Annotated in this window: 96 protein-coding genes, 2 tRNA genes, 7 pseudogenes and 1 riboswitch (2 of these 106 running past the window's edge); of the genes and pseudogenes, 63 read left to right on the forward strand and 42 right to left on the reverse strand. The window is 71.0% G+C overall.

Going from position 1 to position 114,524, the window contains the following annotated elements; all coding sequences use genetic code 11:
• Window positions 1-338, reverse strand: partial view of a cation diffusion facilitator family transporter gene (locus ACZ561_RS13255; RefSeq protein ID WP_470993508.1) — the 5' portion only. The gene continues 604 nt to the left of window position 1, outside the view; 338 of the gene's 942 nt are visible here — the first part of the coding sequence; its start codon is at window positions 336-338; its stop codon lies off the left edge, out of view.
• Between the two features lie 416 nt (window positions 339-754).
• Here ACZ561_RS13255 and ACZ561_RS13260 point away from each other — a divergent pair, with 416 nt between their 5' ends.
• The 19 genes from ACZ561_RS13260 (at window position 755) to ACZ561_RS13350 (ending at window position 21,429) form a co-directional block, all read left to right on the forward strand.
• On the forward strand, window positions 755-2,575 hold the full coding sequence (locus ACZ561_RS13260; protein WP_470994424.1) for a DUF5941 domain-containing protein: 1,821 nt from the start codon (window positions 755-757) through the stop codon (window positions 2,573-2,575).
• Window positions 2,572-3,309 (forward strand): phosphocholine cytidylyltransferase family protein, encoded by a 738-nt coding sequence (locus ACZ561_RS13265; protein ID WP_470993511.1) that lies wholly within the window; start codon window positions 2,572-2,574, stop codon window positions 3,307-3,309. The genes ACZ561_RS13260 and ACZ561_RS13265 overlap by 4 nt, the downstream gene beginning before the upstream one ends.
• On the forward strand, window positions 3,297-4,358 hold the full coding sequence (locus ACZ561_RS13270; RefSeq protein ID WP_376435115.1) for an iron-containing alcohol dehydrogenase family protein: 1,062 nt from the start codon (window positions 3,297-3,299) through the stop codon (window positions 4,356-4,358). The genes ACZ561_RS13265 and ACZ561_RS13270 overlap by 13 nt, the downstream gene beginning before the upstream one ends.
• Entirely contained in the window at window positions 4,336-5,115 is a 780-nt protein-coding gene (locus tag ACZ561_RS13275; RefSeq protein ID WP_470993514.1) for a CDP-alcohol phosphatidyltransferase family protein, read from the forward strand. Before ACZ561_RS13270 ends, ACZ561_RS13275 begins: the two co-directional genes overlap by 23 nt.
• A 20-nt stretch (window positions 5,116-5,135) precedes the next feature.
• Entirely contained in the window at window positions 5,136-6,014 is an 879-nt protein-coding gene (locus ACZ561_RS13280) for a glycosyltransferase family 2 protein (protein ID WP_470994427.1), read from the forward strand.
• A 49-nt stretch (window positions 6,015-6,063) separates the two neighbouring features.
• Window positions 6,064-6,993, forward strand: a complete 930-nt coding sequence (locus ACZ561_RS13285; protein WP_376435111.1) for an ABC transporter permease — start codon at window positions 6,064-6,066, stop codon at window positions 6,991-6,993.
• Complete coding sequence (locus ACZ561_RS13290) at window positions 6,986-7,771, forward strand: ABC transporter ATP-binding protein (protein WP_376435108.1); 786 nt, start codon at window positions 6,986-6,988, stop codon at window positions 7,769-7,771. The genes ACZ561_RS13285 and ACZ561_RS13290 overlap by 8 nt, the downstream gene beginning before the upstream one ends.
• Before the next feature lie 117 nt (window positions 7,772-7,888).
• Window positions 7,889-8,542 (forward strand): TetR/AcrR family transcriptional regulator, encoded by a 654-nt coding sequence (locus ACZ561_RS13295; protein ID WP_470993518.1) that lies wholly within the window; start codon window positions 7,889-7,891, stop codon window positions 8,540-8,542.
• A gap of 315 nt (window positions 8,543-8,857) precedes the next feature.
• Window positions 8,858-9,775, forward strand: a complete 918-nt coding sequence (gene hpnC, locus ACZ561_RS13300) for a squalene synthase HpnC (RefSeq protein ID WP_470993521.1) — start codon at window positions 8,858-8,860, stop codon at window positions 9,773-9,775.
• A complete protein-coding gene (gene hpnD, locus ACZ561_RS13305; protein ID WP_470993524.1) occupies window positions 9,772-10,722 on the forward strand; it encodes a presqualene diphosphate synthase HpnD in 951 nt (316 codons plus the stop codon). The genes hpnC and hpnD overlap by 4 nt, the downstream gene beginning before the upstream one ends.
• An 82-nt stretch (window positions 10,723-10,804) precedes the next feature.
• Window positions 10,805-12,241, forward strand: coding sequence for a hydroxysqualene dehydroxylase HpnE (gene hpnE / locus ACZ561_RS13310; protein ID WP_470993527.1), 1,437 nt, complete (start codon window positions 10,805-10,807; stop codon window positions 12,239-12,241).
• Entirely contained in the window at window positions 12,238-13,338 is a 1,101-nt protein-coding gene (locus ACZ561_RS13315; RefSeq protein WP_470993530.1) for a polyprenyl synthetase family protein, read from the forward strand. The genes hpnE and ACZ561_RS13315 overlap by 4 nt, the downstream gene beginning before the upstream one ends.
• Before the next feature lie 107 nt (window positions 13,339-13,445).
• A complete protein-coding gene (gene shc, locus ACZ561_RS13320; protein WP_470993532.1) occupies window positions 13,446-15,428 on the forward strand; it encodes a squalene--hopene cyclase in 1,983 nt (660 codons plus the stop codon).
• Window positions 15,428-16,084, forward strand: coding sequence for a phosphorylase family protein (locus ACZ561_RS13325; RefSeq protein ID WP_470993535.1), 657 nt, complete (start codon window positions 15,428-15,430; stop codon window positions 16,082-16,084). The genes shc and ACZ561_RS13325 overlap by 1 nt, the downstream gene beginning before the upstream one ends.
• 7 nt (window positions 16,085-16,091) lie before the next feature.
• Window positions 16,092-17,114: an adenosyl-hopene transferase HpnH gene (gene hpnH, locus ACZ561_RS13330; protein WP_329113667.1), complete on the forward strand. Its 1,023-nt coding sequence runs from the start codon at window positions 16,092-16,094 to the stop codon at window positions 17,112-17,114.
• An 81-nt stretch (window positions 17,115-17,195) separates the two neighbouring features.
• Window positions 17,196-19,166, forward strand: a complete 1,971-nt coding sequence (dxs, locus tag ACZ561_RS13335; protein ID WP_470993538.1) for a 1-deoxy-D-xylulose-5-phosphate synthase — start codon at window positions 17,196-17,198, stop codon at window positions 19,164-19,166.
• Window positions 19,163-20,548: an aspartate aminotransferase family protein gene (locus ACZ561_RS13340; RefSeq protein ID WP_470993541.1), complete on the forward strand. Its 1,386-nt coding sequence runs from the start codon at window positions 19,163-19,165 to the stop codon at window positions 20,546-20,548. Before dxs ends, ACZ561_RS13340 begins: the two co-directional genes overlap by 4 nt.
• A 75-nt stretch (window positions 20,549-20,623) precedes the next feature.
• Window positions 20,624-21,253 (forward strand): XRE family transcriptional regulator, encoded by a 630-nt coding sequence (locus tag ACZ561_RS13345; RefSeq protein WP_470993544.1) that lies wholly within the window; start codon window positions 20,624-20,626, stop codon window positions 21,251-21,253.
• 20 nt (window positions 21,254-21,273) lie between these two features.
• Window positions 21,274-21,429 (forward strand): DUF6126 family protein, encoded by a 156-nt coding sequence (locus tag ACZ561_RS13350; RefSeq protein WP_470993547.1) that lies wholly within the window; start codon window positions 21,274-21,276, stop codon window positions 21,427-21,429.
• Window positions 21,430-21,438: 9 nt separating this feature from the next.
• Here ACZ561_RS13350 and ACZ561_RS13355 read toward each other — a convergent pair whose 3' ends face one another.
• Window positions 21,439-22,251 (reverse strand): tyrosine-protein phosphatase, encoded by an 813-nt coding sequence (locus ACZ561_RS13355; RefSeq protein WP_470993550.1) that lies wholly within the window; start codon window positions 22,249-22,251, stop codon window positions 21,439-21,441.
• Window positions 22,252-22,617: 366 nt separating this feature from the next.
• Window positions 22,618-22,793, forward strand: a riboswitch (cyclic di-AMP (ydaO/yuaA leader).
• 2 nt (window positions 22,794-22,795) lie between these two features.
• On the opposite strand from ACZ561_RS13355, the gene ACZ561_RS13360 reads away from it, so the two are divergent.
• Both ACZ561_RS13360 and ACZ561_RS13365 read left to right on the forward strand, forming a co-directional pair.
• Window positions 22,796-23,767, forward strand: coding sequence for a M23 family metallopeptidase (locus ACZ561_RS13360; RefSeq protein WP_470993552.1), 972 nt, complete (start codon window positions 22,796-22,798; stop codon window positions 23,765-23,767).
• Between the two features lie 163 nt (window positions 23,768-23,930).
• Complete coding sequence (locus ACZ561_RS13365; protein ID WP_470993554.1) at window positions 23,931-24,725, forward strand: SGNH/GDSL hydrolase family protein; 795 nt, start codon at window positions 23,931-23,933, stop codon at window positions 24,723-24,725.
• Here the strand turns inward: ACZ561_RS13365 and ACZ561_RS13370 are convergent.
• The 8 genes from ACZ561_RS13370 to ACZ561_RS13405 form a co-directional block, all read right to left on the reverse strand.
• Window positions 24,712-25,566 carry an STM4011 family radical SAM protein gene (locus ACZ561_RS13370; RefSeq protein ID WP_470993557.1) on the reverse strand — a complete coding sequence of 285 codons (855 nt, stop codon included), beginning with the start codon at window positions 25,564-25,566 and terminating at the stop codon, window positions 24,712-24,714. The two genes, ACZ561_RS13365 and ACZ561_RS13370, sit on opposite strands and share 14 nt — an antisense overlap.
• 13 nt (window positions 25,567-25,579) lie before the next feature.
• On the reverse strand, window positions 25,580-26,911 hold the full coding sequence (locus tag ACZ561_RS13375; protein WP_470993559.1) for an STM4012 family radical SAM protein: 1,332 nt from the start codon (window positions 26,909-26,911) through the stop codon (window positions 25,580-25,582).
• The gene (locus tag ACZ561_RS13380) at window positions 26,908-27,729 is read right to left on the reverse strand and encodes an STM4013/SEN3800 family hydrolase (RefSeq protein WP_470994430.1); all 822 of its coding nucleotides are present in this window, start codon (window positions 27,727-27,729) and stop codon (window positions 26,908-26,910) included. The genes ACZ561_RS13375 and ACZ561_RS13380 overlap by 4 nt, the downstream gene beginning before the upstream one ends.
• 20 nt (window positions 27,730-27,749) lie before the next feature.
• The gene (locus ACZ561_RS13385) at window positions 27,750-28,916 is read right to left on the reverse strand and encodes an STM4014 family protein (RefSeq protein WP_470993562.1); all 1,167 of its coding nucleotides are present in this window, start codon (window positions 28,914-28,916) and stop codon (window positions 27,750-27,752) included.
• Window positions 28,913-29,872: an STM4015 family protein gene (locus ACZ561_RS13390; RefSeq protein ID WP_470993565.1), complete on the reverse strand. Its 960-nt coding sequence runs from the start codon at window positions 29,870-29,872 to the stop codon at window positions 28,913-28,915. The genes ACZ561_RS13385 and ACZ561_RS13390 overlap by 4 nt, the downstream gene beginning before the upstream one ends.
• Before the next feature lie 164 nt (window positions 29,873-30,036).
• Window positions 30,037-31,134 carry a baeRF2 domain-containing protein gene (locus ACZ561_RS13395; RefSeq protein ID WP_470993568.1) on the reverse strand — a complete coding sequence of 366 codons (1,098 nt, stop codon included), beginning with the start codon at window positions 31,132-31,134 and terminating at the stop codon, window positions 30,037-30,039.
• A gap of 98 nt (window positions 31,135-31,232) precedes the next feature.
• A complete protein-coding gene (locus tag ACZ561_RS13400) occupies window positions 31,233-31,868 on the reverse strand; it encodes a TetR/AcrR family transcriptional regulator (protein ID WP_470993571.1) in 636 nt (211 codons plus the stop codon).
• Between the two features lie 170 nt (window positions 31,869-32,038).
• Complete coding sequence (locus ACZ561_RS13405) at window positions 32,039-33,217, reverse strand: Glu/Leu/Phe/Val dehydrogenase dimerization domain-containing protein (protein ID WP_470993574.1); 1,179 nt, start codon at window positions 33,215-33,217, stop codon at window positions 32,039-32,041.
• An 88-nt stretch (window positions 33,218-33,305) separates the two neighbouring features.
• Between ACZ561_RS13405 and ACZ561_RS13410 the strand changes: the two genes are divergently transcribed.
• The 7 genes from ACZ561_RS13410 to ACZ561_RS13440 all read left to right on the forward strand — a co-directional run bounded on the left by ACZ561_RS13410 (window position 33,306) and on the right by ACZ561_RS13440 (window position 40,747).
• Complete coding sequence (locus ACZ561_RS13410; protein ID WP_470993576.1) at window positions 33,306-34,535, forward strand: MBL fold metallo-hydrolase; 1,230 nt, start codon at window positions 33,306-33,308, stop codon at window positions 34,533-34,535.
• Between the two features lie 1,012 nt (window positions 34,536-35,547).
• Complete coding sequence (locus ACZ561_RS13415) at window positions 35,548-36,714, forward strand: ATP-binding protein (RefSeq protein WP_376435724.1); 1,167 nt, start codon at window positions 35,548-35,550, stop codon at window positions 36,712-36,714.
• Complete coding sequence (locus ACZ561_RS13420) at window positions 36,711-37,112, forward strand: roadblock/LC7 domain-containing protein (RefSeq protein ID WP_329113631.1); 402 nt, start codon at window positions 36,711-36,713, stop codon at window positions 37,110-37,112. The genes ACZ561_RS13415 and ACZ561_RS13420 overlap by 4 nt, the downstream gene beginning before the upstream one ends.
• Window positions 37,109-37,486, forward strand: coding sequence for a DUF742 domain-containing protein (locus tag ACZ561_RS13425; protein ID WP_376435728.1), 378 nt, complete (start codon window positions 37,109-37,111; stop codon window positions 37,484-37,486). The genes ACZ561_RS13420 and ACZ561_RS13425 overlap by 4 nt, the downstream gene beginning before the upstream one ends.
• Window positions 37,461-38,054 carry a GTP-binding protein gene (locus ACZ561_RS13430; protein WP_329113627.1) on the forward strand — a complete coding sequence of 198 codons (594 nt, stop codon included), beginning with the start codon at window positions 37,461-37,463 and terminating at the stop codon, window positions 38,052-38,054. The genes ACZ561_RS13425 and ACZ561_RS13430 overlap by 26 nt, the downstream gene beginning before the upstream one ends.
• Window positions 38,055-38,063: 9 nt before the next feature.
• On the forward strand, window positions 38,064-39,416 hold the full coding sequence (locus tag ACZ561_RS13435; protein WP_470993580.1) for a cytochrome P450: 1,353 nt from the start codon (window positions 38,064-38,066) through the stop codon (window positions 39,414-39,416).
• A gap of 266 nt (window positions 39,417-39,682) precedes the next feature.
• Window positions 39,683-40,747, forward strand: a complete 1,065-nt coding sequence (locus ACZ561_RS13440; RefSeq protein WP_470993582.1) for a tryptophan dimethylallyltransferase family protein — start codon at window positions 39,683-39,685, stop codon at window positions 40,745-40,747.
• A 22-nt stretch (window positions 40,748-40,769) separates the two neighbouring features.
• On the opposite strand, the gene ACZ561_RS13445 is transcribed toward ACZ561_RS13440, so the two are convergent.
• Window positions 40,770-42,101 (reverse strand): flavin-containing monooxygenase, encoded by a 1,332-nt coding sequence (locus ACZ561_RS13445; RefSeq protein ID WP_470993584.1) that lies wholly within the window; start codon window positions 42,099-42,101, stop codon window positions 40,770-40,772.
• A 585-nt stretch (window positions 42,102-42,686) separates the two neighbouring features.
• Here ACZ561_RS13445 and ACZ561_RS13450 point away from each other — a divergent pair.
• Genes ACZ561_RS13450 through ACZ561_RS13470 form a run of 5 tightly spaced genes read left to right on the forward strand, consistent with a single transcriptional unit; the run spans window position 42,687 to window position 46,553 of the window.
• Window positions 42,687-44,570: a sensor histidine kinase gene (locus ACZ561_RS13450; protein ID WP_470993586.1), complete on the forward strand. Its 1,884-nt coding sequence runs from the start codon at window positions 42,687-42,689 to the stop codon at window positions 44,568-44,570.
• Between the two features lie 7 nt (window positions 44,571-44,577).
• A complete protein-coding gene (locus ACZ561_RS13455; protein WP_329113618.1) occupies window positions 44,578-45,012 on the forward strand; it encodes a roadblock/LC7 domain-containing protein in 435 nt (144 codons plus the stop codon).
• A complete protein-coding gene (locus ACZ561_RS13460; RefSeq protein WP_470993588.1) occupies window positions 45,009-45,386 on the forward strand; it encodes a DUF742 domain-containing protein in 378 nt (125 codons plus the stop codon). The genes ACZ561_RS13455 and ACZ561_RS13460 overlap by 4 nt, the downstream gene beginning before the upstream one ends.
• Window positions 45,364-45,987: a GTP-binding protein gene (locus ACZ561_RS13465; protein ID WP_470993590.1), complete on the forward strand. Its 624-nt coding sequence runs from the start codon at window positions 45,364-45,366 to the stop codon at window positions 45,985-45,987. Before ACZ561_RS13460 ends, ACZ561_RS13465 begins: the two co-directional genes overlap by 23 nt.
• On the forward strand, window positions 45,984-46,553 hold the full coding sequence (locus tag ACZ561_RS13470; protein WP_470993592.1) for a GAF domain-containing protein: 570 nt from the start codon (window positions 45,984-45,986) through the stop codon (window positions 46,551-46,553). Before ACZ561_RS13465 ends, ACZ561_RS13470 begins: the two co-directional genes overlap by 4 nt.
• 89 nt (window positions 46,554-46,642) lie before the next feature.
• Here the strand turns inward: ACZ561_RS13470 and ACZ561_RS13475 are convergent, their stop codons facing one another.
• Window positions 46,643-47,842, reverse strand: coding sequence for an acyl-CoA dehydrogenase family protein (locus tag ACZ561_RS13475; protein ID WP_470993594.1), 1,200 nt, complete (start codon window positions 47,840-47,842; stop codon window positions 46,643-46,645).
• A gap of 551 nt (window positions 47,843-48,393) precedes the next feature.
• Between ACZ561_RS13475 and ACZ561_RS13480 the strand changes: the two genes are divergently transcribed.
• The gene (locus tag ACZ561_RS13480; protein WP_470993596.1) at window positions 48,394-48,765 is read left to right on the forward strand and encodes an MmcQ/YjbR family DNA-binding protein; all 372 of its coding nucleotides are present in this window, start codon (window positions 48,394-48,396) and stop codon (window positions 48,763-48,765) included.
• A gap of 21 nt (window positions 48,766-48,786) precedes the next feature.
• On the opposite strand, the pseudogene ACZ561_RS13485 reads toward ACZ561_RS13480, so the two are convergent.
• Together ACZ561_RS13485 and ACZ561_RS13490 are read right to left on the reverse strand one after the other, a co-directional pair.
• A pseudogene (locus tag ACZ561_RS13485) lies at window positions 48,787-48,999 on the reverse strand (transketolase); the annotation flags it as partial.
• A pseudogene (locus ACZ561_RS13490) lies at window positions 48,992-49,327 on the reverse strand (transketolase); the annotation flags it as partial. The pseudogenes ACZ561_RS13490 and ACZ561_RS13485, both read right to left, overlap by 8 nt.
• Before the next feature lie 128 nt (window positions 49,328-49,455).
• Here ACZ561_RS13490 and ACZ561_RS13495 point away from each other — a divergent pair.
• A tRNA-Pro gene (locus tag ACZ561_RS13495) sits at window positions 49,456-49,532 on the forward strand.
• A gap of 29 nt (window positions 49,533-49,561) precedes the next feature.
• Here the strand turns inward: ACZ561_RS13495 and ACZ561_RS13500 are convergent.
• A complete protein-coding gene (locus tag ACZ561_RS13500; protein ID WP_470993598.1) occupies window positions 49,562-50,671 on the reverse strand; it encodes a tyrosine-type recombinase/integrase in 1,110 nt (369 codons plus the stop codon).
• A 794-nt stretch (window positions 50,672-51,465) separates the two neighbouring features.
• Entirely contained in the window at window positions 51,466-52,074 is a 609-nt protein-coding gene (locus ACZ561_RS13505) for a hypothetical protein (RefSeq protein ID WP_470993601.1), read from the reverse strand.
• A gap of 583 nt (window positions 52,075-52,657) precedes the next feature.
• Between ACZ561_RS13505 and ACZ561_RS13510 the strand changes: the two genes are divergently transcribed.
• From ACZ561_RS13510 to ACZ561_RS13520, 3 genes are all read left to right on the forward strand, one after another.
• Window positions 52,658-53,041 carry a hypothetical protein gene (locus tag ACZ561_RS13510; protein ID WP_470993604.1) on the forward strand — a complete coding sequence of 128 codons (384 nt, stop codon included), beginning with the start codon at window positions 52,658-52,660 and terminating at the stop codon, window positions 53,039-53,041.
• Window positions 53,042-53,043: 2 nt separating this feature from the next.
• Window positions 53,044-53,280, forward strand: coding sequence for a hypothetical protein (locus tag ACZ561_RS13515; RefSeq protein WP_470993606.1), 237 nt, complete (start codon window positions 53,044-53,046; stop codon window positions 53,278-53,280).
• A 542-nt stretch (window positions 53,281-53,822) separates the two neighbouring features.
• Complete coding sequence (locus tag ACZ561_RS13520; protein WP_470993608.1) at window positions 53,823-54,569, forward strand: class I SAM-dependent methyltransferase; 747 nt, start codon at window positions 53,823-53,825, stop codon at window positions 54,567-54,569.
• Window positions 54,570-54,867: 298 nt separating this feature from the next.
• Here the strand turns inward: ACZ561_RS13520 and ACZ561_RS13525 are convergent, their stop codons facing one another.
• The 5 genes from ACZ561_RS13525 to ACZ561_RS13545 all read right to left on the reverse strand — a co-directional run bounded on the left by ACZ561_RS13525 (window position 54,868) and on the right by ACZ561_RS13545 (window position 59,206).
• Window positions 54,868-55,230 (reverse strand): cupin domain-containing protein, encoded by a 363-nt coding sequence (locus ACZ561_RS13525; RefSeq protein ID WP_470993611.1) that lies wholly within the window; start codon window positions 55,228-55,230, stop codon window positions 54,868-54,870.
• Complete coding sequence (locus ACZ561_RS13530; protein WP_470993614.1) at window positions 55,208-56,038, reverse strand: amidase family protein; 831 nt, start codon at window positions 56,036-56,038, stop codon at window positions 55,208-55,210. Before ACZ561_RS13530 ends, ACZ561_RS13525 begins: the two co-directional genes overlap by 23 nt.
• Complete coding sequence (locus tag ACZ561_RS13535; protein WP_470993617.1) at window positions 56,035-56,757, reverse strand: amidase; 723 nt, start codon at window positions 56,755-56,757, stop codon at window positions 56,035-56,037. Before ACZ561_RS13535 ends, ACZ561_RS13530 begins: the two co-directional genes overlap by 4 nt.
• A complete protein-coding gene (locus ACZ561_RS13540; RefSeq protein ID WP_470993620.1) occupies window positions 56,754-57,770 on the reverse strand; it encodes an NAD(P)H-dependent flavin oxidoreductase in 1,017 nt (338 codons plus the stop codon). Before ACZ561_RS13540 ends, ACZ561_RS13535 begins: the two co-directional genes overlap by 4 nt.
• 161 nt (window positions 57,771-57,931) lie before the next feature.
• A complete protein-coding gene (locus tag ACZ561_RS13545) occupies window positions 57,932-59,206 on the reverse strand; it encodes an NAD(P)/FAD-dependent oxidoreductase (RefSeq protein ID WP_470993624.1) in 1,275 nt (424 codons plus the stop codon).
• A gap of 113 nt (window positions 59,207-59,319) precedes the next feature.
• Between ACZ561_RS13545 and ACZ561_RS13550 the strand changes: the two genes are divergently transcribed.
• Window positions 59,320-61,980 (forward strand): ATP-binding protein, encoded by a 2,661-nt coding sequence (locus ACZ561_RS13550; RefSeq protein WP_470993627.1) that lies wholly within the window; start codon window positions 59,320-59,322, stop codon window positions 61,978-61,980.
• A gap of 401 nt (window positions 61,981-62,381) precedes the next feature.
• Here the strand turns inward: ACZ561_RS13550 and ACZ561_RS13555 are convergent, their stop codons facing one another.
• A complete protein-coding gene (locus ACZ561_RS13555) occupies window positions 62,382-62,522 on the reverse strand; it encodes an aldehyde dehydrogenase family protein (RefSeq protein ID WP_470993630.1) in 141 nt (46 codons plus the stop codon).
• 282 nt (window positions 62,523-62,804) lie between these two features.
• On the opposite strand from ACZ561_RS13555, the gene ACZ561_RS13560 reads away from it, so the two are divergent.
• The gene (locus ACZ561_RS13560) at window positions 62,805-63,500 is read left to right on the forward strand and encodes an ester cyclase (RefSeq protein WP_470994433.1); all 696 of its coding nucleotides are present in this window, start codon (window positions 62,805-62,807) and stop codon (window positions 63,498-63,500) included.
• A gap of 76 nt (window positions 63,501-63,576) precedes the next feature.
• Here ACZ561_RS13560 and ACZ561_RS13565 read toward each other — a convergent pair whose 3' ends face one another.
• Together ACZ561_RS13565 and ACZ561_RS13570 are read right to left on the reverse strand one after the other, a co-directional pair.
• Entirely contained in the window at window positions 63,577-66,165 is a 2,589-nt protein-coding gene (locus tag ACZ561_RS13565) for a SpoIIE family protein phosphatase (protein WP_470993632.1), read from the reverse strand.
• 517 nt (window positions 66,166-66,682) lie between these two features.
• Window positions 66,683-67,189, reverse strand: a complete 507-nt coding sequence (locus ACZ561_RS13570; protein ID WP_470993635.1) for an RrF2 family transcriptional regulator — start codon at window positions 67,187-67,189, stop codon at window positions 66,683-66,685.
• Window positions 67,190-67,297: 108 nt separating this feature from the next.
• On the opposite strand from ACZ561_RS13570, the gene ACZ561_RS13575 reads away from it, so the two are divergent.
• The 9 genes from ACZ561_RS13575 to ACZ561_RS13615 all read left to right on the forward strand — a co-directional run bounded on the left by ACZ561_RS13575 (window position 67,298) and on the right by ACZ561_RS13615 (window position 78,817).
• Entirely contained in the window at window positions 67,298-68,044 is a 747-nt protein-coding gene (locus ACZ561_RS13575; RefSeq protein WP_470993637.1) for an SDR family oxidoreductase, read from the forward strand.
• Between the two features lie 202 nt (window positions 68,045-68,246).
• Entirely contained in the window at window positions 68,247-69,467 is a 1,221-nt protein-coding gene (locus ACZ561_RS13580) for a saccharopine dehydrogenase family protein (RefSeq protein ID WP_470993640.1), read from the forward strand.
• Between the two features lie 97 nt (window positions 69,468-69,564).
• Window positions 69,565-71,073 carry an APC family permease gene (locus ACZ561_RS13585; RefSeq protein WP_470993642.1) on the forward strand — a complete coding sequence of 503 codons (1,509 nt, stop codon included), beginning with the start codon at window positions 69,565-69,567 and terminating at the stop codon, window positions 71,071-71,073.
• Between the two features lies 1 nt (window position 71,074).
• A complete protein-coding gene (locus tag ACZ561_RS13590) occupies window positions 71,075-71,491 on the forward strand; it encodes a universal stress protein (protein WP_470993645.1) in 417 nt (138 codons plus the stop codon).
• A gap of 256 nt (window positions 71,492-71,747) precedes the next feature.
• Window positions 71,748-73,157, forward strand: coding sequence for a family 2B encapsulin nanocompartment shell protein (locus ACZ561_RS13595; RefSeq protein WP_470993648.1), 1,410 nt, complete (start codon window positions 71,748-71,750; stop codon window positions 73,155-73,157).
• A 99-nt stretch (window positions 73,158-73,256) separates the two neighbouring features.
• Complete coding sequence (locus ACZ561_RS13600) at window positions 73,257-74,522, forward strand: family 2 encapsulin nanocompartment cargo protein terpene cyclase (protein WP_470993651.1); 1,266 nt, start codon at window positions 73,257-73,259, stop codon at window positions 74,520-74,522.
• A 14-nt stretch (window positions 74,523-74,536) separates the two neighbouring features.
• Complete coding sequence (locus ACZ561_RS13605; RefSeq protein ID WP_470993654.1) at window positions 74,537-75,421, forward strand: geranyl diphosphate 2-C-methyltransferase; 885 nt, start codon at window positions 74,537-74,539, stop codon at window positions 75,419-75,421.
• Window positions 75,422-75,660: 239 nt separating this feature from the next.
• A complete protein-coding gene (locus ACZ561_RS13610; protein ID WP_470993657.1) occupies window positions 75,661-76,917 on the forward strand; it encodes a cytochrome P450 in 1,257 nt (418 codons plus the stop codon).
• Window positions 76,918-76,996: 79 nt separating this feature from the next.
• Window positions 76,997-78,817 (forward strand): ABC transporter ATP-binding protein, encoded by a 1,821-nt coding sequence (locus tag ACZ561_RS13615; protein ID WP_470993659.1) that lies wholly within the window; start codon window positions 76,997-76,999, stop codon window positions 78,815-78,817.
• A 39-nt stretch (window positions 78,818-78,856) separates the two neighbouring features.
• Here ACZ561_RS13615 and ACZ561_RS13620 read toward each other — a convergent pair whose 3' ends face one another.
• The 4 genes from ACZ561_RS13620 to ACZ561_RS13635 form a co-directional block, all read right to left on the reverse strand.
• Window positions 78,857-79,654: an SCO2400 family protein gene (locus ACZ561_RS13620; RefSeq protein WP_470993662.1), complete on the reverse strand. Its 798-nt coding sequence runs from the start codon at window positions 79,652-79,654 to the stop codon at window positions 78,857-78,859.
• A 199-nt stretch (window positions 79,655-79,853) separates the two neighbouring features.
• A complete protein-coding gene (locus tag ACZ561_RS13625; RefSeq protein WP_470993665.1) occupies window positions 79,854-80,915 on the reverse strand; it encodes a trypsin-like serine peptidase in 1,062 nt (353 codons plus the stop codon).
• A gap of 54 nt (window positions 80,916-80,969) precedes the next feature.
• Entirely contained in the window at window positions 80,970-86,354 is a 5,385-nt protein-coding gene (locus tag ACZ561_RS13630; RefSeq protein WP_470993667.1) for a trypsin-like peptidase domain-containing protein, read from the reverse strand.
• 133 nt (window positions 86,355-86,487) lie between these two features.
• Window positions 86,488-87,384, reverse strand: a complete 897-nt coding sequence (locus ACZ561_RS13635) for a DNA/RNA non-specific endonuclease (RefSeq protein WP_376435805.1) — start codon at window positions 87,382-87,384, stop codon at window positions 86,488-86,490.
• A 106-nt stretch (window positions 87,385-87,490) separates the two neighbouring features.
• Here ACZ561_RS13635 and ACZ561_RS13640 point away from each other — a divergent pair, with 106 nt between their 5' ends.
• Complete coding sequence (locus ACZ561_RS13640) at window positions 87,491-88,303, forward strand: caspase family protein (protein WP_470993669.1); 813 nt, start codon at window positions 87,491-87,493, stop codon at window positions 88,301-88,303.
• A gap of 22 nt (window positions 88,304-88,325) precedes the next feature.
• On the opposite strand, the gene ACZ561_RS13645 is transcribed toward ACZ561_RS13640, so the two are convergent.
• Together ACZ561_RS13645 and ACZ561_RS13650 are read right to left on the reverse strand one after the other, a co-directional pair.
• Complete coding sequence (locus tag ACZ561_RS13645; RefSeq protein WP_470993672.1) at window positions 88,326-91,355, reverse strand: helix-turn-helix transcriptional regulator; 3,030 nt, start codon at window positions 91,353-91,355, stop codon at window positions 88,326-88,328.
• Window positions 91,356-91,559: 204 nt separating this feature from the next.
• Window positions 91,560-93,257 carry a S8 family peptidase gene (locus tag ACZ561_RS13650; protein ID WP_470994436.1) on the reverse strand — a complete coding sequence of 566 codons (1,698 nt, stop codon included), beginning with the start codon at window positions 93,255-93,257 and terminating at the stop codon, window positions 91,560-91,562.
• 1,172 nt (window positions 93,258-94,429) lie between these two features.
• Between ACZ561_RS13650 and ACZ561_RS13655 the strand changes: the two genes are divergently transcribed.
• Complete coding sequence (locus ACZ561_RS13655; RefSeq protein ID WP_470993674.1) at window positions 94,430-94,597, forward strand: hypothetical protein; 168 nt, start codon at window positions 94,430-94,432, stop codon at window positions 94,595-94,597.
• 37 nt (window positions 94,598-94,634) lie between these two features.
• Here the strand turns inward: ACZ561_RS13655 and ACZ561_RS13660 are convergent.
• Window positions 94,635-95,174: pseudogene (locus ACZ561_RS13660) on the reverse strand (transposase); the annotation flags it as partial.
• A gap of 932 nt (window positions 95,175-96,106) precedes the next feature.
• Here ACZ561_RS13660 and ACZ561_RS13665 point away from each other — a divergent pair.
• The gene (locus ACZ561_RS13665; protein WP_470994462.1) at window positions 96,107-96,757 is read left to right on the forward strand and encodes a hypothetical protein; all 651 of its coding nucleotides are present in this window, start codon (window positions 96,107-96,109) and stop codon (window positions 96,755-96,757) included.
• A 45-nt stretch (window positions 96,758-96,802) separates the two neighbouring features.
• Here ACZ561_RS13665 and ACZ561_RS13670 read toward each other — a convergent pair.
• Window positions 96,803-97,051 (reverse strand): annotated as a pseudogene (locus tag ACZ561_RS13670) (IS481 family transposase); the annotation flags it as partial.
• 336 nt (window positions 97,052-97,387) lie between these two features.
• On the opposite strand from ACZ561_RS13670, the gene ACZ561_RS13675 reads away from it, so the two are divergent.
• The 3 genes from ACZ561_RS13675 to ACZ561_RS13685 all read left to right on the forward strand — a co-directional run bounded on the left by ACZ561_RS13675 (window position 97,388) and on the right by ACZ561_RS13685 (window position 99,629).
• A complete protein-coding gene (locus ACZ561_RS13675; RefSeq protein ID WP_470993677.1) occupies window positions 97,388-97,786 on the forward strand; it encodes a large conductance mechanosensitive channel protein MscL in 399 nt (132 codons plus the stop codon).
• Window positions 97,787-97,880: 94 nt separating this feature from the next.
• Window positions 97,881-98,225, forward strand: a complete 345-nt coding sequence (locus ACZ561_RS13680) for a hypothetical protein (RefSeq protein WP_470993680.1) — start codon at window positions 97,881-97,883, stop codon at window positions 98,223-98,225.
• Between the two features lie 1,200 nt (window positions 98,226-99,425).
• Window positions 99,426-99,629: a cold-shock protein gene (locus tag ACZ561_RS13685; RefSeq protein ID WP_470993682.1), complete on the forward strand. Its 204-nt coding sequence runs from the start codon at window positions 99,426-99,428 to the stop codon at window positions 99,627-99,629.
• Between the two features lie 92 nt (window positions 99,630-99,721).
• On the opposite strand, the gene ACZ561_RS13690 is transcribed toward ACZ561_RS13685, so the two are convergent.
• A complete protein-coding gene (locus ACZ561_RS13690) occupies window positions 99,722-100,369 on the reverse strand; it encodes a hypothetical protein (protein ID WP_470993684.1) in 648 nt (215 codons plus the stop codon).
• Between the two features lie 698 nt (window positions 100,370-101,067).
• On the opposite strand from ACZ561_RS13690, the gene ACZ561_RS13695 reads away from it, so the two are divergent.
• On the forward strand, window positions 101,068-101,595 hold the full coding sequence (locus ACZ561_RS13695; RefSeq protein WP_470993686.1) for a DUF6232 family protein: 528 nt from the start codon (window positions 101,068-101,070) through the stop codon (window positions 101,593-101,595).
• Window positions 101,592-101,963: a hypothetical protein gene (locus ACZ561_RS13700; RefSeq protein WP_470993688.1), complete on the forward strand. Its 372-nt coding sequence runs from the start codon at window positions 101,592-101,594 to the stop codon at window positions 101,961-101,963. Before ACZ561_RS13695 ends, ACZ561_RS13700 begins: the two co-directional genes overlap by 4 nt.
• Before the next feature lie 54 nt (window positions 101,964-102,017).
• Here ACZ561_RS13700 and ACZ561_RS13705 read toward each other — a convergent pair.
• The 6 genes and pseudogenes from ACZ561_RS13705 to ACZ561_RS13730 all read right to left on the reverse strand — a co-directional run.
• Window positions 102,018-102,197: pseudogene (locus ACZ561_RS13705) on the reverse strand (helix-turn-helix domain-containing protein); the annotation flags it as partial.
• A 236-nt stretch (window positions 102,198-102,433) separates the two neighbouring features.
• Window positions 102,434-103,809: pseudogene (locus ACZ561_RS13710) on the reverse strand (IS1380 family transposase).
• Window positions 103,810-103,967: 158 nt separating this feature from the next.
• Window positions 103,968-104,867 (reverse strand): GNAT family N-acetyltransferase, encoded by a 900-nt coding sequence (locus ACZ561_RS13715; protein ID WP_470993691.1) that lies wholly within the window; start codon window positions 104,865-104,867, stop codon window positions 103,968-103,970.
• A 586-nt stretch (window positions 104,868-105,453) separates the two neighbouring features.
• Entirely contained in the window at window positions 105,454-106,347 is an 894-nt protein-coding gene (locus ACZ561_RS13720; RefSeq protein WP_470993694.1) for a hypothetical protein, read from the reverse strand.
• Entirely contained in the window at window positions 106,344-107,348 is a 1,005-nt protein-coding gene (locus ACZ561_RS13725) for an SPFH domain-containing protein (RefSeq protein WP_470993697.1), read from the reverse strand. Before ACZ561_RS13725 ends, ACZ561_RS13720 begins: the two co-directional genes overlap by 4 nt.
• Window positions 107,349-107,400: 52 nt before the next feature.
• The gene (locus ACZ561_RS13730; RefSeq protein ID WP_470993700.1) at window positions 107,401-108,072 is read right to left on the reverse strand and encodes a MerR family transcriptional regulator; all 672 of its coding nucleotides are present in this window, start codon (window positions 108,070-108,072) and stop codon (window positions 107,401-107,403) included.
• Between the two features lie 106 nt (window positions 108,073-108,178).
• Between ACZ561_RS13730 and ACZ561_RS13735 the strand changes: the two genes are divergently transcribed.
• Window positions 108,179-108,790, forward strand: a complete 612-nt coding sequence (locus ACZ561_RS13735) for a DUF4188 domain-containing protein (protein WP_470994439.1) — start codon at window positions 108,179-108,181, stop codon at window positions 108,788-108,790.
• Between the two features lie 277 nt (window positions 108,791-109,067).
• Here the strand turns inward: ACZ561_RS13735 and ACZ561_RS13740 are convergent.
• Both ACZ561_RS13740 and ACZ561_RS13745 read right to left on the reverse strand, forming a co-directional pair.
• Window positions 109,068-110,030, reverse strand: a pseudogene (locus ACZ561_RS13740) (DMT family transporter); the annotation flags it as partial.
• Window positions 110,027-110,914, reverse strand: a complete 888-nt coding sequence (locus tag ACZ561_RS13745) for a phosphatase PAP2 family protein (RefSeq protein WP_470993703.1) — start codon at window positions 110,912-110,914, stop codon at window positions 110,027-110,029. The pseudogene ACZ561_RS13740 and the gene ACZ561_RS13745, both read right to left, overlap by 4 nt.
• Before the next feature lie 147 nt (window positions 110,915-111,061).
• Between ACZ561_RS13745 and ACZ561_RS13750 the strand changes: the two genes are divergently transcribed.
• The 3 genes from ACZ561_RS13750 (at window position 111,062) to ACZ561_RS13760 (ending at window position 113,404) form a co-directional block, all read left to right on the forward strand.
• Window positions 111,062-111,676: a TetR/AcrR family transcriptional regulator gene (locus ACZ561_RS13750; protein WP_470993706.1), complete on the forward strand. Its 615-nt coding sequence runs from the start codon at window positions 111,062-111,064 to the stop codon at window positions 111,674-111,676.
• Window positions 111,677-111,705: 29 nt separating this feature from the next.
• Window positions 111,706-112,080: a DUF488 domain-containing protein gene (locus ACZ561_RS13755; RefSeq protein WP_470993708.1), complete on the forward strand. Its 375-nt coding sequence runs from the start codon at window positions 111,706-111,708 to the stop codon at window positions 112,078-112,080.
• Between the two features lie 73 nt (window positions 112,081-112,153).
• Entirely contained in the window at window positions 112,154-113,404 is a 1,251-nt protein-coding gene (locus ACZ561_RS13760; RefSeq protein ID WP_470993710.1) for a cytochrome P450, read from the forward strand.
• A gap of 15 nt (window positions 113,405-113,419) precedes the next feature.
• On the opposite strand, the gene ACZ561_RS13765 is transcribed toward ACZ561_RS13760, so the two are convergent.
• On the reverse strand, window positions 113,420-113,890 hold the full coding sequence (locus tag ACZ561_RS13765; protein ID WP_470993713.1) for a DUF309 domain-containing protein: 471 nt from the start codon (window positions 113,888-113,890) through the stop codon (window positions 113,420-113,422).
• A gap of 139 nt (window positions 113,891-114,029) precedes the next feature.
• Between ACZ561_RS13765 and ACZ561_RS13770 the strand changes: the two genes are divergently transcribed.
• Together ACZ561_RS13770 and ACZ561_RS13775 are read left to right on the forward strand one after the other, a co-directional pair.
• Window positions 114,030-114,103, forward strand: a tRNA-Pro gene (locus ACZ561_RS13770).
• Between the two features lie 115 nt (window positions 114,104-114,218).
• Window positions 114,219-114,524: the 5' portion of an SMI1/KNR4 family protein gene (locus tag ACZ561_RS13775; protein ID WP_470993716.1), read on the forward strand. It continues 270 nt past the right edge of the window; the window shows 306 of its 576 coding nt (coding positions 1-306); its start codon is at window positions 114,219-114,221; its stop codon lies off the right edge, out of view.

The raw sequence follows: 114,524 nt of genomic DNA on the forward strand, positions 1-114,524 counted from the left end.
AGCACGAAGCCGCCGACGCCGAGCAGCAGCAGACAGTTGGCCAGCGCGGCCAGGATCTCGGCCCGGGCGAAGCCGAAGGTGCGGTTCTCCGTGGGCGGCCGGTTGGCGAAGTGGATCGCGAGCAGAGCCATCGCCAGGCCGACCGCGTCGGTCGCCATGTGCGCCGCGTCGGCGATCAGTGCCAGCGAGTTCGCGACGATGCCGCCGACGATCTCGATCACCATCACGGACAGTGTGATGCCCAGCGCGATCCGCAGCCGGCCCCGGTAGGCCGCGGCGGCGGTCCCCGTGGGCGGCGATCCGCCGTGGCTGTGTCCGTGGTCGTGTCCAGCCCCCATGACAAGGCCTCCCGGTCGTGTCGTCAGTGGTCCCGATGGTCCCCGATTCGCAAGTGAACTACGGGTGGGGGGTATGCGCAACACGGTACTGAACACCGTTGTCATATCGTCTGACCTGCGATTATGTGCGCAGCTCCGAGTGGGGTGCGACAGTCGCTCCGGGTGCCCGTGGAGCACGGTTTGTGGGGCGGGGTGTCGATCGCCCATGATGATCTCCGCAGGACGGGGCGCGCTCGCGAGGATTCGAGTGGGCCCGGGGGAGTCCGCACCGCAAAGCCTCGATGAACTCCCGCTTTCGTTCATCCGATAGCCTCAGCCGACGTGCTGCCGCCCGATGCCGGGCCGTACCGCCGTGCCCGGGGCCGTGTCATGGGCCCCGCCGGCCCCGCCCGTCAGCTCCAAGGAGTGAGTTCGTCCTGTCGACCGCCATCCTCACCGGTCCGCCGGTACCCGGATCGTCGCTCGACGGCGATCTGCGGTCGCTGGGCTTCGACGTCAAGGTCGCATCCGACCCACGTGACGCCGGCGCACTGCTCGCCGCCGTACCGGCCGACGAGCGGGTCGCCGTCGTCGACCCCCGCTTCGTCGGACACCTCCACGCGCTGCGGCTGGGCCTCACCGACCCCCGCTTCCCCGCCTCCGCCGTGCCCGGCGCGCTCACCACGCAGAGCGAGGCCCGACCGGCCCTCGCCCGCGCGCTGACCGACGTGTCCGCGCCGGTGCCGGGTGCCGACCACGGGCCCGTCGTCGCCGAGGGCGAGGTGCTGCCCGACACCCTCGCCGCCGCGCTCGACGCCGACGGCGTCGCCGTGCACCACCCCGAGCTCGGCTCGCTCGTGGCCGCCGTACCGGCCGACGCGGAGAGCCGGCACACGGCCCGCGGCGCCGTCGCGGACGTCGACGACGAGGCCGTACGACTCCGCTCCGCGGTGAAGGCCCACGACGGCTTCTTCACCACCTTCTTCATCAGCCCGTACTCGCGCTACATCGCCCGCTGGTGCGCGCGGCGCGGACTGACCCCCAACCAGGTCACCACCGCCTCGCTGCTCACGGCGCTGATCGCGGCCGGCTGCGCCGCCACGGGCGAGCGCGGCGGCTACATCGCCGCGGGCGTCCTGCTCCTGGTCTCCTTCGTCCTGGACTGCACCGACGGGCAGCTCGCCCGCTATTCCCTGCAGTACTCGACGATGGGCGCCTGGCTTGACGCCACCTTCGACCGCGCCAAGGAGTACGCCTTCTACGCCGGCCTCGCCCTCGGGGCCGCGCGGAACGGCGACGACGTGTGGGCGCTCGCGCTGGGTGCGATGGTCCTGATGACCTGCCGCCATGTCGTGGACTTCTCGTTCAACGAGGCCAACCACGACGCCACGGCCAATACGAGCCCCACCGCGGCCCTCTCCAGTCGGCTGGACAGCGTGGGCTGGACCGTCTGGGTCCGCCGGATGATCATCCTGCCGATCGGCGAGCGCTGGGCCATGATCGCGGTCCTCACCGCCGTCACCACCCCGCGGATCGTCTTCTGGGCGCTGATCATCGGCTGCGCCTTCGGCGCCTGCTACACCACCGCCGGCCGGGTGCTGCGCTCGCTCACCCGCAAGGCGAAGCGGACCGACCGGGCCGCGCAGGCCCTCGCGGACCTGGCGGACTCCGGGCCGCTCGCCCAGCTCCTGGCGGCGAGCCGGCCGAACATCAAGGGCGCCTGGGTCCCGCCCGTGGTCGCCGCCGTCGGCGCGGTCGCCCTGCTGACCGCGGCCGCCGCGCGCGACTTCGGCAGCGCCCAGGTGGTCGTCGCGGCCGTGTTCTATGTCATCTGTTCGGCCATCGCTGTCGCGCACCCCCTCAAGGGCGCGCTCGACTGGCTCGTGCCGCCCGTATTCCGGGCCGCCGAGTACGGCACCGTCCTGATCCTCGCGGCCCGCTCCGAGGTGAACGGGGCCTTGCCCGCGGCCTACGGACTGGTGGCCGCCGTCGCCTACCATCACTACGACACGGTGTACCGCATCCGCGGCGGCACCGGCGCGCCGCCCACGTGGCTGGTGCGCACCATCGGCGGTCACGAGGGCCGCACGTTGCTGGTGACCGTCCTCGCCGCCCTGCTGGCGAGCCGTGGCAACGACTTCACCCTGGCGCTCACCGCCCTGGCGGTCACCGTCGCGCTCGTGGTGCTCGTGGAGTCCATCCGTTTCTGGGTGTCCTCCGGAGCACCCGCCGTACATGACGAAGGAGAAACAGCATGATTGGCCTCGTACTGGCAGCCGGTGCCGGAAGGCGTCTGCGCCCCTACACCGACACGCTTCCGAAGGCCCTCGTGCCTGTCGACGGTGACACCACCGTCCTCGACCTGACGCTGAAGAACTTCGCCGAGGTCGGCCTCACCGAGGTCGCCATCGTCGTCGGCTACCGCAAGGAGGCCGTGTACGAGCGCAAGGCGGCCCTGGAGGCCACGTACGGCGTCTCGATCACGCTGATCGACAACGACAAGGCCGAGGAGTGGAACAACGCCTACTCCCTGTGGTGCGCCCGTGACGTCCTCAAGCGCGGTGTGATCCTCGCCAACGGCGACACCGTCCACCCCGTCTCGGTCGAGAAGACGCTGCTCGCCGCCCGCGGCGACGGCCAGAAGATCATCCTCGCCCTCGACGCGGTGAAGAACCTCGCCGACGAGGAGATGAAGGTCATCACCGCCGAGGGCAAGGGCGTCCAGAAGATCACCAAGCTGATGGACCCGGCCACCGCCACGGGCGAGTACATCGGTGTCACCCTCATCGAGCCCGAGGCCGCCGAGGCCCTCGCCGACGCCCTCAAGGCCACCTTCGAGCGCGACCCCGACCTCTACTACGAGGACGGCTACCAGAAGCTCGTCGACGACGGCTTCACCATCGACGTGGCTCCCATCGGCGACGTCAAGTGGGTCGAGATCGACAACCACGACGACCTCGCGAAGGGCCGTGACATCGCGTGCCAGTACTGACCCGGCTGATCCCCTCGCCGGTCGTCGTCGACATCCGCCGGGGAGCGCTGGACGATCTCGCCAGCCTCCTGGCGGACCAGCGGATCTCCAGCAACGGCCGGATCGCCGTGGCGATCAGCGGCGGCTCGGGTCTGAAGCTGCGTGAGCAGTTCGCTCCCGAGCTGCCCGGCGCCGACTGGTACCCGGTCGACGGCGGCACGATCGACGCGGCGGTCAAGCTCGCCGACGCCATGCGCGGCAAGCGGTACGACGCCGTGGTGGCCCTCGGCGGCGGCAAGATCATCGATGTGACCAAGTACGCGGCGGCCCGGGTCGGCCTGCCGCTGGTCGCCATCGCCACGAACCTGTCGCACGACGGCATCTGCTCGCCGGTCTCCACCCTGGACAACGACAACGGGCGTGGCTCCTACGGTGTGCCGACCCCGATCGCGCTGGTCATCGACCTCGACGTGATCCGGGACGCCCCGGTGCGCTTCGTCCGCTCCGGCATCGGCGACGCGATCTCCAACCTGTCCGCCATCGCGGACTGGGAGCTCTCGCACCGCGAGACGGGTGAGCCGGTCGACGGCCTGGCCGCGGCCATGGCCCGCAGCGCCGGCGAGGCCGTGCTCCGCCACCCCGGCGGCGTCGGCGACGACGACTTCCTCGTCACGCTCTCCGAGGGCCTGGTGATGTCCGGCATCGCCATGTCGATCAGCGGCGACACCCGCCCCTCCTCGGGCGCCTGCCACGAGATCAGCCACGCCTTCGACCTGCTCTTCCCTCAGCGCGCGGCCAGCCACGGCGAGCAGTGCGGTCTGGGCGCGGCCTTCGCGATGCACCTGCGCGGTGCCACGGACGGCTCGCTGGGCATGGTCGAGACGCTGCGCCGGCACGGCCTGCCCGTGACGCCCGGCGAGATGGGCTTCAGCGTCGACGAGTTCGTCGAGGCCGTCACCTTCGCGCCGCAGACCCGTCCCGGCCGCTACACCATCCTCGAGCACCTCGACCTGTCCACCGACCAGATCAGGGACGCGTACGCCGACTATGCCAAAGCCATCGGTAGCTGAGCTCCGCCCGGTCGTTCACCCCGCGGGTGTGAAGGACCGGCGGAGCGGCGAACACTGGGCGGGCCGCCTGTACATGCGGGAGGTCTCGCTGCGGATCACCCGGCACCTGGTGAAGACCCGGATCACGCCGAACCAGCTCACGTACGTGATGACGCTCGCGGGCGTCCTCGCCGCCCCGGCGCTGCTGATCCCGGGGATCTGGGGCGCCGTGCTCGGTGTGGTCATGGTCCAGCTCTATCTGCTGCTCGACTGCGTCGACGGGGAGGTGGCCCGCTGGAAGCAGCAGTTCTCCCTGGGCGGCGTGTACCTCGACCGGGTCGGCGCCTACCTGTGCGACGCGGCGGTCCTCGTCGGCCTCGGCCTGCGCGCCGCCGACCTGTGGGGCTCCGGGCGGATCGACTGGCTGTGGGCCTTCCTCGGCACCCTCGCCGCCCTTGGCGCCATCCTGATCAAGGCCGAGACCGACCTGGTCGGCGTCGCCCGGCACCAGGGCGGGCTGCCGCCGGTCAAGGAGGCGGCTTCCGAGCCGCGTTCGTCCGGCATGGCGCTGGCCCGCAGGGCCGCCGCGGCGCTGAAGTTCCACCGGCTGGTCCTCGGCATCGAGGCCTCCCTGCTGATCCTGGTCCTCGCGATCGTGGACTCGGTCAGGGACGACCTGTTCTTCACGCGGCTGGGTGTCGCCGTGCTGGCCGGCATCGCGCTCCTGCAGACGCTGTTGCACCTGGTGTCGATCCTGGCGTCGAGCCGGCTGAAGTGAGGACAAGCGTGAGTACGCCGATGAAGCTGGGCGCCGTCATCATCACCATGGGCAACCGCCCCGACGATCTGCGCGCGCTCCTCGACTCGGTCGCCAAGCAGGAGGGCGACCCGGTCGAGGTCGTCGTGGTCGGCAACGGCGCACCCGTGACGGGTGTGCCCGACGGCGTCCACACCATCGACCTGCCCGAGAACCTGGGCATCCCCGGCGGCCGCAACATCGGCATCGCGGCCTTCGGGCCCGGCGGCCCCTGCGGGCCCGTCGACGCACTGCTCTTCCTGGACGACGACGGTCTGCTCGCTCACGAGGACACCGCCGAACTGGTCCGCCAGGCATTCACCGCCGATCCCCGGCTGGGCATCATCAGCTTCCGGATCGCGGACCCCGAGACGGGTCTCACCCAGCGCCGGCACGTCCCGCGGCTGCGCGCGGCCGACCCGATGCGGTCCTCGCGCGTGACCACCTTCCTCGGCGGCGCCAACGCGGTCCGTACGAAGGTCCTCACCGAAGTCGGCGATCTGCCGAGCGAATTCTTCTACGCCCATGAGGAGACCGATCTCGCCTGGCGGGCTCTCGACGCCGACTGGATGATCGACTACCGTTCCGACATGGTGCTGCTGCACCCCACCACACCTCCCTCCCGGCACGCGTCCTACCACTTCAACGTGGCCCGCAACCGGGTGTGGCTGGCTCGGCGCAATCTCCCCGCACCCCTCGTTCCGGTCTATCTCGGTGTCTGGCTGCTGCTGACTCTGGCGCGGCGCCCCTCCCTCCCCGCCCTCAAGGCGTGGATCGGCGGATTCCGGGAAGGCTGGGCCGTTCCCTGCGGACCGCGACGGCCCATGAAATGGCGTACGGTGTGGCGGCTGACCCGACTGGGACGCCCGCCCGTCGTGTGACAACGTGGTACCCGACTTGCCGCGCATCTGGATACGAAAGTTTCGACTTGTGAGTGACACAACCCACGACGGTGCGGTCGCGACGAGCGCCCCGCCCTCTGCCGATGACGGCCTGACCCCGGCCGAACTGGCGGCCAAGTACGGTCTCGCGGTCAGTGGTGCCCGGCCCGGCATCTTCGAGTACGTCCGTCAGCTGTGGGGGCGGCGCCACTTCATCCTGGCCTTTTCCCAGGCGAAGCTGACGGCGCAGTACAGCCAGGCGAAGCTCGGCCAGCTGTGGCAGGTGGCGACCCCCCTGCTCAACGCGATGGTCTACTACCTGATCTTCGGCCTGATCCTGGACGCCGGTCAGGGCATGACGACCTCGGTCTACATCCCCTTCCTGGTGACCGGAATCTTCGTGTTCACCTTCACGCAGAGCTCGGTGATGGCGGGCGTGCGGGCGATCTCCGGCAACCTCGGACTTGTCCGGGCGCTGCACTTCCCGCGTGCCACGCTGCCCATCTCCTTCGCGCTCCAGCAGCTTCAGCAGCTGCTGTTCTCCATGATCGTGCTGGCGGCCGTCGCCATCGCCTTCGGCAGCTACCCGTCGCTGAGCTGGCTCCTCCTGGTTCCGGCCCTGCTTCTGCAGTTCGTGTTCAATGTCGGGCTCGCCATGATCATGGCGCGGATGGGTGCCAAGACGCCCGACCTCGCCCAGCTGATGCCGTTCATCATGCGCACCTGGATGTACGCCTCCGGCGTGATGTTCTCGATCCCGGTGATGCTCGCGGACAAGCCGGCCTGGATCGCCGACGTCCTCATGTACAACCCGGCGGCCATCTACATGGACCTGATCCGGTTCGCCCTGATCGACGGCTACGGCGCGGGCAACCTGCCGTCGCACGTCTGGATGGCCGCGCTGGGCTGGGCCGTGGCGATGGGTCTCGGCGGTTTCGTCTACTTCTGGAAGGCAGAAGAGAGGTACGGCCGTGGCTGACACCGACCAGGGACGCGTTCCCACCGTCATCGCCGACGAGGTCCACATCGTCTACCGGGTCAACACCGGTGGCGGCGGCAAGGGCAGCGCCACGGCGGCGCTCAGCCGGATCCTCGGCCGCGGCAAGGCCGAGGTCTCCCGGGGCGTCCGCAAGGTGCACGCCGTGCGAGGCGTCTCCTTCACCGCCTACCGGGGCGAGGCCATCGGCGTCATCGGCAGCAACGGCTCCGGCAAGTCGACCCTGCTGCGCGCCATCGCGGGGCTGCTCCCCACGGAGAGCGGCAAGGTCTACACCGACGGCCAGCCCTCGCTCCTCGGCGTCAACGCGGCGCTGATGAACGACCTGACCGGCGAGCGCAACGTGATACTCGGCGGCCTTGCCATGGGAATGAGCAAGGACGAGATCCGCGAGCGCTACCAGGGCATCGTGGACTTCTCGGGCATCAACGAGAAGGGCGACTTCATCAGCCTCCCGATGCGTACGTACTCCTCCGGCATGGGCGCCCGTCTCCGGTTCGCCATCGCGGCCGCCAAGAACCACGACGTGCTCATGATCGACGAGGCGCTCGCGACCGGCGACCGCCGGTTCCAGATCCGCTCCGAGGAGCGCATCCGCGAACTCCGCAAGGAGGCCGGCACGGTCTTCCTGGTCAGTCACAGCAACAAGTCGATCAGGGACACCTGCGACCGCGTGCTGTGGCTGGAGAAGGGCGAGCTCCTCATGGACGGCCCCACGGACGAGGTCATCAAGGCGTACGAGCGCGAGACGGGGAAGTAGTCCCACCATCGCGTCGCGGGGCCCCTGCCGGACCGGTGGGGGCCTTCGCGTTCTCCCCGGCGCGTCGCGCCCCCCGCCTGGAATGTTCATGCGGTCAACATCGGGCAGGATGAGCGCATGGCAGCGATCTCGGGGGGAAAGTCCTACCACCACGGCGATCTGCGCAACGCGCTGATCTGCGCCGCCGTGGACCTGGCCACCGAAGGCGGCCCCGACCGCGTCGTCCTGCGGGAGGCGGCCCGCCGGGTCGGCGTCTCGCCCACCGCCGCCTACCGGCATTTCGACGGGCGCGGAGAGCTCCTCAGGGCGGTCAAGATCCACGCCCAGCGCGCGCTCGCCGAGTCCATGGAACGGGCCGCCGACCGGGCCCCCGGGGCCGACGACGCCACCGTCGCAGCAGAGCTGCGCCTCGCAGCCCTCGGCCGCGCCTATGTGGGCTTCGCCCTGGATCAGCCCGGCCTCTACCGGGCGGCGTTCTGCACCCCTCGGCCGCCCTGCGGCGAGGAGTGGGCGCCGGTCGGGCGGCCGCCCGAGCCCGAACCCGAGATCCGGGCGTTCACGCTGCTCACGGACGCGCTGAGGGCCCTCTCCCGGGTCGGCCGCATCCCGCGGCAGGCCCGCCCCGCCGCAGAGGCTGCCGCGTGGTCGGCCGTTCACGGACTGTCACTTCTGCTGCTCGACGGCCCGTTGCGCCGCCTCCCGGAACGGCGCCGCGCGGACGTCGTCGAGTCCACCCTAGCCATGGTCGTCTCCGGCGCCCGAGCGGACTGAACGTCACGAATCCGCGAACTTCCGTGCCGCGCAGGAACGTTGGCGCGGCCGGTGATGTTTTCGCAAAGCGGCGCGCACCCCGACGAGGCGACGGGCGTTGTACAACGTAAGCTGTACCGGTGCTGATTCGTGGCAAGTGGGGCGATACCCCCTAGGCATCCCGGCCGTCGGGCGGCGAGCCCTCTGGGGAGGCCCGGTGGCGTGTCCGAAATAGGATGGATTGGATCGGCAGTGTAGAACAGGAGATGTGACGGCCATGACGCAAAATCTCCAGCTCCACGAGGGTGTCGCCGTCCCCGCGTCGGGCAGCCCCCAGTGACGCAAAACCGGCAGGTGCGCCCCGATGCCTCCTCGCGCACCACGCTCGACAAGGCCGCGGACGAGAACTTCCCCGTGGCCCCCTTCTTCTTGCCGCGCGCCTGGCGCGGCGACCTCATGGCCGTCTACGGCTATGCCCGTCTCGTCGACGACATCGGCGACGGCGATCTCGCACCCGGCGGAGCCGACGCCCGCCATCTCGGCGTCGCCCCCGAGCGGGCCGAGGACCGGATCGCGATGCTGGACGCCTTCGAGACCGATCTGCTGCGGGTCTTCGACGCCGTTCCGCGCCACCCCCTGCTGCGGGCGCTCCAGCCGACCGTGCGCCGCTGCGGCCTGACCCCCGAGCCCTTCCTGGGTCTGATCCAGGCCAACCGCCAGGACCAGCTGGTACGTCGTTACGAGACGTACGACGACCTCCTCGCGTACTGCGAACTCTCCGCGAACCCCGTCGGCCGGCTCGTCCTCGGGATCACCGGCACCGCCACCCCCGAGCGCATCCGCCACTCCGACGACATCTGTACCGCGTTGCAGATCGTCGAGCACCTCCAGGACGTCGCCGAGGACCTCGGCCGCGACCGGATCTACCTGCCCGCCGAGGACATGAAGGCCTTCCACGTCACCGAGGCCGACCTCGCCCAGCCCACCGCCGGAGCGTCGGTCCGGGCACTGATCGCCTTCGAGGCGCAGCGCGCCCGCGAGCTGCTCGACGACGGCATTCCGCTGGTGGCAAGCGTCCACGGCAGGCTGCGCCTGCTGCTCGCCGGGTTCACGGCCGGCGGACTCGCCGCCCTCGACGCCATCGCCGCCGCCGGTGGCGGGTACGACGTACTGCCGAAGTCGCCCAAGCCCACCAAGCCGAGTCTGATGCGCGAAGCGGGAGCGGTCCTGCTCAGAGCACGGAGAGAGGGGTGAGCCGGACCGTGGAAGGACAGACGGAGACGTCGGCGCCGGTACAGGCCGCGTACAGCTACTGCGAGGCCGTCACCGGACAGCAGGCCCGCAACTTCGCCTACGGCATCCGACTGCTGCCGACGGAGAAGCGGCAGGCCATGTCGGCGCTGTACGCGTTCTCGCGACGGGTCGACGACATCGGCGACGGCAGCCTCGCGCCCGAGGCGAAGCGTGACCGGCTCGAATCCACCCGCGCGCTCCTGGAGCGGATCCGCCGGGACGAGGTCGACGACGACGACACCGACCCCGTCGCCGTGGCCCTCGCCGACGCCTCCCGCCGCTTCCCGATCCCGCTCGGAGGCCTCGACGAGCTCATCGACGGGGTCCTGATGGACGTGCGCGGCGAGACGTACGAGACCTGGGACGACCTCAAGGTCTACTGCCGCTGCGTCGCCGGTGCCATCGGGCGGCTCTCCCTCGGCGTCTTCGGCACCCAGCCGGGCGCGCAGGGAGTGGAGAGGGCCCCCGAGTACGCCGACACACTCGGGCTTGCCCTGCAGCTCACCAACATCCTCCGTGACGTCCGCGAGGACGCCGGGAACGGGCGCACCTACCTGCCCGCCGACGACCTGGCCAAGTTCGGCTGCGGTGACGGCTTCGTGAACGAGACCCCGCCCGAGGGTGCCGACTTCACCGGCCTGGTGCACTTCGAGGTCCGGCGCGCCCGCGCCCTGTTCGCCGAGGGCTACCGGCTCCTGCCCATGCTCGACCGGCGCAGCGGTGCCTGCGTCGCCGCCATGGCCGGGATCTACCGGCGCCTGCTCGACCGGATCGAGCGCGACCCCGAGGCGGTGCTGCGCGGCCGTGTCTCGCTGCCCGGCCGCGAGAAGGCGTACGTCGCGGTGCGCGGCCTCTCCGGCCTGGACACCCGCCACATCTCCCGACGGACCATCAGGAGGCGCGCGTGATGCGTGTCCACGAGCCAGGGCATCGGGCAACCCGGCGCCGCACGGCGGCGTCCCTGACTGCGACGGCCGGAAGGGGGAGCGCATGACCACCGACGACTCCGTGCCGCAGGCACCGCACGCCGTCGTGGTCGGCGGCGGCCTCGCCGGGATCACCGCCGCGCTCCAGCTCGCCGACGCCGGGCTCCGCGTGACGCTGCTCGAAGGCCGGCCGCGGCTCGGCGGTCTCGCCTTCTCCTTCCGCCGCGGCGAGCTCACCGTCGACAACGGACAGCACGTCTATCTGCGCTGCTGCACCGCCTACCGCTGGTTCCTCGACCGCGTCGGCGGCGCCCGCCTCGCGCCCCTCCAGGACCGGCTGGACGTACCCGTTCTCGACGTCGCCCACCCCCGCGGCCCCCGCCTCGGCCGGCTGCGCCGTACCGCGCTGCCCGTACCGCTGCACCTCGCCAAGAGCCTGGCGACCTATCCGCACCTCTCCCTCGTCGAGCGCGCGAGCGTCGGCCGCGCCGCGCTGGCGCTCAAGGCGCTGGACCCCGCCGACCCGGCCCTCGACGGCATCGACTTCGCCACCTGGCTCGGCCGCCACGGCCAGTCCCCGCGCGCCGTCGAAGCCCTGTGGGACCTGGTCGGCGTCGCCACCCTCAACGCCACCGCGCCGCACGCCTCCATGGGCCTTGCCGCCATGGTCTTCAAGACCGGCCTGCTCTCCGAGCCGGGCGCGGCCGACATCGGCTGGGCGCACGTGCCCCTCGGCGAGCTCCACGACACCCTCGCCCGCAAGGCCCTCGACTCCCTCGGCGTACGCACCGAACTGCGGATCAAGGCCGAGCGGATCTCCCGTACCGACGACGGCCGATGGAGCGTCGAGGTGCCGGGGGAGACCATCGAGGCCGACACCGTCGTGCTCGCCGTGCCGCAGCGCGAGACCCGCGAACTGCTGCCCGAGGGCGCCCTCGACGACCCCGACCGGCTCCTCGACATCGGCACCGCGCCCATCCTCAACGTGCATGTCGTCTACGACCGCAAGGTGCTCAAGCAGCCGTTCTTCACCGCGCTCGGCTCCCCGGTGCAGTGGGTCTTCGACCGCACCGACTCCTCCGGCCTGCTGACGGGAGGGCCCGAAGGGCCCGACGGTGGTGGTGGGCGACGGGTGGGCGGCCAGTACCTGGCCGTCTCCCAGTCGGCCGCGCAGAGCGAGATCGACGAGCCGGTCTCCGTGCTCCGCGAGCGCTACCTCCCGGAGCTGGAGCGGCTGCTGCCCGCCGCCCGCGGCGCCGGGATCCGGGACTTCTTCGTCACCCGGGAGCGGACTGCGACGTTCGCCCCCACCCCGGGCGTCGGCCGGCTCCGCCCCGCCGCCCGCACCCACGCCCCCGGCCTGTACCTGGCCGGCGCGTGGACCGCCACCGGCTGGCCCGCGACCATGGAGGGCGCCGTTCGCAGCGGCTTCAGCGCTGCGGGCGCCGCGCTCTCCGCCCTCGGCCGCCGCCATGAACATCCGCTGCAGGAGGCGGTATGAGTGTGAGTACTGGAACAAGAGGAGAGACCGTGCCGACTGTGCCCCCGGTGAAACCGGCCGTCGACACCGCGGACGTGACCGCTCTGCTGGAGCGGGGGCGGACTCTGTCCACCCCCGTCCTGCGGGCGGCCGTCGACCGGCTCGCACCGCCCATGGACACCGTGGCCGCCTACCACTTCGGCTGGATCGACGCGCAGGGCAACCCCACCGAGGGGGACAGCGGCAAGGCCGTCCGGCCCGCGCTCGCCCTGCTGTCCGCCGAGGCGGCGGGCGTCGCTCCCGAGGTCGGCGTCCCCGGCGCGGTCGCCGTGGAGCTCGTCCACAATTTCTCACTGCTGCACGACGACCTGATGGACGGCGACGAGCAGCGCCGCCACCGCGACACCGTGTGGAAGGTGCACGGCCCCGCGCAGGCCATCCTGGTCGGCGACGCCCTGTTCGCCCTGGCCAACGAGATCCTGCTGGAGCTGGGCACGGTGGAGGCCGGCCGGGCGACCCGCCGGCTCACCACCGCGAGCCGCAAGCTCATCGACGGGCAGGCCCAGGACATCTCCTACGAGCACCGCGAGCGGGTCACCGTCGAGGAGTGCCTGGAGATGGAGGGCAACAAGACCGGCGCCCTGCTCGCCTGCGCGGTCTCCATCGGTGCGGTCCTCGGCGGTGCCGACGACCGCACGGCGGACAAGCTGGAGGAGTACGGCTACCACCTCGGCCTCGCCTTCCAGGCCGTCGACGACCTGCTCGGCATCTGGGGCGACCCCGAGGCCACCGGCAAGCAGACCTGGAGCGATCTGCGCCAGCGGAAGAAGTCCCTGCCCGTCGTCGCCGCCCTCGCGGCCGGCGGACCGGCGTCCGAGAGGCTCGGCGAACTGCTCGCCGCCGACGCCAAGAGCACCGACTTCGACTCCTTCTCCGAGGAGGAGTTCGCCACCCGCGCGGCCCTCATCGAGGAGGCCGGCGGCCGTGAGTGGACCTCCGAGGAGGCCCGCCGCCAGCACACCATCGCCATCCAGGCCCTGCACGAGGTCGACATGCCCGAGCGGGTCAGGGCGCAGCTCACCGCGCTCGCCGACTTCGTGGTCGTTCGGAAGAGATGATCACCATCACCCTGATATGAGTGCGCAGTCGCCGGCCGGTGCCACCGGGCATCGGCCGACGGCAGACCCGAGGAAGCAGAAGTATTCGACTGCACGAAGGGGAAGCCATGACAGCGACGACCGACGGAAGCGCCGGGGCCGTGGGACCCCGGGCGGCCGCGGCCAGCGACACCACCGACACCGCGCTCGTGACCGGCCTCGAGGAGGCCGCGAAACGCGCGGCGGAACGCTCCGTCGAGCATCTGCTCGGCCGCCAGGACGCCGAAGGCTGGTGGAAGGGCGACCTGGAGACCAACGTCACCATGGACGCCGAGGACCTCCTGCTGCGCCAGTTCCTCGGGATCCGGGACGAGGAGACCACGCGCGCGGCAGCCCTCTTCATCCGGGGCGAGCAGCGCGAGGACGGCACCTGGGCGACCTTCTACGGAGGGCCCGGTGAACTCTCCACCACCATCGAGGCGTATGTGGCGCTGCGCCTCGCCGGGGACCTGCCCGAGGACCCGCACATGGCCCGCGCCTCCGCCTGGATCCGGGACCGGGGCGGGATCGCCGCCGCACGCGTCTTCACCCGGATCTGGCTCGCCCTCTTCGGCTGGTGGAAGTGGGACGACCTGCCCGAGCTGCCGCCCGAGCTGATCTTCCTGCCGAAGTGGTTCCCGCTCAACATCTACGACTTCGGCTGCTGGGCCCGGCAGACCATCGTGCCGCTCACCGTGGTCTCCGCGAAGCGGCCCGTACGCCCCGCGCCCTTCCCGCTGGACGAGCTGCACACCGATCCGGCGCGGCCGAATCCGGTGAAGCCATCGGTGTCCATGGCCAGTTGGGAAGGTGCCTTCCAGCGGATCGACAGGGCGCTGCACGTCTACCACAAGGTGGCCCCGCGTCGGCTGCGCAAGGCCGCCATGAACGTCGCCGCCCGCTGGATCGTCGAACGCCAGGAGAACGACGGCTGTTGGGGCGGCATCCAGCCCCCGGCCGTGTACTCGGTCATCGCCCTGCATCTGCTGGGATACGACCTGGAGCATCCCGTCATGCGGGCCGGGCTCGAGTCCCTCGACCGCTTCGCCGTGAGGCGCGAGGACGGCGCGCGCATGATCGAGGCCTGCCAGTCCCCGGTCTGGGACACCTGCCTGGCCACCATCGCCCTGGCGGACGCCGGGCTGCCGGCCGACCATCCGGCGCTGGTGAAGGCCGCCGACTGGATGCTGGGCGAGGAGATCGTCAAGCCCGGCGACTGGGCGGTGCGCAGGCCCCGACTGTCCCCGGGTGGCTGGGCGTTCGAGTTCCACAACGACAACTACCCGGACATCGACGACACCGCCGAGGTCATCCTCGCCCTGCGCCGGGTGAAGCACCCCGACCCCGCCGGCGTCGAGGCGGCCATCGCCCGCGGCGCCCGATGGACCGCCGGGATGCAGTCGAAGAACGGGGCCTGGGCCGCCTTCGACGCGGACAACACCAGCCCCTTCCCCAACCGGCTGCCGTTCTGCGACTTCGGCGAGGTCATCGACCCGCCGTCGGCCGACGTCACCGCCCATGTCGTGGAGATGCTCGCCTACGAGGGCAAGGCCCAGCACCCGCGTACCCGCAGGGGAGTCGAGTGGCTGCTCGCCGAACAGGAGCCGACCGGCGCCTGGTTCGGACGCTGGGGGGTCAACTACGTGTACGGGACGGGCTCGGTGGTCCCCGCGCTCACCGCGGCCGGGCTGCCCCGCTCCCACCCCGCGATCCGCCGCGCCGTCGCCTGGCTGGAGTCCGTGCAGAACGAGGACGGCGGCTGGGGCGAGGACCTGCGCTCGTACAAGGAGCAGCCCTGGATCGGGCACGGCGCCTCGACCGCCTCGCAGACCGCCTGGGCGCTGCTCGCCCTGCTCGCCGCCGGCGGACGCGACTCCAAGGCCGTGGAGCGCGGCATCGCCTGGCTGGCCGAGACGCAGCGCGCGGACGGGTCCTGGGACGAGCCGTACTTCACCGGCACCGGCTTCCCCTGGGACTTCTCCATCAACTACCACCTGTACCGGCAGGTGTTCCCGCTCACGGCGCTCGGGCGCTATGTGAACGGCGAACCCGCCGTTTCCCGGGAGGGGTGATGGCCGAGGAGCCGGGGCCTTCTTCCGGTGGCGTGCCGCCGCTGCTGATCGCGTGCGCGCTCGGTATCGAGCAGCTCGCCCTGCGCAGCGGTGACCGGGGCGGCGCGCCCGGCCCGTTCACCGTGGTGCGCACCGGCATGGGCCCCGACCGTGCCCGCCGCGCCGTGTCCCGGGCGCTTCACCGGGAGCCCTGGCGGGACGCCGTCGTCATCGCCTCGGGCTTCTGCGCCGGACTCGCCCCGGGGATGCACCCCGGGGACCTGATCGTCGCCGACGAGACCCGGGGTCCCGAGGGAACGACCGCCTGCACCGGGGCGGACCTGCTGGTCAAGGCCCTGACCCGGGCCCTGCCCGGCAGGGTCGTCCACACCGGCCCGCTGACCGGCTCCGACCATGTCGTGCGCGGCCACGAGCGGGCGGAGCTGTGGGCCACCGGAGCCATCGCGGTGGACATGGAGTCCGCCGCCACGCTCGGCACCGCGCTGGCCGCCGGGCCCCGCCCGGTTGCGGCCGTACGGGTGGTCGTGGACGCTCCAGAACATGAACTGGTCCGGATCGGCACGGTACGCGGTGGAATATCGGCTTTCCGTGTTCTTCGTGCCGTCCTTCCCGCATTCTTCGAATGGCACCGTTCTTTGCTGCTCCCCAGGAGGTGAGCGAGTTATGGCCATGCCGCTCCGTCAGTCCATCCGGGTCGGGACCTATCTCATCGAACAGAAGCTCCGCAAGCGGGACAAGTTCCCTCTGATCGTCGAACTGGAGCCGCTGTTCGCCTGCAACCTCAAGTGCGAGGGCTGCGGAAAGATCCAGCACCCGGCGGGTGTGCTCAAGCAGCGGATGCCGGTCGCGCAGGCAGTCGGCGCGGTCCTGGAGTCCGGGGCGCCGATGGTCTCCATCGCGGGCGGCGAGCCCCTGATGCACCCTCAGATCGACGAGATCGTGCGTCAGTTGGTCGCCAAGAGGAAGTACGTCTTCCTCTGCACCAACGCCATGCTGCTGCGCAAGAAGCTGGAGAACTTCACCCCCTCCCCGTACTTCGCCTTCGCGGTGCACATCGACGGGCTCCGTGAGCGGCACGACGAATCCGTCGCCAAGGAAGGAGTGTTCGACGAGGCGGTGGCGGCGATCAAGGAGGCCAAGCGGCGCGGCTTCCGGGTGACCACCAACTCGACCTTCTTCAACACCGACACCCCGCAGACCATCATCGAGGTGCTCAACTACCTCAACGACGACCTCCAGGTCGACGAGATGATGATCTCGCCCGCGTATGCCTACGAGAAGGCCCCCGATCAGGAGCACTTCCTCGGCGTCGAGCAGACCCGGGAGCTGTTCAAGAAGGCCTTCGCCGGCGGCAACCGCGGCCGCTGGCGGCTGAACCACTCGCCGCTCTTCCTGGACTTCCTGGAGGGCAAGGCCGACTTCCCCTGCACCGCGTGGGCGATCCCGAACTACTCGCTCTTCGGCTGGCAGCGCCCCTGCTACCTGATGAGCGACGGCTACGTCCCCACGTACCGGGAGCTGATCGAGGAGACCGACTGGGACAAGTACGGCCGCGGCAAGGATCCGCGCTGCGCCAACTGCATGGCGCACTGCGGATACGAGCCGACCGCCGTCCTCGCCACCATGGGCTCGCTCAAGGAGTCACTGCGGGCGGCCCGCGAGACCGTCTCCGGCAACCGAGGGTGAGAGAGGCGCCCGGGGAGCCCTGTCCAGGACTCCCCGGGCGCGCAGCAGTACGCCGGGTCGACAGGTCGAAGGGGGCCGAGCATGACGATTCTGGAGAACATTCGGGGGCCACAGGACCTCCGGCCGCTCGGCGAGGCCGAGCTCGACGAACTGGCCGAGGAGATCAGGCAGTTCCTGATCCAGGCCGTCGCCAGGACCGGCGGCCATCTGGGCCCCAACCTCGGCGTGGTGGAGCTCACGCTCGCCCTGCACCGGGTCTTCGACTCGCCCGCCGACCGCATCCTGTGGGACACCGGTCACCAGACCTACGTCCACAAACTGCTCACCGGCCGCCAGGACTTCTCCAAGCTGCGCGGCAAGGGCGGACTCTCCGGCTATCCCTCCCGCGAGGAATCGCCGCACGACGTCATCGAGAACTCGCACGCCTCGACCGTCCTCGGCTGGGCCGACGGCATCGCCAAGGCCAACGAGGTGTCCGGCCGCCCGGACCACGTGGTCGCCGTCATCGGCGACGGAGCACTCACCGGCGGCATGGCCTGGGAGGCGCTCAACAACATCGCCGCCGCCAAGGACCGGCCCCTGATCATCGTCGTCAACGACAACGAGCGCTCCTACGCGCCCACGATCGGCGGCCTCGCCCACCACCTGGCGGCCCTGCGGACCACCGACGACTACGAGCGCTTCCTCGCCTGGGGCAAGGACGTACTCCAGCACACACCGGTCATCGGACAGCCGCTCTACGGCTCGCTGCACGGCGCCAAGAAGGGGTTCAAGGACGCCTTCGCGCCCCAGGGCCTCTTCGAGGACCTCGGCCTGAAGTACGTCGGCCCCGTCGACGGCCACGACATCGGGGCCGTCGAGTCCGCGCTGCGCCGCGCCCAGCGCTTCCACGGGCCCGTGCTCGTCCACTGCCTCACAGAGAAGGGCCGCGGCTACGGACCGGCGCTGGAGGACGAGGCCGACCGCTTCCACGCCGTGGGGGCCATGGACCCGCTCACCTGCGAGCCGCTGACCCCGTCCGGCGGCCCGTCCTGGACCTCCGTCTTCGGTGACGCGATCGCCGAGATCGGGGCCGAGCGGCCGGACGTGGTCGCGATCACCGCCGCCATGCTGCACCCCGTCGGCCTGACGAAGTTCGCCGAGCGCTTCCCCGACCGGGTCTGGGACGTCGGCATCGCCGAGCAGCACGCCGTCGTCTCGGCCGCGGGCCTCGCGGCCGGCGGCCTCCACCCGGTCGTCGCCGTCTACGCGACCTTCCTCAACCGTGCCTTCGACCAGCTGCTCATGGACGTGGCCCTGCACAAATGCGGAGTCACCTTCGTCCTCGACCGGGCCGGCGTCACCGGCACGGACGGCGCCTCCCACAACGGCATGTGGGACCTGTCGCTCCTCCAGGTCGTGCCGGGACTGCGGATCGCCGCGCCGCGCGACGCCGAGCAGCTGCGGGCCCAGCTGCGCGAGGCCGTCGAGGTCGACGACGCCCCGACCGTGCTGCGGTTCCCCAAGGAGACCGTGGGCGCTCCGGTGCCGGCCGTGGGACGGATCGGCGCCATGGACGTCCTGCTCGCCCCCCGACCGGACCCCGTCCCGCAGCCGGAGCTCGTTGCCCGGCCGGGCAACGCCGTCCGGCCGGACCTCGGCTCGGAGCCGGATCCCGCCGCGCAGCCGGACGCGGAGGTGCTGCTGGTCGCCGTCGGCGTGATGGCGGAGGTCTGCCTCCACGCCGCCGAGCTGCTGGCCGCACGCGGCATCCGGTGCACCGTCGTCGACCCGCGCTGGGTCAAACCGGTCGACGAGGCCCTCGCCCCGCTCGCCGAGCGGCACCGCCTGGTCGCGGTCGTCGAGGACAACAGCCGCACGGGCGGCGTCGGGGCGGCGGTCGGCCAGGCCCTGCGCGACGCGGGCGTCGACGTACCACTGCGGACCTACGGAATCCCCGAGCAGTTCCTCGCGCACGCGAAGCGCGGAGAGGTGCTCGCGGATCTCGGTCTCACCCCGGTGGAGATCGCCGGAGACATCAGCGCGGCACTGACCCGGAAGAAGGGGCGATGACCAAGGAGTTCGACCTCGCGGCGCTGCTCACCGAACGCGGCGCCGAGCGCTACGAGCTGCACACCCGGTACCTCAACCACCAGCTTCCGCGGATGCTGCACACCATCGGCTTCGACAAGGTCTACGTGCGGGCCGAGGGCGCCCACTTCTGGGACGCCGACGGCGGCGACCACCTCGACATGCTGGCCGGCTTCGGCGTCATGGGCCTCGGCCGGCACCACCCCGTCGTCCGCCGGGCTCTCCACGACGTCCTGGACGCCTCCCTCGCCGACCTCACCCGCTTCGACTGCCAGCCCCTGCCCGGGCTGCTCGCCGAGAAGCTGCTTGCCCACAGTCCGCACCTCGACCGGGTCTTCTTCGGCAACAGCGGCACGGAGGCGGTGGAGACCGCGCTGAAGTTCGCCCGGTACGCCACCGGGAAGCCGAGGGTCCTGTACTGCTCCCACGCCTTCCACGGCCTGACCACCGGTTCCCTCTCGGTCAACGGAGAGGACGGCTTCCGGGACGGCTTCGCCCCGCTGTTGCCCGACACCGCGATCGAGCTGGGGGACCTGGAGGCCCTGGAGCGGGAGCTGCGCAAGGGGGACGTGGCCGCGTTCGTCGTCGAGCCCATCCAGGGCAAGGGGGTGCACGAGGCGCCGCCCGGCTTCCTGCGCGCCGCCCAGGAGCTGCTGCACGCGCGTGGCGCGCTGCTGATCGTCGACGAGGTGCAGACGGGGCTCGGCAGGACCGGGGACTTCTACGCGTACCAGCACGAGGAAGGTGTCGAACCGGACCTCGTCTGCGTCGCCAAGGCGCTCTCCGGCGGCTATGTGCCGGTCGGCGCGACGCTCGGCAAGGACTGGATCTTCAAGAAGGTCTACTCGTCCATGGACCGGGTCCTCGTCCACTCGGCCAGCTTCGGTTCGAACGCCCAGGCCATGGCCGCCGGGCTCGCCGTGCTCTCGGTCATGGAGAACGAGGGGACGGTGGCGCATGCGCGCCGGGTGGGCGAGCTGCTGTCCTCGCGCCTCAAGGAGCTCGTCCCGCGCTACGAGCTGCTGAAGGAGATCCGCGGACGCGGGCTGATGATCGGGATCGAGTTCGGGCGGCCGTCCTCGCTCGGGCTGCGCAGCCGGTGGACGATGCTGCAGGCGGCCCGCAAGGGGCTCTTCGCCCAGATGGTCGTCGTCCCGCTGCTCCAGCGGCACCGGATCCTCACCCAGGTCTCGGGAGACCATCTGGAGGTGATCAAACTGATCCCGCCGCTGATCATCGACGAGGAGGACGTGGACCGCTTCGTGACCGCCTTCACGGCCGTGATGGACGACGCCCATGGGGGCGGCGGACTGATGTGGGACTTCGGGAAGACGCTGGTCAAGCAGGCGGTGGCACAGCGCTGATCTTCGGTCTCGGGAGACTTTTGCCTCCGAGGCAAGAAAGTTGCCTCAGAGGAAAGATCCTGGCGGAATGGGGGCATGGAGCACCTCCCCGGGGAGCGGTCCCCGGACCCCGCCGCACCCGATGTCCTGCCGGACGTCGCGCCCCAGCTGCGCGCCCTGCGCCGACGCCGAGGGCTGACCCTGGAGGCCGCCGCCCAGCGGGCCGGTCTCTCCCCGGCCCATCTCTCCCGGCTGGAGACCGGCCGCCGGCAGCCCTCGCTGCCCATGCTGCTCGCCCTCGCCCGCATCTACGGTACGACGGTCGCCGAGCTCCTGGGTGAGGTTCCGCCCGAGCGTGATCCGGTCGTCAGGGCGGGCCGGTCCGAGCCCGTCGAGGCCGACGGCTGGATCTACCGCCAGGCCGGTGGCCCCGGCCGCGCGATGCAGGCGCTCCGGGTCCACGTGCCGTACGCCACCCGGACCGACATCGTGCGCGTCCACCCCGGGGAGGAGTGGCTCCACGTCCTCGAAGGGCAGGTGCGCCTCGCACTCGGCGACACCGTGCACGTACTCGACCCGGGGGACAGCGCGCACTTCGACTCGCTCACCCCGCACCGCATCGGCGCCGCCGGCCGCGGCGGGGCCGAGCTGCTCTTCGTCCACACGCTGATGCAGAGCCCCGCCGCCGAGCTGTGCCTCGGCGACGGAACTCCGCATCCGCGCTGAGCCCTTCGGAAGGGGCCGATATGTCCGACAAGTCCGTACCCGTCACCGGCGAAGAGCGCGACGGGGGCAAGTTCCCCAAGGGTCTGGTGCTCCGGCTCTTCGCCTATCTGGTGGCCGGGCACCTCTTCGCCGGGTTCCTCTACCTGCTGTTCATGCTCGGCGGGCAGAACCAGTAGAGGACGGGGTCACGCCTCGACGACGAGCCGCTCGCGCAGCCGCTCCCGCGTCTCGGGGGCGAGCTCGAGGCCGTCCGTGAGGTAGCTCTCGACCGTGCCCCAGGTCTGCTCGATCGTCTCGAACGCTGCCCGCAGGTACTCGACGCGCGCGTCGAAGAGCGGGCTGAGCAGCTCCATCACCTCGGGCGACATGGCGTCCGCGGCGGTGGAGCTGCGGCGCACCTTGTACCGGCGGTGCGGGTCGTTCGACTTCACGTAGTCGGCCTCGATCGCCTCGCGCTCGACACCCACCGCGAGCAGCGAGATGGCGATCGACAGGCCCGCGCGGTCCTTGCCGGCCGCGCAGTGCATCAGCGCCGGAACGCTGTCCTCGGCCATCGCGTGCAGGATGCGGCTGTGCTCCGCGATCCGCTCGACAATCATCTTCCGGTACGAATCGGACATTCGGGCGGCTGCCTTGCCGTCACCCAGGATGGCGCGGAGCTGCTCCAGCTCGCCCGTGCTGACCAGCTTCCAGAACTCCTTGCCGTCGGCCGGGTCATTGAGCGGTATGTTCACATTTCGTACACCCGGAAGTTCGACGTCCGGGCCCTCGACCTTCCGGTCCGCCTGGTTGCGGAAGTCGAAGATCGTGTGCAGCCCGAGGGTGGAGAGGAAGGCCGCGTCCTCCTCGGTGGCGTGCGCGAGGTGGCCGCTGCGGAAGAGTCGTCCGAATCGCACCGATCCGCCGCGCATGGTCGGCAGGCCGCCCACGTCCCGGAAGTTGCGCACCCCGGTGAGCTCGGGTTCGGTCGACGGGACCTGCGGCAGCTGCTGCGTCACGAGTGCTCCTGAAGGTTGACTGATCGAGATCGGTTCCAGGGGCAATCATCCCGGGTGGGGGCGGCTCCGCATACCCCCGGGGTATGGGAATGGGTGTTCTGTCCGAATTGGGCCCTTAGGTATAACGCGCCCTGGTAATAGGGGAGATGGGTTCCGGTGCGTGAGCAGCGTCATAAAAGTGACGGACCGTGCCTGATCGTTCCGGACAATCTCCCTGCCGGAAAAGGGAATCGGCGCTCCGCCCTCCACGGAGGGTGACCGGAATTCGGCCTGAATATCCCGGCCCTGAATGCGGGAGAAAAACGGTGGCTTGTTCGCGCCGACTCCGCTCGTCTACGGTCACCGTCAATCCGGTCGGACCGCCGAATCCTGCCACCGCCCGGAATCCGCACCCATCCACGTACGGCAGGAGCGGGGGACCCAGGTAAGTACGCCGAACCGGATCGATCCGGACGGCTTGGGGTTAAGTCGCGTGAGAACGCGGCCGGACATCTCCAGTCCGAACCCGACAGCTCACCTCGCAGGCGACGGAGAGGAATTCGCCATGCCCGCAAAGGGTAAGCACCGCCGTCCCAAGGTCAACCCGATCACGCGCGGATTCGTCGCCGCCGGCACCGGTGGCGCCGTCGTCGCCCTGCCGCTCCTCGGTGCGACCGGAGCCCACGCCGCCGACAAGGGCGCCCCGACCGTGACGCCCGAGCAGGCCGTCGCCGCCGTCGCCGCCGCTCCCGCGAAGGCCCCCGCCGCCGACAAGACCGCCAAGCCGAAGACGTACTCCGTCGTCCGCGGCGACTACCTGTCGAAGATCGCCTCCGAGCACCACCTGGCGGGCGGCTGGAAGAAGCTCTACGAGGACAACCGCCAGGTCGTGGGCGGGAACCCCTCGCTGATCCTTCCCGGCATGAAGCTCACCCTCGGCGCCAAGTCGACGGCGACCCCGCCCGCGCCCAAGGCCGCCCCGAAGACCGCCCCGAAGGCCGCACCCAAGGCGGAGAAGTCCTCCACCGGTTCGGCCGAGCGCAGCTCGCGCAGCGCCGACCGCGGCACGGTCGAGTCCACCCAGGCCTCGACCTCCACCCCGGCGCCGTCCGCTCCCGCCAAGGCCGCTTCCTCCGGCTGGGTCGCCCCGGTCAGCGGCGGCGTCTCCACCCCGTACCGCGCCTCCGGTGCCATGTGGTCCTCCGGCTACCACACCGGTGTCGACTTCATCGCCTCCTCCGGCACCTCGGTCAAGGCCGTCGGTGCGGGCACCGTCTACTCCGCGGGCAACAGCGGCTCGTACGGCAACGAGGTCGTCATCCAGCACGCCGACGGCACGTTCTCGCAGTACGCCCACCTCTCCTCGCTGGGCGTCTCCGCCGGCCAGACCGTCACGGGCGGCCAGGAGATCGGTCTCTCCGGTTCGACCGGCAACTCCACCGGTCCGCACCTGCACTTCGAGATCCGCACCGGACCGAGCTACGGCTCGGACATCGACCCGCTGGCGTACCTGCGCTCGCACGGCGTCAGCATCTGACGTACACCCGGCACCCGAAGGGGCCCGGCACCTGTGTGCCGGGCCCCTTCGCGTTCCCCCGTATTCCGGCTTGGCGGAATCTTGACCGGTGGCGTATCTCACCCGGCGTCAACCCCTCCTTACGGTCGCGTAGGTCACACCCATAAGGGAAAGATGAGCTCCCGTGGCAGACGATTCGAGATCAAGAGACATGGACGTATTCGGGTCGTACGCGGCGATCGGTGACAGCTTCACCGAGGGCGTCGGAGACCCCGGGCCAGATGGGAAGTACGTCGGCTGGGCGGACCGCTTCGCGGTGCTGCTCGCCGACCAGCTGCCGGAGCACGACGCATTCCGTTACGCCAACCTGGCCGTACGCGGCCGCCTCCTCGACCAGATCGTGGAGGAGCAGGTCCCCAGGGCGAAGGAGCTCGCCCCCGACCTCGTGACCTTCTGCGCGGGGGGCAACGACATCATCCGCCCGGGTACCGACCCGGACGATGTCGCGGAGCGCTTCGAGCGCGCCGTCGCGGATCTGACCTCGGCCGTGGGCACGGTCATGGTGACGACCGGCTTCGACACCCGCGACGTACCCGTGCTGCGCCATCTGCGCGGCAAGATCGCCACCTACACGGCTCATGTCCGGGCCGTCGCCGACCGCTACGACTGCCCGGTCCTGGACCTGTGGTCGCTCAAGTCGGTGCAGGACAGGCGGGCTTGGGACGACGACCGGCTGCACCTCTCGCCCGAGGGTCACACCCGGGTCGCGCTGCGCGCCGCCCAGGTCCTCGGCATGGAGGTGCCGGCGGACCCGGACCAGGCGTGGCCGCCGCTGCCGCCGCGGAACACCCTGGACGTGCGCCGCGACGACATCAACTGGGCCAGGGAGTACCTCGTGCCGTGGATCGGCAGGCGGCTGCGGGGTGAGAGCTCGGGGGACCACGTGGAGGCCAAGCGCCCGGACCTCATGCCCCTCTGAGCGTGGCGGGGATCCGTTCCAGGACGCCTCCGGCGAACACGTCGTACAGCGGCAGCGTCTCCAGATGGACGTAGCCGATGTGGCAGTCGCAGACGGCGAGGGGGCAGGCGCGGGGCCGCAGGGCGGCGCGGTACGAACCGTCGTACAGGTTGCCGAGCTCGGCCTTCACGAAGTGGCAGCGTCGCACCGTCCCGTCACCGTCCACCGAGATCACCGACTCGCCGGTCCGGCAGGGGAGACCGGCCGAGGGGTGCGGACGGCGGCTGTACGGGAAGAGGGGGTCGAGGGCGGTCCAGCCATCGGCCTCCTCTTCGGTGTAGGTGTGCCCCTCGGCGGCGTTCACCCAGAGGTACACCTCGGGCGGGAGATCGTCCCGGAGCCGCCGAGCGTGCTCCCGGTGCTCCGGCAGGCCGACGATCCCGACGCTGAAACGCGTGCCCCGGGCGGCCAGTTCGCGGCACTTGGCGAGAAAGCGGTCGTACGGTGTCTGCCCCGGGTGGTAGGTGCACCAGAGCGCGAGGGTCTCGGGGTCGGCCTCGGCCAGCCAGTCGGTGCGGCAGCTCAGATTCGTCTGGATCGCCACCCGCTCGATGTGGGGGAGGCGCGACAGCTCGGTGAGCGTGCGCCGGTACCAGGACCTGACCAGGCCCTCGCCCCACGGGGTGAAGAGAATCCTCAGCCGGTCGCCGGTCTGCGCGGCCGCCCAGGCGGAGAAGCGCTCCAGCGCGGCGCGGTCGGCACGCAGCTGCTCGCGGCTGTCACGGCGCTTGGCGAAGGGGCAGTAGGGGCAGTCGTAGTCGCAGGAGGCGAGCGGGCCCCGGTAGAGGATCGTCAGGTCCATGCCGTCACCTCCGCTACTTCGGCTCGTAGGCGGCCATCGCCGCCCGGACGGCCGGCGAGAACAGCGCGGGACCGAGCGCGTCCGAGTGGGCCAGGCCCTCGGGCGAGAGCCGCAACAGCCCGGCCGGGGCCGTCGGATCCAGCCAGCCGAGCTTCTCGAACCGGCCCAGTTCGGCCGGGAAGTCCGCGAACGGCGAGGTGCCGAACCGCTCGTCGTAGTCGACCGCCGACATGCCCCGGGCCTGCAGGAGCGACTGGAGCAGATGGCGTCGGCGCGCCTCGTCCGCCTCGACCCACCGGCCCACCTGGGCGCGGGTGAAGTCCCGCGTCCCGGTGTAGAAGTCGATGATCGAGCGAACCTCCCTCATGTCGACGGCGTAGTCGAAGGAGTAGTGCAGCGAGGAGGTGTACGAGCGCGCCCCGCAGCCCAGGCCGATCATCCCGTCCGTCTGGCAGGCGTAGTCGTCCGCGCCCTGCGGCGGGGCGTCCGCGCGCCGGAACATCCGCATCGATTCCTGCTGGTACCCCCGCGCCAGCAGATGGTCCCGGCCGTGGCGGTACAGCCGCAGCCGCTGCTCGTCCCACTCCCGGTCCGCGGTGGGCGAGAGTCGGCCGAGGCCGGTGAGCGGGCGGATGTAGAGGGGATAGAGATACAGCTCCTCGGGCGCCCAGGCGAGCGCCGCGTCGAGGGAACGGGTCCAGGACTCCTCGGTCTGGCCGTCGATGCCGTAGATGAGGTCGATGTTCAGTACGGGGACGCCGGTGTCCCGGATGCGGGCGAGCGCGGCCTCGACATCGGCGCGGCGCTGCGGCCGCACGGCGGCGCGGGCCTCGGCCTCGACGAAGCTCTGCACTCCGATGCTGAGCCGGGTGGCGCCCCGGTCGGCCAGGACCGCCAGCCGGTCGGCGGTGGCCGTCGAGGGGGAGGTCTCCACGGAGAGCGGGACGGCCCGCAGATCCGCACCCATCCGCTTCTCCGCGATGTCGCAGAGCCGCTCCAGCTCGCCGGCGGTGAGGAAGGTGGGGGTGCCCCCGCCGAAGGCGGCCGTGGCGAAACGGACCGGTCCGGCGTCGCCGAGCGCCTCCCTCACGGCTGTCGCCTGTCGGTCGAGCGCGTCGAGATAGCGGCTGGTCAGCTCGTCCGGGGCGCCGATCCGGGTGAAGAGGTTGCAGAAGCCGCAGCGGACCTCGCAGAACGGTATGTGCGCATAGAGGGAGAGCGTGTCCTTCGGCTCGTCCGCCCACAGCGCCGCGAGGGAGGGCGCGGGGTCGGGGAGCGGCCGGTACGCCGTCTTGTGCGGGTAGGCGTAGACATAGCTCTCGTACGGACGCGGGGCATCGCTCATGCGACCGCCTCCCGCTCCGGGCCGTCCAGGAAGAAGTGGGCGTACGGCACGGTCCAGACGACCTCGTGGCCGAGGCGGTGACCGGTGAAGCCGTCCTCCCCGTATGCCGTGCCGTGGTCGGAGCAGACGATCGCGAAGCAGTTCCGGCGGCTGCTCATGGCGGCGAAGAGCCGGCCGATGTGCCGGTCGACGTACTCCAGCGCCGCCGCGTGCGAGGCCCGGGTGTCACCGGACTCCCGGGTGGCACCGGGCAGATGGAACCAGTTGGGCTGGTGCAGGGCTGCGACGTTGACGAAGAGGAAGAGGCGCTGCTCGTGCGGGAGCGCGGCGACGATCTCCTCGGCCCGGGTCACCTGGGACTCGAAGGAGGTGGGGGAGGCGACGCCGAAGTCGGGCTCCCAGTGGCTCTCCTGGAAGAGGCCGGGCAGCACGGAGCCGAGGGGGCCCTGGCCGTTGAAGAAGCCGACGCCGCCGACGCAGGCGGTGCGGTAGCCCTCCTTCGCCAGACCGGAGACCAGATCGGGGGTGTCGTGGACGAAGGTGCCGTCGGCGGTGCTCTCGCTGCCCGCGAACCGCGCGGCGAAGAGTCTGGGGTGCGGGCCCTGGTGGTCCGGGGTCGGCAGGAAGCCCGCGAAGATCGCCTGATGGGAGGCGTAGGTGAAGCTGCCGGGGGCGTGCCGGCGCTCCCAGCTGCCGCCGGGGAGGTGCCGGGCCAGGTTCGGGATGCGGCCGGCCGCGGCGAGCTCGGTGGCGACGTCGTACCGGAGGGTGTCGAGCGTGACCAGGAGGAGATCGTGGCTGCCCACGATCTCGTTCATGTCGGGTGCGGGAGGCTGGTTCACACGATGCTCGTTCCTGTGGTGCGACTGCTGCCGGTGGTGCTGTCAGGGCTTCTGCGGAGGAGTGCGGAGACCTGGGCCGCGTAGGTGTCCTGGCCCTCCGCGCCGCTGCCGGGGAGGCCGGTGAGTCCGGGAAGGAGATCACCGAAGGCATTGACCTCGCCGACGGCGAAGCGTCGCCAGCCGACGGCCGGCAGCAGATCGACGCCGACGCACTGGGTGCCGGGGAAGGCGTCGGCGGCCCGCTCGCACACGTCGAGGGCGTCCGTCCACCGTCCGCCCGCGCCGACGACCGCCGCACGTACGGCGCCCAAGTCGCCCCGGGTACCGCCGAGATGGAGATTGGTCATGGGGGAGCGGCTGGTCCGTACGACGGCATGGGTGGCCCGGCCCGCGATCACGACCACGCGCAGATCGGCCACACGGCCGCCTTGCGCCGCCTTCGGCACCCAGCGCTCCATGTGCAGTCCGTCGGGGGCGAGCGCGTCCACGATGGCGGCGACCTCGCGTTCCGTCGTATAGCGGCGCACCCGGAGGGAGTTGAAGAGACGCCCGTCCGGGGCCCGTTCCACGGAGGTGGTGGCCTGCACCCGGCCGGCGCCGTTCGTCTCCACGGCCAGGACCCCCGAGGCGGACGAGCCGTGGGCGAGCTTCACGAACACCCGGCGCAGACCCGATTCCGCCATCAGGGCGCAGACGTCCGACCAGCCCCGTACGGCGGGGGCGTCCGCCCCCGATGTCGGCGAGTCCGGTACCGGGACCCCGGCCTCGCGCAGCCGGGCATGGGCGAGCCGCTTGTCGAACAGCACCGCCAGCTCGGCGGGGTCGTCGACGAGGACCGCTCCGGCCTCGCCCACGCTCCGCGCGAGCTCCGCCGTGGCTGCCGTGAACGACGCGTACCAGCGGCCCGTGCCCTCGACCCGGGTCGGGTCGTCCGTGCCGCGCAGCAGCCGGTCGACCTCCGGCTCCTCGCCGGGCGACTCGAGCCGGACCGTCTCGCCCGGGTGGAACCGTGCCCCGCCCCGTAGGGCGTCGAGCCAGGGCTCGACCCGCACTTCGGGCAGCCCGGCGGCCCGCACCGCGTCGCGGAAGAACGCGACCCGGCGGTTGGCCGGGTTGCCGACGACGGCGAGGCGGGTGTGCGCGAGGGGCGGGGAGTGCGTCATTCGGCGACCGCGACGTACCGGTAGACCTCGCCGTCGCCGTCGTCCTCCGGGTCCTGGGCGTCGTCGACGTCCACGGTCACGCCGTGCGGGGTGAGGGCGTCGACGATCCGCTCGCTCGTCTTCTCCGACAGATAGTGGTGGAAGAGGTCGAGATGGGTGAGGTGGGTCAACGGCTGCCCCGCGAGCAGCGCTTCGGCCCCCTCGTCGGTGAGCGTGCCCATCGACAGGTCGAGACGGTCGAGCCGGGCGACCACCGGGGCGCTCGCCACGGCGGCGGCGATCTCGTCCTGGATGACGCTGTTGCGCAGCCCGAGATGGCGGAGGGCGGGGAGACGGGCGCCGGCGAGCAGAGGCTCGAGGTCGGCGACCGTGGAGTCACCGCCGTACTCGTCCGTGCCGAGCCACAGGTCGAGCTTCTCCAGCGCGGGCAGGTCGCTCCCGGCGATGCCGCGCACGACCTCGGCACCGAGACCGCCCGACTCCACCACGAGCGTGCGCAGTCCGGAATGCCGGACCGCCGGGAAGGCGAGCTCCGAACCGCCGCGCACCCCGAACTCCCGCAGGGCGGGGTAGGCCGCGAGCAGCGGCGTCACGTCGGACTGCTGGATCCAGCTGATCTCGCAGTCCTCGAAGCTCATGTCACCCAGGAAGAGCGCCTCAAGACCGGGCAGCCGGTCCTTGGCCGCGACGAGGGCGGCGACGATCGCCGCGGAGGAGGTCTCGTACGCCTCGTCCCAGCCGCCGACGATCACCGCGCGGACCCGCTCCGTGTCGACGTCCGCGAGGAAGCGGGCGAAGACCTGCTCCCACTGCTCGTCGTCGGGTTCGCAGTACGTCGGGCCGGAGACGCGCCAGGCAACGGAAGCGGCGTCCGGCAATTCGACGACGGTGTCACGATCCGGGAAGTGGAACACGGGCAGGCGGTGGAACTCCTGCAGATATCCCGAAATGGTCATGAGTGCTCCAGACACCGGACGGCGTTGATCGGCTGACGCGAGCAGTTGTACCAAGCCGCACCGACAACTCCGCGCCGGGGGCGGTCGAGGGGCCGTCGTCGGTCGGCACCCCTGACGTCGAACGGGTGGTCGGCGGCGCGAGGTGTGTTCGCCACGGAGGGGCGTCAGGACGGCGTCCCGGGGTCGGTGTACCGCAGCAGAGCGCCCACGCCCTCGTTCAGAGTCAGCTCGCTCTCGGGCACGGCGACCAGCTCGGCACCGGTGCCGACGAGGGCCCGGACGAGGGCCTCGTCGGCGCGTTCCTCGCGCGGGGCCCGCACGCCGAAGGAAGTCAAGTCCTGTTCTGTCAGGGCGAGTTGGGTGGGATGAGGGCCCACCCAGAGCCGCGGCGAGGCCCCGGGCGGCCGGTTCAGGAGCAACGCCGCGACCTGGCCGCGTTGCAGGGCGGCGACGGTGGCGGCCAGCCCCTCCGTCGTGGGTCCGCCGGCGGCGCGCCGGCCGATGAAGACCTGCACCAGTTCCCAGTCGTGCGCGGCCATGTGGCCGCGGAAGACGGCGTCGAGCTGAGGCTCCAACAGGGCACGTCCGGTATCGGTGGGGGTCCGGCCGCCCACGCGAACGACCTTGTCCCGCAGGGTGCGTGGCAGACGGCGGACCAGCACGTTCCCCGCCCACTCGTCCCCGCCCACGACGACGGCGTCGGCATGGGCGCGCCGCGCCCGCTCGTCCAGCCGGTGGCCGAGCCGGAGGGAGGTGCGGTGCCAGGTCGCCACCGGGACCCTGCGGTGCAGCCGCTCGCCCGGAGTCACCGTGGAGGTGGGCCAGGTGCCGGTCTCCGCCTCCAGCGTCACCCAGCCGTGGGTCTCGGCCGTCGGAAGGCCGCGGTAGTGGACGACCACGGCCATGTAGGGGATCTCCGGAACATGCTGGGTGACCAGGGGCATCGCGTCCGGCAGCGTGCTGTAGCGCGCGGAATCGTGCTCGGGCGGCCTCGGCAGCTCCCCGTCCAGGACGAGCGTGCCGTGGGCGGCGAAGACTGCCTGCCCGTGCACTCCCGGCACCTCCGCGTCGGTGCCGACCGCTTCCTCCAGCGCGTTCAGCAGTGTCCTGTCCGCGCCCTGACGGGTCAGGCTCTTGCGCAATCGCTGCCAGCGCAGCGCGATCGCCCGCTCGGGATGCTCGGCGTCTCGGGAGGTGTCCAGGTACACCGAGGCGTACGGGCCCGGCTCTGCGTAGAGGGGCTCAAGGAAAGACAGCCTCATCGCCGCTCCTCGTCGATGGTCTCCCTACGTTCGATGATGCACCGACCGCCACGGGGGCCGTACGCGCGCGTGTCGACCTTTCCCGCCGCGAGCCGCCGCTAAGGCCGAGGCCGAGCGGACGGCGCCCCGGCGCCCTCCAGGGAGGGGAGGCCGAGCTCGCGGGCCAGCGCGGCGTCGGCCCACTCCAGCATGGCGGCGCGCGAGAGCGACCCGGCGTACGAGGTCATCTGCACCGCGAGGCCGTCCAGGAAGGCCGTCAGCCGCCAGGCCGCCACGGCCGGGTCCGGACAGGGGAACTCGCCGGCCGCCGCACCCTCGGCGATCACCTGCGTCAGGGCGGCCTTCCACTGCTGGTCCAGGGCCCCGGCGACCTCGCGCAGCGCGGGTTCCCGCAGGCAGGCCGCCCAGCCCTCGATCCACAGCCGCCACCCCTTGGCCTGCCCCGTCGGCGCGTACCAGCGGACGGCCGCGCGCAGGCGGCGCAGGGCGGTGGTACGCCTCCCGAGGAGGCGGCGAAGATGCGCGAGGTCGGCCTCGGCGGCGTAGGCGAAGGCCGCGGCGACGAGCTTCTCCTTGGTCGAGAAGTGGTAGAGCACCAGTGCGTTGCTTACGCCGAGCGCGGAGGCCACGTCGGCGATCCTGACGGCCGCCACGCCCCGTTCCTCGATCTGTTCGACGGCGGCCCGGAGCAGTTCCTCCTGCCGTTCCGCCACGCTCAACCGCACTCTTGCCACGTCGGTCAGCCTACACAGCACATGACGCGGGCATGATCGTTTACGGGGGGCGTGGCGCCGCTGCGATCAGGGCCGACGGCGTCAGTACCAGCGCGTCGGTACCGGCGCCGTCAGTACCGGTGCCGTCGGTGCCGGCGGCGTCAGTACCGGCGGCGTCAGTACCAGCGCCGTCAGTACCAGCCGTAACGCTCGGCGATCTCCGGCAGCCGCTCCTCCACCAGCGCGTGCGCCGCCGCACGGGGCGTACTCCCGTCCGCCTCCGCCCGGTCCAGCATCCGGCCCACCAGGGACCTCATGGCCCGCCGGGTGAACCCGAAGGCCTCGTCCGCGTCCGCCCCGATGTCGCCGAAGAGCGTCCACCACCACCAGGCGTTGGTGCCCGAATTGACGACGACGTCCGGGAGCACCACGACCCCGCGCGCGGCGAGCAGCACCTCCGCCTCGGGGAGGACCGGCATGTTGGCCGCTTCGACAACCCACCGGGCGCGGATCATCCCCTGTGCCTCGGCATCGATCGCGTACGAGACGGCCGCCGGGACCAGGACCTCCGCGTCGACCCGCAGCCAGGCCTCGCCGGACTCCTCCCGGTCGCCGGGCCGCAGCGCCGAGCGGTCCACCGTTCCGTACGCGTCGCGCGCCGCGAGCAGCGCCTCGACATCGAGCCCCTCCGGGTTGACGATCGTGCCCTTCACATCGGCGACCGCCACCACGACGAGTCCGGCCCGCTCCAGGAAGCGGGCGGTGGCCCCGCCCATGGTTCCCAGCCCCTGGATCGAGACCCGCGTTCCCGTGTACGGCCGCTCGGCACGGTCCAGCGCCACGAGGACCGACTCGGCGACCCCGCAGCCGCCCACGAGCTCGTCGAGGCCGATCCCGTCCACGTCGACCTCGAAGGCGTCGGCGAGCCGCTGCCGGGCCGCCGCCTCGTCCTCCAGGAGGGGGTAGACCGCCTGGATCGAGGAGACGAGCCCCGCCTCCGCCGCCGCCCGGTCGATCAGGTCCTGCGTCAGACCCAGATCCTCGCCCGTGGTCCAGAAGCGCTCGATGTACGGCCGCATCGCCTGGAGGTAACGCACCAGTACGCCGTACGCCTCGGGGGAGCGGGGGTCGCAGTCGATGCCGCCCTTGGCGCCGCCCAGCGGGACGTACCGGCTGGTCGGGTCGTAGTGCAGGGCCTCCTTCATGGTCATGCCCCTGGCGAGTCCGGCGACCTCCTCGGCCGTGCACCCCTCGCGCATCCGCAGCCCGCCGCTGGCCACTCCGCGCACCAGCCGGTCGACGACCAGATGACCGCGGCGGCCGGTCACGTGGTCGGTCCAGCCGATGGACAGCAGGGGTGCGGGGCTCATGGGAATACTCCGGAGTTCGGCCAGCGTTACTGAACGGCTATTCAGTATCACCTCTTGGCCCGGCCGTAAGCGGCGCGGGTTGCCCATAATGGAACGACACCGACCATCAGGAGGCCTCGTGACCGGCACCGGCTCCGACCACTCGCTGCGGGCCCGCCTGCGCGCCCTGCGGCCCGAGGCCTTCGGCGCCGACCCGTCCGGGGAGCGCTGGGAGCGCATCCGGCGCTCGCCGAACTTCGCCGACGGGGTCTTCCAGAACCCGGTGGCCGCCCGGACCCGGCCCTCCGGTTCCACCGTCGAGTTCGCCAAGGTCTACTTCCAGAAGGAAGCGCGGGCGCGCCGAGCCCCCACCGGCACGATCCCCGTCCACCCCACCACCCTGGCCGACCTCGCCAGGCCCCCGGCCTCGGGGCTCCGCCTCACCTGGATGGGGCACTCCAGCGTCCTCGCCGAGATCGACGGCCATCGGGTGCTCTTCGACCCGGTCTGGGGCGACCGCTGCTCGCCCTACAGCTTCGCCGGCCCGAAGCGGCTGCACCCCGTGCCGCTGCCGCTCGCGGCGCTCGGACCGGTCGACGTCGTCGTGATCTCCCACGACCACTACGACCACCTGGATCTGCCCACGATCAAGGCCCTGGCCTCCACGGACACGGTCTTCGCGGTCCCGCTGGGCGTCGGAGCCCATCTGGAGCGCTGGGGTGTGTCTCCGTCGCGTCTGCGCGAGCTCGACTGGAACGAGTCCACCGAGATCGGCGAGCTCCGGCTCACCGCGACCCCCGCGCGCCACTTCTGCGGCCGGGGTCTGCGCAACACCCAGCACACCCTCTGGGCGTCCTGGGTCGTCTCGGGCCCCGACCACCGGATCTTCCACAGCGGTGACACGGGCTACTTCCCGGGCTTCTCCGAGATCGGCGCCGTACACGGCCCCTTCGACGCGACCATGATCCAGATCGGGGCGTACTCCACCGAGTACTGGCCCGACATCCACATGACGCCCGCCGAGGGCGTGCAGGCGCATCTCGACCTCCAGGGCGGCCGTCCGCACGGCGTGCTGCTGCCGATCCACTGGGGCACCTTCAACCTGGCCCTGCACCCCTGGGCGGAGCCCGGCGAGTGGACGAGCGACGCCGGTGCGGAGGCAGGACAGGCCGTCGCGTCTCCCCGCCCGGGCGAGCCCTTCGAGCCTTCCGGAAAGCTCCCCGCCGACCCGTGGTGGCGAGGCATCTCCGTCCCGATCGCCCGCCCCTGGCGCCGCCCCAAGGGACAGGCTCCGGCCGCGGAGGCCCGCGGAGACCTGGACCTCGCGGGCGAGCGCTGACCCAGGGCGCGCACAAGTCCGACGAACGTCCCGGCTACCGGGCTCGGGCCGGCTCCGACCTCCGTGTCGGCCCGAGCCGGCCCGGGCCGACACGGGCCGAGTCCGAGTCCGAGTCCGACTGTCCCCGTCCCCGCCTGGCCGCCGACGGGGCACGACCGGCCCGCACCCGGCCGGCCCGGACCTGTCGGCCCGCACCCCGCCGGGTCCGGACCCTGTAGGCCCGGATCGCGCCAGGCCGGCCTGATCGGGCCCCGCCAGTCCCCACCAGCCAAGACCGACCCCCACCAGCCAAGACCGGCCCGCACCAGCCCGGACAGGCCCGCACCAGCCCGGACAGGCCCGCAACCGCCCGGCCCGCGCCCCGCCCGGCCCGCGCCCCGCCCGGCCCGCGCCCCGCCCGGCCCGCGCCCCGCCCGGCCCGCGCCCCGCCCGCAACCGCCCCGCCCGGCCCCAGCCCGGCCCGCGTCCCGGTCGACCGGGACCGATCCCCGCCGGCCCGCACCGCGCCCTACGGGCCGGACCGCCGGCCTGGCACTCCTCCCTACGGGGCGAGCCGCCCCGGCCGGTTTCATGAGCCGCCGCCATCCGGCCCGCGTTGGGACAGACCCCCACCAGGGCACCCAGACCCTCTCCCGGGAAGACGAAGCACCCGTTTACGCGCCCGCCGCACCGCGCATCCCGATGGCAATTCCCAGTCATTCCGTACAAGTTCGTGAACTCCCGGCGCTGCGCGCCCCGCTCGGCCGTGAACTCTCCGTGCCGCCCGGCCTGCGCATTCCGCTTACGCTCGTCGAACCCGCCCAATGCCCATCGGGTACCCCCCTGTTGACGATCGGTCACCTGTTCGTTGCCCGGTGATACGATCATCGCGCTTGCGGGGCGGGGGATGGGCGAAGACGACATCTCCGACCGCGGTGGCCATCCGCGCAATGACCGGCACGGACGGGTCCCGCCGGTCCACCCGCATTGACGGAATTCAGCAGCTGGCCGTCAGTCGCCTGAAGAGAGTCTTATGACGCATTACGCACAGAACCCAGTGCTCTGGGTCCTTCTCGTCGCCGTCATCGGCGCAGTCGCCGTCATTGTCCGCCAGCGCAGGGGGACAAGGGCTCTGCGGGGTGAGATCGAAGAGATCAAGGCCCATTACACCGAGCTGGAGATCAGCTTCTCGAAATCCGTCGAGGTCGAGAAGGAACGTGCCCAGGACGCCACCAAGTCGGTCCTCAAGTCCGCGATGCGGACGCTGCAGGGCCTTGCCGCCGAGCAGCAGTCCGTCATCTCCGGACTGCAGAACAAGTACGGCGAGTCCGTGATTCTCCAGGACCTCCTGGAGATCGACCACACGAACTCGCAGTTCGGCCGGCGTGCTCAGTCCATCGCGGTGTTGTGCGACGGCTGGCTGGGGCGACAGCGTGACGTCGCCTCGGTCTACGACGTGGTCCGCAGCGCCCAGGGCAGGATCCGTCACTTCCGCCGCGTGGAGATCCTTTCGCAGGTCGACTTCGCGATCACCAGTCGCTCCGTCGAACCGGTGGCGCTGGCTCTCGCCGAGCTGCTCGACAACGCCACCAGCTACTCCAGCCCTGACACCGTGGTCGAGATCAACATCCGTACCGTGCCCAAGGGCATCTGCATCGTCGTCGACGACGCCGGTGTCGGTATGAACGACGAGGAGCGGGCCAGGGCCGCGAAACTCCTCTCGAGCGAGCGCGTCTCCGGTGTCTCGGGGCTCGGCAGCCCCCCGCAGTTCGGATTCGCGGTGATCGGTGTGCTCTGCGAGCGCTTCGGCTTCGAGGTGTCCGTGGACTCCAGCTCTCCGTACGGAGGTGTCCGCGCCGTTCTCCTCCTGCCGCACGAGCTGCTCACCAACATGCCGGAGAAGAAGGCACCGACGCCCTCCGTCCCCGCGGTCTCCGCGACGGACCCGAGCGGCCCCGAAGCCGCCGTGGCAGGCTCCTCGACCGCCGACGGGCTGCCGAAGCGCCGCCGCAAGCGGCCGATGGCCATCGTCCCGGGCAGCACGACCGCACCCGCGGCGACGCGCTCCGGTGCCGAGACCGCGGCGATCATGGGGGCCTTCCAGCGAGGCACGCAATCCGGCCGGGCCACACGCCCGGACTCCGCGGATCGAACCAGCAGCACACGTGATGCGAGCAGCGAAGGGCATGAGATCTCGTGAACGACGATCTGTCATGGATGCTTGACAGCGCCTTGGAGATACCCGGGGCGCTGCACGCGGTCCTCGTCTCCGCCGACGGTCTGCTGATGGCCCGGACGAAGGACTTCGACAAGGACAACGCGGACACCGTCGCCGCCGCGATGAGCGGCGTGCAGTCGCTCAGCCGCTCGCTCGGGTTCTTCGTCGACGGCGGCCAGCTGCGGTGGCGGCAGACGCTGGTCGAGTTCGACGGGGGCTGGGTCTTCCTCATCTCCGCCGGGGAGGGCGCGTACCTCGGCGTCTCGGCCTCGCCGGACGTCGACATGCAGGACATCACCTTCCGGATGCAGCAGCTCGTCGGGCAGTTGGGCAAGGCCCTGACGACACCGCCGCGCGAGAACCTCGGCGTCCGCTCATGAGCGGCTTCGGAGAGCTGGAGCCCGAGGCCGCGGAATTAGTGCGTCCGTACGTCATCACCAAGGGACGCGGCCTGCCCGACGAGCAGCAGCTGTCCCTGATCACCCTCGTCACCGCGGCAGGTGACGAGGAGCAGCGTCCGACGCGGCTGTCTCCCGAGGAGCAGGGCCTGTTGGACCTGTGCACCGCCGGCTATCTCTCGGTCGCCGAGATCGCGGGGCACACGCGGCTGCCCATGGGTGTGGTGAAGATCCTTCTCTCCGCGCTCACCGAGGGCGGCTACCTCATCACCCGCCCGCCCGTGCAGCGTGCCGCGCTCGCGGACCGTGACATCCTCGAGGAGGTGCTGAATGGACTACGCACCAAGTTTGGGTGAGCAGGCGTACGTCCGCGGCGGAGCGACGCAGATCGCCGTGAAGATCCTCGTCGTCGGTCACTTCGCCGTCGGCAAGACCACCTTCATCGGTGCGATCTCGGAGATCCCTCCGCTGTCCACCGAGGAGACGATGACGCGCGCGGGCGAGTCGTTCGACGACCTCAAGGGCGTCCGGAGCAAAACCACCACCACGGTGGCCATGGACTTCGGCCGACTGACCATCAGCGACCGCGTCGTGCTGTATCTGTTCGGAACGCCCGGCCAGCAGCGTTTCGTGCAGATGTGGGAGGACATGGCGCGCGGCGCGCTCGGAGCGCTGGTGCTGGTCGACCCCGAGCGGCTGGCGGACTCCTTCGCCGTGATCGACCTGATCGAGCAGTACGGTCTCGACTACGCGATCGCAGTCAACCGATTCGACGGCACGGCGGATCGAGAGGTACGGGCGCTGCGCGAGGCGCTCGACCTGCTCGACGACACCCCGGTCGTCACCTGCGACGCGCGCGACGAGCAGTCGTCCGCCGACGCGCTGATCACACTCGTCCGGCATCTGCTGGACCGCGCTCACTAGGAAGCAGACATGGACGCTCAACCCACGGCCGCCCCCGTCCCCCCGCCGGGGTGCCCCGCCCACAGCGTCGGCGGCCGGGTGCCGCTGTACGGGCCGGAGTTCGCGGCCGATCCGCAGGCGTACTACTCCTATCTGCGGCACTTCGGCCCGACCGCACCCGTGGAGCTCGCTCCGGGGGTGGAGGCCACGCTCGTCACCGACTACGCGACGGCGCTCCAACTGCTGCAGGACTCCGGCTCCTTCCGCAAGGACGCACGCCGCTGGCGGGACCTCGCCGAAGGCCTGATCAGCCCGGACAACCCGGTCGTGCCCGCGCTGGCGTACCGGCCCAACAGCATGTTCAGCGACGGGGCCGAGCACCTGCGGCTGCGCCAGGCGATCACGGACAGCATGGCCCGTGTCGACGCGCGCAAGCTGACCCGGACCATCGAGCAGGTCTCCGAGTACCTCATCTCGCAGTTCAGCGCACGTGGCTCCGCCGACCTGCTCGGTGACTACGCCAGGCAGCTGCCGCTGTTCGTGTTCAACGAACTCTTCGGCTGCCCCGCCGACATCGGTGACCGGGTGCTGTTCGGCATCACCGGCATGTTCGACGGCAACAACGCCGAACGGGCGGTCGAGGTCCTGTTCGGCGCCGTCGGTGAGCTCGTGGCGCTCAAGCGTGCCAGGCCGGGCGAGGACGTCACCTCGTGGCTGATGCAGCATCAGGCGAAGCTGACCGACGAGGAGATGGTTCATCAGGTCGCCCTGCTCCTGGGCGCCGGAACCGACCCGCTCGGCAACCTCATCGGCAACACCCTTCATCGGCTGCTCACTCACGACCGGTACGCCGACGGAGGCGGCCTGATCGACGAGGCCCTCGACGACACTCTGTGGGACAACCCGCCCATGGCCAACTACGCGGCGCACTACCCGGCGGCCGACATGGAGTTCGCCGGTCAGAAGTTCCGGGCGGGCGATCTCGTGATGGTCAGTTTCGCGGCCGCCAACTCGGGGCCGAAACTGTCCGCCGCACGCCAGGCCGGCAGCAACCGGTCCCACCTGGCATGGAGCGCGGGCCCCCACGCCTGCCCGTCCAAGGAGCCTGCCCGGCAGATCACCGTCACCGCCGTCGAGAGCCTGCTCAACCAGCTCCCCGACGTCGAACTGTCCGTGCCGGAGGACAGCCTCGTCTGGCGCCCGGGCCCGTTCAACCGGGGCCTCACCACGCTGCCCGCGCGGTTCACCGCGGTCGAGACCGTGCGCCGGACCGGCGCGCAGGCACGTCCGGAGGCGTCCACGCAACCGCAGCTGCCCGAGGCCGGCCGCAAGCGCGAACGCGGCGGAATGTGGAGCCAGTTCCTCAACTGGCTGGCGAAGTGACAGACGCAACTCCCCTTGGCTTACCCGCCACCGCATGAACGATCAGCCATGGGGGTAGTGAGCACCGCGTTGTTCTGGCGTGCTTACGAGGCTAAGGAGGTGTCGTGGAGCACATATCCACCGACGCCGGTTTCATGCGAGGTTTCATCGACTTCGGCCCCCTCGATACCCGCCCATCCGGGCGGGTATCTTCTTGGGCGCTCAGGAGCAGTACGGAAACGCTCGGCGGTCACGCGGCGAGACAGGTCCTGCGGCTGTGCGAGGCCGTGGGGTTGAGCGGGGCCGACTCCACGGAGTACGCCCAGACGCTGCTCACCGTGCTGGGCCCCGCCGCCGAGCGGCCGCTCGACCTGCCGCCCGAGCACTCCTTCCTCTCCGACGACCACACGCCGGTGGAGTTCTCGCTCGCCTTCGTCCCGGACGCGGACCCGACGCTGAGGGTGCTGCTGGAGCCCGGGTACGGCGCCGGCAGCCTGGCGGAGAACGGGCGCGTCGGGCTGCGGGTGGTCCGTGAGATGGCGCGGCGATGGGGATTCGACACCAGGCGGCTGGACGAGCTCGAAGACCTGTTCTTCCCTCCCGAGCCCGAAGGTCCGCTGGCGCTCTGGTGCGCGCTGGAGCTGGTCCCCGGCGGTGTCCCCAAGGCCAAGGTGTATCTGAACCCCGCGGCGTCTGGGCAGGAACGTTCCGCCGACACGGTGCGTGAGGCGCTGCGCCGGCTCGGCCACCGCCGGGCGTTCGCGGCGCTGCCCGAGGGCGATCGCCATCTCTTCTTCGCCCTGGATCTGGGCGACTGGGAAGAACCCCGGGTGAAGGTCTACCTCGTGCACCAGGACTTGTCGGCTGCGAACGCGGCCGGCCTGTCCCGCGTGGACGGCGGCCCGCGACGGAAGGAGATCCAGCGGTTCTTCCGCACGGCGGCAGGACACGACATCGACGCCGACGGCTTCGGCCACCCGGATGTACCACTCGACCGCCGGCCGGGCCTGAGCTGCCACGCCTTCACCGAGAGCCGGACCGGCCTGCCGAGCGGCTTCACCCTGCACATCCCGGTCCGCGACTACGCCCGCCACGACGGCGAGGCCCTCGACCGGGCGGTGGCCGTGCTCCGCCGCCACGGCATGGACCCGGCTCCGCTCGTCCGGGCACTGTCCGCCGTCACTTCGCGCCGGCTTCAGGACGGCGTGGGGCTCATCGCGTACCTGGGCCTCGTCCACCAGCAGGGCCGGGCGCCGCGGATGAACGTGTACATCTCCTCGGAGGCGTACGAGGTCAGGCCGCCGGCCACCGTGGCCGTGCCGGCTCCCCGGCCGGAAGCCGTCCACTCATGAGGTTCCCCGCCGCCGCCCGGGGTCACGCGTCCTGCAACTCGCGCAGCTCCCGCAGGTAGGGGCCGACGTCCACCTGGATCGAGGAACCCTCGGACCGCCCGTAGCGCTCCTCGATGCCACTCAGGTACGTGGCGATCTCCTCGCGCATGACATCCGCGGATGGCAGGGTGACGTCGCCGTCGACGATCCGCGCCACCCACTGGGCCTGGGCCTCCACGAGGCGCGTGATCGAGCCCACGGGACGTATCAGACCGACGAAGTGCAGGCCGGGCCGGTCGGGGGCGACCACCCGCTTGTACAGCTCGACGGCGCCCTGCCGGGGATCCGCCGGACATCCGGCGGGAAGGAAGGGGAAGGCCATGCGGAAGCCGGTGCAGTAGACGATCGCGTCCGCCTCCACCGTTGTTCCGTCGGTGAAGGTCACGGTGCTGCCGTCCAGGGAAGCGATCGCGGGCCTCGGGGTCACCCCGCCGTGCCGTATTCGGCTGAGAATCTCGTCCGAGATGGTCACGGCCGAGGAGAAGACGGGGTGGTCGGGCTCGGGGAGGCCGTAGTCCGACAGCTTGCCCCGCGCCACGAACAGGGCCTGCTCGACGAAGTGTCGCCGCTCGTCGAAGGGCATGTCGTTGAACCACGACGCGTCGGCGATCAGGTCCACGGACATGCCGAAGAGCTGCTTGGGTACGATGTGCAGCCCCCGGCGGACGGAGAGCACGGTCTGCGCGGCGTGCCGGGAGAGGTCCGTGGCGATGTCCACGCCGGACGCCCCCATTCCGACCACGACCACGCGCTGCCCGGCGAAGTCGCCGCCGTCGCCGTAGTCCATCGAGTGGAGAATCGTTCCGGTGAAGGAGCCGGAACCGGGCGGCAGCGAATCCGGCAGCGCCGCCACCGTGTTGTGGCCCGAGGCGACGATCACGTGCTCGAAGCGCCGTTCCGTCACCTCTCCGTGCGTGTCGCGACTGACGACCGTCCAGCCGCCGTCGGCGTCCTGCCGTACGGAGACCACTTCCGTACGCAGCTCGATGCGGGGCAGGAGTCCGGCCCACTCGGCGAAGGCCCGCAGATAGGCGGCGACGTCGCTGTGCCTGGGGTAGAGAGGCAGCTCGTCCGGCATCGGGAAGTCCGAGTAGCCGGTGAGCTGTTTGGCGGTGTTCAGATGCAGCGACGCATAGGCCGGGCCCCGTTCGCCGGCCCCGGGCCGACGCCAGATCCCTCCGACGTCCGGTGACTTCTCCAGGCAGGCGAAGTCGATTCCCCTGGCCGAGAGCGCGTATGCGGTCGCCAGCCCGGACATGCCCGCACCGATGACACACACGGCCGCCGCAGTGGGCACGGCATGTGACAGGCCCAAGGAACCCTCCACAGAACACCATCCGTCCTCGCACCGGACGTTGACCGCAACCGGTGCCTCAGCCTTCTCCGCGCAGGAGCCGGGGCCTCACGATACCGATCTAGCTCCCCGCAGGTGGGTGAGGTGGTTCCGGTCGTACGGACAGTCACATCGTCGACCACCGCGTTCGCGCGAACGGAAAGGATGCGAACGCGAATTCGAGGAACGTCGGCCTGGCCGAAAAGCGGCCCATGGGATTCGGCAGGTGCGCGTGCCCGCTCCCGATATCGGCTCCCATCTGTGGATTCCGGTCAAGGCTCGTTTCCGCCGAGTTCTTCGGCGTGCACGGTCCTGAACTCTCTTCCGCTCCGGCGTTTCCGGGGGCCCTGTCGGGTTCCGGCCATACATTCTCGGCCGGTCGTGCGAAGGGTGATACCAGAGTGCGGCGCTCTACGGGTAAGTTTGCCAACTGCGCACCGCACATGAACGGTTGACGACTACAGTGTGTGCTTGGTGATCATCGGTAGGCTCATCACATCCACGTAGTGCACACCCCCGTAGTGACAGAGAAGTACACCGATTCCTGGGCACGTACCAAGGACACTCATGTCTCAACTTCGCGCACCCGCCGCGCGGTCCGAACGCCGCGAGGGCGGGCGGCACGGCCGGTCAGGCGCCCGTTCCGCTCCCGGCGCGGGAGCTCCCAACCCCGCGCAGAATTCCGTGCCGCCTCCGCCGGAGGCCCGTATACGCTCGCAACTCCTGCGGACCTCCGTGCTTCCGGCCGTCGCCGTGGCACTCGGCGGCGCAGCAGCCGTCATCTTCACCATCCGCTCCACCGGGGCCGGCCCCACCGCCGGCCTCTGGGCCGCGCTGACCGGCGCCGCCGCCCTCACGGTCGCCTCCGTGACCGCGGCCGCGCTCGGTGCGGACCGGGCGGCCAAGTCCGTGCTCGACCGCTGCAACGCCCTGCGCCGCTCCAGCGCCCGCGGCCAGAGCGAGCTGCGTGCCGTCGTCGAGCAGCTGCGTCGTGGCGACGGCCCCCCGGCCCGCCCGGCCGTCCCGCCGGCCGTGGCGTCCGGAGACGAGTTCGACCTGCTCGCCCAGGAGTTGACCCGCTCCCACGAGGCCGCCGTGGCCGCCGTGGTGCAGGCCTCCCGGCTCTCCAGCAGCGTCGGCAACGAGCAGAAGGTCGAGGTCTTCGTCAACCTCGCCCGCCGCCTCCAGTCCCTCGTCCACCGCGAGATCCAGCTCCTGGACGAGCTGGAGAACGAGGTCGAGGACCCCGAGCTGCTCAAGGGCCTGTTCCACGTCGACCACCTGGCGACCCGCATCCGCCGCCACGCGGAGAACCTTGCCGTGCTCGGCGGTGCCATCTCCCGCCGCCAGTGGTCGAATCCGGTCACCATGACCGAGGTCCTGCGCTCCTCCATCGCCGAGGTCGAGCAGTACCCGCGCGTGAAGCTCGTGCCGCCGATCGACGGCACGCTGCGGGGCCACGCCGTGGCCGACGTCATTCACCTGCTCGCCGAACTGGTCGAGAACGCGACGCTCTTCTCCGCCCCGCACACCACGGTGCTGCTGCGCGCCCAGTACGTCACGGCCGGCCTCGCCATCGAGGTCGAGGACCGCGGCCTGGGCATGCCGGTCACCGAGCAGAACAAGATGAACGCCCTGCTCGCAGACCCCGACCAGGTCAACGTCGCCCATCTGCTCCAGGACGGCCGCATCGGCCTCTTCGTCGTCTCCGCGCTCGCCCGCCGCCACGGCATCGCGGTCCGCCTCCAGACGAACATCTACGGTGGCATCCAGGCCGTCCTCGTGCTGCCGCAGGGCCTCCTCGGCGCCGACCCCGAGGGTCTCGCGCGGACCGAGAACCAGCCCGGAGCCATTCCCGCGAGCCGGCCCTCCCACGCGCCGCACATGCCCCAGCAGACTGCGGCTCCCTCGGTCCACGCTCCCCCCGCCGCCCCGGTCCCGACCGGGGCGCACGGCAACGGAACTCCCGCACCGGCACCCGTACACCCGCAGACGCCCGCGCCCGTCCACGCGTCCGCGCACACTCCCGTACGGACGCCGGCCCACGCACCGGAGCCCGCGACCGAACCTCCGCACCGGCCACTGACATACACCACCTCCGCACCGGCGATTCCGCTCCGGCAGCCGAACGCGGGCCCGCCCGCCCCGGCCGCCCCGGCGCACGACGGAGCTCCCCTCCCCGTACGGGGAGATCACGTCGGGCGTGCCAGCCCCGGGACGATCCCCCCGGCCCCGCGCGCGGAAGCGCCCGGCCGACCTCTCCTCCCCAAGCGGCGCGCGCAGGAACACATCGTCCCGCAGCTGCGCGACGAGCCCGCCGCCCGCCCGCCCGAGGAGCACGCCTTGCACGACCCGGGTCTGATGGCCGCCTTCCAACGCGGTATCGGACTCGCCGAATCCCAGCCCCCAGCCCATGAATCGCTGCGTCCCGGTGACGCGCACAAGGAGTAGATGCACCATGGCGAGCAATGTGCCGAACGGCCATTCCTCGGATCTCGACTGGCTGCTGAGCGGTCTGGTCCAGCGGGTCCCGTACACCCGCAACGCGGTACTGCTCTCCTCCGACGGCCTGGTCAAGTCGGTCCACGGCCTCGACACCGACGCGGCCGACCACATGGCCGCGCTGGCCTCCGGGCTGTACTCGCTCGGCCGCAGCGCCGGCGCCCGGTTCGGCGACGGCGGCGAGGTGCGGCAGGTGGTCGTCGAACTCGACTCCACCCTGCTGTTCGTCACCACCGCGGGCTCCGGCACGTGCCTGGCGGTGCTCGCCGGACGCGAGGCGGACGCCGCCGTGCTGGGATACGAGATGGCGATGCTGGTCAAGAGCGTACGGCCGTATCTGGTCACCCCCGCCAGACAGGCGGCGGGCGCGGCGCGCAGCGCAGGGCAGTGAGCGTGACGTCCTCCCAGGAGGGGCCCTGGCTCGACGACGCGGCAGGCAGGCTGATCCGCCCGTACACCGTGATCGGCGGCAGGACCCAGCCCACCACCGCGCTCGACCTCCTCTCCATGGTGATGGCGACGGGCACCACACCGCAGGCCCACATGGGTCCCGAGCACAGCCTGGCCCTCGGGCTCTGCGACGGACCCACCTCGGTGGCCGAGATCGCGGCGCACTTACGGCTCCCCGCGGTCGTCACCAAGGTTCTTCTGTCCGATCTCGTGGACTGCGGGGCGCTGACCGCCCGGGCGCCCCGCTTCCACGACAACCCAACCGACCGTTCCTTGCTGGAGGCAGTGCTCGATGGCCTACGACAACGGCTCTGAGCGCCACGAGAGTTTCGCGACCGACCCGTTTCCCACCGCGCTCAAGATCCTGGTGGCGGGTGGCTTCGGCGTGGGCAAGACCACCTTCGTGGGCGCGGTCAGCGAGATCGAACCGCTGAGTACCGAAGAGCTGCTGACCCAGGTCAGCGCGGCGACCGACAGCCTGGAGGGCGTGGAGTCCAAGACCACGACCACGGTCGCGATGGACTTCGGGCGTATCACGCTCGACAAGCGGAACGTGCTGTATCTGTTCGGCACTCCGGGCCAGGAACGCTTCTGGTTCATGTGGGACGAGCTCTCCGAGGGTGCGCTCGGGGCGGTCGTCCTCGCCGACACCCGACGCCTGCAGGACTGCTTCTCCGCCGTCGACTTCTTCGAACGGCGCGGCATCGGGTTCGTCGTGGCGGTCAACGAGTTCGACGGCGCGTATCGCTACGAGCCGGACGAGGTACGGGCGGCGCTCGACCTCAAGCCCGAGGTGCCGGTCGTGCTGTGCGACGCCCGGATCTCCAGCGCCGGCATCCGCACCCTCCTCACCCTCGTCCAGCATCTGCTCACCACCATCCCGGCCCCCGTGCCGAGCTACGGAGCACCGTCATGACCTACGATCCGACCGGTCATCTGCTGCTGACCCCCGTCGACCGGGAGGCGCCCGCCCGTGTGCGGCGACTGCGCGAACTGGGCCTGGGGGAGCGGCCGGAGCCCGCGTTCGACGAGTTCGCCCACCGGCTCGCGGACGTGACCGGTGCCCCGTACTCGATGGTCAACTTCATCGACGAGAACCGGCAGTTCTTCGCCGGGCTGCACACGCCGGCCGGCACCCACTCCGGCAGCGATCTGGGCGCGGCGGCGGCCGGCGGCGACGTCGGCCGGTACATGGCCCGTGACCACGGCTACTGCCCGCACGTCGTGGTGCGCCGCAAGGCGCTCGTCCTTGAGGACGTCTGCGACTACCCGCGGTTCGCGGGCAACCCGGTGGTGGACGAGATCGGCATCCGTTCCTACATGGGCGCGCCGCTGATCGACCGTACGGGCATAGCGCTGGGCACGATCTGCGTCGTCGACACCGACGTACGGCGGTGGGGCCGGGCCGGTCTGGAGACGATCAAGACGCTGGCCGCGGAGCTGGTGGAACAGATCCACCGCCGCGAGGACGGGCTGATCTGACCCGTCCGTGACCCGTCCGTGCAGGACACACGGGTGCGCCCCGGGACGGCTTCGCCGCCGTGCCGGGGCGTACTTCTGCGCGCACACGGTCAGGCGTGTACGGGTTCCAGCTTGAGCAGGTCCGAGAGCCGCTCGGACCAACTGCCCTTGTCCTGGCCGAGGGCGACCTCGGCCAGCCGAAGGAGCTGGATGTCGGAGGTGCCCGCCGGCGCGAAGATGTGGTGCGCGTCGCGGAGGTAGCGCTCGATCGGACGGTCCGTGAAGAGACCGGCGGCCGCGTGGATCTCCATCGCGTCGCGGCCGGAGTCGATCGCCGACTCCACGTTGACCAGCTTCGCGTTCATCAGCTCGGCGTCGCAGGACAGCCCCTGATCGAGCAGATGCACCGCGTGGTACGCGGCGAGCCGGGCCGTCATCAGCCGGGACTGCATCTGGCCCAGCTTCAGCTTGACCGTGGGCAGATGGTGCAGAGGCTTGCCGTAGCGGATGCGCTCCGCGCAGAACCGGGTGGTCTCCTCGAGGATCGCCTGGTGGATGCCGAGGGAGACAGCCGTGAGGTTGGCCCGGCCGTACAGCACGCTCGACGAGTACGCGACGGAGAGGCCGTCGCCCTCGTCGCCGAGCCTGCTGGACGCCGGGACCCGGCAGTTCTCGAAGACGAGCTCACCGAAGCTGAAGCCGTGCAGTCCCATGGCCGGTTGCTGGGGGCCGAGCCGGAAACCCGGCCGGTCGGATTCGACGAGGAAGGCCGTGAGCCCCCTCGATCCGGGGCCCGTCCGGACGACCACCCCGTGCAGATCTCCGACGTGGCTGTTCCCGACGAAGACCTTGCTGCCGTTGAGGACGTAGTCGTCGCCGTCGCGGACCGCGCTCGCGGTCATGCCGAGGACATGCCCGCCCGAGTCGGGCTCGGTGACCGCGATGGTCGGCAGGCACTCACCCGCGGCGATGGCCGGAAGCCAGGTCTTGCGCTGGTCGTCACTGCCGAAGTGGAGGATCTTCGCGGTGCCGAGCTGGGAGGCCTGAACCATGGCGCCCATCGCGCCGCTGACCCGGGAGAGTTCTTCGATGATGATGGTCTTGGCCAGGTGACCGGCGCCCATTCCGCCGTACTCCTGGCCGATTGTGGCGCCCAGCCAGCCCTGCTCGCAGATCAGCCGGGACAATTCGTGGTGGACCGTCCGGGAGGCTTCCATCTCGGCTATTCGAGGCCGGACCTCACTCTCCGCGAAGTCCCGGACCGTTTCCCTGAGCTGATGATGAAGTCGACTGCTGAAGTAGCTGTCCATACGAGTCCCTCCCCTGCGAAACGCCTGCTCGCTCGGTTGTTCGAGCAGGTGGTGCATCGGCAGTGGCCCCGTCCCGAACAGGCCGACACTCCATGGTGTTGATCTTTCTTGGGCGGATCAATATCGCCACGGAATTTGTCTGAAACCCGAGTGGTTGACGGTTGAACCTGTCTGTGTTTCGTGCGGACTTGGCCTGTTCGGGCAGGTCTCCTGGGCATTCCCTGTGGGCGCCTTTCTGCCACATGCCAAAGGCAAACAATCAGTGGTCATATGGCATCGAGGGGTACTTGGTCGCCCCATACGCCACCTCTTCACCACAGTGGCGGAATGCCGGAAGAATCGTCGAGCCCGGCAGGAAGCGGAACCTCGAGGCGGGTGTGATCGAGCCCGTGGGACGGGGCACGGTATCCGGTCGTGCGGGTGCGCGCGGAGGCGTGGGAGCGCGTGACGAGGAGTGACCGGCGCGCGCTCCGGCGCGTGCGCCCAGGGGGTCGCCGAGAGGGGGTCGCCGAGAGGGGGTCGGTGTCAGTGGTGGGTCGTACCGTCGACGTATGGCCACTGCCGACGACGTACGCAGAATCGCGCTCTCGCTGCCCGGGGCGGTCGAGAAGCTCGCCTGGGGCATGCCCACCTTCCGCGCGGGACCGGGTGGAAAGATCTTCGCCTCGCTGGACGACGACGATCAGGTGATCGGCGTGAAATGCCCCAAGGAGGAGCGCGAGGAGCTCATCGCGTCCGAGCCCGCCAAGTTCTTCATCCGCGAGGGCCACGACGACGGCTACGCCTGGGTACGTGTCCGGATCGGGGCCCTTGACGACGAGCAGGAGCTGCACGCGATCCTCGCCGACTCCTGGCGCCAGGCGGCGCCGCGCAGACTCCTGGAGCAGCACCCGGAGGTGGGGGTGGAGCCGGAGGAGAGCTGAGCGGCGCGCGGGCTGCGGGGGTCACCCGCCGATGAAGGACGCGATGTGGCCGCGCAGACCGGCCGGGTCGAGGCACTGGCCGGCCAGGTGCTCGTCGACGCTGCCGTACGTGCGCAGCTCACGCCGTGAGATCCCGAGGCCGAGGACGCGGGTGGGGAGCGCGGCGAGGGCGTCGTTGGCCGCCGCCGTGGACGTACCGGCGAGGTAGGGCTCGACCAGGACGACGTCCCAGGGACCCGCTGCCGATCTCGGCGCCGGGCACGAGCATCCGGTCGGGGTGGTGCCCGAGCGGCGAGTCGTACGAGCCGAAGCCGGGGAGCATCTCCTCGGGGAAGAAGCCCTCGGCGGCGAGGACGGCGTAGTACGCCATGGGTCCGTGCCCCTTCGACAGCAGGAAGCGGTCGCGCCCCCGATCCGCGACGGTCTCGGGCGACACCCGGAGCACCCGGTCGTACAGCACCCAGAGGGCGTCGAGGGTGAAGGTGGCGGCGGGGGAGTGCTCCTCGTCGACGGTCATCAGCGCCACGAGGGCGTGCAGCCGGTCGATGTCGGTGATCGTCATGGCGGTCGCCGTGCAACCTCAAGCGAGGTCGAGGTCGAGCGCGCAAAGGGGTTCGTGACCACCCGGGGAAGTGCGGTATTGTTCTCATGCGCGTTCGGCCGAGGGGAAACCCCAGGTCAGACGGGCATCGGGACGTGGCGCAGCTTGGTAGCGCACTTGACTGGGGGTCAAGGGGTCGCAGGTTCAAATCCTGTCGTCCCGACCATGCGGAAACGCAGGTCGGAGGCCGTTCTCTCATCCATGGGAGGACGGCCTTTCGTGCGTCCGGGGGCGTGGTGGTCGCAGTGTGGTCGCAGGCCTGGGCCTGGGCTGGTTCGCCGTGGTGCTGATGGCGGGTGGTGCGGGCGAGCGGAGCCGGCCGAGGGCTTCGCGGAGGCGGTGGAGGTGGTCGCGCGGTGGTCGCAGCCACGCGGGCCGGTTTGTACGGACAGCCGCCTGCTGGGCTCCGCTGAGGACGTGGTCGATGGTGTCGACGGCCTGATGCGCGGCCTGTTGGGTGAGGTGGCTGTAGAGGTTCGCGGTCGTCGAGAGGGTGGAGTGCCGCAGCGTCTTGGAGACCACGGTGAGCGGGACGCCGGCGGTGATGGTGATGGTGGCTGCCAGGTGCCGTAGGTCGTGAACGGTCACCTGGGGGACGCCGGCCTCCTCGGACAGTCGGTGGAGTCGGTCGAGCACGAGGTGCGGGCCGAGTGGGCGGCCATCGGGTCGGCAGAAGACCAGCCCCGCGAAAGGATCGCTCGGGTCCCCGCGGGTCCGTGCTGCCGAGCGTGCCCGGCGGCGGAGGGCTGTGGCGACGCGGGGTGAGACGGCGACCCAGCCTCTGCTCGACCGGGTCTTCGGTGTCGTAATGACGAGGCGGTTGTTGTCGACGGCGGAGAGCGTGCAGCGGATGTAGAGCACGCCCTCGTTGAGGTGGACGTCGTCCCAGTGCAGTCCGAGGGCCTCCTCCTTGCGCATGCCGGTGCCGATGAGGACCTCGAACAGGTCGGCCATCTCCGGGTCGGCCTGGCGGCAGTAGCCAAGGAAGCGCGCCGCCTCCTGCGCCGTCCAGATCCGCCGCTCCGGCGACGGCGGCCGGCGCAGGACCGGGGGAGAGGCCGGATTGTGAGGGAGCCGATGCTGGCGGACGGCATCACCGAGCGCGCTGGAGAGGGTGGCCAGGCATCGGTAGAGAGTGGTCCGGCCGCGGCCGGCGACGAGCTGGCCGGTGACGAAGGCCGAGATGTGCCGGTGGGCGAGCTGGTCGAGCTTGAGGGTGCCGAACGCGGGGACGAGATCGTCGCGGACGTAGTCCCGGTAGCGGGCCATCGTCGTCGGCTTCAGCACCAGCACCAGCACCAGCACCACCGCCTTCGCCGCCAGCCACGCGTCCAGATAGGCGGCGACGGTCTGGTTCGGGTCCGGATCGAACCGCCGGCCTCACCCTCGAGGAACCGGCGCAGTGCCTCTTCGGCCGCATCCTGGCTGGCGAAACCACCCCGGCGCACCGTCGACCTGCGGTGGTCCGGGACGGGGACATCGACGGCGAAGGTCCAGGTTCCGTGGGTGCTCTCGGCGAGCAGGTGAGAGCAGCGGGCACCTTTCTGGTGACGGTGGGTGTCCCTGCAGCCACAGCGACGGTAGACACGGCCGCGGCCGACGCTGGTAGGCATGGCGATCCCCTCCACGAGGCGGGGAAAGGTCCAACACCCTCATCCTGCGACCACACGCGACCACCACGCCCGTCAGAGAGGCCGTGACCTGCGTCTTTCCCTTGTCTGCGTGCCAAGGGCCCTATTCCGGAAAGCGCCCGCAGGTTCTTCGTCTCATGGCAGCCGTGTGCCGTTGACCAGCGGAGACGTTGGTCTTGGAGCCCCCAGGTTCGCAATCTGGTCCGGGAAGGTCCGGATCTTGGCGATGTCGGTTCCTGGAGGCTCTCGCCATGTCGTGGATGGCGGATTGCAGCGATGAGCGCTGGCGGATGCGTCTATCGCTTCCGTCAGGGACAGACTTCCTGCAGTCAGGGGGTGCTCGGCGTGGACAGGCACGCTGGCCCTGCTGCGCGCCCATGCCTTGAAGGCCGAATGCGGCGTTGAGTGCCCCGCTCGGGGTCGGCCTTCTCCCGCGGCGGTCATAGTTGACCGTGGGAGCGCGAGAAGTTACGGCTCGGAGGGGACTGGACGTTCCAGCGGAGTGCCCTCTTTGAGGAATCGGGTGACCGCGTCCATGCGGTCGGAGAACCCGACTGGTGTGTGGTCCGCCAGGAGATCAAGGTGGTCGGCGGGCCACGTCTGGGGGTTGCCCTTCAGCAAGACGAGGCGCTGATCGAAGGCATAGTCCGCGCGTTCGATGCGTTGCACGAGCGATAGAGCGTGTTCCAGTCCCTGCTCCGAGCCGCCGACGGCCTGTACCAGGACCGTTCGCTTGGGGAGGTTGATGCGCGCGGTGGGGCGTACCTTGGCGCCGCGGGGGAGCTCCACAGTGGGGCGCCGGTCGTAGGCGATGCGGGCATCGTCTAGGTACGCGTAGAGCTGCCGAACGAGTTTGCCGTCCCGCTCAGGAGCCGCGAGCCATCGCAGGCCGTCGGTGGTCAGCATGGCGCTGCTGAGGTCCGAGACGAGCGTCGCCGCCTGCTCCAGAGGTCGGCGGCCCACGATCCGTCCGTCAACTTCGCTGAGTCGGAACGCATTGAGAGTCTCGGTCCAGGCCGTCGCTGCCCGGGTAGGCCCCCAGACGTCGACTCCTGCATCGGCCAGGCGGGTCACCATGGTGCCTCCGTCGCTGGCCAAGGGCGGCCGGATCTGGCCCATGGCGGATGTCATCTGGGGCGTAGACGTCCCTGTTGCCCCGCCGCTCGCTCCACTTGTGTTTGTGCGTGCGGTTGATGAAGTGCTCGCCCGTTTCACGGTCTAGGTGTGTTCCCCGTACGTCGAGGCGGCGCAGGATCGTGCCACTTCCGGGGTGGAGGAGCATCAGGCTGTACTCCCACGGCTTGTCGAGGCCTAGGCGGAAGCGGAGCTCGAGGCGGCAGGAGAGGTCGGTCCGGACCGGAGTGTTTGCCTCGACGTGAATAGGGGCGGACAGCCGGCGCGGGTGCATTCTTCTGCTTCCACCGGAATGGAAGGTGGAGGGCACCTCCGACCTTGCCCCCAAGGATCTTGTCCGCCAGGGCGTCGATCATCACGTCGTCAGGGTCCATCCACTCCCCCCTCAGCGTTGAGATGACGAACATCGAGCCACTGCCGCCCGTTTCATAGAGGGCCGATCAACGTCTTGCTTCGGTGGCTTGCTCATGCGGTGCGGCTACTTGCCCCGCTCGCCATTCCTGGGGCGCGACGATGAGAGTGCTGAATGGCTGCCCTGCTTTGCAGGCAGGCCGACTGCTCTGGTCGCACCAGGTACCGTCGCCGCAACCTGGTCTCGGCCGACGTGGTGACGGCAGATGGTGGGCTCGTCGTGGCGAGCGAGCAGGAGCACGAGGACCTCTTCTGGGCGCTGCGCGGCGGCGGTGGCAATTTCGGCGCGGTGATCCCCCTCGAATTCCGGCTCAACCCCGTCAAGGACATCTACGGCGTGCCGATCCTCTTCGAGCCGGACAGCGCCGACATGGTCCTGTGCTCCTTCCGGGCCTTCATCGCCGACGCGCCGGAGCAGCTCGGCGGCTTCCCGGCCTTCCAGATCGCCCCGATGCTGCCGTTCATCCCCGAGGCCGGCACGGCGAGCCCTTCCCACTGATCGTGTCGTGCTGGGCGGGGCCGCCGGAGGAGGGCGAGCGGGCGCTGCAGCCCTTCCACGACCTCGCCCCGGTGGTCGCGGAACACGTCGGCGTCATGCCGAATCCCGCGCTCAACAGCACCTTCGACGTGCCCGTGCCGCCCGGTCTCCAGCACTACTGGAAGGCCAACTTCGTGACGGAGCTGAGCGAGGCCGCGATCGAGGCGCACCTGGTGCACGGCCCGCGCCTGCCGCCGTGAACTCGACGGTCCACATCTACCCGATCAACTGCGCCTGCCACCGGGTCGCCCCGGAGGCGACGGCCTTCGCCTACTGGGATGCCTCCTTGGCCAACACCGCCTGGTCCGCGACTACTACGAGGCCACCGCTCGCACTCCGAGGAGGGCGGCCTCGCGAGTTCGTCGGCATCTCACCGGTACCCGCGTCCGGTTCCCGCTCGAAGGGGAGATGTGGGAGCTGTTCGTCGGGGCCGTGGAGGATTCCGGCAACCGCTCCGGCGCCGCCCTGGCCCTCCGCATGCGAGGAACCTCTTCGGCTGGGGTGACATCCGTCCCCGCTGAGGCGGGGGGCGGATCCGTCCGCGGCGGACGTGCGGCCCGCATTTGCTCTCGTCTTGACTGGTGCTCCCGGCCGAGCTGCGAGCGGGTGGGGTCCCGGGCATGCTGGTTCGAGGCGGTAGGTGTCGGGCCCGCAGGGCCCCGGCCGTCCGGGATGAGGGTGAACGCCGGTGTGGGGCGAAGGTGAAGCCTACGAGCCCTACATCGGGCGGTGGAGCCGACAGGTGGCGGTGGAGTGCGTCCGCCGGCTGGACGTTGCGGAGGGCAGCGACTGGCGGGACATCGGCTGCGGGACGGGTGCCGTCACGCGGGCGGTCCTGGACGTGGCCGGTCCCCGGCGGGTGGTGGGGGTCGAGCCGTCGGACGGCTACGTCCGGTATGCCCGGCAGCACGTCACGGATTCCCGGGCCCAGTTCGTACGCGGCGATGCGATGAGGCTGCCGTTCCCGGATGGCCGGGCGTCGGTGGCGGTCAGCGGCCTGGTCCTCAACTTCGTTCCCGCTCCCGAGCGGGCGGTCGCCGAGATGGCCCGCATCGTGCGCCCCGGCGGCACGGTCGCCGCGTACCTCTGGGACTACACCCAGGGGGGCATGGAACTCATCCGCCACTTCTGGAAAGCCGCCGTCTCCCTGGACGAGGGCATCCGGGAGCTGGACGAGGCCCTCCGGTTCCCTCTGTGCGCGCCCGGCCCGCTGGACGAACTGCTGCGAGCGGCCGGCCTGGCGGATGTGGAGGTCGAGGAGATCAACATCCCCACACGCTTCAGGGACTTCGACGACTACTGGGCCCCGTTCCTGGGCGGGCAAGGGCCCGCCCCGTCGTACCTCGCTTCACTGCCGCGGAAGGGGCAGGACGCGTTGCGCGAGCGTCTGCGAGCCGACGTCCCCACCGAGGCCGACGGCTCGATCGCCCTCACCGCACGCGCCTGGAACGGCCGGGGAAGACGTCCGACCGCTGAAGTCAGGCCATAGCCCCCTCGCCGGCCGCACGCAGGTACCGGGCCTGACGCCCGCGAGTGGAGGCTGCAGTATTCGTGGCGTAACCCGGGGGAGTCTCATGCGTTGATCACAGCGTGGCGGCCGAGGGCTCCGTCGGCAGTGGACGGGCCGGATTCCGGTTGGGCACCGGCTGGTCTGCCGCCCCTCTCGGCGAGGCCGCAGGCCGGGCGCCCGTGTGGCTGCGTCAGCGCGTGCGGTGAGGTCGCGGTTGCACGGGGGCGGCCCGTGGCGACAGTCCTGCGGGGCTGGTGTGGAGCATGAGCGGGCCGGGTCAGCCCTGTGCCTTGATGTGGTCGAGGACGGTGGTGAAGGCGTCGGTGGGTGAGAAGTCCACGTATTCGCAGTCCTCGAGTGCCGCGGGGGCGTGCCCGGGCGGCCAGTAGAAGGCCTGGCCCGCTTCGTAAGTCTCCTCCCCGTCCTTCGTCACCATCTTCAGCCGCCCTTTGAGCATGTAGCCCCAGTGAGGGCAGGCGCAGAGGCCGTCGGGCAGGTCGGTCAGGGCCGGCCTCATGTCGGTGCCCTGCGGGAACCGGACGAAGGCCACGGACAGGCCGTTTCCGATCGCTTGGGTACGGAGTTCGACGCCTCCGCCCTCGATCACGACCGGTGTGTCATCCCGCGTCGTCGCCGTCATGGCCATCTTCATTCGCTGGGGCTACGGGTGTCCTTCCTCCAGGCTGGCCCCGGCGGCCGGATCGTGCCACGTCGGGAGTGGTGGGGCGGTAGGGGCGGCGGTCGGCCCACGGGCGGACGCGTTCGAGCTGGGCTGCGAGGCGTAGGAGGGTTGCCTCGTCGCCGACACGGCCGAGGAAGTGGACGCCGATGGGCAGGCCGCTGCCGGACCAGTACAGGGGTACGGACATGGCGGGGGCGCCGGTGATGTTGGCGACGACGGCGGGGAAGGCGACGAAGAGGGCGCTCCGCTCGGCGGCACGCAGTGGTTCGTCCTCCGTGGAGGTCATCTCGCCCAGGAGGAGCGGTGGTTGGGCCAGAGTCGGAGTGAGCCAGGTGTCGAAGCGGCTGAGGAACCGGGCGGCGGTGCGGGCGGAGTGCTGGAGTGCGGTGACGGCGAGGAGGCAGTCGCCGCCGGTGACGCGCAGGCCGTGTTCCCAGTGCGCCCGGGTGAGGGGTTCGAGCTCGTCGGGGCCGGGTTCGCGGCCGAGTTCGCCGATCCAGTAGGCGAGGATCCAGGACACGGAGGCGCCGTATACGGTGCCGATGGCGTCGCCGACGTCCGGTGTGAGGCCTGGCAGGTCGGCTTCGACGAGTTCGTGGCCCAGGGCAGTGAGGAGCCCGAGGGCGTCGTCCAGGGCCGCGAGGCAGTCGGCGTGCACGGGGTGGCCGTCCGCCGGGCGCCTGCTGAACGCGATCCGCAGTCGCCCCGGTTCTTGGCGGCTGGTCGGTGAACGGCCCCGGCGCCTTTGGGGCCGGGTAGGGGTCACCCGGCTCGGGCCCGGCGACGGCGTCCAGCAGTGCGGCGGAGTCCCGTACCGAGCGGGTCAGGGTGTGTTCGCAGGCCCAGCCGCCGAAGGTGTCCCCGTAAGGCGGCGCCGAGCGGCACCCGGGCCCGGCTGGGTTTGAGGCCGAACAGCCCGCAGCAGGAGGCGGGGAACCGGATGGAGCCGCCTACGTCGTTGCCGTGTGCCGCGGGGACCATTCGGGCGGCGACGGCGGCCGCGGATCCGCCGCTGGAACCGCCGGTGGTCCGGGTGGTGTCCCACGGATTGCGGGTCGGCCCGTACAGGACGGACTCGCAGGTCGGGCTCATGCCGAATTCCGGTGTGGCGGTCTTGCCGAGGATGACGAGTCCGGCGGCGCGCAGCCTTCGTACGAGCTCCTGGTCGTGCTGTGAGACGTGGTCGCGCAGGAAGACCGATCCCTCGCTGAAGCTGACGCCCTCCTGCTCGGTGATGAGGTCCTTGAGCAGGTAGGGGACTCCGGTGAACGGGCCGTCAGGGAGACCGGCCTCGACCTGGTCCAGGGCCTTCTCGAATACCGGCGTGACGACGGCGTTCAGTTGCGGGTTGAGGGCTTCGATGCGGGTGATGGCAGCCGTCACGAGGTCCTCGGCGATGGCTTCGCCGGTACGGATGAGCTGCGCCTGGGCGGTGGCGTCGAGTGCGGTCAGGGCTTCCACGTCTCCGGGGCTGAGGGCCGTCATGGCCCTGGGCCGATGGCGCGGGCCGCTGCCGCCAGCGCCACCTCGGCCTCCCTTACGGTCCGGCGGACGATCTCGCCGGCGGGCAGGATCTCGTGCACCAGGGCGGTCGACTGGCCGGTCAAGGGGAGGTACTCCTCGCCCCCGCCGGCCCGGATCGCGGCCATCACGCGAGGCACGGTCTCCGCAGGGTCCACCTGTTCAGGGTGCTCGCGCAGGGCGTCCACCAGGGGGGTGCGAAGGCAGCGCGGCACCCCGGCACTGCCGGGGAGGTTGAACGGCGGCAGGATCCGCTCACTGCCCACGGCCTTCACCGCGTCCGAGGCGGCGGACTCGACGATCCGGCTCTTCCACGCCTGCGACACGCTCATCTCCTCCGACGCGAGGAAGCGCGTCCCCATCAGCACACCCTGCGCGCCCAGTGCCAGCGCCGCGGCCAGGCCACGGCCGTCGGCGATCCCGCCGGCCGCGAGGACGGGTACCTCACCCGCCATGTCGACGACATCGGGGACCATCACCATCGTGGCGACATCTCCGCCCTGCCCGCCGGCCTCGCCGCCCTGCGCGACGATCACATCCGCCTCGGCCCGGAGAGCCTCGTCGGCCTGACCGCGGCTGGAGACCTGCTGGATCCAGAGGATGCCGGCATCGTGCGCCCGGGCGATCAGGCCGGGCGGCACCGCCACGTGGAAGGAGATCGCTGCCGGCCGCTCCTCGATCGTGGCCTGGAACGCTTCCTCGTCGAAGGGGCGGCTCGTGTGATTGATCGCGAACGGCCGGTCCGTCAGCCGCCGCAGCCGGGCCCATTGCTCCCTCAGTTCCGGAAGGGGCCGTACCGCCGTGCCCAGGCTGCCGAGCCCACCGGCCTGACACACTGCGGCCGCGAGGTCGACCTCGTCCCAGGGGCCGAAGGGCGCGCAGATGATCGGGGCATCGATACCGAGAAGGGGGCATACAGGGGTGGTCAGCATCAGGACCTCCAGCGGGCTCGCGATAGTCCTGCGGCGAGCGGCCATGGCACATGCTTCTCAGTCCCATCATTCCGTACGCCGCCGTCCCGGGCCTCGTGAAGGAGCCCGATCACGACCGGCCGGACAAGTCCGATGCGTGGACCGCACGCCCGCACACGCCGAGGCACGGGCGGATGCCCGCCGGGAACGGCCGCACGTAGTCGCTGTCAGCGGGGTTCCGAAGGTTGCCGAGCGGGCGCAGTGGGGCACCGTCCCCGCAGTCTGGGCGCCCGGGGTCCGACCGCGGCCCGGATCATGACCTTGGGATTCAGAAGTACCGAGGGGGGCGCTGCCCGCATCGCGAATGCCGCGAGCCGACGGGAGATGTCCGGGTCGGACACGGCTGCCGTGCGGATCGCCCGCTGGAGCGAGCTGGGTGGCCTGGCGAGTGCCTCCCGCCGGCCGAGAGCGTCGTAGGAGTCGATGAACCGGTGTGCCCGGCGGTAGTCGCGCAGCGCGCGGTGCAGGTTCCGGTCCTGGGCCAAGGGCTCGGCGGTCGCGTCGGTCAGCCACGCGGCACTGCGGAAGGCCCAGCCGCAGCCCACGGCCGGAACCGGGTCGGATGCGGTGGCGGCGTCGCCGATCAGGGCGAGCCCGGGCCGCGGTGTGGGGTCTCGGCGTATGCACGGGTAGTCGGTGGTGCCGATGAGGTTCGACACCTGCCGGGCGCCGATGAGGGTGGGCCCGTCCGGCAGGCACCTGACGAACCGGTCGAACGCGCTCTGCCGCTCGGCGGTGAACTCGGGCAGTCGGTCCTTGGCCGGGAAGACACCCACCTGTGTGAGCCCGTCGTCGACACGGATACAGACGGCGACGTCCCGGCCCACGGGCCAGACCTGGCCGTCGCCGGGGCCGTTCATCGTCGCGCCCTCGTAGTACGTCCAGAACAGGAAGCGCTCGTTCCGGGCCTGGTCCTCGGGGACCTCCGCAAGTCGGGCGACCGTGGAGTGGTGGCCGTCCGCGCCGACGACCAGGCGGGCGCGGAGTTCGGTGCGCTCGGCCACACCGCTAGCGGTGACCACGCCCCGTACGCCGCCCGCATCGTCACGGAGGAGGTCGACGACGCGGTGTCCCGGCATGAGGTCCACGCCCGGAGTCGCGGCGGCGATCTCCCGCAGCAGTGGGTCCAGCTTGCTGCGGCGCAGGCTGATCGCCGGCGGAACCGCACTGTCGGGCCGGGGGATGATCCAGCCGTGCTCCGTCCACATGCCGAGTCCGCTCGTCACGGCCGCCCCGTGCCTGACCATGGGCTGCCAGAATTCCAGGCGCTGCAGGACGTCGTGCGTGCCGCCGAGCACGAAGTGGCCGCACAGTGTCTTGTGCGCCTGGGGGCTGCGATGTCGTTCGACGAGTGCCACGCGCAGCCCGGCCCGGCCGTACGCCGTGGCCGCCGTGCAGCCCGCGATGCTCGCGCCGACAATGATCACGTCGTAGTCGTCCATGACTGCCTCCGCCGCTGCGTTCCGTTCCTTCGGTCATGACGCAGCATGCGCAGCCGCGCCGGCTGCGGACATCGGTAGTCGCTACCCAACCTTGCGGCGGCAGCCTGCCTACCATGGACAAGGTGACGGTCGGCCCCTGCACGCTCGAGGAACGGGACGGCGAGATCGAGTCGCTGACCCGCTGGTGGTGTGAGGCGCGAGCCGGCACCGGACGGCTCGTTCTCGTCGGCGGTGACGCGGGGGCGGGCAAGAGCGTCCTGGTCGAGGAGTTCAGCCGGAGGCTGGAAGGGGCGCGCCTGCTCCGTGGAAGCTGCGAACCCCTCACCACGCCGCTTGCACTCGGTCCGCTGCGCGACATGGCCCACAGCCTGTCGCAGCCGCTGCGGCAGAAGCTCACCGGCCCAGCCGATCCGGTGGACGCACGCCGCCTGATGCTCGACGAGTTGCGAGGCGGCGGCGCCGGCGCCCCCACCCTCGTGGTGATCGACGACGCGCACTGGGCCGACGAGGCAACGCTGGACCTGCTGCGTTTCCTGGGCCGCCGCATCGAGGCGTGCCCGGCCATGCTCGTCGTGGTCTACCGGCAGGACGAAGTGGGGGCACGCCACCCCTTGCGCGTCCTGGCCGGGGACCTCGCGGCCCTTCCCGTCGTACGTCGGCTGACCGTGCCGATGCTGTCCGAGGCGGCCGTGGCACGCCTTGCGGCGGGAACGGACATCGACCCGGCCGAGCTGTACCGCCGCACGGGCGGCAATGCGTTCTTCGTGACCCAGGTCCTGGGGGATGGCCGGGCCACCGTTCCCCCCACGGTCCGGGATGCGGTGCTCGCTCGCGCCGCCCGCTTGGAGCCGGGTGCGCGGGAGGCTCTCGATGCCCTTGCCTGTCTCGGGACCCGGGCGGCTCCGTGGCTGGTGGAGGCGGTTTCCGGCCGGGCGGCCGACGACCTCGATGCCTGCGTGGACCGCGGGCTGGTCGCCGCCGATGACGGTGCGGTCACGTTCCGGCACGAGCTGGTCCGTGTGGCGGTCATGGAGGCGATCCCGCCGGGACGCGCGGCGGCCCTGCACCGGCGCGCGCTGGCCGTGCTCGGTGCGCGACCGCCCGGTGAGGTGGAGCCGGCACGGCTCGCCGACCATGCGGAGCGTGCCGAAGACCGGGCCGCCGTGCTCGTGCACGCACCCCTCGCGGCGCAGCGGGCATCCACGCTGGGAGCTCACACGGAGGCCGCGGCACACCTTCGCCGCGCACTCGCCGTCCTCCCGGGCAGGCCGGATGCGGACCGGGCCGAGCTCCTGGAAGAGCTCGGCCGGCAGTGTCATCTGGCCGACGACCTCGACGGCGCCCTGCGCGTCCGGCAGGAGGCCGTCGAGGCGTGGCGGGAGGTCGGCGACGACCGTAGGCGGGGCGGGGCGCTGGTCGGGCTGGCGATCACCGCGGCGCACCTGGCCCGGGAGATCCCGCTCGGCGAGAAGGCCTGCGACGAGGCACTCGCGCTGCTGGCGGGGCAGCCACCGGGACCCGAGTACGCACTCGCCTGCGCCATCCGCGGCAAGCTCTCGGCCATGGCGTTCCGCAATGCCGACGCGGTCGCGTGGGGCGAGCGGCTCCTCGCCATGGCCGGCGAGGGCACCGGACCGCTGGAACGGGCGCTCGCGCTGCTGTCCATCGGCATCGGCCGCGCCCAGGACGGCGACGTGGCTGGCCTCGACCTGATCGGGGAGAGCGTCCGACTGGCGCGCGAGGCATCCGCACACGAGCAGGCCGGACTCGGCTACTTCTGGCTCCAGCTGATCTGCGTGACCCGCCGCTGGTACCGGGAGGCCGAGCGGTCGTACGCGGAGGCCCTCTCCTTCACCGACGATCACGGGCAGGAGGTATGGCGCCAATGGCTGCGCGCCTTCCGGGCGCGGGCGCTGCTCGACCAGGGCCGGTGGGACGAGGCCGGGGCGCTCGCCTCGGAGGTGCTGCGCACGGCGGGCGTGGACGACGGGCGCAGGATGATCGCCATGGTGGTGCTGGGCCGGCTGCGCTCGCGCCGAGGTGACTCCGATCCCCGCCCCCTGCTGACCCGGGTCCGTTCGGTCATGGTCACCGCCGAGCCGGTCGTCGGCTGGATCATCGGATCCACGTCGGCGCTGGCGGAAGCCGCTGCGTACACCGGCGACCTCGATCAGGTACGCACGGTGGTCCCCCCGGCCCTGGCCGCCGTCGCGGGGCAGGGCGAGCCGTGGCTCCTCGGTGAGCTGGCCTACTGGCTCTCGCGCGCCGACGGACCGGCCGCGGTCCCGGCTCGGGCAGCAGAACCGTACCGGCTCCAGCTGTCGGGCCGCCCGCGCGAGTCGGCAGAGCGTTGGCAGGAGATCGGCTGCCCCTACGAGGCCGCGCTCGCGCTCGCCGACACCGCAGACGAGGGAACGCTGCGCGAGGCACTCGCGGCCTTCGACCGCCTGGGAGCACGCCCGATGCGTGACATCACAGCCCGCCGCCTGCGCCGGCTCGGGGTGCGCGACATCCCCAGACGCCCGTCCCGCGCTGCCGGCCCAGACGGGCTGAGCACCCGCGAGCAGGAAGTGCTCACCCTCTTGGCCGACGGACTCCGCAATGCCGAGATCGCCGACGAGCTGTTCCTGTCGCGACGCACCGTAGAGCACCACGTCGCTGCCGTGCTGCGCAAACTCGGCGTGGCGAACCGGTCGGAAGCCGCTCGATACGCCCGCCGAAACGACGTGACCGCTCGCCGACCTACCGTGCCCCCGTCGACCCGGACACCGTGATCGAGTAGCTGGAGGTCATCCTTGACCCGCGAACGCCGAGCCGAGAAGACGCCCCGCCCGACAACAACGGCGTTGTCGCTGGGGACCAGTTGGGGATCAGCGCCCACGTGGATAGGCGCACAGCATGTACGGATGTGCACGCTGCGCGCCCTCGGATTGACCTGTATGTCGTGATTTTTCCTCCGGCCCATCGATCTGGGGGTCAAGGGGTCGCAGGTTCAAATCCTGTCGTCCCGACTTTTCGAAGTCGGAGATCGAGGGGCCGTTTCAGAGCAATCTGAAACGGCCCCTCGATCGTTTTTGCGTACTTTGCGCTTCAGGGCTGCCACCGTGTGCCCTGGGGACGGCAGTGGCTCGCGCCGGCGATTCCGGTGCCGCGGGCCAGTGGCCAGGTCTGAAGCTCAGCCGGCGATGCGGTGGGGCCTCCGGTTCACGAACTCGTCGACACCGTAGCGGCCGAGCTCCCGACCGAAGCCGGACCGCTTGAGGCCGCCGAACGGCAGCCCGGGCTCGTCGGCGGCCACCGGGTTGACGAACGCCATGCAGGCCTCGATCCGGTCGGAAGGCTTCCTCCGACTCCCACACGTCGACGACGAACCAGCCGGCACCGATCGGTGAAACAGGGCACCCGAGGTCGGCGGGGGAGAAGGCGGGCGCAGCCGCCGGGGTGCGACGAGAACGGTCGCGCAGCCGATCTCCCTTGCTGGTGTGGGCGTACCCGCACCGCCTCGGATCCCCTTCCGGCCAGGCACTCCGGGGGCACCGGTCGTGAGCCGGGCATAGCCTGAAGTTGTTCCGAACTCCGTCGAACGGCGGGAGGCATGATGACATTCGTGCAGGTCATCGACTGCAAGACGAGCAGGGTCGATGAGTTGAACAGCCTGATGGACTCCTGGGTCGAGGCGACCCAGGGCAAGCGGACGGCAACCCACTCGATCGTGGGACGCGACCGCGCCGACTCCACCCACGTGGTGGAGATCGTGGAGTTCCCCTCCTACGAGGAGGCGATGAAGAACTCGCACCTGCCCGAGACCGACCGGATCTTCCGGGAGATGGTCGCGCTGTGTGACGGCGAGCCGTCCTTCACGGACCTCGACGTGATGCGCGACGAGCAGCTCAACAAGGTCGTGGTCAGGAGCTTCTTCGAGGATGTGATCAACGGGAAGAACGTCGACGCGGCAGACGCGATCTGCACGGCCGACTACCGGGAACACGACCCGTCCCTCTCTTCGTACGACATCGGTCTCGCACAGGCCAAGGTCGAGAACCAGGAGATCATCTCGGCGTTCGAGCCGGTGGCGACCATCGAGAGCATGGTCGCCGAGGGCGACATGGTCTGCGCGCGGGCGTCGTTCAAGGGGCGTCACGTGGGCACGTACCGGGGCATGAAGGCCACCGGCCGCGACGTCTCCGGAACGGCGCATGCGACCTTCCGCTGTGTGGACGGCAAGATCGCGGAGAGCTGGTGGAACTTCGACGACCTCGGCTTGTTGCAGCAGCTCGGAGTCATGGAGGGCTGACCTCGCGGTCCTGGTGCCGGCGTCCGCGCGTGATCGCCCCTCCGAGGGCGACGGCGGTCAGGAGAGGAACCGCAGTTCAGGAGAGGGCGCCGTCGTCGGCGGGCAGGATCTGCTCGGCCCAGATGACCTTGCCTTCAGGTGTGTACCGCGTGCCCCAGTGCTCACTGAGCTGCGCCACCAGGAACAGTCCGCGGCCTCCCTCGTCCATGGAGGCGGCGTACCGCAGGTGTGGGGCGGTACTGCTGCCGTCCCACACCTCGCAGGTCAGGGTGCGATCGTGCAACAGCCGGACGCGAACCGGCGCGGCGCCGTACCGAATGGCGTTGGTGATGAGCTCGCTGAGGATCAGTTCCGTGGTGAAGGCGAGTTCCTGCAGGCCCCACTCCTCGAGCTGCTCGGCCGCGAGGCTGCGTATGGCGCCGACCTCGCTCGGGTCGAACGGTACGTCCCACTGCGCGACCCGGCCGGGGCCCAGGGTGCGTGTCCGGGCGATGAGCAGCGCGATGTCGTCGGACGGCCGGCTGGGGAGCAGCGCGTCGAGTACGGCGCGGCGAGTGGCATGCGGGTCCCGGTCGGGGTGGCTCAGCGCCGTACGCAGCTTTTCCACGCCCTCCGCAATGTCCCGGCTCCGCTCCTCGACCAGCCCGTCGGTGTACAGGACGAGCTGACTGCCTTCCGCCAGGTACAGCTCCATGGTCTCGAACGGCATGCCTCCCAGCCCGAGCGGGGGGCCGGCCGGCAGCTCCGAGATCGTCGTCGTGCCGTCCGGGGCGACCACGAGCGGTGGCATGTGCCCTGCCCGAGCCATGGCGCAGGTCTGGGAGACCGGGTCGTAGACGGCGTACAGGCAGGTCGCGCCCAGGACGCCGCCGTTCGGGGCGGCGCTGTCGCCTTCCTGGTCCATGCGCTGGACGAGGTTGTCGAGACGGGCGAGGAGTTCGTCGGGCGGCAGGTCCAGGGAGGAGAAGTTGTGCACCGCCGTGCGCAGCCGCCCCATGGTGGCTGCTGCGTGCAGGCCGTGCCCGACGACGTCCCCGACGACGAGCCCGACGCGGCTGCCCGGCAGCGGGATCACGTCGAACCAGTCCCCGCCCACTCCGGACTGGGCGGGCTGGTAGAAGTGCGCGACGTCCACGGCACTCTGCTCGGGCAGATCCTGCGGCAGCAGACTGCGCTGGAGTGTCACGGCGAGATTGTGTTCACGGGTGTAGCGGCGGGCGTTGTCCATGGTGACCGCGGCGCGGCCGACAAGCTCCTCGGCCAGGGACAGGTCGTCCTCGTCGAACGGTTCCGGCTTCTGCGACCGCCAGAAGTTGACCACCCCGAGCACGACACCCCTGGCCTTCAGCGGAGCCGCGATGAGCGAGTGGATCCCGTAGGCGACGATCGCCGATGTCCGCGGCGGGTCCTGGGCGTGCCAGCCCGGCGCGTCATGGAGGTCGGGCACGAGTTCGGTCGCGCCCGTGCCGTATCCGCGGGCTTGCGGCGTGGACGGCAGGAAGTCGATCAGGCTGCCGAGCGGGTACAGCGGGTGATCGGAGCGGATGCCGCTGACCGCCGTGCGCCGCATGTCGGCGCCCGGGCCGGGCTCGTCGCCGGTCAGCACCGGGTCGGCCAGGTCGACCGTGACGAAGTCCGCGAACCGGGGAACGGCGACATCGGCCAGCTCCTCCGCGGTGCGCACGATGTCGAGCGTGGTGCCGATGTCACCTCCGGCGTCGTAGAGCAGCTTGAGCCGCCTGCGGGCCGTCTCCGCCCGGCTGCTCAGGAGCCGCATCTCGGTGGAGTCGCGGATGGTGACCGCTGAGCCCTGCGGGCGGCCCCGGGGGCGGGTGGGTCGCTGATTGACCACGAGCAGCCGGTCCCCGGCCTCCAGCACCTCGTCGGTGGCCACCCGGCCGGAAAGCAGCAGTTCCGCCATCCGGTGATCCATGCCGACCTCGTCGACGGGGCGTCCTTCGGCGTCGTCCGGCAGGCCGAGGAGCCGTCCGGCCTCGTCGTTCGCCAGGAGCAGCCGTCCTTCGTCGTCGGTGATCAGCACCCCTTCGCGGACAGCGTGGAGCACCGCGTCGTGGTGCTCGTACATACGGGTCATCTCCTGCGTGCCGAGCCCGTGGGTCTGGCGACGCAGTCTCCGGCTGATCAGTGCTGTGCCCACGGTGGCAAGAGCCAGGCCGCCGGCGATGGCCAGGAGGATGACCGGAAGCTGGCGGTCGGCGATGCCGGTCACGCTCTCCACTGTCAGACCTGCCGAGACCAGCGCGACTACCTCGCCCTGAGGCGAGGTGACCGGAACGATCGCCTGGATCTCCTTGCCGAGCGGCCCCTGCACACTCTCGGTGTGCACCTGGCCGGCGAGCGACGGCTCGATCGTGCCGACGAACCGTTCACCGATGCGGTCGGGCTGAGGGTGGCTGTAGCGGATGCCGTGGGTGTCCATCACCACGATGAAGTCCACCCCTGCGGCCTTGCGCGTCTCCTCGGCGACGGGCTGCAGGACTGCGGACGGGTCCGGCGACTCCAGCGCTTCCTGCAGACCCAGGGATTTCGCGAAGGTCTGCGCCACGGAAACCGACCGATCGCGCGCCTCACGGTCGATGTCGTGCCGCGACTCCAGCACCAGGGCCAGCAGGGCCCCGGCGGCGAGCAGCACCACGATCGCCACCTGAAGGACGAAGACCTGTCCGGCGACGCTTCCGAATCTTCTGCCTAGGTTCGACTGCACCGGGACGCCGGGCACGAGAGACGAGACGGGCTCACAACCCCAGTTGTAACACTTCCCTCGGGCCAGGGCTCCCGGCGTTCACGGTCTGCATCCGGCCGGCGCCGCCGCGGCGGTGTGCGGCGAGCGTGGCGAGGTTCGCGTCGTTCTCGACGTACGCCGGGCAGCCTGACCGCCTGGTCGCCTCGCGGGCGAGGTCGAGCCGGTCCGTTCCGGGAGCGGGGTGGAAAGCCGGATGCGGCCGTGGGGGCCGGCGCGTGCGCCCCGCTCGCGTCGTGCGGTGACAGGGGAGGGGGATCGTGACGCGCGCCGAGGAGAGGACGATGCGGTGAGAGGCCGGCGAGGGCCCGGGTCGGCCGGCGACCGCGATCGCCGACGGCACGCCGGTCCCGGAGCCTGGTCGAGCCGGTGCGGCGGACGGAGGTGCTCCGCGCCGATTCGGGGCACCTCCGTGCCGGGCCTACGGGGCGTCCGTGCCTGCGGGTGCGTCGGCGCCCGCGGTCAGCCAGGAGCCGATTCCCGGGAGCGCGTCCGGTCCGCTGTCCCCCTCCACCGACGCGACGAGATCGGCGATGGTGGTCCCCGCGAGCGAAGCCCTCCATGCGGCTTCCGCGGCCCCCATCGCCCGGGCGATGGGGCAGGGCCTCGTGCACTTCTCCGGTGGCGTCGCCATCGGTCCGCGTCGGCGGATCTCGGTGCAGACGAACGCCGGATCGGGCCCGTCGACGGCCTGCACGACATCGAGCAGGGTGATCTCGGCGGCCTGCCTCGTCAGCACGTATCCGCCGGTCTTGCCCTGGACGGACCGCACAAGACCCGCCCGTGACAGTGCCTGCATCTGCTTGGCGAGGTAACTCGGCGAGACGTCGTGCAGCTCCGCCAGCCGGGCCGCCGGGACGGGCCGGCTCGCTGCCGTCAGGACCACGCAGCAGTGGAGCGCCCACTCCACGCCACCGGACAGTTTCATGTCGCCTCCCCATTTGACTCGGATACAGACTATCCGAGTATCGTCTCGGACATCGGGTATCCGAGTTTGCGTCCCGGGGTCGTGACGGCCCACGAAGGAAGGCACACCATGAAGATCACCGTCATCGGCGGCACCGGCCTCATCGGCTCGCAGGTCGTCGCCACGCTCCAGAAGGCCGGCCACGACGTGGTCCCGGCATCCCCGTCGACGGGGGTCGACCTGCTCACCGGCGCCGGCCTGGACGAGGCGCTCGCCGGCGCCCACACGGTCATCAACGTGACCAACTCCCCGACCTTCGACGACCAGTCCGCCGCCTTCTTCCGCACCACCGTCGGCACCCTGCTCCGTGCGGGCGAACGGGCCGGGGTGCGCCACCAGGTCGCCCTCTCGATCGTCGGCGTGGACCAGGTCCCCGAGCTCGACTACTACCGCGCGAAGGTGCTCCAGGAGGACCTGCTCCGCGAGGGACCCACCCCCTACTCGATCGTCCGCGCCACCCAGTTCTTCGAGTTCATGGATGCCGTCATCTCCTGGACCTCGGCCGACGGTGTCGTCCGCCTCCCCGCCACCCCGCTGCAGCCCATCGCGTCGGCGGACGTGGCCGCGGCCCTCGCCGACGTCGCCACCGCGGCGCCGCTCGACGGGACGCTCGACGTCGCCGGACCCGACGTCCTCGCACTGGACGAGATCGGTCGGATCACCCTGGCCGCACGTGGTGACGACCGCCGCGTCGTCACCGACGACCGGGCGGGCATGTTCGCCGCCGTCCGTGGCGATGTCCTGACCGCCGGCCCCGGTGCCCGCCGGGCGCCCACCCACTACCGCGACTGGCTGAGCAGCACCCTCGCCGGCTGATCGGGATCGGCACCTGACGCGGGACGGAACGTCGGCAGACCGACTCCGTCCCGCATTCCCCCGGCGTCGCCCGCCCGGCCCGCCGCTGGTGGCCGTGGTGTGAACGGGGCGGCATCATCGGGGAGGACGCGACCGTCGTCGTCGATGCCGACCTCCCGCCGCTCGGGCCGAGCCCGGAGGCGGAACGAAGGAGTGCTGCACCATGCGCATCCTCATGGTGGGGGCGGGAGGCGTAGGCACCGCGATCACCAGGATCGCGGCCCGCCGTTCCTTCTTCGCCCACATGGTCGTCGCCGACTACGACCCGGCGCGGGCGGAGTCGGCCGTCGCCGCCCTCGGGGCGGACGAGTCCAGATTCACCGCGGCCCGGCTCGATGCCTCGGACCCTGCCGCGGTGCGGGCGGCCCTCGTCGAGCACCGTTGCGACGTCCTGCTCAACGCCACCGATCCCCGGTTCGTCCTGCCCCTCTTCGAGGCCGCGCTCGCCGAGCGCGCCCACTACCTCGACATGGCCATGTCCCTGTCCCGGCCGCACCCGTCGCGCCCGTACGAGGAGTGCGGCGTGAAGTTGGGCGACGAGCAGTTCGCCCGGACGGCCGAGTGGGAGGCGGCGGACCGGCTCGCCCTCGTGGGCATGGGCGTGGAACCGGGGCTCGCAGACGTCTTCGCCCGCTACGCCTCCGACACGCTCTTCGACGAGATCGAGGAGATCGGCATCCGCGACGGCGCCGACCTGGTCGTCGACGGATACGACTTCGCCCCGTCCTTCAGCATCTGGACGACGATCGAGGAGTGCCTGAACCCGCCCGTCGTCTACGAGGAGGGGCGCGGCTGGTTCACCACGGAGCCCTTCAGCGAGCCGGAGGTCTTCGACTTCCCCGAGGGCATCGGGCCGGTGGAGTGCGTGAACGTCGAACACGAAGAGGTGCTGCTGGTCCCCCGGTGGCTGAAGGCCCGACGAGTCACCTTCAAGTACGGACTCGGCGACGAGTTCATCGGCGTCCTGCGCACCCTCCACAAGCTCGGGCTCGACCGTACGGACCCGGTGAGCGTGGAGGGAGCCACGGGCAGGGTCGAGGTCTCGCCGCGGAACGTCGTCGCCGCCTGTCTGCCCGACCCGGCGACCCTCGGCGACCGGATGCACGGCAAGACGTGCGCGGGCACCTGGGTGAAGGGGACCAAGGACGGCCGTCCCCGGGAGGTGTACCTGTACCACGTGGTCGACAACCAGTGGTCGATGCGCGAGTACGGTTCCCAGGCCGTCGTGTGGCAGACCGCGATCAACCCCGTGATCGCTCTCGAGCTCGTCGCGAACGGGGCCTGGCAGGGCCGTGGCGTACTCGGCCCCGAGGCGATGCCGCCGCAACCCTTCCTCGACCTGCTCACGGAGTACCAGGCGCCATGGGGCATGCGCGAGCAGTGACCCCGGCGGCCGCCTGCACATGCACGTCGGGTCGAGCCTCCCTACGATGAAGTCGTAGGTCCCGCTGTTCTGTCTGGCTCGTCGGGAGCGAGGGAACATGACCGCCGAGGATGCCGCGCCCGCCGGGCGACAAGTGGGCCTGAAGGCCAACGCGATCGGATTCGTCGATGCGCTCGTCATCGGGCTCAACTCGACCTCCCCCGCGTACTCGCTCGCAGCCGTCATCGGCCCGATCGTCGCCCTGGTCGGCATCTACGCGCCGGGCGTGATGTTCGCGTCCTTCGTGCCGATGCTGCTGATCGCATCGGCGTTCTACTACCTGAACAAGGTGGACCAGGACTGCGGTACGACCTTCTCCTGGGTCACGCGCGCCATGGGCCCCTGGGCCGGCTGGCTCGGCGGCTGGGCCATCGCGATGACCGGAGTCCTGGTCGTCGGCTCGCTCGCCGACGTGGCCGTGAGCTTCGCCCTGCTCGCCTTCGGTCTCGACAGCTGGGTGGACAACACCTTCGTACGCCAACTGCTCACCGTGCTGCTCATCCTGGTGATGACGGCCGTGTGCGTCATCGGCACCGAGCTGTCGGCCAAGGTTCAGAACGTCCTCATCCTCGCGCAGGTCGCCTGTCTGCTGATCTTCGTCGGCGTGGCGCTCTACAGCGTCTACGCCGGCACGAGCAAGTACCCGTCGGTCGATCCCGAATTCAGCTGGCTGAACCCCTTCGGCGCCGGCGGCGCGGCGCTGACCGGCGCGCTCCTCCTGGGCGTCTTCATCTACTGGGGCTGGGAATCGGCGGTCAACCTCACCGAAGAGGTCGAGGACTCCGCGACCGCCCCGGGCAAGGCCGGCCTCTGGTCGACCGTCATCCTGCTCGTGACGTACGTGTCCGTGGGCTTCGCGGTCGTCGCCTACGCCGGTCCGACGTTCCTGGCCGAGAACGCCGGCGAGGAGGAGTTCATCTTCGCCCAGCTCGCCGGGGACGTCCTGGGCGGCTGGGACTGGGTCCTGCTCCTCGCCGTCTCCACCTCCGCCATCGCCTCCACCCAGACGACGATCATCCCGGCCTCGCGCACCGCCCTGTCCATGGCGCGTCGCCGGGCGCTGCCCGCGCACTACAGCCACATCAGCCCGCGGTTCCGCACCCCCGACGTCAGTACGTGGTGGGTCGCGGGGATCGCCATCGCCTGGTACCTCGTGGTGAGCCAGATCAGCGAGAACGCCCTCTACGACTCGCTGACCGCGCTGTCGCTGCTGATCGCCTTCTACTACGCGCTCACGGGCCTGGCCTGCGCGGTCTACTACCGCCGCCATCTCTTCGAGAGCATCCACAACTTCCTGCTGATCGGCCTGGGCCCGCTGGTCGGCGCCGGGCTGCTGACCTGGCTGCTCGTGCGATCCGTCTCCGACATGTCGGACCCGGAGAACTCCTACAGCGGCACCTCGTGGTTCGGACTCGGCCCGCCGCTCGTCATCGGCATCGGCATCGCCATCACCGGTGTGGTCATCATGATCGTATGGCGCCTGCGGGCCCCGGCGTTCTGGCGGGAGCGCCCCAGCGTGGCCGACCCCGACCTGGTCCACGGCCGCGGACACGGCAAGGAGTCCTGAGATGTCGGTCGTACTGGGCTACGACGAATCCCCCGGCGCCGCGCGCGCGTTGCGCATCGCGGTCGAGGTGGCCACAGCCTTCGACGAGCGACTCGTCCTGGTCTACGGAGCCGCGGCCCCCGGCCCCACGGGCGAGGAGTACGCCTCCCACCGCGAGGCCATCCGCCAGGCCGGCCGTACCGGCCTGGAGCACGCGGTCACGGAGGCGGACCGGGCGGGCGTGCCCACCATCGTCGAGGTGATCGACGAGAAGCCCGCCCAGGCCCTGATCGACGCGGCGAACCGCCATGCCGCACGCGTCATCGTGGTCGGCAGCTGGGGCGAAAGCCCGATGCGCGGCGCACTCCTCGGCTCGACCCCTCACAAGCTCCTCCACATGTCCACGGTCCCGGTCCTCTGCGTCCCTCCCGAGGAGTGAGCGCTCCGGATCGCGAGGGGGCGCGTGTGCTCTCGGCCAAGCGGTCCGGAAGTCGTCGTTCGGCCCTGTAAACACCCCGCCGAGCAAGATCACTGTTTTGAGGTAATACCCGAGGCCACATGGGGCGAGCCGGGCGTACCGGGCGTTACTGTTCCCCAGGATCTGGACGGATTCCCAGACGTTCGTCCCCCTTTCTTCCTCTTCGTGGTCGGCGCGTGTTCGCCGGCCATCACCCTTGCCAAGGAGAGCTCGCCCGATGACCGTTGAGACCAGGGCGGAAGCGCAACCGGAGCCGACTCGGCAGTCCCTCAGCACCACGGCTGCCCGTAACCTCGCCACCAGCACCAAGTCCGCCCCGCAGATGCAGGAGATCACCTCCCGCTGGCTGCTGCGGATGCTCCCCTGGGTCGAGACCAAGGGTGGCGCCTATCGAGTGAACCGGCGGCTGAGCTACACCGTCGGCGACGGGCGTATCGACTTCGTCCAGGACGGCGCCGACGTCCGGGTGATCCCCCGGGAACTCGGCGAACTGGCCATGCTGCGCGGGTTCGACGACCTGGACGTGCTCACCGCGCTCGCCGACCGGTGCGCCCAGCGCGACTTCCGCGCCGGCGAGGTACTGGTCGAGCGCGGTACCCCCGCCGAACAGATCCATCTGATCGCCCACGGACGCGTCAACCAGGTCTCCGCCGGCAAGTACGGCGACGAGGTCGCCGTCGCCGTCCTCGCCGACGGCGACCGGTTCGGTGACCACACCCTCCTGGACGGCCAGGGCACGTGGGACTTCACCGCCACCGCGGAGACCGCCGGCACCCTGCTCACCCTCACCCGCGCCGACTTCGACGCCGTGATGTCCACCGCGCCGAGCCTCCACGCCCACATCCAGCGGTTCAGCTCGCTGCCCCATCAGCGGCAGAACCGCCACGGCGAGGCCGAGATCGCGATGTCGGCCGGCCATGTCGGCGAAGTCGCGCTGCCCGGAGCCTTCGTCGACTACGAACTCAAGCCGCGCGAGTACGAGCTCTCCGTCGCCCAGACGGTCCTGAAGGTCCACACAAGGGTCGCCGACCTCTACAACGGGCCGATGAACCAGACCGAGGAGCAGCTCAGGCTCACCATCGAGGCGCTGCGCGAGCGTCAGGAGCACGAGCTCATCAACAACCGGGAGTTCGGCCTGCTCCACAACGCCGACTTCAAGCAGCGGATCCAGCCCCACTCCGGCCCGCCCACCCCGGACGACCTCGACGAGCTGCTCTGCCGCCGCCGCGGCACCAAGCTCTTCCTCGCCCACCCCCGGACCATCGCGGCGATCGGGCGCGAGCTCAACGCGCGCGGGATCTACCCGGACAACGTCGACCTCGACGGGCAGCAGGTCCTGGCCTGGCGCGGCGTCCCGATCCTGCCCTGCAACAAGATCCCCATCAGCAGGGAGAACACCAGCTCGATCCTCGCCATGCGAACAGGCGAGGACAACCAGGGCGTCATCGGCCTGCGCCAGACCGGGCTTCCGGAGGAGTACGAACCGGGCCTGTCGGTGCGCTTCATGGGTATCGACGAGCGGTCGATCATCTCCTACCTGGTCACCACCTACTACTCCGCCGCCATCCTCGTGCCCAACGCACTCGGCGTGCTGGAGAACGTGCAGATCGCCCGCAGGCACGACTAGAGCACCCGTCCCAGGGCCGCGACGGCCAGGACCGGGACCGGGGCAGGGCGAGCAGCCCGGGCTCCGGGCACCCCCACCCACCTCACCAAGGAGCTACGGATGCCCGATCCGGGGCTTTCCCCTCTGCAGTCGGGCCTGCCTGCCGCCGCGACCGGCTTCGGGGCCCACGTCATCGACCACGCCCACACCTTGGCCACCGGTCTCGAAGCCGCCGTCGCAGCCGAAGGCGCAGCGGAGCCCGTCGGCGTCACCGACACCCCGCCCGCGCCGGCGCACCCCGACCTGGAGCGGATCCTGCGCGGTCCCACCGGTCTGGGCACCTCGAGCCTGTACCTGGGGCGGCGCGAGGAGCCTTCGGCCCCACCGGCGCCCGAGGCCCCGCTGGAGGGCGCACCGATCCCGGGCCTCTACCACCACCCCGTCCCGGAGCCCGACCCGGTGCGCGTGGAGGAGGTCAGCCGCAGGATCAAGGCCTGGGCGCTGGACGAGGTCGACCTGTACCCCGACGACTGGGAAGGCGAGTTCGACGGCTTCTCCGTCGGTCGCTACATGGTCGCCTGTCATCCCGACGCCCCGACCGTCGACCACCTGATGATCGCCACCCGGCTGATGGTCGCCGAGAACGCGGTCGACGACTGCTACTGCGAGGACCACGGCGGCTCGCCCATCGGCCTCGGCGGGCGCCTTCTGCTCGCGCACACCGCCCTCGACCCCCTGCACACGACGAAGGAGTACCAGCCGCGGTGGGAGGAGTCGCTCCACGCGGACGCCCCTCGGCGCGCCTACCGCTCCGCCATGGAGTACTTCGTCCAGCAGTCCACCCCCTCCCAGGCGGACCGGTTCCGGCACGACATGGCCCGGCTGCACATGGGATACCTCGCCGAAGGCGCCTGGGCCCAGACGGACCACGTGCCCGAGGTGTGGGAGTACCTGGCGATGCGGCAGTTCAACAACTTCCGCCCCTGCCCCACCATCACGGACACCGTCGGCGGCTACGAACTGCCCGCGGACCTCCACGCCCAGCCGGCCATGCAGCGCGTTCTCGCGCTCGCCGGCAACGCCACCACCATCGTCAACGACCTGTACTCGTACACCAAGGAACTCGCCAGCCCCGGCCGGCACCTGAACCTGCCCGTGGTGCTCGCCGAACGCGAGGAGCTCTCGGAGCGGGAGGCGTACCTGAAGGCGGTCGAGGTCCACAACGACCTCATGCACGACTTCGAAGCCGAAGCCGCCGCCCTGGCCGCCGCCTGTCCCGTCCCGAGCGTGCTGCGCTTCCTGCGGGGAGTCGCCGTGTGGGTCGACGGCAACCACCACTGGCACCAGACCAACACCTATCGATACAGCCTGCCCGATTTCTGGTAAGAACGGAATCATCTGTGACCAGCACCGAGTTCACCACCGTCAACGGCACCTCCGCGTTCGTCCCGGGACCGGCTACGCCGTATCAGAGTGACATCGCCCGTTACTGGAACAACGAGGCCAGGCCGGTGAACCTGCGTCTCGGCGATGTCGACGGCCTTTACCACCACCACTACGGCATCGGCGACATCGACCACGCCGCCCTCGGGGACATCGAGGACAGCGAGTACGAGAAGAAGCTGATCGCCGAGCTCCACCGCCTGGAGTCGGCGCAGGCCGAGGTCCTCCTGGACAACCTCGGTTCCATCGGGAGCGACGACACGCTCGTCGACGCCGGATGCGGCCGTGGCGGTTCGATGGTCATGGCGCATCAGCGATTCGGGTGCAAGGTCGAGGGCGTCACGCTGTCGGCCAAGCAGGCCGAGTTCGCCAACCGGCGCGCCGAGGAGCTCGGCATCGGGGACCATGTCCACGCCCGTGTGTGCAACATGCTCGACACGCCTTTCGAGACCGGCCAGGCCGCCGCCTCGTGGAACAACGAGTCGAGCATGTACGTCGACCTGAACGACCTCTTCGCCGAGCACTCCCGCGTCCTCGAGGTCGGCGGCCGCTATGTGACCATCACCGGCTGCTGGAACCCGCGTTACGGCCAGCCCTCGAAGTGGGTCTCCCAGATCAACGCGCACTTCGAGTGCAACATCCACTCCCGCCGTGAGTACCTGCGCGCCATGGCCGACAACCGTCTCGTACCGCAGGCCGTCATCGACCTGACCCCCGCGACGCTCCCGTACTGGGAGCTCCGCGCCACGTCATCCCTGGTCACCGGCATCGAGGAGGCGTTCATCAACTCCTACAAGGACGGCTCGTTCCAGTACGTCCTGATCGCTGCCGACCGCGTCTGACCCACCGCCGCACAGCTGACCGAAGGGGTCGGGCCCGTCACGGGCCCGACCCCTTCGGCACAGCAGGAGCCGGATGCCGGACCCGGAGCCGGCAGCCGAGGCGGCCTGTCGCCCCTCGCGCCCGTTCCCCTACAGTGCGTGACGACCCGCAGTCGCCGAACAGGAGCAGACCCGTGGCCACCCCCGCCCGCCCGTCCTCCCTTCCGACCCCGACTCCCTCGGCCCGGCGGGTTCCCGAAATGGATCCCGTCCTTGTCACGAAGTGGCAGGCCGGAGGAGGGGAGCTCGTCGACCTCCTCACCGAGGCGCGCGAACGCCTCGGCGGTGTCGCCGCGTTCCGGCTCGGCCCGCGCCCGACCGTCCTGGTCACGGCACCCGAGGCAGTGCAGCACGTGCTCGCGCTCCAGCCCGACCGGTACGTGAAGCGCTCGCACCGCGCCCGACTGCTCATCGGCGACGGCATCCTGGCCGCGACGGGCGAGGCGTGGCAGCGGCAACGAAAGTTGCTGCAGTCCCAGTTCACCGGCCGGGGAATGCGCCGCTACGAGCAGCGGATCGCCGGGGCCGCCCGGACCGCCGCGGCGCGCTGGGACGCGTACGCCCGCACCGGGCAGGTCCTCGACGTCGGCGAGGAGATGCGTCGCTTCGCCCTGGACACCATCTGGCGGTCCCTGACCGGCCATCCGCTCGATGCCGAAACCGAGCGCGAACTGGCCGCCGTGCCCACCGTGGTGACCGCACTGCCCAGCCTCCCCGCCGACAGCGTCGCAGCTCAGGGCGCCGTCGCCGACGAGCTCGCGAGAATCGACGCCGTGGCGGGCCGCGCCATCACCGCCGCCCGCAACGGCGAGGCCGGACCCGACGGCCCCGGACTGCTGCACATCCTCGTCGAGGCGGCCGGAACGCGCCCCGAGTACACCGACCGGCTTATTCGCGACGAGCTGGTCACCCTTCTCGTCGCCGGTCACGAGACCACCGCCACCACCCTGACCTGGCTCTACCTCCTGCTCGACCGAAACCCCCGGGCGCGGGAGCAGGCGCTCGCCGCGGGCGGCGACGGTTCACCCGAACGGCGGCAGGCCGTCCAGGCTCTTGTCAGCGAGACGCTGCGCCTCTACCCGTCCGCCTGGATGCTGCCGCGCTGCGCGGCGGAGGACGACCTCCTCGCCGGATACGAGATCGACGCCGGCACCGACGTACTCGTCTGCCCCTACCTGACGCACCGGGACCCCGGACTCTGGGAAGACCCCGAGCTGTTCGACCCGACGCGCTTCACCACCCCCGGCCGGCGCCCCAACGACCCGGGCAGCTACCTCCCGTTCGGCATCGGACCCCGGGCCTGCCTGGGTCTGCAGTTCGCCCTCCGCGAGTCCACCGTCCTCCTCGAACACCTGCTGCCCGCCCACGCCCCGCGCTTCCACTCGACGCCCACCAGGACGGCCTACGGCGTCACCGTCCGCCCCGACGGCCCCACGCCCGCGACGGTGAGTGGCTAGAAAAAACGCTTGGACCGCGCGGGTCCCCTCACGGAACACTGCGGATTCTGTCCTACAGGTCCGACAAAGCAGGGTTGGGATGGGATTGCCTGAATCGCGCAAAGGTTCGCCGGGCAAAGGTCCGGTGCTCCTCGCACTTCGCTATTACGGACGGGAGTTGGCCCGCCTCCGGTGGCTGACGCTCCCCGCCATGCTGCTCCCGGCGCTGGGCAACATCGGCATCTTCTACATCGCGCCACTGGTCGTCGCGAAGCTCGTCGGCCGGATCGTCGGAGGTGGCCGTACCGACATCGGTTCGATGCTGCCGTACGTCCTCGGCTTCGCCGGGGTGCTGCTCTTCGCCGAGCTGCTGTGGCGCATCGGACTCCACTGCCTGAACCGTCTCGACGCCCGTGGCATCGAGCAGCTGTACGTCATCGGCATGGACGAACTGTTCGCCAAGGACGCCGCGTTCTTCCACGACAACTTCGCCGGATCCCTGACCAAGCGGGTGCTGAGCTTCGCCTCCCGCTTCGAGGAGTTCGTCGACACGCTGACGTTCTCGGTCATGGGCAGCTTCGTGCCGCTGGTCTTCGCCTCGGTGGTGCTGTGGCAGTACGAGCCGCTGCTCGTGGTCGGCCTCCTGGTGATGATCACACTGGCGGCGCTGTGTGTGACGCCGCTGATCCGCCGCCGTCAGGCGCTCGTCGCCCAGCGCGAGGAGGCGATCGCCCGGGTGTCGGGCCATGTCGCGGACAGCCTGATGAACATGGACACGGTCCGGGCGTTCGCCGCCGAGGAACGCGAGGCCGCCGAACACCGCTCCCGCGTCGCGGAGTCCAGGCGCCTCACGCTGCGTTCGTGGGACTACGGAAACCTGCGCATCGACACCCTGGTCGCGCCGATGTCCGTACTGACCAACACGCTCGGACTGCTGCTCGCCATCGCTCTCGGCGCGGGGAACCACGGCGTGGAGGCGATCATCGTCACGTTCACCTACTACGCGAACGCGACGCGGATCATGTTCGAGTTCAACCAGATCTACCGCCGCATGGAGAGCTCCATGACGGAGGCCGCGCAGTTCACCGAACTGCTGCTGACACCGTCGACCGTGCTCGACCCGGTCCATCCGGAGCCACTGCAGTCCGACAAGGCCGTCGACGTGCGGTTCGAGCAGGTGACCTTCGCCCACGGTGGCGCGAAGCCGCTCTTCGAGGGCCTGGACCTCGCCGTGCCCAGCGGGGCGAAGGTCGGCCTCGTCGGCAGGTCGGGCGGGGGCAAGACCACGCTCACCCGGCTGCTGCTGCGGATGACGGACATCGACGCCGGCCGCATTCTGATCGGAGGACAGGACATCAGCAGACTGTGCCAGGCCGACCTGCGCAGTCTGATCGCCTATGTGCCGCAGGATCCGGCCATGTTCCACCGCACACTGCGCGACAACATCGCCTTCGCCCGGCCGGACGCCACCGACGCCGAGATCCGCCGCGCGGCCGAGGCCGCGCACGTCACGGAGTTCGCCGACGCGCTTCCCGAAGGCTTCGACACCATGGTCGGCGAGCGTGGTGTGAAGCTGTCCGGCGGGCAGCGCCAGCGGGTCGCCCTCGCCAGGGCGATCCTGCGCGACGCGCCGATCCTGCTCCTGGACGAGGCGACCAGCGCGCTGGACTCGGAGAGCGAGATCCTCGTCCAGGACGCGCTGTGGCGGCTCATGGACGGCCGGACGGCCTTCGTGGTGGCGCACCGCCTGAGCACGGTCGCCACCATGGACCAGCTCGTCGTGCTCGACCGGGGCCGGATCGTCGAACAGGGCACACACCAGGAACTGCTTGCCACGGACGGCGCCTACGCGAAGCTGTGGCAGCACCAGTCGGGTGGCTTCCTCGACGACAACCCCGCCCGGGCTGCCGACCTGATCTGAAAGCCGGTGCGGTGTGTACCGGGTCCTGGGTCGTGTCCGCTAGAAGTTCAGGCAGACCACGAGCAGGCAGAGCTCCGGCGGCTTCGCCGCGGCCGGCGCCGCCGGTGTGGTCGGCGCGGTGCCCGGCTGCGACGCTGCCGAGTCCGCTCCGGTGCCCTCGTTCTCGTCGGGGGCAGCGGGCGCTTGCGTCTGCGCAGGGCTCGTCCGCGCTGTGTCGGAGGACGCGGAAGTGGAGCCCGGGGAGCCGCTCTGTCGCTGCGGGGCCGGCGCCGCCGTCGTGGGACGTGCGGCAGCCGTCTGCGGCTGGGCGCTCGGCGGCGCGGTGCGGACGGAGGCCGTGCTGTGCTGCTGCCGTGGCAGGTCGGGCGCGGGCGGCTGGGTGGAAGGCGTGGGCGTGGTGTCCTGCGGGGCGGGCGGTATCGACGTCGGGCGGGGGTCCTGTGCCGCCTCTTCGGCGATGGCGGTGCCCGGGTCCTCCGGCGCCGTGGCCGCCTGTGCGCGGTCGCCACCCTGCCGCTCCATCGCGGACACGGTCAGACCGCCGCCCACCAGCGCGAAGGCGGTCGCCACCACGGCCCGGCGCCGGCTCTTCCTCCAGCGGGCACGCTGGCGCCGCCGCGCCGCCCGACCCTCGGGCGAGGGCGCTTCACCCAGGACATCCTCGGACGGGTCCTGCCACATGTCCTGGCCGTGGTCGGCCCCGACCGCCGTCGTGGGCGAGGCCGGGACGAAGCGACCGTGGTCGGTGATCGGGGCGATGTCCGGGGCGTAGGCGCCGCACCCGGGGCACACCAGGGCGCCGTTGAGATGCCGACGGCACGAGGAGCAGTAGTCCATCTCGGGTCTTCCTGAGTTGACATGCCGCCGACCCACCGGGCCGCGGTTCGGTCGCGTTCGCGAACGTGATCGAGCGCCACGCCACGCTAACGAAGCCCTCGAAAGGCTGTGCGCAGCCTCTGTGAGGCTCCTGTGGGGATTCGCCGGGCAGTCGCGACGGCCTTGTGTCGAGTCGCGGCAGATCGTGCGGGGGCGCGTTTCAGACCCAGTTGACGTCCGCCCGGGCCAGCAGGGGATCGTCGACCAGCTCCCAGAGCGGTACCGCGAAGTTGCCGAGGCGGTAGCGGCCGCCGAAGTGCAGGCCGAGGACTCGGTGGTCCGTCAGGTCGAGGACCGGGGAGCCGCTGTTGCCGCCCAGGGTCGAGCAGTCGTGCTTCATCACCTGGCCGCCGGGGGTGAACTCCGTCGCCGTTCCCGGCTGGAGTCGCTTCACGTTGTAGACGTCCATGAAGATCCGCCGCATCGACTCGGGCTCGTTGCGGCGGCCGTCCCAGGCCGGGTAGCCGATCACGTACACCGGCCGGCCGGGAACGTTCGCGGGTGCGTCGGCCGCGATCGCGAGCGGGGTGGGGAGTGCGCCGCCGTCGGGCGGGGCGACCCGGAGCAGTGCCATGTCGACGTCCGGGTGGATGCCGATCACCTCGGTGATCTCGTACGGGGGCGGGCCGCCGACCGGCTCCGGGGTCGCGGACAGCTCCTCGCCCGGGTCGACGCGTGCGGACATGCCCTGCTGGAAGGACCAGCCGGCCTCTTCGGCGCGGCTGAACTCCACGGCCACGTGCCGGTTGGTCATCACCGTCGTCGGACCCACCAGGAAGGCGGTCCCGACCCAGTCCAGGCTCGGGTGACCGGTCACCTCGACACGGCCCACGCGTGCGATCGACTCGCGGATCGCCGCCCGTCCCGCGTCCAGCACGGACCAGTCGCCGTCCTGCGCGGCGAAGTCCTGCCCCTGCACCAGGATCGCGGGCCTGCCCTCCAGGAGGACGATCGCCTCCACGCCGAAGTACTCGTCCTCGTCGATCTCGTCCGCGCGGCCACCGGCCAGCTTCTCCAGACCGGCGACGCCGGCCTCCAGGACACGGGCCCTCTCCTCCTGCGCGAAGCGGGAGATCTGGCCCGCCGGAGCCTCGTCCGGCGGCAGCTCCTCCACCGACTCGGAGATCTCCGCCTCCAGGTGCCCGCGCACCCGTGCGGCGACTTCCCGCAGATCGTCGAAGACCCGCTCGGGATCGGTCGCGACCGGTGATCCGTACCTCATCTCCCGCCACCTCCTCCTCAGTTCGTCACAAGGCCCGGCCTCATACGGCGGTTCTCACGCGGCCCACTCGTGGTCCTGTGGGGCCGTGGCCGACTGCGCTCGGATGATCTCCTCGTACAACTCCACGCTGTTCTCCCGCAGATGGGCCATGATGTGGCTCATCTGCGTGCCCACGTTCACGAACGCCGTCTTCCTGCCCTGGAAGTCGACCTCCTCCATCCGGCGGGTGCCGCGGTGGAGCGCCACGACCGTCCAGTCGTCGGTGAAGACCGGTGAACCGGACGATCCGCTGCGGGTGTCGGTGAAGTAGCGGACGTCGCGCTCGTCCGCCTGGAAGACGAGGTTGTTGCGCAGCGCGACCCGCTTGGGCTGTCCGCCGGGGTGCTGGATGATGTTCACCGCCACCGGTTCCGTGTCGTTCAGCAGCAGCGGCGCGGTCGCGATCCGCAGCATCGGCCGCGGCTCCAGCCCGTCCGAGAGCCGCAGGACCGCGTAGTCGAGCGCCTCGTCCCAGGCGATCAGGGCGCCCGCCGTCACCTCCTCGGTCTCCGTCTCGTCGGCGCCGTAGTCGAAGCGCGAACGGGAGTTGGCCACCTGGAGCCGGAGATCCTCCTCGGCCACCTGCGGCCGTGCCCCGGGCGAGCGGGTACGGGCGTACACCACATGGTGGTTGGTGATCAGCAGCCCCGGGGCGATGATCCAGCCGGTACCGGCGTGCGGATAGGCGGGCTGCTGGGGCCGGCCGGACTCGTACGGCGGGACCTTCAGACGCGCCACCGAGGCGCCGGCCAGGACGCCGCCGTGCAGGAACTCGAACGGCACGGTGTCGTCCCGGAAGATGATCTCCTCCTTGGTCTCGCCGGGCATCATCTCCGGTGGCAGGTCCGGCTCTCCCGCCGCGTCGCGCGCCACGTCGTCCAGGGCGCGCTGGAGCACGGTCAGCGGGCCCGCCTCGACGGTCTGCGCGATGGCGTTGCGCAGCCAGACCTCCAGCGGCACCGTCCCGTCGATCAGCCGCTCCACCTGGTTCATCGTGTGCAGGTCGGAGTGGAGCTGGCGCAGCGGGGTGTCCATCGTGGGCAGGCTCGCCCGGAAGTGCGCGGTGATGCCCGCGAACAGCAGGGGGCGGACGGTGGCCTCGGCGAGCCCGGTCTCCAGCGCGGCGTTGCGGACCCGTACGACGTCCTCGGGGGAGAGGTACGGATCGCTGCGCACCGCCGCTTCGGCCGAGTCGGGCGGCGGCTGCGACCACAGCCCCGTGCCGCTCCCGGCCGCGCCCGGTTCCGTGAGCGGGCCGCGGGCGGGGGAACTCGCGCCGATGGCGGCCGCCACCCCCTCGACCAGGTCGCCGCTCCGGTCGCGGAGCATGAGCGCCCGCCACGCGAGGCTGTCCAGGGTGCCGCGCCTGTGCGCCTCCCACAGGGCCTGCTCCACCGTCGCGTACGGCATGGCGGGTGAGCCCACGGCACCGGGCCCCACTGCTCCTGCCGTGGGCGCCTGTGGCGAGGCTCCCGCCGCCGATTCCAGGATCCGCGTCAGGGGTTCACGCAGTTGTGGCTCGTCGACCATGGCGGTCTCGATCCAGCGGGCGAGGGCGTCGACCACCGCCTCGTCGTCGGCCGGGAGCCCCACGAGCCGCAGAGTGTGCTCCAGGAGCTGCGGATCGACCCGGGAGGCCGTGGCGGCCGCGGCCCGGGCCAGGGCCGGCTGCCGGGCCAGCTCCGCGTCGGGCATACCGCGCAGGGCGCCGGCGAGACGGGCATCCGTCTCGGCGGAGTTCTCGTCGGAGAGCACGGCCAGCCGTGACCTGGCGACCAGGACGCCCATCGACTCATGGGCGAGGCCGAGGCCGGCCGCCAGGTCCTCCGCCTCCTGCAGATCGCGGTCGGCGTCCGCGAAGTCGCCCTCGTCCTGGGCGAGACGGGCCGAGATCTGCAGCAGCTCCAGCTGCATCTCCGAGCACCCGGCCTCCTCCGCCCGGTCCACGGCCGCCTCGGCCGTCTCCCGCGCCTCGGCCAGCCGCCCGGACCTGGCCAGTGTCTCCACCAGGAGCCCGTGCAGCCTGCTGCACGGAGTCCAGGGCCGGCGTTCGGCCAGCCGCTCCGACGCCGCCTCCACGTACCCCTGGGTGAGCAGGTCCTCGACCTCCCGCGCGGCGATCCGCTCCCAGTCCTCCTGGTCGGCCTCGGCCATGATCCGGTCCGGTACGTGTCCGCCGATCTTCCCCAGCAGGAAGGCGGCCGAACGGGCCGGCATGTCCCGGTCCGCCCCGACCAGGTGCCCGGAGACGCCGGACTGCCAACGCCGTTCCACCGCACGGGGGTTCTGGCCGAGACGGAGCCGGTGGTAGATCTCCTCGGCGCGGGCGGCGGCGCCTTCGCGGGCGGAGTAGAACTCCACCGCGCGATGGTCGACGGCCCGCATCAGATCCGTACGCGCGCTGTCGGAGAGCCTCAGCATGATCGAGCGCAGATCCGCCCGGTGCCGTACGGCCTGCGGCCCCGCCGACTCCATCAGGTCGGCCCGCGAGACCAGCCGTCCGAAGAGGGCGCGGGCCTCCTGCGGCGAGGTGACATGGAGTCCGGCGGGCTCCGCGAGGACGTCCTGGATCAGCTCCGGGGTGATGAACCGCAGGGCCAGACCCGCCTGCACCAGGTCGCGGACCGCGTCGTCCGCGATGTGCTTCAGGATCCGGTCGTACAGCGTGCCCTGGATGAGCATCTGGTCGACCTGGTGGTGGAACCAGCGCTTGCGCGAGGGCAGGCTCGACAGGAGGTCGCCGAGTGACTCGGACCGCGCACCCAGGATCACGGCGGTCCGGGCGGCCAGCTTCAGGCTGAGGGGATGGCCGCCGACCCGGTCGGCGAGGTCCCGTGCCACCGACTCGTCCTCCACGCCGGAGGCCATCAGCAGGTCGACGGCGGCCTGCTGGTCCAGTTCGCCGAGCTCCATGGTGCGGAGGGTGAGGACCCTGGCGGGGTGGTCGATGGGGGCCCGTCCGGAGACGATGTACCGCAGCCGTGGGTAGGCGGCGCGCAGGGCGGTCCAGATCGCCCACATACGGCCGACGACAGGTGAACCGCGGTACTGCGCCTCCTCGAAGGAGTCGAGGGCGATGACCAGCGGCGGGTCCATCGCGCCCGCCGGACCGCGCACGGCCTCGGCGACGAGCTCGGCCACCTTCTGCGCGAGCTCCTGCTCGCGGGCGCTGGCCCGGGAGTGGAACCCGGCGGAGTAGTCGCGGCCGAGGGTCGCGCGCGTGGTGGACAGCTGGAACAGCTCGTCCAGCTGGTTGCGTTCGCCCCGCTGGGAGGCGGCGGTCTCCTCGCACTCGTCCGCGAGTGCGTCGAACGCGGCGCGGTGGCGCGAGTACTGGATGCCGAGCTGGCGGGCGAACTCGGCGATCATGGTGGCGGGTTCGTGGATGGAGAGCGTCGGCCGCTCGAAGTCGATGTAGACGAAGGGGAATCCGGCGGGCGAGTCGTGGAGGCTGTCGACGAGGAACTTGGCGAGCAGCGTGCTCTTGCCGACGCCCCCCACGCCGTGGATGAGGACGGGTGGCTCGGCGGGCTCCGCGGGCAGGTCGATGTAGGAACGCAGGGAGTCGAGTTCGCGCTGCCGCCCGTGGACGGTCTCCCGGATCAGCCGCTCCAGCGGCTGTAGCAGACGGGCCCGCTCCAGGCGGTGCTGTACGTCGTCCACATCGGGCAGCCCGGCCGTGCCGGGGACCCGACTCAGCCACAGCACGGCCTGCAGCGTGTCCGCGAGCCCTTCGACGCCCTGCGGCAGTCCTGGGGGCGGAGCGACACCGGACGGAGCGACACCCGACAGGTCGGATGCGACCCCCGACAGGCCCGGGGACAGGTCCCGAGAGCCGCCGGACAGGTCTGGAGAGCCCTTCGACAGGTCCGGAGGCGCCCCGGACGGGGCGGGAGCGTCCGTGGCCGCGTCGGGCAGCACGCCGGACAGCAGGGCGAGCGCAGCGCGCTCGGGGCCGGGACCTTCCGGGACGAGCGCGATGTTGGCCTCCAGGGCGCGCCGGGCGGCCTCGGGGCCCGCGAGTCCGCTCAGCGTCAGCTCGCGGATCTCCGGCTTCAGGGTCCAGGACGGCGAGGAGTGCGAGGGCAGGGCCGTGCAGTCGTCGACGAGGGCGAGGGCGGCCCGCCCCGTGGGCCCGCTCTCGTCCGGCAGCCGCAGCCGGGTGGGGTCGAAGGCGTCGAGGAGGCAGGCCGCCTCCCGGTAGGCGGCGCGCAGATCGGCGGGTGCGGGCGGGGGAGACCCGGTCGTGTCCCGCATGCCTCGGTGGAGCACTCCCGTGAGGTCGCCGCCGGGGGTGAGGGAGCGCGAGAGGCGTACCGTCTCCTCCACCGCCGTGCACACCCGGCGCATGTAACTGTCGGCGGAACCAGGGATGTCGACCGCCCGGAGGACCTCGGTCACCGCCACGTCCACCAGCGCGGGTATCGCCGCGGCGTCCGACGCTGGGCGCTCCTGGGTGAAGAACTCCCGGAAGAACTCCCGCAGATCGTCCTCCTCGACGACGCGGGCCGTGTCCCGGCACTCGTTCTTGCGTATGTCGTAGGGGAGTTGGCGCATTGTGGGCGAGTAGCCCAGGAGGACGAGCCGGGGTGCGGCGTCCTTCCGTGCCGGTGTGTGCTCGTAGACGGCGAGTGCCAGTTTGCCGATGCAGTCCCAGACGTCCGCGTTCGGATCGAGCTTGTCGCACTCGTCGAGGACCAGCCAGAACTGTTCCTCGGAGGCGGTCGCCCGGCTGACGATCCGGTGCACGGCGTCGTCGATCGCGGGCAGTGGATCGTTCAACTGTGTGGGGTTCAACGGCATCCGGTCCGCACCGGGAGGGGCCACGAAGTCGTCGAGCCGCTCCACCAGACGCGCGGCGGTCGAGGTGCGCGAGAGGGTCACCCGTACCGGACGGAAGCCGCAGTGCTGCCCGAGATGCCGGATGAGGTGGTACGAGTACGAGCGCCCGCTGTCAGGCTCGCCGTCCACGACCAGGACCGTCTGCTCCGGGTCGGCGACGAACGCGCGGAGCTTCTCGCGCAGCTCGTGCCGGTCGATGAACACCTCGGTCCCGTTGGCGAGGACGAGGGTGCGGAAGGGGTCCTGAGCGGAGTGCAGCACCGCCTCGTCCTCCCGCAGCCGTGTCAGCAGGATCCTCGCCTCGGCGTTGCCCGCGCCGGTGAGGGCGTCGAGCCCGGCCAGCACGTCGAGGAGCCGGCGCTGGTGGGCGACATCCCGGCGCGCGGCGCGGACGACCGTCCGCGCGTTCTCGTCGCGGTCCGGCGTGAGCTCGAGATCCGCGACGAAATCCTGCGAGAGGCCACTGTGCCGCAGTCGGGTGAGGGGATCGGGGGTGTCGAGAAGGTACTCCCGCACCCAGCTCGTGACGAGCCCCCATTCCGTTTCGCTGAGCGGCATACGGCACCTGCCCGGCCGTCCCTCCGGGAAGCCGGGGACGGACTGACTGACTGACTGAAACCTGCCAGCACAATCGTTTCACCGGGCAGGGACCGTGGCAAACGGGCGATCCACCGGCGGACCGGCGGCCGGGTCAGCCCTGCATCGCGATGTCGTCGAACGACTCCAGCCGCCGCCAGCGGTCCTCCGGCGCCCGCGTCGGCGGCATCAGATCGACATCGGGCAGCGGCCCGAACTCCAACTCGGTGATCTCCGCGATGTCCGAGACCGGCACCTGGTACGTCCGGTACGGGCCGAGCGGCGGCGGCGCGCCCGCCTTCGCGCCGGCGAGCGCCCGTTCGGCGTCCCGGCTCAGATCGGGGCTCTGGTCGAGGACGTACGCGGTCGATGCCAGCGCCCCGTCCTGCATGAACGCGGCCACCTTCCAGAAGCGCAGCGGCACCTGCACCCCCCGGTAGGGCGGGTCCGAGTCGTGCAGCACCGGACCGGTGAGCACGGTCAGCTTCCGGTCGAACTCGGCCGCGTGGTCGAGCAGATAGTTCTCCAGGCCCTGCCAGAGCTGCTTTCCCTGGTTGAAGACGTCCGACTGCGGGGCGGCGTTCGTGTAGTGGAACGTGTCGGTGTTGGCCCGGCCGGCCACCGCAGGCGTGCCCCACACCGGATCGAGCCTGCGCACCAGATGCCCACGGTCCAGGCTGTTGTTCCGGTAGATGTCGTTGCCGGCCTGGTGCTCCTCGGGCAGTCGCGGGTCGAACTCCCAGACGTCGTCCCGGGGTACGTCCTCGGCGAGTTGCGAGCCCTCGATGCAGACCGCGGTCGAGGCGGCGAGCCGCCGGTCCGGCCGGAAGACCACGGTGAAGTGGGTGTACGGGAGCGTCACCGTCTCCACCGAGGTGCGGACGGGCACGGGCAGCGGCACGACGGGACCGAGGAAGTTCTCGTCGTATCCGGTCCGGTCGGCGAGCGAATCCCGGCGGGGTCCGCCCGCTCGGGGAGGCGGTGGAGAGGACGGGGGATCGGTCTGTTTCATACGATGTAAGTACCGCGCATGAAGGGTCGCGCTCGGCACCGGGCCGCAGGCCACTCGATCAGCCGCCTCCCGGAGCCACCCTCCCTCACCCCCTAGGAGGCACCCCATGCCCGCCGGACTGTCCATCCACGTAGGACTCAACAAGGTCGACCCCGATGCCTACGACGGCTGGGACGGCGCCCTCGTGGCCTGCGAGAACGATGCCCACGACATGGCCAGGATCGCCCGCGCCGCGGGCTTCTCCGACACCGTCCTGCTGACCGCCGACTGCACCGTCGACAACGTGACCGCGGCGCTGCGCCAGGCGGCGGCCAAGCTCGCCCCCGACGACATCCTGCTCTTCACCTACTCGGGTCACGGCGGGCAGATGCCCGACGTCACCGGGCCGGACGACGAACCGGACCAACTCGACGAGACCCTCGTGCTGTACGACCGGCAGTTCCTCGACGACGAGCTGCACCAGGAGTTCCGGGGCTTCGCCGACGGCGTCCGGATCTTCGCCCTGCTCGACTGCTGCCACAGCGGCAGCGCCATCGAGCTGCCCGGAGCGGCCCAGCCCGAGACCGGCATCCGGCTGATGCCCGTACCGAAGCAGCAGGAGATCTTCGAGCGGGACAAGGCGTTCTTCGAGGAGCTGCAGCGCTCCCTGCGGAAGGCTTCCCCCGACGGAGAGGCCGCCGGACCGCCGGCGATCCTCATCTCGGCCTGCCAGGACAACCAGGTCGCCTCCGACGGCCCGGTCAACGGTGCCTTCACCGAGGCGCTGCTCGGCGTCTGGGGCGAGGGCGCCTTCCGGGGCGGATACCGGCCCTTCCACCGCGCGATCCAGGGCAAGCTGCCATCCACGCAGAGCCCGAACCTCTACACGACGGGAAACCCCACATCCGCGTTCCTGGGCCAGAAGCCGTTCACGGTGTGACCGTCGGACGGTCCTGGTCGCGTCAGCCGCGGAGCGCGGTCGCCAGCTGCGCCCGCGAGCGGACGTCCAGCTTCTGGTAGATCCGGGTGAGGCGCGCCTCGACCGTCTTCACGCTCAGATACAGCTTGGCCGCCGCCTCCTGGTTGCTCGCCCCCTGGCCGACCAGGTGCGCCAGCCGCAGCTCCGCGTCCGTCAGAGAGGAGAGCGCCGACGGGGCCTCCTCGGTCGCGGGCGTCTCGCTCGTCAGGGCCAGCCAGGGAGCCGCTCCGGCGCGCTCGAACACGACCGCCGCCGACTGGAGGGCGCTGTGCGCCGCCGACCGGCGACGCCGCCGCCGCTCCACCCGCGCCAGCGCGATCAGCGCCCTGCCGTGCTCCAGCGGCAGCCCGGCCTCGGCGAACCGTTCGGCGGTGCGGGCGAGCAGCTCCGCCGCCTCGTCCGTCTTCCCGCACGTCGCCAGATACTGCGCGTACGCCCGGTCGCAGCCGAGAAGTACCGTCGTACGGCCCAGCCGCTCCGCGACCGGACGCACCTCGGCCAGCAGCTCCGCCGCCTCCCGCGCCGCGTCGTTGGCGAGCAGCGCCTCGGCCAGCTCCTCGTGCCAGCGCAGCATCGACGGGTCGACGGTCGACTGGGCCCGCTCGTTGGCCTGCACCCGCCGCAGGGTCTCCAGGGCCGAGGCGACGTCCCCGTTGACCAACTGGACGCGGCCCAGCGCGTACAGGCTGCGGGAGAGGAAGACCCGGTCGCCCTCCTCCTCCGAGGCCTGGACGCTGCGCCGCGCATAGCTCGCCGCCCGCCCGAAGCTTCCGCCGGCCGTCTCCGCGAGCGCCAGCGTGTACCAGGCGGGACCGGGGGAGAGGCCCGCCTCCAGGGTCAGTGCCAGGGACTGACCGGCATGGACGAGTGCCGCCGGGCACGCCCCGATGCGCGACTCGATCGCGGCCAGCGTCGAGAACAGCTCGATGGTGTCCTCCACCGAACCACGCCGCTGCACCAGCGGAAGGAGGGCGTTCAGCTGGTCCCGGGCGTCGATCAGCCGGTCGTCGAAAAGGGCGTGACGGATCGTCAGGATCTGGGCGGCGTTGCGGATTCCGAGCGGACGCTCGGCCATCTCCAGGCCGCGGGCCTGGGCGAGCACCGACTCCGCGTCCGAGGCTCCCAGTGCCCGGTCCATCCGCGCCTGTACGGTCAGGGCCTGGGCGGCCGTCCGGGGATCGCCCATCGAGGCCGCCAGCGCGGCGGATTCGACGGCCGCGGCCCGTGAGCGCAGTGGATCCCCGTCCGCCAGCACGTACTTGACGGCCAGCCTGAGCAGCACGCCCGCCCGGAGCGCGGTGTCGCCCTCGGAGTCCTCCATCGCGTGGACGTACATCTCGTCGAGCCCGGTGAGGCCCTGGCCCGCGGTGTCGAGGACGGCGAGCCTGGCGCGTACCCGGTCGGACGGGGCCGCGTCCCGGGCCAGCAGATCGCTCGCCGCCCGCATCGCGAGGTCGGCCCGCGCGGCCCGGGCGGCCTCCTCGGCGGCGTCGACGAGCCGTCCGATCCGCTGCGCTCCGTGCTGGACCGGGGTCGACTCGGCGGCGAGCAGGGCCAGTTCGGCGGCGAGTGCGCTGTTGCCGCGGCGCCGGGCGAGATCGGCGGCGGCGGCGACCTCGGCGGCGAGGGCCTCGTCGGGGATGTCGGTGGCCAGCGCCCGGTGCCGTACCGCTTCGACGGAGTCGTCGACGACCCCGGCGAGCGCGGCGTGCCCGGCGCTGCGCTCGGCCCAGCAGGCGTCGTGGACCAGGGTGGAAGGGAGCAGCCCGGCGGTGAAGGCGACCGTGCCGTCCTCGGCGAGGGAGACCAGGTCGGCTCGCTCGGCGGCCGCGAGGTCCGCCTCCGCGTTCGGCCGTCCGGCCCGGCGTATCAGTGCCGCCGTCGGGCGCAGCGCCAGCGCGGCGAACAGCAGCGTCTCGCGGACGTCGGGCGGCGCCGTGCCGAGGAGCTGCCGGGCCAGATCGCGGGCCCGCCCGGAGAGTGTGAGCGCCTCGGCGTGGTGCACCGGGGTGCGGGCGTCGGCCAGCGAGCGGCCCACGGCGAGCGCGAGGCGAGGGTTGCCGCCGCTCGCCTTGTGGATGCGGCCCGCCATCCGGGACGGCAACCGGTGGTGGATGAGCAGCGCGGCGATCTCGTCGGCGTGTAGCGCCGGTACGAGCAGGATGTCGGCCTCCGACGGCACCCACAGGTGGGTGTCGTGCACGTCCTCGGAGCCGTACGCCTCCGGGGTCTCGACCGCGACGACCCGCAGCGCGGGCGGGGCGAGATGGAGGGCGAAGCGCAGCAGGTCGGCGCTGTCCGCGTCGATGTGCTGCACGCCGTCGACGACGAGCAGAGCGGGGCCGCGGGCGGTGAGGGCACGCAGGATCTGGGCGATGCCGAGACGCAGGGCGATCGGGTCCCAACCGCCGTCGTGTAGCGGCGCCTCGCGGCAGAGCATGGCGACGGCGGTCCGCTGAGGTCCGGGCAGTCCGTCGAAGATGCCTGAGGTGGTGACCGGGCCGACGGCCGCGCGGAGGGCTTCGGGCTCCTCGGTGGGTCCGAGGCGGTCGCCCGTGGGACCGCCGGCCGTGGGACCGGAGGCGAGCTCGGGGCGGGGGGCGGGGATCTCGCGGAGGCCCGCGACGTCGGCCGGACGGGCCGGGGTGGAGAGGCTGGTCGGGCCGGACATGCCCGTCGGGGCGGCGGGGAGCATCGTGCCGGAGGTCGCCGCACCGGGCCAGGTCACCGTCGAGGCCACCGAGGCGACGAGCGCGGCGGCCACCGCGCCCGGAATGTCACGGTCGGCCGGAAGTGTCGGCAGCCACAGGACGGTTTCGCCGCGGGCTTCCGCGCGGGCCGCCTCCGCGAGAGCCACCTCGGTCTTGCCGACGCCCGCGGGTCCGGTGAGCAGGGCGCGTCCCCGGGTATGCAGGACACGTTCGAGGCGGGAGAGCAGTTCCTCCCGGCCCACCGGAGCCGGGGGACCTCCCACGCCCGCGGGGCGCAGGGGGAGGTGCGGCGCTGTCGTCACGTGTCCACCACCCTCCGGCCCTCGGGCCCTGCCCGTGAGCCCCGTGGGGCAGAGAATACGGAGCGTACGCGCGCAGTCCAGGCCTCTTGTCCGGCATACGGACAGCCGGCCTCGGGCACCACGCCAGGACGCGCCCGTGGTGTAGACCACGAGCGCGTCGCTGACCAGCAATGATGCTGATGTGGGGGGTGGTTCAGGTGGGAACTAGAAGGTGAGGTTCCACGAGTCGATGTAGCCGGTGTCACCCGATGCCACGTCGCGGACCTGCAGCTTCCAGGTTCCGTTGGCGACCTCGCTCGACGCGTCGACCGTGTACGTGGTCAGGACGTTGTCGGCGCTGTCGGAGCCGCTGGACGCCTTCAGGTTGCGCACCGTGCCGTCGGGGGCGATCAGGTCGATGACCAGGTCCCCGCGCCAGGTGTGCTTGATGTCCACGCCGACCTTGAGGGCGGCGGGGGCGTTGCCGGTGCGGCCGGTGACGGCGATCGAGGACGACACGGTGGTGTTGTCGGAGATCGTCACGTCGGTCGCGTTGGTGAAGACGTTGCCCGCCGGCGGCGTCGTGCCGGTCACCGCGTCCACGGTCTTGGCCGTGTCGGCGATACCGGTGCCGCAGCCGCCGGTGCAGGTGCCCGGCAGCGGACGGGCGTTGGCCTTGATGGCGGACTCGATCTCGGCCGGGGTGAGGCTGCTCTTCGCCGACTTCAACAGGGCGGCGAGGCCGGCGATGTGCGGCGCGGCCATCGAAGTGCCCTGGTAGGGCTTGTAGTTCTCGGCCGACTGGGTCGTCGTACCCGAGTTCAGCGTGGAGTAGATGCCGTTCTCGGGGGTGGTGACGGTGCCGGGCGTGTCGGTCGCGCGGCGGGTCTCGCCGCCCGGCGCGGCCACGTCCACGATGGTGCCGTAGTTCGAGTAGAACGAACGGTTGCCCTCGCGGCTGGTGGACGCCACGGTGATGACGTTCGAGCAGTTCGCGGGGGTGAAGCCGGAGGTGTTGGCGTTGCTGTTGCCCGCGGCGACGACGACGGTGGTACCGCGCGAGACGGCGCCGTTGATCGCGTTCTGGTAGACGCTCGGGCAGGTGGAGCTGGCGCCGCCCAGGCTCAGGTTGATGACCTTCGCCGGGGTCGCGTTGGCGGCGACGCCCGGCACGGTGCCGCCGGACGCCCAGGTGATGGCGTCGGCGATGTCCGCGGAGGAACCGCCGCACTTGCCGAGGACGCGCACGGGCTGGATCTTCGCGTTGTACGCGATGCCCGCGATGCCCTTGGTGTTGTTGGTGACCGCGCCGATGGTGCCGGCCACGTGGGTGCCGTGCCAGGAGGAGTTGGAGGCCTTGGAGCCGAGGCCGCACTCGTTGTCGGTCGCGTTCCAGTCGCCCTCGTCCTTGGCGTCCGCGTCACGGCCGTTGCCGTCGCGGGCGTCGGCGGAGGTGGAGATGAAGTCGTAGCCGGCGACGACGTTGGTCGCCAGGTCCGAGTGGGCCGCGTAGCCGGTGTCGATCACGGCGACCGTGACACCGGAGCCGGTCGTCTTGTCCCAGGCGGGCGGAACGTTCATGCCGCCGGTGGCCTCGAAGAGGTCCCACTGCTTGGTGTAGTCCGTGTCGTTCGGGGTGACCGCCATCGCGTACGCGCGGATGTCCGGCTCCACGGAGGCGACCGAGGGGTCGGCACGGAAGGCGTCCATGACCTCGGTGACGTCCTGCTTCGTGGCGCTGTCACCCAGGTCGACCAGCGCGGCACCGCCGGCGAGGCGGCGCTCGAAGGAGAGGCTCTCGCCGGTCTCGGTGCCCTTGGCGGCCGCGTCGCTCTTGGCGGCGGCGTTCGAACCGGCCTCGGCGGTCTTGGACTTGTAGGTGACGATGACCTTCTCGACCGGGGCGCTGGGAAGCGCGGTCATCGTCTGGGAAGCCGGAGCCGGCTTCGGGGTCGCAGCGGCCGGGGCGGCGGCGAACGCCCCGGTGGAGGTGGCAGCGGCGCCGACGATCGCGGCACTCGCGACCACGACGGATATGACTCTCCGCCTGGAACTGTTCAAGGTGTTCCCTTTCAAGCACGACGTAGGTGCGGAGCAGTGGCGGCGGCGCGGGAACGGGGTGCGACGTGGGGTTGCGGTCCGCCGGTCCCTGGGCTTGGGGGGCCCGTGCGCCGCCACCGGCGCGACGGCCCGGGTCAAGGCCGTCACCGGCGGACACCACCCTCGTCCCCTCATGCACCTGACAGGCGACCTGATCACCTGCGGGGGGCGTGGTTCGGGGGATGGGATCTGCCGGTGCGGCAGACAGTAGGGAAAGGCGAGATGAACCCGATACGGGGAAAACCCTTGTCACCCCCCGAGGAGGGCGGGGGGAGGGTGAGGGGGCCGTAGGGAGACGGCAGGGGGGCGCCCTGCGGCTGGGCATCACCGCAGGGCGGACGCGGTGGGACGCGGGCGACGTCGGTGGGGGGCGATGGGCAGTTCCGCGAGGAGGCCACCGGCTTGCCGACGGAAAATGCCGCTCCCGGAATGTCGCACTGTTCGGCGGGTGAGGACGGAACGGGACCCCTTCCCGGCCGGGGAAATGGAAGGATTCCGAACAATGGCGCTCATGACACGGCGTACGCATCGCACTCGGACTCTTACGCGGTCCGCGGCCGCTGTGGCGCTCGTGCTGGCTGCTCCGCCTGCTCGTCGGGGGGGCTCCGACACCCGGGTCGAAGGAATGTGCGGTCAGCCCGCCGACTCCGATGCGGGTGAATCGTTGCGCCACGTGCTCGGTACGGACGATTTCAAAACAATCGTCATCATGTCGGAACGGCGCTTTGTGCCGGGCTCAAAGAGGACGTGCAGGAACGGCAGGAGAAGTTCGGTACATCCCCTGCCTACTTGTGCACCTTCCTCCCGGAGGACAGCGGCGAACGTGTGGTTCTCGGCTTCGCATGGGCCCCTGCCGAGGAGAGTGGGCACCCCGTGCGCAGGCCGGTTCGCTCTACGACGTGAGTGGTGTCAGGGGAGAAAGCCAAGACCTTGCCGCGGAGCTCCGGGTTCCGTGCGCTCTGGGTGGTGAGCTCAGCGAACCTTCGCGCAAAGCCGTGCTCCGCGCCGACGCCACGCTCACGGTCAATCGAGGCAAGGACGTGGACCAGGAGATGAAGGCCCGCCAGCTCACCTTCCTCTATCTGATGACGCACGAGGTCACGGAAGCCCTGGGGTGCGAGAACAGGCCACTGGTGAAGGACCCGGTAGTGAAGGCGTCCTAGCCTCGCCGTTTCAGTTGCGGCTGCTGGGTAGCCGAGACTTGTAGGTCGGGGCAGCTTGATCCTTCTCCGAGTGGCAGGTGATCAGCGTGGCGTCGAGATCCAGGACCAGCCCAGGCAGTGCACGTCCCCCGGCCCGGGCTGCGGGTATGCCCTCGCCCCGCTCAGCGGCCTGCAGCCAGGCCACCTCCCGGGCTTGGGCGCGGGCTGATCGCAGCCGGTCTAGTACCCGTTCGTCGATGGCGGCCAGCAGCCGCCAGGCCATCGGCGTGGAGGCGACCGGGCCGAACACCTCGCGCTGGTCCCGCAGAACGGCCAGTTCCGTGATCGTCTCGCCTCCGTCGGCGAGCATCACCGCGAGATCGACGGCGATCCGGCCCGGATCATGCCCGGTCTCGCGTGGCCGAAGTGGTGCCAACGCGGTGGAGTACGCGGTGGTCAGCCCGGTTGCATCGGCAAGATCCGCCAGCAACCGTGCCCCGGCGTGACCCACCACCCCTGCACCGTCAGCGGAGACATGGAGCTTGGGACGCGAACCGATACCCTGCACGCAGAAAGTGCCTTCCGTCTGGACCGACAGAACCCCTCGATAAGGTTCACCGTCCCAGCTCAGAAGGCGCTTTCGCGTTACCGCACAGACACCGGCCCCACACCAAGTCAAACGGCGAGGCTAGGCCGTCTCTTTCGGATCTTGCCGGTCAAGCCCGTGTCGTCCGGTGCTGTGCGTCGCAAGGCGGAGAGGCTTCCGCGTACTGGACGTACTCGGGAGCCTCGACAACGCTGGGGGCACCTCCCGTGCCCGAAGGGCTACGAGGGAGAGGTGCGGTGCCCGGGCGGCGCGGCTCAGGCGAGACCCGCCCCGGCTCCGCCTCCACGGCCGCCTGCTCTGGGGGCCCGGCGGCTCCCCTGCGATCACCCTTCACGACACTGAGCAAGCCGAAGTACAGCGCCGTCGAGGCCGCGACCGCCCCGGCGAGTGGCGGCGAGAACCAGAAGAGAAATCCCTGAGCTGCCGCGATTACCGCGATTCCGATCCCGGCCATCCTGCGGACGTTCCGTCCGCTCCGAAGTAGCCAGGTCCGCGTGGACCAACGCATCCGACCGCCTCTCCTTTTCAATCGACACCCAGCGGTGGAGAGGGAGGGAGCGGACTCCGGATTCCGCTCTTTCCCTCTTCCGCAGAGTGGCGCCGCGAAGAGCCGCCCGGCAAACAGCCCTGTGTACACAGCCGGCCGCACCCCCCTCTTGACCGCGCGGGGGCGGAGCGCTAGAGGACGTGAGAGATGTCCGCGCACGACGCACCCTGGGATGTGCCTTGAACGAAGACCTGGAACCCGGGCTCGGAATCCGCGAAGCGCGCCGGCTGCTGCCGACGCTGGTGAGCGAGGTGGAGGCGGACGGCAGACCGGTACGCCTCACCCGGCACGGCCGTCACGTGGCGTCCTCGTCGGCGCCGAGGACGCCGCCCGGCTGGCGCTGGCAGCGGTCCCTCCGCTGGAGGTGCCCGGCGATGTGGTCACGGCCACCAGGATCATCGAGGGGCTGCTGCCCGGTGGGGACGCGCTGCTGCCGGACCGTTCCTCGGTCATGGCGATGGACCGGCGGCGGATCGCCGGTGGGCTCGCCACTCTGCTGAGGTCCCTGTTCACCGTGATCCGCATGAAGTACCCCTTCGGGAGGGTCACCTTCGAAGAGGAGGACGGCCAGAGCGAATACCCCCTCTCGATGTCGGTCGCCGACATGCTGCTGCACAGGGTGCTCAACCAGGCCGTGGCCGGGGCACTGGTGGCGGACGAGGAGGGGGAAGGAGGCACCCTCTTCCGTGACGAGGCTTTCGACGGATCGGCGATCGCCCTCGTCGCGGGCGTCCTGTGGGCGGCACAGATCGGTGCCAATCCGGTCGCGTGGCGCAATGCGCTCACAGTCCCTGTCAACCAGCGGGAACTGGAGGCGTGGATTTCCGCGACGTACGAGGCCGCTGAATTCGTGCGGTCGCTCATCGATGGGACCCCCATGGGTGATGAAGCCTCCTCCGAGGGGCTCTTCTGGGTTCTGGAGGCGATCTACGAGCCCGAGAGCCTGGTGGAGTCCGTCGAGCGGGAGCGCGAGAGGAAGAAGAGGGACCGGGACCCGGAGCGGGACCAGGACCAGGAGCGGGAGTAATCCGATCGCCCGGGGTGCGGCGGGGTGCTGGGGTGGGGGCGAATGAGTGTAGGGCCCGATGGAGGCCCATTCCTTGAGCAGGGTGCGGTGGAAGCGCTCGGCCGTTGGTCTGCGGATGCCAGGACCTGGTCCATCGTGGGCTGATGCTCAGGTCTCGGCAGGCATCACGCCAGGTGTTCTTGCTGTAGGCCCAGCCGTTGTCGGTCAGACGCGTTCGACGGTGATGCCCAGGGACGCGAACCGGGCGGTGGCCCGCCGCAGGAGGGCGGCGCACGTCGGGGCGGTTTCGTTGGGGCCGCAGGACATGATTGGCGTGCTTCCGCCGTGGGACTGGCGTTCCTCGCGGTCGTCCCGGCCATCCTGCGCCAGAAGGCCAACAGTGCCCGCGGTTTGCGCGCCTGCTGGGCGAGGACGCCCCGGCCGGCGCGGGGCAACGGCGGGTGCGCCCTGTCGCGGTAATGCGTACATCTCCTTTGTGCGTGGCGTGCCCGCATTCGCAGCGGCCCCACTGCCGCCATCCGTGCGGTCTTTCCCGCAGCGGCTCCCCCCCCCGCTGCCTCACAGCTCGCGCTCAGCGTGCTGAGCTGAGCCGATGCGCCATGCGCCGGGCGTCAGGAAAGGGAGCGGACCGTGCTCAAAGGCTTCAAGAACTTCCTCATGCGTGGTGACATCATCACCATCGCCGTCGGACTGGTCATCGCGCTGGCCTTCTCGACGCTGATCAAAGCGTTCACCGACTATGTGATCAACCCGGTCGTCGCCCGGCTTCAGGGCGGCAAGCCCGCCGGGCTCGGGTGGCAGCTCGGCGAGGAGGGGAACGAAGCGACCTACCTCGACCTGGGCCAGTTCATCTCGGCCCTGATCTACTTCATCATCTTCATGGCGGTCATCTACTTCTGTGTCGTGGTGCCGTACAAGCACCACCAGGCCCGCCGCGGCGTCACCGCTTTCGGGGAGCCCGGTCCGGTCAAGTCCATCCGCTGTCGGCCGCATCCGTCGGGTCATCTCACTTGTGACGAGATGGCGTAGGGGTCATCCGGGTGGATGTCGGGCTGGTGTCGCAACTGTCTTCAGTCACCGTGCCGTCGTCCTTGGCAGTTGCACGACGACTGAGGAGGTACTCATGACTGGGCTTCAAGCGCTTGCCACGGCTCCGGGCGCGCTGGTGGATCTCGACCCGTACCGCTTCCCTGGCGCGTTCGTCGACGACAATTACGAGGAGACGTCGAGGGCCAGCGGTTCCCTGGGGTTCGTCGACTACCCGCTGCCGGCGCCTGAGCCTTCGGGTCGTCTGTCCGTTCGCCTGGAGCCGGCCGACCGCCGCCGGCTGGAGCTGCATGCCGCTCTAACCGCGGCAGGTATCGCGCCCCTGCCGGGCGACCTCGACGCCATCGAGGCCCTGTGCACGCTGGACGACACCACCCATATCGCGCTCCGGCGGTGGCTCAGCAGGTTTGACAACCTCTGACACATCACAAGAATCGGCCGGTTGAATCCGCCACGTTCCGCCTCCCTGTCCGTGCCGCTCCTGGTCCGGGATAGTCGTCCACTTCGTGGGCTGATCCCGGGAACGAGGTAGCAGATGAATCCCTCTTTGTGGTCGGCTCGGTGGCTGGCCTCTGCCTGTGATGACCCATCCGCGTGTCTGCGTGAGTGGCGACTGAGCGAACGGGGTGTGGTGCTCTTGCCGGCGGGGCGGCTCTGGGACGCCCTGGCAGTTCCGGAGACGCTGGGGCACAGCCTGCTGAACGCCTACGCCCGCCGCGGGCACCCCACGACCGGCCCAGTGCTCCGCAACAGCAGGCGTCAGGAACTCGTGCTCCTGATGACTCCAGGCAGCCCCGCAGCGAGGCTGGAGCGAGCCGCTCGGTATCTGACGACCGGGACCTGGCTGGCCGTGCCCGACCCCGGCCGGACGGTGACCGGGCTTTCCTGGCTCGTCCCGCCCGACGGAAGGGGAACTCTCTTTGCCCCAAGGGATGTGTATCCCGCACTCACCACACGACGATCAGCGAAATGAAGAAAGGCGCGAGGGAATGGCGCGACCGCACCTTTTCCAGGCTCCCAAGGTTTTCCCACTTACGGTCTTCCTGGACTCGGCTGAGGGCTGCTCGGCTCGGATGCTTTTCCGCGCTGCTGCATCGCCTGATCTGGGGAGCCCGCCACGATGTCTATCGATTGAGGGGCAGGTTACCTGAGGCTCAGAACCAGAAGAGCCCTGAGTGTGATCGATGAGGCGGGGAGAGACGTGGGCGGGTTGACGGCCCCGATAAGCCCCGGTGTCGGGTCCGTCGTCAGGTGTCTGATCTCGCCAGTGGGGGTGGTTTGGGACGAAGCCCTTGCCGCACACCGGGCATCGTTGGTGGGCACCGCGCGCTCCTTGGTCGTTAACCCGCCTCGCGGGCGCGGCCCCAGCCCCTCCAACTGCTTGTTCGGCGGTCGTCCATTCCCCTCCGGATCACGACTGTGTCTGGTGGGGATGGCCTGCTGGCCGGAGTGCTGGCGTCGTTCGAGGGCCGGGCCGAGGAACTCGGGGACGTCGAGGGTGCGACATGTTAGGCCCGACCCGCGTTTCTCCTTCTGTGTGCCCGGGTGGGCGGCGATGATCGAGCCTGATGCTGTGTGGCACGGTGCTGGGCCGCCTGATCATTGGCGAGGGAGATTCGATATGGCCACCGGCACGGTGAAGTGGTTCAACGCGGAGAAGGGCTTCGGGTTCATCGAGCAGGACGGCAGTGGCCCGGACGTGTTCGTCCACTACTCGGCCATCGCCGGCACTGGGTTCCGGGAGCTGCATGAGGCTCAGAAGGTCCGCTTCGAGATCACGCAGGGGCCCAAGGGGCCGCAGGCCGAGAACGTTACTCCAGCCTGAGCATCACACCGCAGAGCCGGCCGGTCAGGCAGTCCTCGACAGGAACAACCCACGGGGAGCGCGTGATCGCGGATCGGTACGACAGCGGTTTGTTAGGAGTTGGTCGAGCTGGCTGTGGTCTGGCAGCTCTCTCCAGCGAGGGAGGTCATCGCGTCGTCGAGTCGCGTGTGCCAGGGCTGGCTGGCCATACCCATGGAGTTGACCTGGCTGACGGGGTCTCCCTCCTTCAGCTCCCGGCTGTACCGCTGCATGTCCTGTTCCATCCGGGTGAGCCAGTCGTCTTGGGCCTTCTTCGCCGCAGCGTGCTGTTCCGCAAGCTCGGCGGGCACTTTCTGCGAGTTGAGGAACGCAATGGACTGTCGGGCGCTATCGATGTTCGCCCGTGCGTAGAAGAGGAACCTCTCCTTGTGGATGGCCATGGCCTCCAAGGGGTCGGTCGACCCAGCATCCACCTTGAGGTAGATCGCGTCATTGTGCTGCTCCGAGAGCACCCTGTTCACTTGCTTGCAGGTGCCGACGACCTGTTTGCGGTAGTCAGCCACCTCGTCTGGAGCGATCAGGAGGTAGCCGGTCGCAAGGAGCGCGACAGCGAGGATGGCGGCTGCCAGTAACATGACGCGCCTGGGCTGCCTGAAGAAGCTCATCTGCTGCGCGACCGGCGCGAAGCGGTCTCCCTGGTGGTGGTCGGCGAAGTAGACGCCACCCGCTCTGCTGGTGAACGCTGGCACCGCGGTCGGCATGCGATTGCAGATGGGTGCGTGCCCCGCCCGTGTCGCGGGCCGACTGCTCACGGACCAGGTCCTGTAGCACCCCCCTCAGCTCGGGCGAGGCGGCGATCAGCGGCTCGAGCCGGCCCTGCAGGAGCCCGACGACCGCGCTGCTGCCCGCCGGATGCCCGGCGACCTCCGACGCTGTCCTGTCGAGCGTGTCCACGGCCTGCTCCGCCCCATCGGGATCGTCCCGACGCAAGCGCTGGACCAGGCTTTCCCGCATGGTGCTCCACGCGTCAGTCGTCATGGCCTGGACGAGTGCCTGGGCGGCGAGTAGGGCAAGGCTTGGTTCCACGATTCCCCCACCGTTGGATGCTGCGAACTGACGCTGTAGGTAAGGGCCATCCTGCTGGCACGCATCGCGTCGTGGCTAGGCATCGCGCATCGTCACCCGAACGAGGAGGTGGGTCGGCAGCCTGCCTGCAGCCCCACCGAACTCACAGCCTTCCTGCCATCAGAACGAACAATCGAAACGGTCCGTCGAGCGAACCGACGGACGTGCACGAAAGATCCGAGGCTCGTGTCCTGCGCCAGTAGCTGATCGTTGTAAGCAACGTGCCGCCTCCGCGTGAACTCCTGTACCGGATAGCCGATTTCGGTTGCCGACCAGGGAGTTCGCGAGGATGCTTCGTGCTATGTCGGGGTGGGTCGGGTGCAGGGGGATCCGTATGGCCAGACGCAAGGTCACCGTCGTCGAGCTCAGCAAGCGGGTGCTCTGGGTCGGCGCAGAGGCGTATCCCCTCAACAACATCGCCCGGGCGACCACGGTCAGGATCCGACCCGAGCGCGCGAAGGCGGCGGGCCGCTTCCTGAAGTCCGTCGTGGTGCTGGCGGTGGTGGTGGCGGGCGCGGTCTTTGCCCTCCAGGAGGTGGAGCTGTCCGGCTCGGACCGGGAGGAGTACGAGCACGGGGTGCTGCTCGCGGCGTACGTCCTGCTCGGGATCTTCCTGCTCCAGCTACTGAGCGTGCTGCTGGCCAGGACCTACTACGCTCTGGTCATCGAGACGGCCGGCCCGCCCCGGACCGCGCTGGTCACCACCGACCAGGCGCTGGTGCAGAGCCTCGTCAGGCAAATCATGGCGGCGATCGACAACCCCCAGGCGTACTTCAAGCAGAACGTCACCAACTACTACGGCCAGGTCGGCGACAACTTCAAGGTGTTCGGCAGGGGCAACACGGGGAAGGTGGGCAATTGACCGGCGACGGATACGACCACGAGCGCGAACGCGGCACGGCCAACTACTACGGCCAGGTCGGCGACAACTTCCAGGTTTACGGCACCAACAACACCGGCAAGATCGGGCAGCAGTACAACGCCCCACAGGACCCGCAAGCGGCGCTCCAGGAGCTGGTCAACCTGGTGCTGGCGCTGCGCGGGCGTGTCCCGGAGGGAGACCGCGAGGTGCTTGACGCCTCGCTGGAGACCCTCACCGAGGACGCCCCGGAACGCAGCGCCTTCCGGCGAGCGCTCGGCGGCATCTCCGGCGTGGCCGCACTCGTCGGCGAGGTCGGCGCGCCGGTCGCGCAGGCCGTGACGCGGGTGATGCAGCTCTTCGGGGTGTGACGGGCGGCGGGGTACGGCGGACCGTACGACAGGAGTTCCTCAAGCGTCGTGACCCTGGCCGCGCTCGCGCCAGGCCCGGCGCCACCGCTCTACCGACCGCTCGCTCACCCGCAGCGCGGCAGCGACCTCTCGGTTCTTCTCCCCGGCCTCGAAGCGGACGACAGCCTGCAACCGGATCCGCTCCCGCGCGGCCCTCTCGGCGTCGGTCAGCCCACCACCCTGCGTGTATCTCACGACCCAGGACCTACCGGAGCAGCCAGACTGCTGTCAGGCGAACTGTCCCGACATCACTCAATCAAGTTCAGTAGCCTCGATCTTTCGTGACGGTCCGTCGGTTTCTTTCGGCGGGCCGTTTCGGTTGTTCGGGCTGCTGGTGGTCAGGCTGATGACCCGGCTGTCGCGTCGGGTGGGCGCCGGGTTCCACGGCTCCGGTCGGGGTGGTGCTGCTCGCAGGGACGGGAACGTGCTGGTCAGCCGGGGTTCGGGAGGGCGTCGAGCCGCTGGATCGCGCTGGTGATCACATCCGTCCAGGGCCAGTGGCGGGTGAATCTCAGGTGCTGGCGGCGGCTGGTGGTGACGAGCTGGGCGGCGGCGGAGAATAGCCGCAGTCGCAGGCGGCGGGGTTCCCAAAGCCTCGGCTTGCCGGTCAGGGCGAGCATGGGCATCCATGCGAGGAGGTCGAGTGCGAGCTGGACGATCTCCAGCCAGATCTGGTTCTGCGCGGTGTCGTGCATGGGCAGGTTGCGCAGGCCGGTGGCGCGGGCGGCTCGGATGCGGTCCTCGGCTCGGGCTCGCCGGCGGTGCCGCAGTTCGAGTGCGGCGATCGGGACGCCGGTGGTGTTGGTGGCGAACGCGGTGAGCCGGGGGCCGTCGGCGTCGGTGATCCGCAACTGGGCGCCTGGGTGCGGGCGTTCCTTGCGGACGATCAGCCGCATTCCCTGCGGCCAGCCGGCCAGGACATCACCGTCGAGCTCGGCGACCCAGGCGCCGTCGCGGATCTCGCCGCCCGGCTCGACGGCCACCGTCCACGCGGTGGGCGGGACTCTGCGAATGGCCTCGTGGATGGCGTCGGTGATGGTCATGCCGACCGAGTACGACAGCCACCTGCCGCGCTGGGCGAGCCAGGCGACGAACTCGTGGGTTCCGCCTCCGGAGTCGGTACGGATCAGCGTCTGGCGTCGCGCCGGTACTTCTTCGGCAGCTGGGCCAGCGCGAGCTGGGCCGTGGTGATGTGGTCGGCGGCGGTGTTGCTGCCTGCATTGCCGGGCCTGAGCAGGCCGGCCACCGGCTCTCCGCTGCCACCGCTTCTGTGATCGACGAACCCGATCAGGGGATGGTGTCCGAAGGTCTTCTTCCAGGTCGCGGTGGCGTCCTGCTTCTCGGAGTGGGACAGCACGAGCACCCCATCCAGGTCCACGATCACCTGCCTCGCGGCGTCCGGGGCCGCGTTCTTGGCCATGTTCCAGACGCGCTCACGCGCTTCGGCCCACGCGGCCCGTATCGCGGACAGGGCCTTCGGCCCGGCCGCAGCGAGGGTGTCGATGAGGCGGGAGACCGTCGGGTCGGAGGCCACCGGGCCGAACACGGCCGGCTCGGCCCGCAGCGTCGCGACATCCGCGAGGCAGTCCCCGCCCAGCGCGACCGCCAGGGCCACGTCCAGCAGGGTCTTCCCCGGATCGTGCACCGGCCTCGGGCGTCGCCACGGCATCAGGGCCGCCGACATCGCCCGGTCCAGCCCGGCCTTGCGGATGGTCTCATCCAGCAGCACGGCCCCGGCCTGCGACACCACTCCATGACCGCCGCCCTCGATGCGGACGCGTGGGTATGACCCGATACGCTTCTTCACCTGAGAAGTGCCTCCGGCGATGGCAGGAACAAGGACCTCGACAATCCGCATTCTTGCTGGGCAGAGGCACTTTTCGCTTACCTGACCACCCGTCGGACAGCCCACTTCATGAAAGCGCGAGGCTAGAGCGGGTCCGGCGGATCAGGGTCGGACACGCCCTAGCCCAGTTCGAGGGTCGTCACGCCGAAGACGCGTTCCCGTGCCACCGGGCGGACCGCGCCCGTGTACATGCGTGCCGTCTCGAAGGTGGGCTCGAGACCCCGCTCCTCGGCGAGCCGGGCGGCGATGGGGTTGGCCTCGGGGATGTCGATCGCGATGCGTGGTGAACCGAAGGCCCGTGCCTCTGCGGACAGCTCGTCCAGCAGGGCGGCCGCGTCCTCGGGAGTGTCCGCGAACAGGGGTCCGATGCGCGCCTCTTCCTGGGCAGGCCGCACCACTCCGTACCCGGTGAGGCGCCCGTCGGTGACCCGGGCGAGCGCGCGGTGGCCCGGAGTGGTGAGCCACGTCGTGAGGAAGCGCGGGCGGTCGGCGGGGTGGCAGGCGCTGTCGTACGCGGCGAGGGCGGCCGGGTCGACCTGCGCGGCGGGGACCACGTCCGGCGCCGGGGCGCCGGTCGCGACGGGCTCGCCAACGACGGGGCCGCCGGGCGCGATGGGTTCGCCGACGTACCGGGCCGTGCGGTACGCGAGGGAGAAGCCTGAGCGGCGGTACTTGTCCTGCTGGTCCGGCACCCCGTCGAGGCCGACCGTCCGCTCGCCGGCGTGCGCGAGAGCGGCGCGCCAGGTCGCCAGCCCGTGACCGAAACCGCGCCGGTCGGGACGGACGAGGTAGAAGCCCAGGAAGGCGTATCGGTCGCTGTAGTTGACGACCGAGATGGCGGAGACGGGCTCACCGTCGATCCGGCCGAGAAAGAACCCCTCCGGGTCCTGCGCGAAGAACGCCGGGGCGTCGGACGCCCCCGGGTTCCATCCCTCCTCCGCCGCCCAGGTGCGTACGAGCTCCCAGTCCTGCAGGGTGGCCGGGGCGATGTGGAGGGTGTCGGGGGTGGGGGAGGGCATGCGTGTTCCTTCGACTGCCGGTGGAGCACGGGGCGGTGGGGGCGAACCGGACGAAGCGGCCCGATCCTAGCGAGCACGGCGGCGCCGGAGATCATTCGCCGACCATTTCCCGCCACGAGGCGGGGCGGGACGCCGTGCTGACGGCGCGCCAAGCCGACGGCGCGCGCTGCCCGGGCGCACACGTGCTGCCAGGCCGACGGTGCGCGCGGCCCGGTCGTACGGGTGCTGCCCGCGCCAAGCCGACGGCGGGCGCGGCCTGGTCGTACGGGTGCTGCCCGCGCCAAGCCGACGGCGGGCGCTGCCTGGTCGTACGCGTGCTGCCCGCGCCAAGCCGACGGCGGGCGCTGCCTGGTCGTCCGCGTTCTGCCAGGTCGACGGCGGGCGCTGCCTGGTCGTCCGCACGCTGCCACGTGACGCCGACGGCGTCGCGCTGTCCAGCGCTGCCAGGCCGTCCCGCGCTGTCACGTCTTGCTGTGCCCTGGGCTGTCACGTCGACGGCGCGCGCCGTCACACCACGTCTGGCAGCTGCTGCGCGCTGCCGCGCCAGTCCACTCCGCTTCCCGCCGCCGCGCTGGTCGCCCCCTCCTCACCCCACCAGCCGCAGCGCGGTCCTCGCCACCCCCACCCGTACCGTCTGGCCCCACGTCAGTTCCAGCGCGTCCGACTCCATACCGTCGCCGAACGCGACGAGGCGGTCCGACTCCACCGTCAGGCGGAGCGACTGCCCGGCGCTCAACTCCCCCTCCACCCGCGTCGTGCCCGTCGTCGGGGACGGCCAGGCTTCGCGGACGAACCAGGCCAGGCGCGGGTCCGTGGGGACCGGCAGAGGCAGGGGGCTGGAGCTCTGCTGCCAGAGGGAGCGGAGCCAGCCCGTCGCGCCCGTACCCGTACCGACCAGGACGCCCGAGGAGGCCTGCTGTTCGGTCGCCGGTTCCGGGTCCTCCACGGTGAGCGTGTACCGGGCCGTCTGATGGCCGGGAGGGCCGAGATAGATCTCGTTGAGGGCGAGGAGCCGCTGTGCGTCGTCGGTGACCGCCTCCACCATCGTCAGCTCGTCCGCCCCCGTCCGATCCACCGCCGCCAGCAACGCCCGCGCATCCGCCGCCCGGTGCCGTACCAGGACCCCCGCGTTCCGTCCCGGATCGGTGTCGATCCCGATGACGGGCTGCCCGTCCAGATACTTCGCCACGTTGGCCACCAGACCGTCCTGCCCGACCACGACGACCACGTCCTCGGGGCCGAACAGGAAGCGGTCCAGATCCACCCGCTCCACCCGGGCCTGTCGCCACTGCAGCGGCACCGCCGCCGCCACCTCCGCCAGCGCCCTCCGGTTCCGCTCGTGCCGCTCCCGTACGTCCTCGATGCCCCGGCCCCGGCTGGAGAGGAAGAACGCGGCCTGCCCATGCGTACCGTGGCGGGCGAGGAGCGCCTCGTACTCCGTCGTGCGGTGCACGAGCACCGCGCGCGGCGCCAGGCTCACGACGAGGTCCCGCCGCCGAGCTTCGCCAGGAGTCCGGTCAGCACGTCGGGCGAGAGCGTCAGCTGCTCGATCCGGGGCAGGTTCTCCGCCGCCCGGGTGACCGCCAGCGCGTGCAGCGTCGCCGCGTCGACCTCCCCGTGCACCCGCAGCCAGGCCGCCTGCGCCGCCGCCCGTGCCTCGCCGACCTCGCGCGCCGCCTCTGCCTCTGCGCGTGCGAGCCGGACCTTCCGCGACGCCTCCGCCTCCGCCCGTACGGAGTCCGCGGCGGCGCTCTCCTCGGCCTCGCGGCGAGCGTTGGTGCCGCGCTGGTCGACGAGCCGCTCCTCCTGCCGGACGAGTTCGATCTTGCTGGCGAGTTCGTTCTCGGCGATGGTCCGCTCGCGTTCGACGGCCACGGCCCGTCGCTCGTAGGTGGCCCGGTCGGCCTCCTGCTGGATCTGCTCACGCGCCGGTGTACGCAATGCCCGTTCCACCTCCGGCTCCGGACGGATCGCCACCACCCGTACCGCCACCACCTCGATCCCGGTGGCCGGCAGCCGTGGCTCGGCCGCGAGCCCGTCCGCGATCCGGTCCCGTACGGCTGCCACACCGTCGACGAGGGCCGCGCCGAGCGGGGTGCGGGCCAGGACGTCGAGAGCGTGCTGCTGCGCCGTCTCGGTCAGGAGCGTCGCGATCTGCTCCAGCGGTGCGCCGCGCCACGCGCCCGTGTCCGGATCGATGGAGAAGTCGAGCCGGGTGGCGGCGGCTTCCGGTTCGCCGATCCGGTACGTGACGGTGGACTGCACGCTCACGTCCTGGAAGTCGGCGGTCCTGGCGTGGAACGCCATCGCCAACTCCCGGTCGTTCACCGGCACTTCGGAGAGCGCGGCGGACAGGGAGCGGTACCAGAAGCTGAGCCCCGTCCCGTCGTGGACGAGGCGTCCGCGCCGGTGGTGGCGGATGTGCGCGGTGGGCGCGGACCGCAGGTGGCGCCAGCCGGCGCGGCGGGTGATGTCGGCCATGGAAACTCCCCCTTGTCGTCATGATGACGATAGGGGGCTTCCCGGCTTTTCGTCAAGGTGACGAAAGTGGCGGGTTCGGAGGGGTGATCCCGTACAGATGCGCCGAGACGTCCTCGTGCGCCAGTCGGCGCAGGGCCAGCAGAATCGGTTCGTAGAGCATCGTGTACGCGACGGCCGCCTCGATCGCCTCCTCCAGGACCGGGTAGTCCTCCATCACCGCGTACTCCTCGGCGGCGATCGGATGCATCACCTCCGCATACCGCCGGATGTCGTCGACGCCGCCCCGGTAACCCAGTGAACGGAGCGTCACGACCGCCCTGGTCAGCGCGGCGAGCGCCGGCGCCTCCTCGTTCACGTACCAGTCCATCTCGGTGAGCAGGTCGCGCATCTCGGCGAAGACCTCGTCCCAGAGCGCGCGCTCGGGATCGGAGGTGTCGGGCGGCGAGATCTGGGGGCCGAGCATGTACGCGGCGATGCCGACGCGTTCGTGGCGGCCGAAGGTGGGGTCGTCCGCGACGGCAAGGACGTCGCGGGCCTGCTGGATCGTCATTCCGCCGACCGTCAGCAGTGCCCGGATCAGTCGCAGCCTGCGCAGATGCTCCTCGCCGTAGTCGGACTGCCGTGCGGTGACGGGGGTGCCCGGGGCCAGGAGCCCTTCGCGCAGGTAGTACTTGACCGTGGCCACGGACACGCCGCCGCGGTCGCTCAGCTCGGAGAGGCGCAAAGACTTTCACCGTTCCCATCGTCTCGACACGGTTACCCGGGAGTTCTACTCTGCCCTCCAAGGATAGTTCAGCTATCCAATAACGGCAGGTGCGTGAACCGTGGCAATGGGATCCGGCATCACACGCGGACCGCGGCTTTTCCCCGCGCTGGAGTGGAACCGTTGCGGAGCCGAGAGCCGTGCAGAGCGGCGCCGGGTGCGCCGTGGCCGCTTCATGGCGGCCAACAGTGAACCGGTGGCCGTCTTCCTCATCGGTATGCGGGTCAACCGCTGGCGCTCAATCCGCGGCCGGCTGCCCGTGCTGACGGCCATGCCCGCCATGCTCAAGGAGCTCCGTGCGGACCCGGAGAGCGGGTTCCTCGGCTACCGGATGCTCCTCGGGCCCTCGTTCGGCGAGGCCACCGTCATCCAGTACTGGCGGAAGGCGGGCGACATTCGCGCGTACGCCGCGGAGTCCGCCCGCAAGCACCGCCCCGCTCAGAGCGCGTACTGGCGGCGCTACTTCGCGAGCAACGGGGCCGTCGGCCTCTGGCACGAGATGTACTCGGTCCGAGCCGGTGCGTATCACGGGCTCTACGGGGACATGCCGCCGACGGGGGTCGGCGCGCACTTCGGGCTGGAACCGGCCGTGCCGGGGGACAGGGGCGGGTACCAGCCGTCCGCCGAACCGATCTTCGCGGCCCAGGTGACGGAGGACCGCCCGCCGTCGGGGCAGTGAGGAGCGGGGCAGTGAGGAGCCGTCAGCCCGCGAGGGGCGCGGGGGTGGGTGCCTGGGAGGCTGCGGGCATGGTCGCCGCATCGTCGGTACGGGGCGGGGGCAGCGGCTGCCCGGGGGTGGCGACGGAGGACAGGGGCGATGCCACGGGGGTGGTGACCAGGGCGGTGACGGCGGTGGGCGGCTGCGTCGCGGCGGCAGGCGCGGGGGCCGGTGTCGTGGCGACGGGGGACAGGGGCGATGCCACGAGGGTGGTGACCAGGGCGGTGACAGCGGTGGGCGGCTGCGTCGCGGCGGCAGGCGCGGGGGCCGGTGCCGTGGGGACGGGCGTCGGGGCAGGCGTGGGTGCCGGCGTGGGTGCCGCTCCCGCGCCCGTCGTCAGCAGCACCACGCCGCGTGCCGCCACCACCGACGCGGCGGCGGCGATCAGCCAGCCCCACACGCCCGCGCGGAAGGTCTCGCCGAGCAGCGCCACGCCGATGACCGCGGCGGCGGCCGGGTTGGAGAGGTTCACGACGGCCAGCGGCGCGGCGAGTCCGCCCCGGTAGGCGGTCTGCGAGAGCAGCAGGCCGCCGACGGCGAAGGCGGAGATCAGTACGGCTGTCAGCGCGGTCTGCCACCAGGCCGACGCCCCGCCGGGCAGTTCGCGCGCGAGGGCGGCGGTCAGCGTCTGCGTCAGGGCGGACGCCACTCCCGAGGCGATCCCGGAGGCCGCCGCATGCCCGAGCCCCCGCCCCCGGCGTGACGTTTCGGCATGGGAGCCCGCGCTGTTCCGTCCTCCCCTGGCGAGCACCGCGATCAACAGGGCCGTCGACGACGCGACGATCAGTGCCTCGCGCAGGGTCAGCGCGTCGCCCGGCGTCGCGGGGCCCGTGACCGAGATCAGGCCGACGAGGCCCGCCAGTGTCCAGAACGCGCCACGCCACTCCGCCCGCGTCACCCGACGCCGGGCGCAGTACGCCCCGAGCGGCAGCGCCGCCACCAGGGTGAGCGCGCCCAGCGGCTGAACGAGCGTCAGCGGGCCGTAGTGCAGGGCAGCCACGTGGGCCAGTGCGCCGGCGGCGTTCAGGCCGACGGCCCACCACCACTGGCCGCGGGCGAGCAGGGCGCGCAGCGCGCCGCCACCGCCGTCGGAGGGGGCCGAGGCGGCGAGCCGGGACTGGGCGACCGCGGCGAGGGCGTACCCGGCCGCGGAGACCAGGGACAGGAGTACGGCGAGGACGATGCCGTCGGGGGCGGTCATCGCAGCGACTCCACCGGGCGACGACCGGCGGCCGCGGTGCGGGCGACGGGCGCGGCGGACGGGGCGAGCGCGGCGGGCGAGGCGGACGCGACCGGCGCAGGGGGTGCGGCGGCGTGCAGGAGCGGGCCCGGGGCCGCCGGTCCGGTGCCCGGCGCCCGTACCACCGCGAGCGCGAGACCGAGCAGCGCCGCGGCGGCGAGGGCGTCGAACCAGTAGTGGTTGGCCGTGCCGACGACGACCAGGAGTGTCAGCAGGGGGTGGAGCAGCCACAGCAGGCGCCACCTGCCGCGCGTGGCGACGATGAGGCCGATCGCGACCATCACGGCCCAGCCGAAGTGCAGCGACGGCATCGCGGCGAACTGGTTGGCCATCGAGTCCGTCTCGGGGCTCGCGCCGTACACGGACGGGCCGTAGACCCGTGCGGTGTCGACGAGGCCGGTCGCGGCGAGCATCCGGGGCGGCGCCAGTGGCATCAGCAGATGGAGGCCGAGCGCTGCGGCGGTCAGGAGTGCCAGGACCCGGCGGGACCAGAGGTAGTGCCCGGGGCGGCGCCAGTAGAGCCAGGCGAGGAAGGCGATCGTGGCCGGGAAGTGCACGGCCGCGTAGTAGGTGTTCGCGGCCCGGACGAGCGGCTCCGCGTGCATGAGCAGCGCCTGTACGGAACCCTCGTCGGGCAGATGGACGGCCCGCTCCGCGTTCCATATCCGGTCGGCGTTGTGGAAGGCCCGCAGTTCGTGGCCGTTCGCGAACAGCCGGCCGAACTTGTAGACGAGGAACAGCGCCGTGACGAGCAGCAGCTCGCGCACCAGCGGGGGTCTCGGGGTGTTCGGGGTAGCGGTCGGCCCCGGTCCTGTGGGACGTGTCCCGCGTATCCCGGCAGCCATGCCCGGCCCCTTTTTCCCGTCAAATCGCCAGCAAACGGAGGAAGCCTAGATCCGAATTCATCGAGACGCAAGCGTCTCGAAACGTTTGCGTCTCGATTGTGCACCCCCTACTCTCGTATGTGCAGAGAGCTGTCCGGGAGGAATGGGATGTCCACACAGGCCGCGACCGCCGCCGCCCGCCGCGGAAAGATCACGCCGGAGCGGGAGAGCGAGCTCTACGAGGCCGTTCTCCGCCTGCTCCGGGAGGGCGGCTACGACGCGGTGACGATGGAGGGTGTCGCGGCTCGCACCAAGTGCGGCAAGGCCACCCTCTACCGCCAGTGGGGGAGCAAGCCGCAGCTCGTCACTGCCGCTCTCGCCAAACAGCGCTGCGTCTTCTTCAGCGGCATCGACACCGGATCGCTCGCCGGTGACCTCCGGGAGGCGGCCCACCTGGCCGCGACCCGCCGCGACCACGACGCCGAGCTGATGGAGGCCGTCAGCCAGGCGTACGTCCAGTACCCCGATCTGCGCGAGGCGCTCCGCGAGACCGTCATCAGCCCGGAGGTCGCGGCCCTCGACACGATCCTGAAGCGGGCCGTCGAACGCGGCGAGATCGACGCGGACAACCCGGCGATCGGCTTCGTCGCACCCTGTTTCCTCGGGATGCTCCGCATCGAGCGGCTCTTCGAGGAGCGTTTCGCCGACGCATCGACGATGCGTGTCTTCGTCGACTCCGTCCTGCTGCCGGCGCTGCGGCCGACGGGGCGCGTCGAGGTGTGAGCTCCGGCGGCCTCCGGCACCCTGGATCCATGCCAGCCGCTGCCCCCGACATCCGCGTCCGCCGGATCTACGAGGCCCCCTCACCCGACGACGGTGTACGGGTCCTCGTCGACCGCCTCTGGCCGCGCGGCCTCGCCAAGACCGACGCCCGCATCGACGAATGGCCCAAGGCGCTCACCCCCTCCACCGAGCTCCGGCGCTGGTACCACGGTCCGGACGGCGAGTACGGGGAGTTCTGCCGGCGGTACGAGGACGAACTCGCCGAACCCGACGCCGCCGAGGCCCTCGACCGGCTGCGCACCCTCGCGGCCGAGGGCACCATCACGCTGCTCACCGCCGCGAAGGACCCGTCGGTCAGTCACACGTCCGTACTCCTGCGCGAGCTGAACGCCTCCGCGGCGTAGCCAGAACCGACGATGCCGGTCACCATGTGTAGACCGCACCGAGTTCCGCACCTTCCCGCTCCGGAGGAGCCGCGTGGACCCGACCACGAACGCACGTCACGAGCTGCTCGACGCCTTGCAGCGCGACCCGTACCCCCTCTACGCACGTGCGCGACAGACCGCAGGCCTGACCTTCGTCCCCGAACTCGACGCCTGGCTGGTCGCCAGGGACGCCGACGTCCGTGAGGTGCTGCTGCGGCCGGAGGACTTCTCCTCCGCCCAGGCGCTGCGGCCCGACGTCATCCCCCCGGCCGCCGTCTTCGGTGTGCTCGCCCGCGGCTACGGCAACCGACCCACCGTCGTCTCCACCGACGGCGCCGCCCACCGCCGCCACCGCGCCCCGATCAACAGTGGCCTCTCCGCGGCGCGGGTCTCGGCCCTCGCGCCGTACGTCGCCGAGGTCGCCGCCGCCCTCGTCGACGGCTTCGCCGCGGACGGCCGCACCGAGCTGATGTCCTCCTACGCCCGCAGGCTGCCGGGCGCCGTCATCGGCCGGCTCATCGGCTTCGAGACGGAGGACGTGCCTGTCGCGGTGCACGGAGGACACCGCGCCGAGCAGCTCCTCTTCCGGCCGATGGCCGAGGACGAGCAGATCGCGGCAGCCGAGGACGTGGTCGCCCTCCAGCGACTCCTCGACCGCTACGCCCGCGAGCGGCGCTCCCAACCGCGCGACGACCTCTGCTCGGCGATGGTCGCCGCCCTCGCCCCGGACACCGGCCTCGGCCCAGGGCCCCGCGAACTCACGGACGACCAGCGCCACGAACTCGTCGCCAACCTGCAGAACCTCCTCATCGCCGGACACCTCACGACCACGGCCCTGATCGGCACCGCGCTCTTCCATCTGCTGCGCCGGCGCGACCAGTGGGAGCTGCTGTGCGCCCGGCCCGAACTCATACCCGGGGCGGTGGAGGAAGCCGCCCGCTTCGATACCGCCGTCCAGGGATTCCGCCGCACCACGACCCGTCCCGTCGCCCTGGCCGGCACCGAACTGCCCGCGGGAGCCACCGTCTTCGTGGCGTACGGCTCCGCCAACCGCGACGAGACACGGCACGAGGACGCCGACGTCTTCGACATCACCCGCCCGGCGACACCCACCCGCCACGTGAGCTTCGGTCACGGCGCCCACGGCTGCCCGGGCTCCCAGCTCGCCCGCACCCAACTCCGCCTCACCCTGGAGCTGTTCGTCCGCCGCTTCCCCGGACTGCGGCTTGCGAAGGACCAGGACGTGGAGATGCGGCCGACGCTGATCCACCGCTCGCCCCTGGAGCTGCACCTCACCTGGTGACGACCGGGCGCCGCGCTACTCGGCCAGGAGGCGCGGCGCCTCGGCCGCCGCGTCGGTCACGGCCTCGGCGCGCTCCGCCAACTCCCGGGCCCACCGCACGAGTCCACGGACGTCGATGCCGTACCGATCGGGCTGCCCAGAGATCCGGTCGGCGCCGCGAAGCAACAACCGAGCCCCGCCGGGCCCGTTGCCCCGCGCGGCATGAGTCAGCCCCACGGCCAGCTGGGCGAGCCCCTGCCACAGGTCCCGCTCCCCGGAGGGGCCGGTCTTCCACGCGTCCTCGAAGACCTCGTGCGCGTGGAACGGCATCCCCGCGTCCAGCAGCCGCTGCGCCTCACGGAGCGTCTGTGCGGGCGTCCGCACCACCCCTTCGGGCTGCCGCGGCACCCCCTCGACCCCGTACGGCAACGGCCGCCCCAGCCCGTCCCGCGGCCGAGCGCTGCGCGCCCGCCCCTCCTCGTCCCGGTCCCTCCGCGTGCTGTCCACCAGTCCATTCTCCCCTTCGACGGCCCGGCCTGCGCGTATGCCGCCCACCACCGGGCGTGGCCGCGTCCACCGGCCCCGCGAAGTGAGGTAATGTTCTCTTGCACGCCGCCGCCGGGAGGAACCGGGAACGGACGGGCATCGGGACGTGGCGCAGCTTGGTAGCGCACTTGACTGGGGGTCAAGGGGTCGCAGGTTCAAATCCTGTCGTCCCGACTCGAAGGAGTCGCAGATCAGGGGCTGTTTCAGAGTAATCTGAAACAGCCCTTCGGTCGTTCTTGGGCCAGGTTCAGGGTCCAGAGGGGCCACCTCGCGTGGGGGAGTCGCACCGATGCATCCCGATGTGGAACAGCTGACCCGGATCGTCCCGCCGTCGGCGGAGCGCCGTCCGCGAGCCTGGTCCGAGGTCGAGACACGGCTGGGCACGGCGCTGCCCGAGGACTTCAAGGACCTCGTCGACACCTACGGCGGCGGTGTCTTCGACGAGACGATCCGGGTGCTGGAGCCCGACTGCGCGGACCGCGACTACGACCTCCTGGCCATGAAGGGGGAACGCGCCGAGGTGCTCGCCCGCCTGTGGGAGATCGACGAGCCCCGCCCCGAGCAGCTCGCGGCCGAAGGCGCCGGCCTGCTGCCC

The sequence above is a fragment of the Streptomyces sp. NPDC039609 genome, from assembly GCF_055596705.1.

Bases quoted from the DNA above. Each gene is read 5' to 3' on its own strand.
- ACZ561_RS13265 (WP_470993511.1), top strand. From the start codon at position 2,572: ATGATTGGCCTCGTACTGGCAGCCGGTGCCGGAAGGCGTCTGCGCCCC.
- ACZ561_RS13275 (WP_470993514.1), top strand. From the start codon at position 4,336: ATGCCAAAGCCATCGGTAGCTGAGCTCCGCCCGGTCGTTCACCCCGCG.
- ACZ561_RS13280 (WP_470994427.1), top strand. From the start codon at position 5,136: ATGAAGCTGGGCGCCGTCATCATCACCATGGGCAACCGCCCCGACGAT.
- ACZ561_RS13295 (WP_470993518.1), top strand. From the start codon at position 7,889: ATGGCAGCGATCTCGGGGGGAAAGTCCTACCACCACGGCGATCTGCGC.
- hpnE (WP_470993527.1), top strand. From the start codon at position 10,805: ATGACCACCGACGACTCCGTGCCGCAGGCACCGCACGCCGTCGTGGTC.
- ACZ561_RS13315 (WP_470993530.1), top strand. From the start codon at position 12,238: ATGAGTGTGAGTACTGGAACAAGAGGAGAGACCGTGCCGACTGTGCCC.
- shc (WP_470993532.1), top strand. From the start codon at position 13,446: ATGACAGCGACGACCGACGGAAGCGCCGGGGCCGTGGGACCCCGGGCG.
- ACZ561_RS13325 (WP_470993535.1), top strand. From the start codon at position 15,428: ATGGCCGAGGAGCCGGGGCCTTCTTCCGGTGGCGTGCCGCCGCTGCTG.
- hpnH (WP_329113667.1), top strand. From the start codon at position 16,092: ATGGCCATGCCGCTCCGTCAGTCCATCCGGGTCGGGACCTATCTCATC.
- dxs (WP_470993538.1), top strand. From the start codon at position 17,196: ATGACGATTCTGGAGAACATTCGGGGGCCACAGGACCTCCGGCCGCTC.
- ACZ561_RS13340 (WP_470993541.1), top strand. From the start codon at position 19,163: ATGACCAAGGAGTTCGACCTCGCGGCGCTGCTCACCGAACGCGGCGCC.
- ACZ561_RS13345 (WP_470993544.1), top strand. From the start codon at position 20,624: ATGGAGCACCTCCCCGGGGAGCGGTCCCCGGACCCCGCCGCACCCGAT.
- ACZ561_RS13350 (WP_470993547.1), top strand. From the start codon at position 21,274: ATGTCCGACAAGTCCGTACCCGTCACCGGCGAAGAGCGCGACGGGGGC.
- ACZ561_RS13360 (WP_470993552.1), top strand. From the start codon at position 22,796: ATGCCCGCAAAGGGTAAGCACCGCCGTCCCAAGGTCAACCCGATCACG.
- ACZ561_RS13370 (WP_470993557.1), bottom strand. From the start codon at position 25,566: ATGGACCTGACGATCCTCTACCGGGGCCCGCTCGCCTCCTGCGACTAC.
- ACZ561_RS13375 (WP_470993559.1), bottom strand. From the start codon at position 26,911: ATGAGCGATGCCCCGCGTCCGTACGAGAGCTATGTCTACGCCTACCCG.
- ACZ561_RS13380 (WP_470994430.1), bottom strand. From the start codon at position 27,729: ATGAACGAGATCGTGGGCAGCCACGATCTCCTCCTGGTCACGCTCGAC.
- ACZ561_RS13385 (WP_470993562.1), bottom strand. From the start codon at position 28,916: ATGACGCACTCCCCGCCCCTCGCGCACACCCGCCTCGCCGTCGTCGGC.
- ACZ561_RS13390 (WP_470993565.1), bottom strand. From the start codon at position 29,872: ATGACCATTTCGGGATATCTGCAGGAGTTCCACCGCCTGCCCGTGTTC.
- ACZ561_RS13395 (WP_470993568.1), bottom strand. From the start codon at position 31,134: ATGAGGCTGTCTTTCCTTGAGCCCCTCTACGCAGAGCCGGGCCCGTAC.
- ACZ561_RS13405 (WP_470993574.1), bottom strand. From the start codon at position 33,217: ATGAGCCCCGCACCCCTGCTGTCCATCGGCTGGACCGACCACGTGACC.
- ACZ561_RS13410 (WP_470993576.1), top strand. From the start codon at position 33,306: ATGGAACGACACCGACCATCAGGAGGCCTCGTGACCGGCACCGGCTCC.
- ACZ561_RS13415 (WP_376435724.1), top strand. From the start codon at position 35,548: ATGACGCATTACGCACAGAACCCAGTGCTCTGGGTCCTTCTCGTCGCC.
- ACZ561_RS13425 (WP_376435728.1), top strand. From the start codon at position 37,109: ATGAGCGGCTTCGGAGAGCTGGAGCCCGAGGCCGCGGAATTAGTGCGT.
- ACZ561_RS13430 (WP_329113627.1), top strand. From the start codon at position 37,461: ATGGACTACGCACCAAGTTTGGGTGAGCAGGCGTACGTCCGCGGCGGA.
- ACZ561_RS13435 (WP_470993580.1), top strand. From the start codon at position 38,064: ATGGACGCTCAACCCACGGCCGCCCCCGTCCCCCCGCCGGGGTGCCCC.
- ACZ561_RS13450 (WP_470993586.1), top strand. From the start codon at position 42,687: ATGTCTCAACTTCGCGCACCCGCCGCGCGGTCCGAACGCCGCGAGGGC.
- ACZ561_RS13455 (WP_329113618.1), top strand. From the start codon at position 44,578: ATGGCGAGCAATGTGCCGAACGGCCATTCCTCGGATCTCGACTGGCTG.
- ACZ561_RS13465 (WP_470993590.1), top strand. From the start codon at position 45,364: ATGGCCTACGACAACGGCTCTGAGCGCCACGAGAGTTTCGCGACCGAC.
- ACZ561_RS13470 (WP_470993592.1), top strand. From the start codon at position 45,984: ATGACCTACGATCCGACCGGTCATCTGCTGCTGACCCCCGTCGACCGG.
- ACZ561_RS13475 (WP_470993594.1), bottom strand. From the start codon at position 47,842: ATGGACAGCTACTTCAGCAGTCGACTTCATCATCAGCTCAGGGAAACG.
- ACZ561_RS13480 (WP_470993596.1), top strand. From the start codon at position 48,394: ATGGCCACTGCCGACGACGTACGCAGAATCGCGCTCTCGCTGCCCGGG.
- ACZ561_RS13505 (WP_470993601.1), bottom strand. From the start codon at position 52,074: ATGGTGACCCGCCTGGCCGATGCAGGAGTCGACGTCTGGGGGCCTACC.
- ACZ561_RS13510 (WP_470993604.1), top strand. From the start codon at position 52,658: ATGGCTGCCCTGCTTTGCAGGCAGGCCGACTGCTCTGGTCGCACCAGG.
- ACZ561_RS13525 (WP_470993611.1), bottom strand. From the start codon at position 55,230: ATGACGGCGACGACGCGGGATGACACACCGGTCGTGATCGAGGGCGGA.
- ACZ561_RS13535 (WP_470993617.1), bottom strand. From the start codon at position 56,757: ATGACGGCCCTCAGCCCCGGAGACGTGGAAGCCCTGACCGCACTCGAC.
- ACZ561_RS13540 (WP_470993620.1), bottom strand. From the start codon at position 57,770: ATGGCCGCTCGCCGCAGGACTATCGCGAGCCCGCTGGAGGTCCTGATG.
- ACZ561_RS13545 (WP_470993624.1), bottom strand. From the start codon at position 59,206: ATGGACGACTACGACGTGATCATTGTCGGCGCGAGCATCGCGGGCTGC.
- ACZ561_RS13550 (WP_470993627.1), top strand. From the start codon at position 59,320: ATGGACAAGGTGACGGTCGGCCCCTGCACGCTCGAGGAACGGGACGGC.
- ACZ561_RS13555 (WP_470993630.1), bottom strand. From the start codon at position 62,522: ATGGCGTTCGTCAACCCGGTGGCCGCCGACGAGCCCGGGCTGCCGTTC.
- ACZ561_RS13560 (WP_470994433.1), top strand. From the start codon at position 62,805: ATGACATTCGTGCAGGTCATCGACTGCAAGACGAGCAGGGTCGATGAG.
- ACZ561_RS13570 (WP_470993635.1), bottom strand. From the start codon at position 67,189: ATGAAACTGTCCGGTGGCGTGGAGTGGGCGCTCCACTGCTGCGTGGTC.
- ACZ561_RS13575 (WP_470993637.1), top strand. From the start codon at position 67,298: ATGAAGATCACCGTCATCGGCGGCACCGGCCTCATCGGCTCGCAGGTC.
- ACZ561_RS13580 (WP_470993640.1), top strand. From the start codon at position 68,247: ATGCGCATCCTCATGGTGGGGGCGGGAGGCGTAGGCACCGCGATCACC.
- ACZ561_RS13585 (WP_470993642.1), top strand. From the start codon at position 69,565: ATGACCGCCGAGGATGCCGCGCCCGCCGGGCGACAAGTGGGCCTGAAG.
- ACZ561_RS13590 (WP_470993645.1), top strand. From the start codon at position 71,075: ATGTCGGTCGTACTGGGCTACGACGAATCCCCCGGCGCCGCGCGCGCG.
- ACZ561_RS13595 (WP_470993648.1), top strand. From the start codon at position 71,748: ATGACCGTTGAGACCAGGGCGGAAGCGCAACCGGAGCCGACTCGGCAG.
- ACZ561_RS13600 (WP_470993651.1), top strand. From the start codon at position 73,257: ATGCCCGATCCGGGGCTTTCCCCTCTGCAGTCGGGCCTGCCTGCCGCC.
- ACZ561_RS13610 (WP_470993657.1), top strand. From the start codon at position 75,661: ATGGATCCCGTCCTTGTCACGAAGTGGCAGGCCGGAGGAGGGGAGCTC.
- ACZ561_RS13615 (WP_470993659.1), top strand. From the start codon at position 76,997: ATGGGATTGCCTGAATCGCGCAAAGGTTCGCCGGGCAAAGGTCCGGTG.
- ACZ561_RS13620 (WP_470993662.1), bottom strand. From the start codon at position 79,654: ATGGACTACTGCTCCTCGTGCCGTCGGCATCTCAACGGCGCCCTGGTG.
- ACZ561_RS13625 (WP_470993665.1), bottom strand. From the start codon at position 80,915: ATGAGGTACGGATCACCGGTCGCGACCGATCCCGAGCGGGTCTTCGAC.
- ACZ561_RS13630 (WP_470993667.1), bottom strand. From the start codon at position 86,354: ATGCCGCTCAGCGAAACGGAATGGGGGCTCGTCACGAGCTGGGTGCGG.
- ACZ561_RS13635 (WP_376435805.1), bottom strand. From the start codon at position 87,384: ATGAAACAGACCGATCCCCCGTCCTCTCCACCGCCTCCCCGAGCGGGC.
- ACZ561_RS13640 (WP_470993669.1), top strand. From the start codon at position 87,491: ATGCCCGCCGGACTGTCCATCCACGTAGGACTCAACAAGGTCGACCCC.
- ACZ561_RS13650 (WP_470994436.1), bottom strand. From the start codon at position 93,257: ATGACCGCGCTTCCCAGCGCCCCGGTCGAGAAGGTCATCGTCACCTAC.
- ACZ561_RS13680 (WP_470993680.1), top strand. From the start codon at position 97,881: ATGACTGGGCTTCAAGCGCTTGCCACGGCTCCGGGCGCGCTGGTGGAT.
- ACZ561_RS13685 (WP_470993682.1), top strand. From the start codon at position 99,426: ATGGCCACCGGCACGGTGAAGTGGTTCAACGCGGAGAAGGGCTTCGGG.
- ACZ561_RS13690 (WP_470993684.1), bottom strand. From the start codon at position 100,369: ATGCCGACCGCGGTGCCAGCGTTCACCAGCAGAGCGGGTGGCGTCTAC.
- ACZ561_RS13695 (WP_470993686.1), top strand. From the start codon at position 101,068: ATGGCCAGACGCAAGGTCACCGTCGTCGAGCTCAGCAAGCGGGTGCTC.
- ACZ561_RS13715 (WP_470993691.1), bottom strand. From the start codon at position 104,867: ATGCCCTCCCCCACCCCCGACACCCTCCACATCGCCCCGGCCACCCTG.
- ACZ561_RS13725 (WP_470993697.1), bottom strand. From the start codon at position 107,348: ATGGCCGACATCACCCGCCGCGCCGGCTGGCGCCACCTGCGGTCCGCG.
- ACZ561_RS13735 (WP_470994439.1), top strand. From the start codon at position 108,179: ATGGGATCCGGCATCACACGCGGACCGCGGCTTTTCCCCGCGCTGGAG.
- ACZ561_RS13745 (WP_470993703.1), bottom strand. From the start codon at position 110,914: ATGGCTGCCGGGATACGCGGGACACGTCCCACAGGACCGGGGCCGACC.
- ACZ561_RS13750 (WP_470993706.1), top strand. From the start codon at position 111,062: ATGTCCACACAGGCCGCGACCGCCGCCGCCCGCCGCGGAAAGATCACG.
- ACZ561_RS13755 (WP_470993708.1), top strand. From the start codon at position 111,706: ATGCCAGCCGCTGCCCCCGACATCCGCGTCCGCCGGATCTACGAGGCC.